At 40.6% G+C, this 115,343-nt stretch carries 97 protein-coding genes (1 of these 97 running past the window's edge); 53 read left to right on the top strand and 44 right to left on the bottom strand.

The window, feature by feature from the left end; all coding sequences use genetic code 11:
- Together lpxL and H5163_RS05210 are read left to right on the top strand one after the other, a co-directional pair.
- On the top strand, positions 1-868 hold the 3' portion of the coding sequence (gene lpxL / locus H5163_RS05215; protein WP_182734566.1) for an LpxL/LpxP family Kdo(2)-lipid IV(A) lauroyl/palmitoleoyl acyltransferase. The gene continues 59 nt to the left of window position 1, outside the view; the window shows 868 of its 927 coding nt (coding positions 60-927); its start codon lies beyond the left edge, outside the window; the stop codon is at positions 866-868.
- Positions 869-922: 54 nt separating this feature from the next.
- A complete protein-coding gene (locus H5163_RS05210; protein ID WP_145234952.1) occupies positions 923-1,495 on the top strand; it encodes a TcpQ domain-containing protein in 573 nt (190 codons plus the stop codon).
- On the opposite strand, the gene glnE is transcribed toward H5163_RS05210, so the two are convergent.
- Positions 1,492-4,290, bottom strand: a complete 2,799-nt coding sequence (glnE, locus tag H5163_RS05205; protein WP_145234950.1) for a bifunctional [glutamate--ammonia ligase]-adenylyl-L-tyrosine phosphorylase/[glutamate--ammonia-ligase] adenylyltransferase — start codon at positions 4,288-4,290, stop codon at positions 1,492-1,494. The two genes, H5163_RS05210 and glnE, sit on opposite strands and share 4 nt — an antisense overlap.
- Before the next feature lie 73 nt (positions 4,291-4,363).
- Between glnE and H5163_RS05200 the strand changes: the two genes are divergently transcribed.
- The 6 genes from H5163_RS05200 (at position 4,364) to ruvX (ending at position 8,677) form a co-directional block, all read left to right on the top strand.
- Positions 4,364-5,257: a hypothetical protein gene (locus H5163_RS05200; protein ID WP_145234948.1), complete on the top strand. Its 894-nt coding sequence runs from the start codon at positions 4,364-4,366 to the stop codon at positions 5,255-5,257.
- Between the two features lie 30 nt (positions 5,258-5,287).
- On the top strand, positions 5,288-5,761 hold the full coding sequence (locus H5163_RS05195; protein ID WP_145234946.1) for a hypothetical protein: 474 nt from the start codon (positions 5,288-5,290) through the stop codon (positions 5,759-5,761).
- A gap of 105 nt (positions 5,762-5,866) precedes the next feature.
- Positions 5,867-6,601, top strand: coding sequence for a 16S rRNA (uracil(1498)-N(3))-methyltransferase (rsmE, locus tag H5163_RS05190; protein WP_182734564.1), 735 nt, complete (start codon positions 5,867-5,869; stop codon positions 6,599-6,601).
- A gap of 54 nt (positions 6,602-6,655) precedes the next feature.
- Positions 6,656-7,609 (top strand): glutathione synthase, encoded by a 954-nt coding sequence (gene gshB, locus H5163_RS05185; protein ID WP_145234942.1) that lies wholly within the window; start codon positions 6,656-6,658, stop codon positions 7,607-7,609.
- Between the two features lie 27 nt (positions 7,610-7,636).
- Complete coding sequence (locus tag H5163_RS05180) at positions 7,637-8,194, top strand: YqgE/AlgH family protein (RefSeq protein ID WP_145234940.1); 558 nt, start codon at positions 7,637-7,639, stop codon at positions 8,192-8,194.
- Positions 8,195-8,230: 36 nt separating this feature from the next.
- Positions 8,231-8,677: a Holliday junction resolvase RuvX gene (gene ruvX, locus H5163_RS05175; protein ID WP_145234938.1), complete on the top strand. Its 447-nt coding sequence runs from the start codon at positions 8,231-8,233 to the stop codon at positions 8,675-8,677.
- On the opposite strand, the gene H5163_RS05170 is transcribed toward ruvX, so the two are convergent.
- From H5163_RS05170 to H5163_RS05160, 3 genes are read right to left on the bottom strand one after another with little or no spacing between them, the layout of a single operon-like run.
- Positions 8,640-9,551: a hypothetical protein gene (locus tag H5163_RS05170; protein ID WP_145234935.1), complete on the bottom strand. Its 912-nt coding sequence runs from the start codon at positions 9,549-9,551 to the stop codon at positions 8,640-8,642. The genes ruvX and H5163_RS05170 overlap by 38 nt on opposite strands.
- A gap of 1 nt (position 9,552) precedes the next feature.
- The gene (locus tag H5163_RS05165) at positions 9,553-10,683 is read right to left on the bottom strand and encodes a PilT/PilU family type 4a pilus ATPase (protein ID WP_145234933.1); all 1,131 of its coding nucleotides are present in this window, start codon (positions 10,681-10,683) and stop codon (positions 9,553-9,555) included.
- A gap of 19 nt (positions 10,684-10,702) precedes the next feature.
- Entirely contained in the window at positions 10,703-11,743 is a 1,041-nt protein-coding gene (locus H5163_RS05160; RefSeq protein ID WP_145234931.1) for a type IV pilus twitching motility protein PilT, read from the bottom strand.
- Between the two features lie 2 nt (positions 11,744-11,745).
- Here H5163_RS05160 and H5163_RS05155 point away from each other — a divergent pair, with 2 nt between their 5' ends.
- The 8 genes from H5163_RS05155 (at position 11,746) to H5163_RS05120 (ending at position 18,869) form a co-directional block, all read left to right on the top strand.
- Complete coding sequence (locus H5163_RS05155; RefSeq protein WP_145234929.1) at positions 11,746-12,459, top strand: YggS family pyridoxal phosphate-dependent enzyme; 714 nt, start codon at positions 11,746-11,748, stop codon at positions 12,457-12,459.
- Positions 12,460-12,474: 15 nt separating this feature from the next.
- Complete coding sequence (gene proC, locus H5163_RS05150) at positions 12,475-13,296, top strand: pyrroline-5-carboxylate reductase (protein ID WP_182731342.1); 822 nt, start codon at positions 12,475-12,477, stop codon at positions 13,294-13,296.
- A gap of 57 nt (positions 13,297-13,353) precedes the next feature.
- Entirely contained in the window at positions 13,354-13,887 is a 534-nt protein-coding gene (locus H5163_RS05145; protein WP_182734562.1) for a YggT family protein, read from the top strand.
- Between the two features lie 51 nt (positions 13,888-13,938).
- Entirely contained in the window at positions 13,939-14,382 is a 444-nt protein-coding gene (locus H5163_RS05140; protein ID WP_145234922.1) for a DUF4426 domain-containing protein, read from the top strand.
- Positions 14,383-14,385: 3 nt separating this feature from the next.
- Complete coding sequence (locus H5163_RS05135) at positions 14,386-14,985, top strand: XTP/dITP diphosphatase (protein ID WP_145234920.1); 600 nt, start codon at positions 14,386-14,388, stop codon at positions 14,983-14,985.
- Positions 14,982-16,118 (top strand): radical SAM family heme chaperone HemW, encoded by a 1,137-nt coding sequence (gene hemW / locus H5163_RS05130; RefSeq protein WP_182731341.1) that lies wholly within the window; start codon positions 14,982-14,984, stop codon positions 16,116-16,118. The genes H5163_RS05135 and hemW overlap by 4 nt, the downstream gene beginning before the upstream one ends.
- 81 nt (positions 16,119-16,199) lie before the next feature.
- Positions 16,200-18,032 carry a DUF885 family protein gene (locus H5163_RS05125; protein ID WP_182734560.1) on the top strand — a complete coding sequence of 611 codons (1,833 nt, stop codon included), beginning with the start codon at positions 16,200-16,202 and terminating at the stop codon, positions 18,030-18,032.
- A 138-nt stretch (positions 18,033-18,170) separates the two neighbouring features.
- Positions 18,171-18,869: a hypothetical protein gene (locus H5163_RS05120; protein ID WP_182734559.1), complete on the top strand. Its 699-nt coding sequence runs from the start codon at positions 18,171-18,173 to the stop codon at positions 18,867-18,869.
- Positions 18,870-18,871: 2 nt separating this feature from the next.
- Here H5163_RS05120 and H5163_RS05115 read toward each other — a convergent pair whose 3' ends face one another.
- Positions 18,872-19,588, bottom strand: a complete 717-nt coding sequence (locus H5163_RS05115) for an SIMPL domain-containing protein (protein ID WP_182731338.1) — start codon at positions 19,586-19,588, stop codon at positions 18,872-18,874.
- A 170-nt stretch (positions 19,589-19,758) separates the two neighbouring features.
- On the opposite strand from H5163_RS05115, the gene H5163_RS05110 reads away from it, so the two are divergent.
- The 5 genes from H5163_RS05110 to H5163_RS05090 all read left to right on the top strand — a co-directional run bounded on the left by H5163_RS05110 (position 19,759) and on the right by H5163_RS05090 (position 26,033).
- Positions 19,759-22,413, top strand: a complete 2,655-nt coding sequence (locus H5163_RS05110; RefSeq protein ID WP_145234910.1) for a bifunctional acetate--CoA ligase family protein/GNAT family N-acetyltransferase — start codon at positions 19,759-19,761, stop codon at positions 22,411-22,413.
- Positions 22,414-22,642: 229 nt separating this feature from the next.
- Positions 22,643-23,356 carry a uroporphyrinogen decarboxylase family protein gene (locus tag H5163_RS05105; RefSeq protein ID WP_404936306.1) on the top strand — a complete coding sequence of 238 codons (714 nt, stop codon included), beginning with the start codon at positions 22,643-22,645 and terminating at the stop codon, positions 23,354-23,356.
- A 30-nt stretch (positions 23,357-23,386) separates the two neighbouring features.
- Positions 23,387-24,427: a M48 family metallopeptidase gene (locus H5163_RS05100; RefSeq protein ID WP_145234906.1), complete on the top strand. Its 1,041-nt coding sequence runs from the start codon at positions 23,387-23,389 to the stop codon at positions 24,425-24,427.
- Positions 24,424-24,918, top strand: coding sequence for an adenylyltransferase/cytidyltransferase family protein (locus tag H5163_RS05095; protein WP_182734555.1), 495 nt, complete (start codon positions 24,424-24,426; stop codon positions 24,916-24,918). Before H5163_RS05100 ends, H5163_RS05095 begins: the two co-directional genes overlap by 4 nt.
- A 155-nt stretch (positions 24,919-25,073) precedes the next feature.
- Positions 25,074-26,033, top strand: a complete 960-nt coding sequence (locus tag H5163_RS05090; protein WP_145234904.1) for an ion transporter — start codon at positions 25,074-25,076, stop codon at positions 26,031-26,033.
- Between the two features lie 451 nt (positions 26,034-26,484).
- On the opposite strand, the gene H5163_RS05085 is transcribed toward H5163_RS05090, so the two are convergent.
- From H5163_RS05085 to H5163_RS05075, 3 genes are read right to left on the bottom strand one after another with little or no spacing between them, the layout of a single operon-like run.
- The gene (locus H5163_RS05085) at positions 26,485-30,993 is read right to left on the bottom strand and encodes an EAL domain-containing protein (protein ID WP_145234903.1); all 4,509 of its coding nucleotides are present in this window, start codon (positions 30,991-30,993) and stop codon (positions 26,485-26,487) included.
- Between the two features lie 38 nt (positions 30,994-31,031).
- Positions 31,032-31,436, bottom strand: coding sequence for a GNAT family N-acetyltransferase (locus tag H5163_RS05080; protein ID WP_182731333.1), 405 nt, complete (start codon positions 31,434-31,436; stop codon positions 31,032-31,034).
- Positions 31,436-31,639 (bottom strand): DUF3283 family protein, encoded by a 204-nt coding sequence (locus tag H5163_RS05075; protein WP_064667173.1) that lies wholly within the window; start codon positions 31,637-31,639, stop codon positions 31,436-31,438. The genes H5163_RS05080 and H5163_RS05075 overlap by 1 nt, the downstream gene beginning before the upstream one ends.
- 214 nt (positions 31,640-31,853) lie before the next feature.
- On the opposite strand from H5163_RS05075, the gene H5163_RS05070 reads away from it, so the two are divergent.
- On the top strand, positions 31,854-32,471 hold the full coding sequence (locus tag H5163_RS05070) for a transporter substrate-binding domain-containing protein (RefSeq protein ID WP_145234901.1): 618 nt from the start codon (positions 31,854-31,856) through the stop codon (positions 32,469-32,471).
- Here the strand turns inward: H5163_RS05070 and H5163_RS05065 are convergent.
- The 4 genes from H5163_RS05065 to zntR form a co-directional block, all read right to left on the bottom strand.
- A complete protein-coding gene (locus H5163_RS05065) occupies positions 32,468-32,713 on the bottom strand; it encodes a DUF1289 domain-containing protein (protein WP_145234900.1) in 246 nt (81 codons plus the stop codon). The genes H5163_RS05070 and H5163_RS05065 overlap by 4 nt on opposite strands.
- A gap of 101 nt (positions 32,714-32,814) precedes the next feature.
- The gene (locus H5163_RS05060) at positions 32,815-33,948 is read right to left on the bottom strand and encodes a 1-acyl-sn-glycerol-3-phosphate acyltransferase (protein ID WP_145234899.1); all 1,134 of its coding nucleotides are present in this window, start codon (positions 33,946-33,948) and stop codon (positions 32,815-32,817) included.
- Between the two features lie 158 nt (positions 33,949-34,106).
- A complete protein-coding gene (locus H5163_RS05055; RefSeq protein WP_182734553.1) occupies positions 34,107-35,387 on the bottom strand; it encodes an SO_0444 family Cu/Zn efflux transporter in 1,281 nt (426 codons plus the stop codon).
- Positions 35,371-35,784, bottom strand: coding sequence for a Zn(2+)-responsive transcriptional regulator (gene zntR, locus H5163_RS05050; RefSeq protein WP_145234897.1), 414 nt, complete (start codon positions 35,782-35,784; stop codon positions 35,371-35,373). The genes H5163_RS05055 and zntR overlap by 17 nt, the downstream gene beginning before the upstream one ends.
- Positions 35,785-35,885: 101 nt before the next feature.
- On the opposite strand from zntR, the gene H5163_RS05045 reads away from it, so the two are divergent.
- Entirely contained in the window at positions 35,886-36,830 is a 945-nt protein-coding gene (locus H5163_RS05045) for a D-2-hydroxyacid dehydrogenase (RefSeq protein ID WP_182734551.1), read from the top strand.
- Between the two features lie 163 nt (positions 36,831-36,993).
- A complete protein-coding gene (locus tag H5163_RS05040; RefSeq protein ID WP_145234895.1) occupies positions 36,994-37,374 on the top strand; it encodes a DUF3192 domain-containing protein in 381 nt (126 codons plus the stop codon).
- Positions 37,375-37,440: 66 nt separating this feature from the next.
- On the opposite strand, the gene H5163_RS05035 is transcribed toward H5163_RS05040, so the two are convergent.
- From H5163_RS05035 to H5163_RS05025, 3 genes are all read right to left on the bottom strand, one after another.
- Complete coding sequence (locus tag H5163_RS05035) at positions 37,441-38,355, bottom strand: diguanylate cyclase (protein WP_182731329.1); 915 nt, start codon at positions 38,353-38,355, stop codon at positions 37,441-37,443.
- The gene (locus H5163_RS05030) at positions 38,324-42,109 is read right to left on the bottom strand and encodes a PAS domain-containing hybrid sensor histidine kinase/response regulator (RefSeq protein ID WP_182734549.1); all 3,786 of its coding nucleotides are present in this window, start codon (positions 42,107-42,109) and stop codon (positions 38,324-38,326) included. The genes H5163_RS05035 and H5163_RS05030 overlap by 32 nt, the downstream gene beginning before the upstream one ends.
- Before the next feature lie 66 nt (positions 42,110-42,175).
- Positions 42,176-43,573: a PhoH family protein gene (locus tag H5163_RS05025; protein ID WP_182731327.1), complete on the bottom strand. Its 1,398-nt coding sequence runs from the start codon at positions 43,571-43,573 to the stop codon at positions 42,176-42,178.
- A 294-nt stretch (positions 43,574-43,867) separates the two neighbouring features.
- On the opposite strand from H5163_RS05025, the gene rapA reads away from it, so the two are divergent.
- Entirely contained in the window at positions 43,868-46,762 is a 2,895-nt protein-coding gene (gene rapA / locus H5163_RS05020) for an RNA polymerase-associated protein RapA (protein WP_182731326.1), read from the top strand.
- Between the two features lie 705 nt (positions 46,763-47,467).
- Here rapA and H5163_RS05015 read toward each other — a convergent pair.
- Positions 47,468-48,157 carry a tRNA-uridine aminocarboxypropyltransferase gene (locus H5163_RS05015; RefSeq protein WP_145234820.1) on the bottom strand — a complete coding sequence of 230 codons (690 nt, stop codon included), beginning with the start codon at positions 48,155-48,157 and terminating at the stop codon, positions 47,468-47,470.
- Positions 48,158-48,334: 177 nt separating this feature from the next.
- On the bottom strand, positions 48,335-48,904 hold the full coding sequence (locus tag H5163_RS05010; protein WP_145234818.1) for a TetR/AcrR family transcriptional regulator: 570 nt from the start codon (positions 48,902-48,904) through the stop codon (positions 48,335-48,337).
- Positions 48,905-48,991: 87 nt separating this feature from the next.
- On the opposite strand from H5163_RS05010, the gene H5163_RS05005 reads away from it, so the two are divergent.
- Complete coding sequence (locus H5163_RS05005; RefSeq protein ID WP_182731324.1) at positions 48,992-49,528, top strand: dihydrofolate reductase family protein; 537 nt, start codon at positions 48,992-48,994, stop codon at positions 49,526-49,528.
- Between the two features lie 147 nt (positions 49,529-49,675).
- Here the strand turns inward: H5163_RS05005 and H5163_RS05000 are convergent, their stop codons facing one another.
- The 5 genes from H5163_RS05000 to ftsY all read right to left on the bottom strand — a co-directional run bounded on the left by H5163_RS05000 (position 49,676) and on the right by ftsY (position 57,023).
- A complete protein-coding gene (locus H5163_RS05000; RefSeq protein WP_182734547.1) occupies positions 49,676-51,547 on the bottom strand; it encodes a methyl-accepting chemotaxis protein in 1,872 nt (623 codons plus the stop codon).
- A gap of 599 nt (positions 51,548-52,146) precedes the next feature.
- The gene (gene rpoH, locus H5163_RS04995; protein WP_145234811.1) at positions 52,147-53,010 is read right to left on the bottom strand and encodes an RNA polymerase sigma factor RpoH; all 864 of its coding nucleotides are present in this window, start codon (positions 53,008-53,010) and stop codon (positions 52,147-52,149) included.
- A gap of 224 nt (positions 53,011-53,234) precedes the next feature.
- Positions 53,235-54,221: a permease-like cell division protein FtsX gene (gene ftsX / locus H5163_RS04990; protein ID WP_145234809.1), complete on the bottom strand. Its 987-nt coding sequence runs from the start codon at positions 54,219-54,221 to the stop codon at positions 53,235-53,237.
- The gene (ftsE, locus tag H5163_RS04985) at positions 54,218-54,895 is read right to left on the bottom strand and encodes a cell division ATP-binding protein FtsE (RefSeq protein ID WP_064665448.1); all 678 of its coding nucleotides are present in this window, start codon (positions 54,893-54,895) and stop codon (positions 54,218-54,220) included. Before ftsE ends, ftsX begins: the two co-directional genes overlap by 4 nt.
- Before the next feature lie 52 nt (positions 54,896-54,947).
- Positions 54,948-57,023: a signal recognition particle-docking protein FtsY gene (gene ftsY, locus H5163_RS04980; RefSeq protein ID WP_182734545.1), complete on the bottom strand. Its 2,076-nt coding sequence runs from the start codon at positions 57,021-57,023 to the stop codon at positions 54,948-54,950.
- Positions 57,024-57,236: 213 nt separating this feature from the next.
- On the opposite strand from ftsY, the gene rsmD reads away from it, so the two are divergent.
- The 13 genes from rsmD to H5163_RS04915 all read left to right on the top strand — a co-directional run bounded on the left by rsmD (position 57,237) and on the right by H5163_RS04915 (position 72,611).
- A complete protein-coding gene (rsmD, locus tag H5163_RS04975) occupies positions 57,237-57,836 on the top strand; it encodes a 16S rRNA (guanine(966)-N(2))-methyltransferase RsmD (protein WP_182734544.1) in 600 nt (199 codons plus the stop codon).
- Positions 57,837-57,999: 163 nt separating this feature from the next.
- Positions 58,000-58,215 carry a 30S ribosomal protein S21 gene (gene rpsU / locus H5163_RS04970; RefSeq protein ID WP_002957797.1) on the top strand — a complete coding sequence of 72 codons (216 nt, stop codon included), beginning with the start codon at positions 58,000-58,002 and terminating at the stop codon, positions 58,213-58,215.
- Positions 58,216-58,235: 20 nt separating this feature from the next.
- Entirely contained in the window at positions 58,236-58,682 is a 447-nt protein-coding gene (locus H5163_RS04965) for a GatB/YqeY domain-containing protein (RefSeq protein WP_145234803.1), read from the top strand.
- Positions 58,683-58,851: 169 nt separating this feature from the next.
- A complete protein-coding gene (dnaG, locus tag H5163_RS04960) occupies positions 58,852-60,606 on the top strand; it encodes a DNA primase (protein WP_182734542.1) in 1,755 nt (584 codons plus the stop codon).
- 131 nt (positions 60,607-60,737) lie between these two features.
- Positions 60,738-62,579, top strand: a complete 1,842-nt coding sequence (rpoD, locus tag H5163_RS04955) for an RNA polymerase sigma factor RpoD (protein WP_145234798.1) — start codon at positions 60,738-60,740, stop codon at positions 62,577-62,579.
- Positions 62,580-62,647: 68 nt separating this feature from the next.
- Positions 62,648-63,529: a 50S ribosomal protein L11 methyltransferase gene (gene prmA / locus H5163_RS04950; protein WP_145234796.1), complete on the top strand. Its 882-nt coding sequence runs from the start codon at positions 62,648-62,650 to the stop codon at positions 63,527-63,529.
- Positions 63,530-63,810: 281 nt separating this feature from the next.
- Entirely contained in the window at positions 63,811-64,782 is a 972-nt protein-coding gene (gene dusB / locus H5163_RS04945) for a tRNA dihydrouridine synthase DusB (RefSeq protein WP_182731350.1), read from the top strand.
- Between the two features lie 20 nt (positions 64,783-64,802).
- Positions 64,803-65,093, top strand: a complete 291-nt coding sequence (fis, locus tag H5163_RS04940; protein WP_002957804.1) for a DNA-binding transcriptional regulator Fis — start codon at positions 64,803-64,805, stop codon at positions 65,091-65,093.
- Between the two features lie 211 nt (positions 65,094-65,304).
- The gene (purH, locus tag H5163_RS04935) at positions 65,305-66,891 is read left to right on the top strand and encodes a bifunctional phosphoribosylaminoimidazolecarboxamide formyltransferase/IMP cyclohydrolase (RefSeq protein ID WP_182717208.1); all 1,587 of its coding nucleotides are present in this window, start codon (positions 65,305-65,307) and stop codon (positions 66,889-66,891) included.
- A gap of 108 nt (positions 66,892-66,999) precedes the next feature.
- Positions 67,000-67,818 carry a class I SAM-dependent methyltransferase gene (locus tag H5163_RS04930; protein WP_145234789.1) on the top strand — a complete coding sequence of 273 codons (819 nt, stop codon included), beginning with the start codon at positions 67,000-67,002 and terminating at the stop codon, positions 67,816-67,818.
- A 14-nt stretch (positions 67,819-67,832) separates the two neighbouring features.
- Entirely contained in the window at positions 67,833-69,116 is a 1,284-nt protein-coding gene (gene purD, locus H5163_RS04925) for a phosphoribosylamine--glycine ligase (protein WP_182734541.1), read from the top strand.
- A gap of 98 nt (positions 69,117-69,214) precedes the next feature.
- Positions 69,215-71,734 (top strand): EAL domain-containing protein, encoded by a 2,520-nt coding sequence (locus H5163_RS04920; protein ID WP_182734540.1) that lies wholly within the window; start codon positions 69,215-69,217, stop codon positions 71,732-71,734.
- 67 nt (positions 71,735-71,801) lie between these two features.
- Positions 71,802-72,611 carry a DUF2797 domain-containing protein gene (locus H5163_RS04915; protein WP_145234783.1) on the top strand — a complete coding sequence of 270 codons (810 nt, stop codon included), beginning with the start codon at positions 71,802-71,804 and terminating at the stop codon, positions 72,609-72,611.
- Here the strand turns inward: H5163_RS04915 and H5163_RS04910 are convergent.
- Entirely contained in the window at positions 72,590-75,106 is a 2,517-nt protein-coding gene (locus H5163_RS04910) for an EAL domain-containing protein (RefSeq protein WP_182734539.1), read from the bottom strand. The genes H5163_RS04915 and H5163_RS04910 overlap by 22 nt on opposite strands.
- A gap of 79 nt (positions 75,107-75,185) precedes the next feature.
- Between H5163_RS04910 and H5163_RS04905 the strand changes: the two genes are divergently transcribed.
- A complete protein-coding gene (locus H5163_RS04905) occupies positions 75,186-75,482 on the top strand; it encodes a DUF4144 family protein (RefSeq protein ID WP_145234779.1) in 297 nt (98 codons plus the stop codon).
- A gap of 254 nt (positions 75,483-75,736) precedes the next feature.
- Entirely contained in the window at positions 75,737-76,714 is a 978-nt protein-coding gene (gene hemB, locus H5163_RS04900) for a porphobilinogen synthase (protein ID WP_182734538.1), read from the top strand.
- Positions 76,715-77,144: 430 nt separating this feature from the next.
- Here the strand turns inward: hemB and H5163_RS04895 are convergent, their stop codons facing one another.
- The 7 genes from H5163_RS04895 to H5163_RS04865 all read right to left on the bottom strand — a co-directional run bounded on the left by H5163_RS04895 (position 77,145) and on the right by H5163_RS04865 (position 83,296).
- Positions 77,145-78,224: a DKNYY domain-containing protein gene (locus H5163_RS04895; protein ID WP_182734537.1), complete on the bottom strand. Its 1,080-nt coding sequence runs from the start codon at positions 78,222-78,224 to the stop codon at positions 77,145-77,147.
- Positions 78,225-78,302: 78 nt separating this feature from the next.
- Positions 78,303-79,226 (bottom strand): histone deacetylase family protein, encoded by a 924-nt coding sequence (locus tag H5163_RS04890; protein WP_145234772.1) that lies wholly within the window; start codon positions 79,224-79,226, stop codon positions 78,303-78,305.
- Between the two features lie 72 nt (positions 79,227-79,298).
- Positions 79,299-80,843 carry a serine hydrolase gene (locus H5163_RS04885; RefSeq protein WP_145234770.1) on the bottom strand — a complete coding sequence of 515 codons (1,545 nt, stop codon included), beginning with the start codon at positions 80,841-80,843 and terminating at the stop codon, positions 79,299-79,301.
- Positions 80,844-80,872: 29 nt separating this feature from the next.
- Positions 80,873-81,367 carry a gamma-glutamylcyclotransferase family protein gene (locus tag H5163_RS04880; RefSeq protein WP_145234768.1) on the bottom strand — a complete coding sequence of 165 codons (495 nt, stop codon included), beginning with the start codon at positions 81,365-81,367 and terminating at the stop codon, positions 80,873-80,875.
- A gap of 34 nt (positions 81,368-81,401) precedes the next feature.
- Entirely contained in the window at positions 81,402-82,025 is a 624-nt protein-coding gene (locus tag H5163_RS04875; RefSeq protein ID WP_145234766.1) for a LysE family translocator, read from the bottom strand.
- A gap of 2 nt (positions 82,026-82,027) precedes the next feature.
- Positions 82,028-82,810, bottom strand: a complete 783-nt coding sequence (locus H5163_RS04870) for a hypothetical protein (protein ID WP_145234763.1) — start codon at positions 82,808-82,810, stop codon at positions 82,028-82,030.
- Between the two features lie 15 nt (positions 82,811-82,825).
- Positions 82,826-83,296 (bottom strand): CreA family protein, encoded by a 471-nt coding sequence (locus tag H5163_RS04865; RefSeq protein WP_182717226.1) that lies wholly within the window; start codon positions 83,294-83,296, stop codon positions 82,826-82,828.
- Positions 83,297-83,400: 104 nt separating this feature from the next.
- On the opposite strand from H5163_RS04865, the gene H5163_RS04860 reads away from it, so the two are divergent.
- A complete protein-coding gene (locus H5163_RS04860; RefSeq protein ID WP_182734536.1) occupies positions 83,401-83,988 on the top strand; it encodes an outer membrane beta-barrel protein in 588 nt (195 codons plus the stop codon).
- Positions 83,989-84,005: 17 nt separating this feature from the next.
- Positions 84,006-84,335, top strand: coding sequence for a 5-carboxymethyl-2-hydroxymuconate Delta-isomerase (locus tag H5163_RS04855; protein WP_145234757.1), 330 nt, complete (start codon positions 84,006-84,008; stop codon positions 84,333-84,335).
- A gap of 7 nt (positions 84,336-84,342) precedes the next feature.
- Here the strand turns inward: H5163_RS04855 and H5163_RS04850 are convergent, their stop codons facing one another.
- Complete coding sequence (locus H5163_RS04850) at positions 84,343-86,484, bottom strand: winged helix-turn-helix domain-containing protein (protein ID WP_182734535.1); 2,142 nt, start codon at positions 86,482-86,484, stop codon at positions 84,343-84,345.
- A 571-nt stretch (positions 86,485-87,055) separates the two neighbouring features.
- Here H5163_RS04850 and H5163_RS04845 point away from each other — a divergent pair.
- Complete coding sequence (locus tag H5163_RS04845) at positions 87,056-90,082, top strand: TonB-dependent receptor domain-containing protein (protein ID WP_145234753.1); 3,027 nt, start codon at positions 87,056-87,058, stop codon at positions 90,080-90,082.
- A 113-nt stretch (positions 90,083-90,195) separates the two neighbouring features.
- Here the strand turns inward: H5163_RS04845 and zapE are convergent, their stop codons facing one another.
- A complete protein-coding gene (gene zapE, locus H5163_RS04840) occupies positions 90,196-91,308 on the bottom strand; it encodes a cell division protein ZapE (RefSeq protein ID WP_182734533.1) in 1,113 nt (370 codons plus the stop codon).
- Between the two features lie 58 nt (positions 91,309-91,366).
- Between zapE and rsuA the strand changes: the two genes are divergently transcribed.
- Positions 91,367-92,065 (top strand): 16S rRNA pseudouridine(516) synthase RsuA, encoded by a 699-nt coding sequence (gene rsuA, locus H5163_RS04835; protein WP_182734531.1) that lies wholly within the window; start codon positions 91,367-91,369, stop codon positions 92,063-92,065.
- 83 nt (positions 92,066-92,148) lie between these two features.
- Positions 92,149-93,819: a methyl-accepting chemotaxis protein gene (locus H5163_RS04830; protein ID WP_182731312.1), complete on the top strand. Its 1,671-nt coding sequence runs from the start codon at positions 92,149-92,151 to the stop codon at positions 93,817-93,819.
- Between the two features lie 66 nt (positions 93,820-93,885).
- On the opposite strand, the gene H5163_RS04825 is transcribed toward H5163_RS04830, so the two are convergent.
- A complete protein-coding gene (locus tag H5163_RS04825; protein WP_149983146.1) occupies positions 93,886-94,659 on the bottom strand; it encodes a YggN family protein in 774 nt (257 codons plus the stop codon).
- A gap of 104 nt (positions 94,660-94,763) precedes the next feature.
- Positions 94,764-97,193, bottom strand: coding sequence for a zinc-dependent metalloprotease (locus H5163_RS04820; RefSeq protein WP_182734529.1), 2,430 nt, complete (start codon positions 97,191-97,193; stop codon positions 94,764-94,766).
- 161 nt (positions 97,194-97,354) lie between these two features.
- Here H5163_RS04820 and H5163_RS04815 point away from each other — a divergent pair, with 161 nt between their 5' ends.
- On the top strand, positions 97,355-98,323 hold the full coding sequence (locus H5163_RS04815; RefSeq protein ID WP_145234740.1) for a class 1 fructose-bisphosphatase: 969 nt from the start codon (positions 97,355-97,357) through the stop codon (positions 98,321-98,323).
- Between the two features lie 153 nt (positions 98,324-98,476).
- On the opposite strand, the gene H5163_RS04810 is transcribed toward H5163_RS04815, so the two are convergent.
- Positions 98,477-98,803 carry a hypothetical protein gene (locus H5163_RS04810; RefSeq protein ID WP_145234738.1) on the bottom strand — a complete coding sequence of 109 codons (327 nt, stop codon included), beginning with the start codon at positions 98,801-98,803 and terminating at the stop codon, positions 98,477-98,479.
- Positions 98,804-98,860: 57 nt separating this feature from the next.
- On the opposite strand from H5163_RS04810, the gene H5163_RS04805 reads away from it, so the two are divergent.
- The 3 genes from H5163_RS04805 (at position 98,861) to H5163_RS04795 (ending at position 103,488) form a co-directional block, all read left to right on the top strand.
- On the top strand, positions 98,861-99,238 hold the full coding sequence (locus tag H5163_RS04805) for a DUF5522 domain-containing protein (protein WP_145234736.1): 378 nt from the start codon (positions 98,861-98,863) through the stop codon (positions 99,236-99,238).
- 208 nt (positions 99,239-99,446) lie between these two features.
- Complete coding sequence (locus H5163_RS04800; RefSeq protein ID WP_182734527.1) at positions 99,447-101,879, top strand: TonB-dependent receptor; 2,433 nt, start codon at positions 99,447-99,449, stop codon at positions 101,877-101,879.
- A gap of 64 nt (positions 101,880-101,943) precedes the next feature.
- Complete coding sequence (locus H5163_RS04795; RefSeq protein ID WP_259399783.1) at positions 101,944-103,488, top strand: tetratricopeptide repeat-containing sulfotransferase family protein; 1,545 nt, start codon at positions 101,944-101,946, stop codon at positions 103,486-103,488.
- Here the strand turns inward: H5163_RS04795 and H5163_RS04790 are convergent.
- Both H5163_RS04790 and H5163_RS04785 read right to left on the bottom strand, forming a co-directional pair.
- Positions 103,457-104,311: a sulfurtransferase gene (locus tag H5163_RS04790; protein WP_182734523.1), complete on the bottom strand. Its 855-nt coding sequence runs from the start codon at positions 104,309-104,311 to the stop codon at positions 103,457-103,459. The genes H5163_RS04795 and H5163_RS04790 overlap by 32 nt on opposite strands.
- Positions 104,244-105,479, bottom strand: a complete 1,236-nt coding sequence (locus tag H5163_RS04785; RefSeq protein WP_145234728.1) for a capsular biosynthesis protein — start codon at positions 105,477-105,479, stop codon at positions 104,244-104,246. Before H5163_RS04785 ends, H5163_RS04790 begins: the two co-directional genes overlap by 68 nt.
- A 235-nt stretch (positions 105,480-105,714) precedes the next feature.
- On the opposite strand from H5163_RS04785, the gene H5163_RS04780 reads away from it, so the two are divergent.
- On the top strand, positions 105,715-106,731 hold the full coding sequence (locus tag H5163_RS04780; RefSeq protein WP_182734521.1) for a CDP-glycerol glycerophosphotransferase family protein: 1,017 nt from the start codon (positions 105,715-105,717) through the stop codon (positions 106,729-106,731).
- 36 nt (positions 106,732-106,767) lie between these two features.
- Here the strand turns inward: H5163_RS04780 and H5163_RS04775 are convergent, their stop codons facing one another.
- The 7 genes from H5163_RS04775 to H5163_RS04745 all read right to left on the bottom strand — a co-directional run bounded on the left by H5163_RS04775 (position 106,768) and on the right by H5163_RS04745 (position 113,799).
- Positions 106,768-107,169: an adenylyltransferase/cytidyltransferase family protein gene (locus H5163_RS04775; protein WP_182734519.1), complete on the bottom strand. Its 402-nt coding sequence runs from the start codon at positions 107,167-107,169 to the stop codon at positions 106,768-106,770.
- The gene (locus tag H5163_RS04770) at positions 107,166-108,233 is read right to left on the bottom strand and encodes a CDP-glycerol glycerophosphotransferase family protein (RefSeq protein WP_182734517.1); all 1,068 of its coding nucleotides are present in this window, start codon (positions 108,231-108,233) and stop codon (positions 107,166-107,168) included. The genes H5163_RS04775 and H5163_RS04770 overlap by 4 nt, the downstream gene beginning before the upstream one ends.
- Before the next feature lie 92 nt (positions 108,234-108,325).
- Positions 108,326-108,745 carry a group 1 truncated hemoglobin gene (locus H5163_RS04765; RefSeq protein WP_182734515.1) on the bottom strand — a complete coding sequence of 140 codons (420 nt, stop codon included), beginning with the start codon at positions 108,743-108,745 and terminating at the stop codon, positions 108,326-108,328.
- Positions 108,745-109,578: a DUF3034 family protein gene (locus H5163_RS04760; protein WP_145234722.1), complete on the bottom strand. Its 834-nt coding sequence runs from the start codon at positions 109,576-109,578 to the stop codon at positions 108,745-108,747. Before H5163_RS04760 ends, H5163_RS04765 begins: the two co-directional genes overlap by 1 nt.
- On the bottom strand, positions 109,565-111,877 hold the full coding sequence (locus H5163_RS04755; RefSeq protein WP_145234720.1) for an EAL domain-containing protein: 2,313 nt from the start codon (positions 111,875-111,877) through the stop codon (positions 109,565-109,567). Before H5163_RS04755 ends, H5163_RS04760 begins: the two co-directional genes overlap by 14 nt.
- Positions 111,870-112,529, bottom strand: a complete 660-nt coding sequence (locus H5163_RS04750; RefSeq protein ID WP_182734513.1) for a methylamine utilization protein — start codon at positions 112,527-112,529, stop codon at positions 111,870-111,872. Before H5163_RS04750 ends, H5163_RS04755 begins: the two co-directional genes overlap by 8 nt.
- Positions 112,530-112,692: 163 nt before the next feature.
- Complete coding sequence (locus tag H5163_RS04745) at positions 112,693-113,799, bottom strand: phosphoribosylaminoimidazolesuccinocarboxamide synthase (protein WP_182734512.1); 1,107 nt, start codon at positions 113,797-113,799, stop codon at positions 112,693-112,695.
- A gap of 184 nt (positions 113,800-113,983) precedes the next feature.
- On the opposite strand from H5163_RS04745, the gene H5163_RS04740 reads away from it, so the two are divergent.
- On the top strand, positions 113,984-114,673 hold the full coding sequence (locus H5163_RS04740; RefSeq protein WP_149983162.1) for an ABC transporter ATP-binding protein: 690 nt from the start codon (positions 113,984-113,986) through the stop codon (positions 114,671-114,673).
- Positions 114,670-115,343, top strand: a 674-nt coding sequence (locus tag H5163_RS04735) for an ABC transporter permease (protein ID WP_182734510.1), incomplete at its 3' end; no start/stop codon positions are given. The genes H5163_RS04740 and H5163_RS04735, both read left to right, overlap by 4 nt.

The following is a 115,343-nucleotide window of genomic DNA, read 5'->3' as shown; positions in this document are numbered from 1 at the left end:
GCTTGGTGTGTTTATTTTATATACAATATCTTGGTTACCTTCGAAACTACAACTTTGGCTAGGAAGGCAACTTGGCCGTTTGGTGTATCGCACTATGAAAAAACGCCGCCATATTGCCGAAGTAAATATTAAATTGTGCTTTCCTGAAATGCCCGCTGAGCAGCAACGCGCACTGGTCAAACAGAATATGGAAAACACCGGTATTGCGACTCTTGAAACCGGAATGGCATGGTGGTGGCCAAACTGGCGGATAAAACGCGTTTATGGCTCAGTGAAAGGACTTGAGCACTTTGACAGGATCCAACAATCAGGTAAAGGTGCACTGTTACTCGTGCCACACATTCTTCATCTTGAAATGACAAGCCGCATTATGGGGCTCAATCACCAAGGTATTGGCTTCTATCGTCCACATAACAACCCGCTAATGGAATTTTTTATGACTCGTGGCCGCTTACGTTCCAATGAGTATTTAATTGGCAAGCGCGATGTCAAAGGGTTACTAAAAGCACTTAAGGCTAAAAAGGTTTGTTACTATTTACCAGATCAGGACTACGGTCGTAAACGTTGTGAATTTGCACCATTTTTTGCAGTCAAAGATACAGCAAGTACCACTGGTACATTACTTTTTGCAGCCAGCAAAAATTGCGAAACAGTTAGTTTAACCAGCCGTCGCGATGAACATGGCAAGTATCATTTAGAAATACTGCCAACACTAGATAATTTTCCAAGTGGTGATGATCATGCTGATGTAACACGCGTCAACCAACGTATCGAGCAAGCTGTAAACGTTGCACCAACGCAATATATGTGGCTTCATAGACGTTTTAAAACACGCCCTGATATTGATGCACCTTCTTATTACAAGTGACAACAGCATTGTAATATGCTTTTATTAGTAAATACAAATACAAGAGTATGAGCCATGTGGTTTTGGGTTAAGCATTTATCATTAGCTGCTATTTTAATTGCCGCAGCAATTTATTTTTTATTAGGCCATGGTCCAGTCATGGACATGAAAGATACCAAAAATGCGGCTGCGCAAGGTTTATCACGTTTTTATTCATCATTACGCAACCAAGTAAATAAAAGCAATGAACGCGATAAATACGTACTTAAATTAGCTAATCCGGATATAAATATAGATGCGGCGCTGACCGAGCGCGCTAAAGTTGTTGAACCATCCTCACCAAATTGGACTGGTGAATTAATGCCGAGACGCTTTGAAAATGGCTCGACTTTAAAAAAAGTGTTAACTGATTACGCACGCGATGAAGATATCGTTCTGTATTGGTATTTAAGTAAAGACTATGTGATCAAAGAACACTTTAGAGTGGATAGCAATTTTAATTCAACACTTTATCAAGTTGGCCGGGCGATCAATGATGACTTTGAAAACGAAGTTTATACCTTCTTTTGTTTTAAACAGCGAGCAGCCGTGATAACCGAGCTGCCCTCTGAATATGTGCGCGAAAACTGTAAGCGCCTAAGAAGTTAAGCGCTTAACTCAAATATCTGCTGCCATGCTTGTGTAACAAATGCGATGTCTTTCGCAAATTCAGCTTTTGTTACACAACGTCCCTGCTGATCTAGGCTCAACACATGATAACGCGAGCGATAATCAATATAGGCTGTAATAAGCCCTTGCTTGATCTCATCACTAATACAACCAAGCCTTGCTGCATCGGTTAAAATCCTTACGTTGTCTGAGTAAGTAGTTAGTTGCTCTAAGCTATAAGCGTTATCAAGCACTAAATATTGAGTCAGAAACTCAATATCAGCAATGCCGCCAGTATCTTGTTTTAAATCAAACTCAATATCGTTGCCTTTCGCTAAATGTGTGCGCATTTTTTCACGCATGATGATCACATCTTCTTTAAGCTTTTGCGGGTCGCGCTGCTGGCACAAAATGCCTAAGCGAATTTGCGCAAAGCGCTGCTGTAATTCGGGTTGCCCAAAAATCATCCGAGAACGCACTAGCGCTTGATGTTCCCATGTCCAAGCTTGCGTTTGCTGATAGTGGTTAAAGCTCTCAAGATTGATTGCCATTAACCCTGAGGCACCTTCTGGGCGTAACCGCGTATCTAGTTCATATAAAATGCCCGACGCCGTACGAGTATTAAATAAATGCATTAGTCGCTGTGCTAATTTTAAATAAAACTGCCGTGAATCAATCGCTTTAGTGCCATTAGTTTGCTCTGAGCCATCACTATTATGTACAAAGACTAAATCGAGATCAGAATCATAACCCACTTCAAAACCACCGGTTTTACCATAAGCTATTACGGCAAAGCCCTTGTGCTCTTCATCAGTATTGGGCGGAATACCAAAACGCTGCGCCATTTGCTGCCAAGCAAGGTTCACCGCTTGCTCAACTATCGCTTCGGCTAATGCTGTTAAATGATCGCTTACTTTCATTACATCTAACACACCGGTTGCATCAGCGGCAGCAATACGTAGTTGATGGGTTTGTTTAAACTGACGCAGTGCTTCCATTTGCTGTTCTAAGTCTGCGCTATCAATTCGTAAAAAATACTGTCGTATTTCGTCTTTATATGCAGTCAGTGGTGTAGGCTTATACAGCACCGCAGGATCGATAAGCTCATCAAGTAAAATCGGGTAACGCGAAATATGCTCACCAATCCATTTACTATGGCAACACAACGAAACAAGCTGTTTTAACGCGCCTTGGTTTTCAAACAGCAACTCTAAATAGGCTGTTCGTGAAATAACCTTGCTTAATACTTGGCAGATCATACTAAATACGTCACCACTTGCTTGACTGTCTGATAGTTGCTTTAGCATTAATGGCATGAGTTTATCGAGAATATCACGGCCACGATGACCAATTTTAGTTTTCGTTAAGCGGGCTTTAAAATCTTCTAATGGTATTTGCCATGCATCATTTGGGTCGGTTAAAACACTAATATCGGTGTGTTCCCAAGCACTTATAAAAGCACTTTCGCAAGGATCAACAGGCTCACTTTCATAACCAATAACTTGTTCAAATTCACTGTGTATGCCAGCCATAATATCATTTATTTGCGCTAAAGATGCGCTGAAGTCACTCTGCTCTAACAGGTAATTTAATCGTTGTTGGCTCAAGGCATCATCTGGCAATGTTTGCGTTTGTTGATCTGCAAAAATCTGTAAATATTGCTCAACTCGCCTTAAAAACAAATAATTGTGGCGTAATAATTTTGCTTCATCTGCGCCAATAACTTGAATATTTACTAATTCAGCTAACGCTTTTTGTAATGATTGTGTTTGTAAATTGGCTTCACGCCCACCTCGTACCATTTGCAATGCTTGCACCACAAACTCGACCTCACGAATTCCACCAGCGCCTAGTTTTATATTGTTGGTTAAGCGCTTACGGCGTACTTCTTGAGCTATCATTTGCTTCATTTTACGCAGCGATTCAATCACTGAAAAATCGATATAGCGACGATACACAAAAGGCTTTAATAACTGATAAAATTCATCACAATAGCCCGTTTGAGGGCCAATTAAACGTCCTTTGAGCATGGCATAGCGTTCCCACTCACGGCCTTGATCTTGGTAGTAATCTTCCATGGCATTAAAACTCATCACCAAGGGGCCACTTTCACCAAAAGGTCGCAGCCGCATATCGACCCTAAATACTTGTCCATCAACCGTTGTTTGATTAAGTGCGGCAATCAGCTTTTGTGCCACTTTAGTGTAAAACACTTGCGCTTCTAAAGAGCGCCGCCCACCTTGAGTTTTTACACTACGTGGATAAGAAAAAATTAAATCGATATCTGACGAATAGTTAAGTTCTTGGCCACCTAACTTACCCATTCCTAATACCAACATCGCCAGAGGCTGTTGTTGCTCATCGAATGGTTGCCCATTAATCTGAGCAACCTGAGCAAATGCCCAGTTATTGGCACTATCAATTAGCTGATCGGCTAAAGCCGAGATATAGCCAATACTATCGGCTATATCATTGCTGTAACATAAATCTAAACACGCTACTTTTAGCCAATAGCGTTCCCGGTAACGGCGTAAAATTTTATGGCACTGCGCTTCATCAACCTCGGTAAGATTTAAGTCTTGAAATGGGTTAGGACTATCTCGCAAACTCATTTGAGTATCACTGAGCAACATCTCAATTAACTGCGGCTGAGATTGCAGGCAACGCCAGGCGAAGTCACTCAAACCTAACAAATTAATAATTAATTCATTAGCAGGAAGCTCTGGATATAGCTGAAAAAAACGTTCGCTGCCTAAGCCATGCAGTGCTGTTGGGAGTTGTTCGCCTGGTGTCATCAAATACTCTCTTTTATATCAGTCGTAACCGTACTAGAATAGTTAACATAATAATAACCACCCTAGGTTCTCAATGTCATATTTATCTTTATCTAACACTAGTTTACTCGCGATTGCTATCTGTTTTATGGTTATTTGTTTAGCTGTTATTTGTTTGCGGGTAGTGAGTCAACTCAAGGCTAAACAAGCATTAAAAGAAGAACTTGCTCAACATGACAATTTTGCTCTAGGAATTAGTTTTGCGTCAGAAATTAGTGTAGTGATCGCGACTGTAGCATTTTTATTTGATGAAATTAGTATCAGTGCAGCCCAATCAAACCCGCTTAAGATGATTGTACTGATAGTTCTGTTGTTTACTTTTATTAAAGTAGGCCACTTGATCCACCGCAAGTGGATCTTGCACCGCTTTAATGAAGAAGCCGCCATACTAAAACAAAATGTCTGTGCCGCTTTGGTAGATTCAGGCATGTTGATCGCTAACTGTATTATTACATTAGGGCTATACAGCTGGTCTCATACCCAAGGGTTTAGCAGCTTACTAATTGCCTTTGTCAGCTTCTTTTTACTGCAAACTATTTTTGCCTTAGACAGTAAATTCCGTGAATATCGCTTTGCTCGCGCCAATCAAGGGGCGTCATTACAAAGTAACTTTAATTTAGAAAACACCTCTATTGGCATTCGTTATGCCGGTAAATCCATTGGCCTTGCATTAGCTATCTATGCGGGTCTTGCCAGTGCCACTTTTCACAGTGGTAAAATGGTTGAGAATTTATTCACATTAGCTTTACATTGCGGAACTATGTGGTTATTACTGTATCTATTAACGACTATAATCAAGTTCATCTCTCTGCCAAACATTGATACTGAGCTTGAAATTGATCATCAGGATAATATTGGAATAGCTTGCATTGAATTTGCTGTTTTCAGCGCTATAGGCTATTTACTAATAAGTATGTTTTCAATTTAATATTGAAAATGACGTAATACGTGGGGCCTTATGCCGTTTGAAGTAAATAACTATCTACTGATCGATAACGACAGTGAATTCAGCCGGCAATTCACTGAACATTATTTTGCTCAGCCACACGGCACCAGTCCAAGTACCCTTGTTGTTGCTGGTGCAAATACCCGTCACTTGGTTAAATTAATGTTTGACCAGTTGATCAAAGATTATTGCTACTGCGACTTTAGTAATGAAATTAGCGTGTCAGAACTGGCGAGTTATTTACATGAACACCATGATATTGCCGGTGTACTATACAATCAAACGGATTATTTATTAGCTGATGATAAACAACGATTTATATTCAATTCTTTACATTCTGTACGGTTTTTAATTAAAGAGATTGATGATGGATACCTGTTTGAACCAGTCACAGACTTAGCACAAAACAATCACTTATCATGTCAAACCGAAATAGCCGAAACACCGCAAAATTTAGACGCATTATGTGAAAAGCTTAATAATTAGTTAAAATAAAACTTAACTAATTATCACTGACTCACAATAAGTATTTGCACCGAAGAGATGACTTACATACCATAACGATATTAGCTATTTTTGTTGAAGGTCATCATGAGAGTTCCTCATATTTATCAAGCAAGTCCTATTGTAATTGCCACTGCACTTCAGTTAGAAGATGATGCATCAGGCCACATAGGTCGCGTATTACGGATGAAAGTCGGTGAGCATATCTCGTTGTTTAATGGCCAAGGCGGCGAATATCTTTGCGAACTCATTGAAGTAGGAAAAAAATCAGTCGTTGCAATGCCGCTTGAATTTAATGAAAAAGATGTTGAATCACCGCTGAGCATTCACCTAGGCCAAGGGATTTCTCGCGGTGACAAAATGGACTTTACCATTCAAAAGTCTGTTGAATTAGGGATCACTGAAATCACCCCTATTTTCAGTCAACGCTGTGGCGTTAAATTAAGCGCCGAGCGACTTGCAAAAAAACACCAGCAATGGCAAAAAATAGCGATTGCTGCAGCAGAGCAATCTGGTCGTAACCGAATCACCACGATTCATCCACCGATAGACATCAGCCAATGGCTTGCACAAAGCAGTGATGAAATTAAGCTTACCCTACACCCTCGTGCAGAGCACAGTATTAAAACAATCGAAGTACCTAGCGCTGGCGTGCGGTTTTTAGTTGGTCCTGAAGGTGGCTTCACTGATGATGAAATTGCCCAGACCAAACAACAAAATTTTGTTGATATCCGTATCGGTCCACGCGTGCTGCGCACTGAAACTGCCGCTTTGACAGTCTTAAGTGCACTACAGCTACAATTTGGCGATTTAGCTAATTGAAATTAGTAAAACCACCCTCATATCAATAGCAACAGATTCAGTAAGGCAACGAACATGGCAATTAAGTTAGGTATAATTTCAGATCCGATCAGCGGATTCAACATCAAAAAAGACACCGGTTTTGCAATGATGATGCAAGCCCAAAGCCGTGGCTATGAAATTTACTACATGGAAATGAATGATCTTTCATTGCGTAAAGGCAAAGCGTATGCCACAGCCGCAAAAGCAACCGTGTTCGACGATACAAACCATTGGTATGAGCTGGAAGAAAAAGCCAGTATCGCACTTGCTGATTTAGATGTTATTTTAATGCGTAAAGATCCACCGTTTGATACTGAGTACATTTACGCAACCTATATTTTAGAACGCGCCGAACTTGAAGGCACGCTTATTATTAATAAGCCACAAAGCCTGCGTGATGCGAACGAAAAGTTATTCACCGCATGGTTTAGTGAGCATACACCTGACACTTTAGTAACCCGTTGTAAGCACCAGATCCGCGCATTTTTGGCTGAACATAAAGACATCATTCTAAAACCTTTAGATGGTATGGGTGGCGCCTCTATTTTCCGTGTGACTGAAAATGATGCCAACATTGGGGTTATTTGCGAAACACTCACCGAACACGGTAGCCGTTTTGCCATGGCACAAAACTATATCCCAGAGATCAAACAAGGTGATAAACGCGTATTGGTGGTCGATGGCGAAGTGATCCCATATTGCCTAGCCCGCATTCCACAAAATGGTGAAACACGTGGTAATTTAGCTGTTGGCGGTCGTGGTGAAGCACGCCCAATCAGTGATTCAGATCGTAGAATTGCCGAAGCCGTTGCACCAACATTAAAAGCTAAAGGGCTTATTTTTGTAGGTCTTGATATCATTGGTGATAAGCTAACAGAAATTAATGTTACAGCACCTACTTGCGTAAAAGAAATCGAAGCTGCCTATGATATTTCAATTACTGGGCGCTTATTTGATGCCATAGAAAGAAAACTGAGCCATACTTAAATTTACTAACAATAAAGGGGTATCGTTATGCAATCATTAGAAAATCATTTTTTAATCGCAATGCCATCAATGCAAGACCCTTTTTTTAAACGTGCTGTCGCGTATATTTGTGAGCACAATGAAGACGGGGCTATGGGGCTGGTGATCAACCAGCCGATCAATATTACAGTCGGCGACTTGCTCGACAAAATAGAGATTGATAACGACAAATCCACCCACGCAGCAAGTGTTGCAGTATTTGCTGGAGGACCTGTAAAAACCGATCGTGGTTTTGTACTGCATTCTCCAAAAGCAGGTTATAGCGCAAGCCAAGAACTTAGCAGCGAAATCATGATAACCACATCCAAAGATGTGTTGGCAAGTTTAACCACAGCCCAAGCACCAGAACAGTTTATTATTACACTGGGCTATGCGGGTTGGGAGCAAGGCCAGCTCGAACAAGAGCTACTCGAAAATTCATGGCTAATTATAAAAGCCGATCCTGAGATTATTTTTAACACACCGATAGAGCAACGCTGGGAAAAAGCAGTCGCGACGCTCGGTTTTGATATTAGCCAATTAAGTTCGGAAGCTGGCCACGCATAAGCGTGGTCAACCACAATTTTAAAGCACAGAGATAGCATGACTAAAAAACAACTAAAGCCCAAAGGTGAACGCACCGTGATGGGCTTTGATTTTGGCACCACCAGCATTGGTGTTGCTATCGGCCAAGAACTAACAGGAACCGCATCGAGCCTAAGCGCTATCAAAGCCAAAGATGGTATTCCAAATTGGGATTTTATTAAAAAGCATGTCGATGAGTGGCAACCTGATTTACTGGTGGTTGGATTACCGCTTAATATGGATGGCACAAATCAAGAAGTCACCTTTAAAGCTAAAAAGTTTGCCAACCGCTTACATAATCACTATGGACTGCCTGTAGAGACCCAAGACGAACGTTTAACCACAGCAGATGCAAAAGCACGATTATTTGAGCAAGGCGGTTACCGTAGCTTAGGTAAAGGAAATGTGGATAATATGTCGGCTGTTATTATTTTGGAAAGCTTCTTTGAACAAGCTTACGGGTAAGCGGTAGGTTTATAATAAGCTGCTCACTCAGTTCAGGAATAAATCCAGCTTGGCGATAGGCTTTTTCTATCGCACCTTGTTCTCGTAATATCTTTAAGCCTTTTTGCAACGCTTTAAAAGCCTGAGCGCCATCAGGATGGCGTTTTGATATTACAAAATGACGACTATCATCTAATAATATCAGCACATTAGGTACCGCTTGCAAAACAATATCTTCAAGTACATATTGGTTACCCATCTGTGGCATCAGTGGCATTAACATAAAATCAATCCATTGCATCGATACCATACGCACTTGACTGAGCCATTCATCCTCTGCAACTAGATCTTTTAATGGTAATTGCGATAAAGTTTTCCAATCTGTACGCCAACGCGGCGTAGACACACTAGTTAGTTGATTAAAATCTGACAGGTGCTGCAGCTGAAATACTTTTTTATTGTTTGGAGAAGTAAAAATCCCCGCAAAATACTCGCCTTTACGGATCAGCTCATCGCTGATATACACTTTATCTGCTAGTGATTTGGCATCTTCATACCAATAACTATCAAAGCTGATCAGTAGCTCACCTTTTTCTAACAGTTTGGTATTACGAAAATTAATTTTACCAATTTGATAACTGAAAGTTTTATTAAAGCCCCCCAAGTACAAGGCTTGTTGGGCAATGATCATATCAACTACATCGCGACGTATAAATCGACCACTAAAATCAGTAATATCCTGCGGTGCTCTACCGGCTAAAAAATGTGTGTAATCATAATGCACGTCATCTCGGATAAAAATAGCAATCGATTGATCTGTCGCCATCGCAAAAAATGAGTTACTAACAACATAAAAACTAACTGTTACAAGTAACCATTTTATGCGTTTTTTCATACTACTGACCTTTAGGTTCTAACCCGTCAATTGTTACTCCCTGTAAAAAACCAGCCCCTTGCTGTTCATTATTTCGAAGCTTAATCATCAAACGTAAATCGTTAGGTGAGTCAGCGTGATGCAAAGCATCTGCATAGTTGATACGTTGCTGTTTATAGAGCTCAAATAACGCTTGATCAAAGGTTTGCATACCCATATCTTTCGCTTTAGCCATGGCTTCTTTAATGCCGCCAATGTCGCCTTTTTTGATAAGCTCGCCGATAATCGGGGTATTCAATAAAATTTCGATAGCAGCTACTCGACCATTGCCATCGGCTGTAGGCACTAGTTGTTGTGCTATGATAGCTCGTAAGTTTAAGGATAGATCATATTTTAGCTTATCGTGCTTTTCTTTAGGCACTAAATGCATAATACGGTCAATTGCTTGGTTAGCGTTATTGGCATGTAATGTAGCAACACATAAATGACCGGTTTCAGCAAAACTAAGTGCGTATTCCATGGTCTCTTGCGAACGTATTTCACCAATTAAAATGACATCGGGGGCTTGGCGTAATGAGCTTTTTAACGCCGCCTCAAAACTTTCCGTATCTAAGCCAACTTCACGCTGAGTAATAATACTTTTGCGATGTTCATGGACAAACTCAATAGGGTCTTCAATGGTCAAGATATGCCCACGTTGATTACGATTACGGTAACCTAATAATGCAGCCAACGACGTTGATTTACCGGTGCCAGTACCACCAACAAACAGCACTAAACCACGTTTAGCCATGATCACATCAGTCAATGTCGACGGTAGACCAAGCTCAGCAACATCAGGAATTTGCGTAACAATACGGCGAATAACCATACCCGCGCAATCTCGTTGCCAAAATGCCGAGATCCTAAAGCGCCCTTCATCGGTAGCTATGGCAAAGTTGCACTCTTTAGTATTATGAAACTCTGCTTTTTGTTTTTCACTCATCGCTGATTCAACTAATTGCAGCGACTCTTCGTCTGATATTTTTTCGTCGCCAAGTGCAATTAGCTCGCCATTAATCTTTGCGCTGACTGGCAATTGGCTCGATACGAATAAATCCGAACCTTGCTTTTCAATCATCAAATGTAAAAAGTAATCAAGAGAATGTGTCATTACTGCTCCTTACTCGGGCCTAGCCGCCGAAATTATTTTTATCTTGTGCTTTAGCACGCGCTTCAGCATTGGTAACAACACCGTGATTCACTAAATTGATTAAACACTGATCCATGGTTTGCATACCATGCGATGCGCCAGTTTGAATGGACGAATACATTTGCGCAATTTTATCTTCGCGGATAAGGTTACGGATCGCAGGCACTGCAATCATGATTTCATGTGCTGCGACTCGCCCGCCACCAATTTTTTTCAACAGGGTTTGTGAAATAACTGCGCGTAATGACTCTGAAAGCATTGAGCGGATCATACTTTTTTCTTCACCAGGAAACACATCGATAATACGGTCAATGGTTTTCGGGGCTGACGTAGTATGCAATGTACCAAATACTAAATGGCCGGTTTCAGCAGCAGTCATGGCAAGGCGAATAGTTTCTAAATCACGTAGCTCACCAACCAAAATTACGTCTGGATCTTCACGTAAAGCACTGCGCAATGCATTAGAAAAACTATGCGTATCGCGATGCACTTCACGTTGATTAATCAACGACAGTTTATTGTCGTGCACAAACTCGATGGGATCTTCGATGGTTAAAATATGATGATGCTTGTGTTGATTTATATGATCCACCATCGCAGCCAATGTGGTCGATTTACCAGAGCCTGTAGGTCCTGTTACCAACACTAAACCACGCGGCGTATCTGAGATTGTTTTAAATATATCTGGCGCACCTAAATCATCAAGCGTCAGCACTTCACTGGGAATGGTACGAAATACAGCTGCGGGGCCTCGATTTGAGTTGAAGGCATTAACACGAAAACGTGCTAAGTTTGGCACTTCAAACGAAAAATCCACTTCAAGGTTTTGTTCATAGTCCTTGCGTTGATTATCGTTCATAATATCGTAAACTAGGCTGTTAACATCTTTGTTTTCCAGCGCTGGTATATTAATACGTCGCACATCACCATCAACACGGATCATTGGCGCAACCCCTGATGATAAGTGTAAATCTGATGCTTTGTGCTGCACACTAAAGGCCAACAATTCGGTAATATCCATTTATGACTCCACAACTAACTGATAATTATATGGTTACAATAGCAGAACGACTTAAGTCCGCCTATGCTAGAATTGCCTTAGCGGCAAAAAAATATCATCGTAATGAGCACGATGTCTGCTTGTTGGCAGTATCAAAAACCAAACCTGCTGATTTCATTCTAGCGGCTTATCAACAAGGTCACCGAGAATTTGGTGAATCATACGTTCAAGAAGCTGTTGATAAAATAACCCAATTAGCAAATTATAGCGATATTGTTTGGCATTTCATTGGCCCTATTCAATCAAATAAAACCGCCCTTGTTGCCAGCCACTTTGATTGGGTGCAAAGTATTGAACGTGAAAAAATAGCGCAACGTTTAAACGATCAAAGGCCCGCAGATAAAGCCCCTTTAAAAGTACTGATCCAAGTAAATATCAGCTTAGAGGACTCAAAATCAGGCTGCCACCCCGATAAACTTGCAAGCCTCGCTGAATTTATTCACCATTGCCCGCATTTAGAATTGCGTGGTGTCATGGCAATCCCAGCAAAAACTGACGATCCACAGCAACAAATACAATATTTTGAGCAATTACGTGCTTGCTTTGATAGACTTAAAGCCCAATATCCTCAAATAGACACCCTGTCGATGGGGATGAGTGGTGATGTCGAAGCTGCGATTGCAGCAGGCTCAACCATGGTACGCATCGGCACGGATATTTTTGGCCAACGAAGCTAAGGTGATAACTAAGATATGTCAGATAAAACAATTGCATTCATAGGCACAGGTAATATGAGCTACGCCATTATTGGCGGCATGGTAAAAAAAGGATTTGCTGCATCGAGTATTATTGCAACAAATCGTAACCAAGAAAAACTCGCTAAGGTAGCAGCGGATTTCGGGGTTAAAACCACCGCAGATAATAACCAAGCACTGCGCGATGCCGATGTTATTGTGTTGTCTGTAAAGCCGCAAATGATGGGTGATTTATGTCAATCATTTCAAGATTCGGGTATCGACTTTAGCGATAAGCTATTTATTTCTGTCGCCGCAGGCTTAACGGTTAAGCGGTTACGTGAAATGCTCGGACAAGACGTTAAGATGGTACGTTGTATGCCAAATACCCCGTCTTTATTAGGGCGCGGTGTATCAGGTTTATTTGGTGCTGGCGAAACCGAGCAAGAACACACTTTTGTGCAACAAGTATTTGAATGTACAGGTATTGCGGTATGGGTTGAGCAAGAGTCACAAATTAACGATGTTATTGCTGTTACGGGGTCATCACCGGCTTACTTTTTCTTATTTATGGAAGCCATAGAAGAAAAAGCCAAAGCACTTGGCTTTAGCGGTGAAGACGCACGTCGCTTAGTACAGCAAACAGCATTAGGTGCAGCTGAAATGGCACTATCTCAGCCTGAGATTAGTATTTCACAATTGCGTGCTAATGTGACATCAAAAGGTGGTACCACGCATGCAGCCGTTGAACATTTAAAAGCACACGGTCTGACTAACACTGTCGCCGATGCAATGGATGCCTGTATTGCTCGCGCAGAGCAAATGGAACAAGAACTTTAAAAGCACTTTGCTGCTTTTAGCCCTATTTATGTTTAAGGTTTTTAATTAAGGTACGTTATGAACGCCATGCAATTTTTAATAAGCACACTATTCGATCTATTTTTAATGGTCGTATTAATGCGCTTTTGGCTACAAGCCGCCAAGGCTGATTTTTACAATCCGTTGAGTCAGTTTGTGGTCAAAGCTACTTCATTTGCTGTTAATCCACTGCGTAAAATTATTCCAGGGTTAGGTGGTCTAGACTTAGCTTCGTTATTACTGGCGTTCATTGTCGCTGCTGCAAAAACTACTGCGCTGATATTTTTAGTAGGCGCGACATGGGAAGTTGGATTTGTACTGTTAGATGCGCTAGAAACGGTGATTAAAGAAGGCTTAAACTTGTTGTTTTGGGTATTAGTTATTCGCGCGTTATTAAGCTGGGTAAGCCAAGGCAACAATCCAGTAGAAGCGGTATTTCAGCAGCTAACTGAACCAATGTTAAGACCTATTCGTAAAGTGTTACCGCCACTGGGCGGCTTAGATCTATCAATTTTAGTGTTGATTATCGCGCTGCAATTTGCCCAGTTTCTGTTTATGGATTTAATCGGCTAACCTTATCATTAACACAGAGGCCTACTAGGCCTCTTTTTTTAAGAGTCATTTATGAAAAAGCTCGCAAGTATTTTATTTTTTGCACTGGCAGGCATTACCTTTAGTGCTCACAGTGAACAAATGCAAGGCGCACAATACAAAGAACTAGGTCCATGGCAAGTACATTACATTGCATTTCCGTCAACCTTTATTCAACCACAAATAGCTAAAACCTATGGCCTAGAACGTAGTGGTTATAAGGGCATTGTAAATATTTCAATCCTTAAAAAAGATACCGATGCCACAGCGCAAACCGCCATTCTTAAAGGCACTGCTAAAAACCTACTTGGTAATAAGCAAACCTTAGATTTCAAAGAAGTCATCGAAGGCGATGCAATTTATTACCTCGCGCAAGTTGATTTTACTAACGAAGAAATTCTGCGCTTTGAAATTGAAATACAACAAGGTAATCAATTTCAAAAGCTGCAGTTCCAGCAAAAATTTTACGTAGATTAATTCATGAAAAAAACTTTAGTGTTAGCCACTGGCAATCCGGGTAAGGTCAACGAATTGGCGCAAATGCTAAACCCGCTTGAAATAAACGTTGTGCCACAAAGCGATTTTAATGTGCCAGAAGTAGCAGAAACAGGCACCACCTTTGTTGAAAACGCTATTATCAAAGCTCGCCATGCTGCAAAAATAACTGGGCTACCAGCTATTGCTGACGACTCAGGATTGGAGGTTGATGGCCTTAACGGCGCCCCTGGCGTTTACTCAGCTCGCTATGCCGGAGAAGGCGCTAGCGATCAAGATAATATTGATAAATTATTAAGCGAACTTGCTGACAACCCAAACCGCAGTGCGCGCTTTTGGTGTGTGCTGGTATTAATGCGTCATGCTGATGACCCTACCCCACTGATTTGCAGTGCGAGCTGGGAAGGTCAAATTACCTTAGCCCAAAACGGCCAAGGTGGTTTTGGTTACGACCCTATTTTTTATGTGCCAGAACTTGAATGCACCAGTGCGCAACTGACTAAACAGCAAAAAAATGCAGTTAGCCATCGTGGTCAGGCGTTACAACGTTTATTGTCTGAGCTTAAGCTCAAAGGCGGCCTGTGAATTTACCACCATTAAGTTTATATGTGCACGTCCCTTGGTGTGTGCAAAAGTGCCCGTATTGTGATTTTAATAGTCACGGTCAAAAAGGTGAGCTCCCTGAAAAGGAATATGTGCAGCATTTAATTGATGATTTAAAAACCGATCTGCACTTAGTGCAAGGACGTAAAATTCATTCAATCTTTATCGGTGGTGGCACGCCTAGCTTATTAACCGGTGAGGCCTACGTTAATTTATTAACGGCGGTGGATTCATTAATTGGCCTAAGTGAAAACTGCGAGATCACCTTAGAAGCCAACCCCGGTACGGTTGAAACAGGCCGCTTTAAAGACTATGTGGCAGCTGGCATTAATCGTATTTCGATTGGTGTGCAAAGCATGCAAGACGACAAGCTCAAAGCGTTGGGGCGTATTCACGGTGCCGATGAAGCCATATATGCCGCAGAGCAAGCTCATGAAGCAGGTTTAAATAGCTTTAATCTTGATTTAATGCATGGCTTACCGGGGCAATCTGTTGCTGATGCGCTGAGCGACTTGAAAAAAGTCATCGCCCTTAATCCGCCACATATTTCGTGGTATCAGTTAACGATTGAGGCCAATACCCAATTTGCCTCTAAACCGCCAACGTTACCGGCCGATGACACCTTATGGGATATTCAAGAGCAAGGCCAAGCCTTACTTACTGAGGCAGGTTATCAGCAATATGAAATTTCCGGCTATGCAAAACCTGGCTACCAATGTCAACACAACCTAAATTATTGGCGCTTTGGCGATTATTTAGGCATTGGTTGTGGTGCCCATGGTAAGGTAACCGATGCTAAAACAGGCATCATTACCCGCACAGAGAAAGTAAAACATCCTCGCGGTTATATGGATTTAGCTAAGCCCTATTTATTTAAACAGTGGCCAGTTGAACAGCACGACTTACCGTTTGAATTCTTTATGAATCGCTTACGGTTATTTGAAGCCTGCCCAATTAGTGACTTTACAGCCTTAACTCAGTTACCGCTGCAAAGCCAAGCTGATGCGCTGCAACAAGCCATTGCCAAGGGTTTGCTTAAGCAAACGGATAGTCACTGGCAGGTAAGCCAAAAAGGTCATCGTTTTTTAAATGACCTGCTAGAATTGTTTGTGTAATAACGACCCAAACTTTACTAACAAATACACACTAATAATAATTAATAACCTTCAATGGTTTCTAACAACAAAAGGGAAAACATGCGTAAACTAACCTTTATCGCCGCCGCAGTGAGTATTGCACTGCTAGGTGGTTGCCAGCAAACACCAGAGCAACAAAGCACGCCAACTGTACAAGCACAACCTGTACAAAGCGAAATAGACAAAGCGAATGCGTTCTTCGAAGATACTTTTAACCGTGATGTGATGAGCAGCCCTGTTTATCAAACATACATGGGTATCAAACAAGACTACGACAAATGGGATGACGGTAGCGAAGCGCGCGTACTGAAAGATCATCAACAAACAAAAGATGATTTAGTGGTATTAAACGCTATTAACCGCGAACTCCTAGATGACACCACAAAAGTTAGTTATGACCTTAAAAAGCAAGACCTTGAAAACAGCATTGCTGATTTTAAATGGCGCTATCATAACTACCCAGTGAACCAAATGTTTGGTACTCACTCGATGATCCCGGCCTTTTTAATCAACCAACACCAGATTTCTGATGTTACCGATGCCAAAGCCTATATCTCGCGTTTAAATGGCGTAACCACGGTTATTGATCAACTGATCACCGATTTAGAAGTACGTGCTGATAAAGGCATTATCGCTCCTAAATTTGTATTCCCACATGTGATTGATTCAAGCAAAAATATCATTCACGGTGCGCCATTTGAACAAGGTGATGATTCCACCTTACTTGCCGACTTTAAACGTAAAGTTGCTAAGCTTGAAATTGCTCAAACTGATAAAGACGCATTGATCAGCGATGCTGAGAAAGCCCTTAAAGCGGCTGTAAAACCTTCTTACTCTAAGTTGATTAATTATTTAGCACAGCTTGAAAAACGTGCTGATGATCGTGATGGTGCTTGGAAATTTCCTGATGGCGAAGCGTTTTACAACAACGCATTAGCGCGCACTACTACTACTGATTTAACGGCTAAAGAAATCCACACCATCGGTTTAGCTGAAGTATCTCGTATTCATGACGAAATGCGCCAAATCAAAGAAAAAGTTGGCTTTAAAGGCGATTTAAAAGCCTTTATGCAGTTTATGAAAACCGATAAGCAATTTTACTTACCTAATACTGAAGCAGGTAAGCAGCAATACCTTGACGAAGCCACGGCACTTATTAACACCATGAAATCACGCTTAGATGAGCTATTCATTGTTAAGCCTAAAGCCGACATGATTGTTAAGCGTGTTGAAGCATTCCGTGAAAAAGCGGCTGGTAAAGCATTCTACCAACAGCCTGCACCAGATGGTTCACGCCCGGGTGTTTACTACGCTAACCTTTACGACATGGAAGCAATGCCAACGTATCAAATGGAAGCGCTGGCTTATCACGAGGGTATTCCAGGTCACCACATGCAAATTGCAATTTCGCAAGAGCTTGAAGGCGTGCCTAAGTTCCGTAAATTCGGTGGCTACACAGCCTATATCGAAGGTTGGGGCTTGTACTCAGAGTTATTACCAAAAGAAATGGGCATGTATGCAGACCCTTATTCTGACTTTGGCCGTCTATCGATGGAACTATGGCGTGCATGTCGCTTAGTGGTTGATACTGGTATCCACGAAATGAAGTGGACTCGCCAACAGGGTATTGATTACTACGTAAATAACACGCCAAACGCGACGTCTGACGGCGTTAAAATGGTTGAACGTCACATTGTAATGCCTTCGCAAGCAACTGCTTACAAAGTAGGTATGCTGAAGATTTTAGAACTTCGTGAAGCTGCCAAGGTTAAACTAGGCGATAAGTTTGATATTCGCCAATTCCACGATGTAGTACTTAAAAATGGCGCAGTGCCACTAAACGTACTTGAAAACTTTGTTGATGAATGGGTTGCAAGCAAACTAGCAGCTTAAGCATCCTTACTTTATAACATATACAAAGGCCGTATCTACGGCCTTTTTTATTGCCTGAAAGATAGATAAACACTTGACCAACAAGTGCTTTACGCTAGGATAAAGCAATTGATATACACGTAACGTATAGGATTAACAATGGATACATGTATCAGTCAACTAAATCAACAGATGCAGCAGCATCAGTTGCAAGCCATTGTTGATAGCTTTGCCAGTTTATCTGCAATACAACAAGCCATGCAGTTACAGCACTTATATAGCAGTGCGCAACGCATGAGTGTAAAATATACTTATCTGCAAAATATCGCCACACGCATATTAACTCAACACTCTCTACCAACAGCCATCATCAGTCAGCTAAATAATACCGAACAATTAAGTTTTTTTACCCCTGGTCTCAAGTTCAATCATGGTTTTACACAACAAAACCAACAGCAGCAAAATGTATTGCACCGCTTATTTAGCGAGTGTAGTGAGGCTAATTTACCGTTTAATTATGTACGTTCACTGATGCTATTTGAAAGTAACGAAAACTTGCTGCAAGCATTAGCGCAAGTTAATGATATCGGGCTGACCCCAGTTGCTAGTTACATTGCAAACAACCCAGCTCAACACAGCTTACCAAAGCATGAATTTTCGGCCTTGCTGGCATTAATGGAAGTTGAGTTTAAACAAAATCAGGGCAATATAAACACTACCGCATTCTTAAAAGCCTTACTCACGTTATCTCAAACAAGCCCAGAAAAGCCACTCAGTGACTATAAAATACTGCTCAGTGGCGCTTACTTACGCTGTAAAACAGAACAAGTTGAGCGCTACCTTGTACAACATAAATAAAATTAATCAGATAAATAATATTCAACGCTGGTTACAACTCGCACTTTTTTTATCTGCGGAGTGTTTGAATCTCGGTCGATTATACTAAACTGCCCTTGTCTTGCGGTGCGAATTTTACCTAGTTTTGACTGTGAGTCCTTGGCAAATTTTAATGCCACTTCGCGAGCTTTTTCGGTTGCTTCTTGCACCATTGCTGGTTTTATATCGTTTAGCCCAGAGAACAAATATTCAATGCGGGTTTCATAGTTATCTTGCACAATCGCAATACCTTGTTTGGCTAGCTGGCCCACCTTAGTTAAGGCGTTTTGCACTTTATCAGGCTGCTGCGAATACACGGTAATATTTGCGCGGGCAATATAGCGAAACTGTTGATTATCAGCGCCATATTCGCGCGCTTGTTTATCAACAATTGATTGCCTACCTTGGCTGATCTCTTGTTCATCAAAGCCATGCAGTTTTAAAAAAGCGATCACTGCGGCATTTTTCTGCTCAACTCGTTCAACTAACTTTTCGAGGTTATTGTCCGCATCACTAAATTGTACCGGCCAGATCACTGTATCAGCAGTTACTTCACGCTCTGCTAATCCTTTAACCTCAACCGTGCGTTCCATATTTTTTACATCAAGCGCTGCTGATTTTAAAATCCATCCGCAGCCAAGTATAGCGACACTCAATACAGCTGCGCCAAGCAACTGGTAATATCCATTTGGCTTATTCATTTAGGTTCCTTTGATAATTATCAATGTTAAGTTGGTTTGATGCTCGAAAAATCAACTTAAACAGGTTACATTGAGCATATACCCAAACCACCTCAAGATGCGAGCGTCGTTAGCAAAAAGATTCTATTGCATCGTCGTGCTAAAAAACAAATAACCCGCAAGGAAAGACCATGAGTGTAAAACGCATTAGTCAGTTTTTCAATCCGACTTCGGTTGCCGTGATTGGTGCATCGAATAACGTTTCCCGAGCAGGATTTGTAGTAATGCGCAACTTATTACAAGGTGGATTTAACGGCCCTATCATGCCAGTAAGCCCGACTAATAGCGCCGTACATGGCGTGTTGGCCTACCCGTCTATTGCGGCGCTACCGAAAATACCGGACCTTGCAGTTATTTGTACGAACAAACACACTCTACTTAATATCATTACAGAGCTTGGAGAGTTTGGCTGTAAAAATGCGATTGTGATCGCAGCCGGACTCAATCATGAACAAAAAACAGCACTGCAAGAAGCCGCTAAACAAGCCAAAGTATCGTTACTTGGCCCTAATTGTTTGGGTTTGTTGATCCCTCATATTGGCCTCAATGCGAGTTTTTCTCACACTATCGCAAGCCCTGGTAAATTAGCGTTTATTTCACAGTCCGCAGCTGTGTGCTCCACTATTTTAGATTGGGCAAAACATAAAGAAATTGGCTTTTCATACTTTGTCTCTGTGGGAGATTGTTTAGATATCGACTTTGCTGAACTACTCGACTTTTTAGGTCGCGATGCAAAAACGAAGGCTATTTTGCTGTACATCGATAACATTGAGAATATCCGCAGCTTTATTTCAGCTGCTCGTGCCGCTGCGTTTAGTAAACCGGTGATCGCCATTAAAACCGGTAAAACAGCGGCTGGAGCACTTGCTGCCGAAATTCACACTGGCGGCAAGCAAAGTTCAGATGCGGTGTATGACGCCCTCTTCCAACGCGCGGGTATGTTACGGGTAAATGATTTAACTGAACTGTTTGCTGCTACACAAACACTGGCCATGCATCCTAAATTATTAAAGGTGGAACAACTCACCATTTTAACCAATGGCGGCGGCCCCGGCGTAATGGCCGTTGATAGCTTATTACAAAGTTCTGGTAAGCTGACACAATTAAGTGAAGAAACCCGTGCGGCGCTCAATAAAGTGATCCCACAATCGGATATGACCTCTAATCCGGTGGACATTTTTGGTGACTCAGTTCCGGCACGCTACCAACAAGCACTGGAAATTTTATTGCATGCTAAGGAAGTAAAAAATCTACTGATCATTCACACGCCATCGGCCCTTGCGCCAAGTGAAGACTATGCATTAATTATCGCTGAAACGTTGAATAAACTACCGAAAATGGCGCGTCCTTATGTGATCACAAATTTTATGGGCGAAGATGCCGCCTATGCCGCCCGTCGTGTATGTAGCAACTACGGCATTCCTACTTATCGCACCCCAGAGGGCGCAGTTCGTGCCTTTATGCACTTAGTAAGTTATCGCCGTAATCAAAAACATTTAACCCAAACTCCAGAGTCAAACACAGATGACGCTAAAATCAATAAACACGCAGCAAAAGCGCTCGTGAATGAGTTTTTAGCAGAGCAGCAAAGCTATCTATCCACCCATCAAGCCAGCCAAATACTCGCTCACTATGGCGTTGAATGTATTCAAACCGAGGTCGCATACACGCCGACAGAAGCAAAAGAGCAAGCCATAGAGCTAGGCTTTCCTGTGGCACTGAAACTGATCAGCCCTAGCATTCCATCTAAATCAGAAGTCGGTGGTGTAGTACTTAATCTCAATGACGCACAAGAAGTTGAGCAAACCGCTTTTGCAATGTTATTAAGAATAAGAAACACCTACCCTGATGCGATTATTGAAGGTTTTTCGCTACAAAAAATGGCTCCCAGAGCGGGGGCCAATGAACTACGCATTGCCGTAAAAACTGAGTCTAATTTTGGTCCTGTAATACTTCTAGGAGAAGCCGGCACAGGTCTAGAGTTTGCTCAAGCAGCGGTTGCTTTACCACCTTTGAATATGAACTTAGCAAAATATTTAATTGCTGCGGCGCATGATAAAGGCGTGCTTAAAGATCGCATTTTGCCTGAGAAAGTTGATAAGTATCGCCTGTGTGCATTGCTTACGCGAATTTCACAACTGGTAATTGATCAACCCGATATAACTTCGCTTGAGTTAAATCCTATTTTAGCCAGTAATGGCCAGTTTTTGGTGCTTGATGCCACCATGACCCTGAGTCACTACCAAGTACAATCACATCGTAAACGCTTATCTATTCGCCCTTACCCAATTGAGCTGGTTAAACAAGTGACGCTTAAAAATAATACCCTTGCGACACTCAGACCAATAAAGCCAGAAGATGAACAGGCGCACCAAGAGTTTGATCAATCTCTCAGCAAAGAAGATCGCTACAAGCGCTTTTTTGGTGAGCTGCCGCAATTTAACCACGATCAACTCGCTAAAATGACGCAAATTGACTACGATCGTGAAATGGCGTTTATTATCACTCAAGACAACGCCACGCTTGGCGTCTCTCGGGTGTTAATGGACCCAGATAAAGTGCATGCCGAATTTGCTATAGTAGTACGCTCAAACTGCCAAGGCCTTGGCTTAGGTGGCTTATTAATGCGCGCCGCTATTGAGTATTGTCAAAGCCAAGGCGTACAATTTATTGAGGGTATCACCCTGCCGGAAAATACCGGAATGATTGAATTAGCCCGAAAACTAGGCTTTAAGATCAGCCGCGACTTTGAAGAAGGCAGTATAAACATGGTACTGAAGTTATAAGGGACTATAGTTGAAAGTAACGAGCTGGAAACACTGGCCTAATATCGACTTAAATGCTGACTTACTAGCAAAGTCAGTTATTAGATACCAAGATATTCATGATCATTGCTTTATAAAACTGAGCTGTAATAGTAATAGTGTATGTAGCGCATTTGGCATTAAACGGCACTTCAAACATAACCCATTAGGAACAGTTGAAAAAAACAGCTACCCCCATAGTTTATCAGCTTTGTTAGATGATAAAAAAAGCCCTAAAGAATTAAACGATTGTCCGCAACTACTCATAAATATTGAAGCACATAAACGTGTTAGCGAGCACTTTAGCAATGAGAATAAACTGTGTTTTGCAACGGTTTACTCTCCGCTTTATCATTTAAATTCAATGCTTGCGGGTACATTAACTGCAGCCGAGTTAGAGCGCGCACCTTACAAAAAGATGTTATCTTTATTAAGTGATATAACAGCACAATATATTGAAGCTTTACTATTAATTAAAAATGTTAGAATTTACTACTGCAGCTTTCATGCTTGTGGTGCATTTTGCAGTTATCAGCAATTTAAAACACTTGTAGCGCCTTATGATGAACAATGCATAGCGCAGTTAACACATCAGAACCACCTTCTTCACTATCATTGCAGTTCTTCCATTTATTTTGATTACCTAGATAGTAACAGGTTCTCTTTACTATCAATTGATGACTGTCACGATGTGGTATCTATAAAAGCTTTGCTCACTAGCTTCCCTGATATTACATTTGTAGGGCTATTGGATAAATTATTATTACCGCGCCCACTTAAAACGGAAGAAATTGAACAATTTTTATTATACTGCCGCCGCAACTTAGACCTTAATAGAGTCATTATTGCCCCAAGCTGCACTCTACCTGTAAGCATTAAAAACAATACATTATTAATAACATGTTCTATTGTGAAAGAACTGTGATTTTTATTTATATCTACGGAAAATAATCAATTGAGCATAATACATACAGAGTTAATAAAAGGCATTGAGTTATACCAAAAAAACCAATACCAATTAGCGCAGGCAAAATTTAAATATGTACTGAGCAAAGACCACTCATCTTTGATTGCACATCGTTATTTGACCGAAATAGCACTGATAGAGGGCACAGCAAAAAATCACATAGCGCCATTAATAGCTTGCATGGCAGCACACCCAGCTTCAAGTGAGCTTAGTTATACCTTAGGTATGTGCTACCAACAAGCACGTGAGCTTCCCTTAGCGGTTGCACAATATCGCCATGCATTAGAGATGTTTTTAGACACTCCACCCATCCATAGCTACAAACAACAACCAAAAGTTGAATTCGATACCAAAATACATGAGGCCTTGCTATGGAAAACCCTTGCCCTTTTACGCCAAGAAAACATTAAATCCTTTGCCACAGCAGGTAGCTTATTGGGCATCATACGCGAAGGTGCAATTCTCCCTTTTGATAAAGATATTGATATTGGAGTTGATTGGGGGCAAATGGAGCAGGCTATTACACTTTTAAAAAGCCAAGGCTGGCATGAACATATGCGCTCTTATGACTTAATTAACCCACGATGCTTTGCTCACCCAGATGGAGTGACCTTGGACATTTGTGGCTTTGGTGTTGATACCGCCAACCAACAAACTATTTGTGGGCTTTGGATGAGTGATATTCCCTTTGAGTGGAATAGAATTACACAATATCCAACCTTAAATTTAGTAGAAAAAACAACTCCCTTTGGCAACGTATGGCATCTAGCACAACCTGAACTGATATTAAGTGCGCTTTATGGAGATTGGCAAACACCCGACCCTCTTTTTGATACTATTTTATGCGCAAAAAATATTCGCTCATTCTCGTTATTAACACAGTGCTTTGTGTATTCAAGGCTTTATAAGTTATGCTTAATGAGTGAATGGGGGAAATTAAAACACATATTAAACCAACTTACTTTTTTTGATAATAACGACGAATTAATAAAAAAATTAACCGATAAAGCCGAAAGTATGCCTACATGACTCTAAACTCACAAATACATAGCTTAAATTCAGATAATAAAAGCAGTCATAATACGCGCTGTTTGGCTCTTGGTGTATTTGACTTATTTCATATTGGTCATTTAAATTATTTAAAATTTGCTAAAGCACAAGGAAGCGAACTGTTTGTTGCGGTTGCGTCAGATGACTTATGCTTTGAAAATAAAAATACGTTTCCGATCATTAATCAGCATGAAAGAATGGCGATTATAAGCGCACTGGCGATCGTGGATCACGTTGCCTTAGTGCCAAGTCCAATAGTAAAGACTCAGAGCACTTGTAAATGGATACAAGCATGGGGAGTAAATAAGGTGGTTGTTGGCGGGCAATGGCAAAATAGTGAGCGCTGGAATGAAGCCGCTGATGCATTACAAGCGTACGATATTGATGTCATGTTTGCACCACAAACACCTAATATTTCGAGCTCGGGTATTAAGAAAAAAATAATCACATCTTATTCCGATAGTTTGTAATGCACGTTTTAATTCTACATTACAAGTTTTTACCGCTTATATGCACACTCAATACGACAATGTACAATCTGACATAACCATATTTATAGCCTTTGAATAGTCGCTATAAGCTAAACTCTAAACCAGTATTATTTTTAAAAGAACACGGATTTAATTTGAATAATTTACGTAAACGCACAGCGCTATTTTTTGAAGGTAATGGGGAGTACCGTAAGACTGGTCATTACATCGATATATTTCTAATATCGCTGATAATGATTAATGTGATTGCAATTGTGCTTGAATCCGTGGTCAGTTTGGCTCAGCAATATAAGTATGAATTTTTAATACTTGAGCTTGTCTCGGTTAGTATTTTTGCCATCGAGTATTTACTTCGCCTTTGGTCATGCGTAGAACGTGCCGAGTACAAAAGTCTAGACTGTGGTAATTTTCAACGCCGTTTAAAATATTTACTCTCTCCTTTAGCCTTAATTGATCTCATGGCAATCCTGCCCACGCTCTTAATGATGTTTATCACCTTTGATTTACGTTTTTTAAGAGTGCTCAGACTCCTACGTGTTTTTAAGCTCACTCGTTACTCACGAGCAATGCAGCTACTTTTACAATCATTTCGTGATGAAAGCAGTTCGCTTTTGGCCGCATTCTTTATAATGGCAGTGGTGCTAATTTTAGCTTCCTGCGGAATTTATTTAATTGAACACGATATACAACCGGATAAATTTGGCTCCATTCCTGCGGCAATGTGGTGGGCAATGGCAACGCTGACCACTGTAGGTTATGGTGACGTTGTGCCAGTAACACCGCTAGGGCGTTTTTTTGGCGGCGTGATCACGTTACTGAGTATGGGAATGGTAGCAATACCCACCGGCTTATTAGCTTCGAGTTTCTCTGAACAGCTACGTAAGCGTAGGATCATGTTTAGTGATGCGGTGCATGAATGTCTGCATGATGGCGAGCTAGATGGCAAACTAGATGATGCGCAACTGGAGCATCTAGAGAATTTGCGCTGTAAGCTTGGTTTAAGTAAGCAAGAAGCAAACAAAGCAATTAAGTCTCAACTTAGTGCACGCACTAAAAACCTTTATTGTCGTCACTGCGGTGAACGCCAAGACTAGATATAGCTTCTAGTTAAAATTTCAACTGTTTAGGGCATCAACACCGCGATTGGTTTAATTGTAGTGTTGAGTCTCAAAAACGTTATGACTCAGCAAATAAAACCCAAGCTATAAAAAAGAAGAAAGCAAAGAAGACCATACCTTTTATATAGCCAGTATTTCGAACTTTAAGCCAAAATTCTCTTTGAGTTTTTTGCTCCGTATGACTGAGCAAATAATCACAATGCGGGCACCTGTTTCCTAAGTACATAATCAAATTACAATTAGGACATCTCGCTGATGGCTTAAATTCGGACATATCCATAATAGTAGGCTTCTCAGGCTTCATAACTTCCTTGATTCATAATAGTTATTTTTTTGCTAAAACAAGTTAAGCTTAAAAATTCAAAAAAGTAACCATTTATAAACTCGGCACTGATATTTTCACCATTTAATAAAACTCTAGCTAGCATTAGTCTTCATTCAACAACGACTGCCAGTCTTTATTTAATAATGCGCTTACATCATCACCTGGGATTGGTTTACTGAATAAATAGCCCTGAAATAAATTACAGCCTAAGTTGCGCAAAAAGGTAAGCTGCTGCTTAGTTTCAACGCCTTCTGCGACGCATTCTTTACCTAAGCTTTTCGCCAATGCAAGCGTTGACTGAATAATCGCTTCATCGTCACTATCTATACCAATATCAGTTACAAAACTGCGATCAATTTTCAGTACATCGATCGGAAAGCGCTTTAAATAAGTGAGTGAAGCATAACCTGTACCAAAGTCATCCATATATAAGCGACAACCTAGTTGCTTCAACTTTGACATGCTATTTAACGCTTGCGGTGAATCATGCATCAGCACTGATTCTGTAATTTCAAACACCACAGAGCTGGCTGATACATCAGCATTAATTAGCGCACTGCGAATTTCATCAACTAAATTTTTATACTCAAAATCCAGTGCAGACAGGTTAATAGATACATACAAGTCAGGCTTTTGTAACTGCCACTGTTTAAGTTCAATCAACGCTCTAGCTAAGGTTTGCAACATAATTTTTGTGATCAAACCGATACTCTCAGCAGCAAGCGCAAACTCTTGCGTTTCATAGCTGTTATTTTCTGGCCAACGCAGCAATACTTCCAGCCCTTCGGCCTGATGAGTTTTAGCATTAACAATCACTTGGTAATGATTACAAAACGCATGATTTTGGTAGGCTTGAGTTAATTGTGATTCTAAATGCAGAGAGCGTTGTACATGCTGATTCATTTCTTGTTTATAAAATTGATAGCAACCTTCCAAGCTCTTTTTCGAATGATACAGTGCAATATCAGCCGCTTTAATTAAACTTTTAGCACTGAGTGCATCATCAGGCGAAATCGCCACGCCAATACTTAAACTGACACTAATCGCTTGGTTGTTAATAATGATGTTGTCATTCAAGCTGGCCATCAACTTAACGCACAGTAAAACAACCTCTTCGATTTGTTGAATGCCCTCGACTAACAACATAAATTCATCACCGCTAAAACGGGCTACACTATCTTTGGCCTGTACACGCGATTTGATCCGCAGTGCCACCGCCTTTATTATCTCATCGGCAGCTTCATGCCCTAGCGAGTCATTAAAATACTTAAAACGTTTGATATTAATATTGAGTAACGCTACTTTTGAATTTTGGCCTTTTGCCTGTTCAAGTGCGTGTTCAACTCGGTCATTAAATAAAGTACGATTTGGTAACCCCGTTAAACTGTCGTAATTTGCTAATAAAAACAATTCATTTTCAGCTAACTTTTGCGCATTAATATCAGTGAGGATGACCACATAGCTTTCTAAGCGTTGTTCAGTATCTGCCACAGCACTGACTTTAATTAATACATGGCGAGATTCACCATTAGCTAAGTAAACGGTATCTTCTGCAGAAAAATGTTCACCAGCTTGCAATTCCTTCATTACACGTAAATAGTTAACCCTTACAACACGACTTAACCCTAAGTGTAATGAGCAGCTAGAACGATAATCAACAGGAAAGTTAAATGCGCTCTGCAGTGCTTTGTTGGTAGCTAAAATACGTAAACTTTTATCCAGAATAAAGACCCAATCGCGGGTTTGCTCAAATGCTGCGCCAAATAAACGGGCATGTTCTTCAAACACTAATTCACGAGTCATATTAGTATAAGTGCCGGCCACTTTCTCGGGTGTACTTCCTTGCCAAGCAACCACTTTGCCAAAGTCTTTATACCAGCGCCAATAGCCTAATTTATGGCGTAAACGATAGGTGCAGTTAAAATAGCCTTTCTCGGTGGATAAAAATTCTAACCATTCGATACGAAAATGTTGTTTATCTTTAGGATGTATTTTTGCTAAATAATCATCCAAATTAACCGATTCAACATCATAACCCAGCTCATTTTTAAGTCGTGGTTGATAAATGATTGGACTTGAAGATTGCCAATCCCAAACCCCTGAACGACTGCCCTCTAATGCTAACTTTAAGCGCGCTTCACTTTCTTGGCTTTCTCTATGGGCTGCTAATAATAATTGCTGAATTCGATTACGACGCATAATCCAAGCCGCAACTAATCCAAAAAACACCAGTGCGTAAAGCACTATAAACTGAGGCGCGCGCCATAGCGGGTATTTTACCACAATGTCCAATACTGCCGGTTGTGTGTAGTCGCCAGTAAGCGGATCTTTAGCCCAAATTTTTAGTTGGTATTTGCCGGGGTTAAGTTTTGGAAATAGCACTCGGTTATTATTACGGGTATAAGACTTTTGCCCATCAGAGAGTTGATACTCATAAATAATACGTTCTTGGTAGTTAAATGCCATTGCCGAAAAAGCCACTTCAAGACCTATATCGTCGTGCTCTAAGGTGATTGTTTTTATTGGTTGCTTAAGATCCGTAGATAATTCACGAGACATCAAATCAATGCTGGTTATATTTACATGATCAATTAAACCATGCCTAGGTTGATTATCATTTGGGTAAAAATAGCTAAATCCCTTTAACGTACCATAGACTATTTGGCCGGTTTTTAAACGCGTAAATGCACCACTATTAAACTCGGTAGAGACCAGTCCTTCTGATGTCGTAAATTGCTGAAAATGTTTGTTTTCTGGATTTAATCGCCAGATCCCTTTATGACTACTCATCCAGATCATTCCAGCATCATCTAACACCATATCGTACAATAAGGTGCCGAGCTTATTTTTATCTAAATCTATGGTATACAACAGCTTGTAATTCGATGCATCAAGACCAATTAAGCCAAAATTCGATAACGTGATCCACAGCACATTATTATTATCAACAATATAAGACATTACATTAACGGCTACATTTTCGTGTTGCTGTGGCACGGTATAGATTTTTGTTAAAGCAAATGAGTTTGGATCAACCTGATAAAGCACCCCTGCATTATAAAATAACGGGGAGTCAGGTTTGGTAGATAAAGGCGGTAAGAAACCATAAGCTAAAAACGGTTCAAACTTTTCAAATTCACCACCTAAAGGAGTGATCTTTTGGCTGTCGATATTATAAACAAACATGCCATGATCAGAATGAACATAAAATAATTCACCATTTGGCATCAATACTGAGCCATGTATCCACCCTGTGATCAGGTGTTGCTGGCTTGGGTCGGCTGTTGTTGCAGGAAAAATTTCATAGCTATGCGGATCAAAACTAAAAATCCCGCGATTAGTACGCAGCCACAATTTATCTTTATAAGGAGAAATAGCGTAGATATTAAATTCAGTGGTAAACAAATCAGCTTGATAATCTTTTAAAAACACTTGCCCTTGATTAGTTTTTAAATCAACCGCAGTTAAACCATTATGAGTTGCTAGCCAGAGTTTATCTTCATACTCGGTTATGCCCCAAATAGAAGGGTGCGATAAACCATCACCGGAGAGCATGCTGGCATTAACATTTTCAAAATGATAATTATCATAAGGTAAATAAAATGCCCCATCACTTTTAGTAGCTGTCCACATAGCGCCGTTACTATCTTTGACAATATCGATAACACTTGGATCTGCCAGTGAGTATTTACTTTCTTTTACTCTATTATTTTTAGTCAGCTCACCGCTATTCAAATCGAGACTAAATAAACCTTTATCGGTGCCTAAATCAAGCACCCCATGGTCATTTATTATTTTCCAAATATTAAGATCGTTCAATATGGTTTTATTTTTAAAAGGCACATCTGGGCGCTCAAACATACTCGGTAAATCACTAATATCAACTTGATATAAACCACGTACGGCCCCCACTAACAGTTGCTCATTTTCGCCTATTGCAAACGACTTTATATAATTTTGATACACATGGTCTGGCTCGGTGCTTAAATGCTCTAATTTTCGGTATTGCCCAGTTGCTATATGATAGACATATGCGCCAGTACTGGCGGCAATGAAGATATAACCTTTGTAATGTAATAAATCGCGGATCACGGTATTACGAGTGCGCTCTGGTAATTCAAAAATAGTCTCAATTTGGCCCGTCGCTAAATCAAGGCGAGCAAAGTCCCAACCACGGCCAATCCATAATGACTTATTATCGGTGGCAACCATACTAAATACAGACTGACTTAAGACTTGTTCTTCACTGGTGGGTTTTGATAAAAATTGTTGATAACTATCGGTACTTGGATCATAGCGAAACAGCCCTGCAACTAACGATGCAATCCAAATATAACCATCCGGGTCTTGATATATAAGGTCAATAATTGCTTCATCTAATTCCCCGTTTGGCCCTGCAATATGTACTACCTGATAGCCATCGTAACGATTTAAGCCTCCTTCAGTCGCCAACCAAAGATAGCCGCTTTTATCTATCAACATGGTATTGACATAGCTTTGTGATAAACCTTCACTTGGCGATAAGCGTTTTACCTGCGCCATAGTAGCTTGGCTAGCAACAACAAAGGCGGCTAACAAAAAGAACACACTAGCCTTAAACCATTGACCCATCTAAATTTCCACGTGGTTGTTTTAACAAATTATTTTTACTAGCACTGCATAGCTACGATATTTCGTTGCTGATAGACAGTAAAGAGTGTATCTAAAGGTGGTGGCAATGTTAACACAAAGTTAAAGCCAATTGATTGATAAAAATCAGCTAAATAGTTATAAGCAAATGTATAAACGAGTGAATTTTGATTAGACAAGGTATGAATTAGTAGTTTTTTTGCAATTCCTTGACCGCGCCAAGCAGGTGCAACCAGCAAGGTAGACAAAAACAAATAATCACTGCGATTTTGAATTCTGCATGCCGCGACAATAACTAAGTCATTATAAACAACCCACACTTGATCTTGTCTGGTTGCCCGACCTCGGGCTTTATATTGATCGTAAAACTTATTCACTAAAGGGGTTTTAATTGGCTCTAGGCATTCAAAACGCAATGCCGTCATTAACTTTGCATCGTCGCTAAATATTGTTCAAATTGCTGCTTCAAAAACATCTGCTCTGCCACTGGCCGACTATGAATTGTATTGTATATTTGCTCACGAGTACTCTTACCACGCTTTATTTGATAAGCCCAAAACGATGCCTCGTAATCCAATTGAATTTGATATTTTTGTTCACGAGGTAGTAAGCATAAGTTAAACGACATAAATTACCAGTTATTACTAATCATATTAATGCCCAGAGTATAACAAACATTTGCCTAAAAGAGTCACGGCTAAACTTGCGCTTTTTAGCTTTTAAACGTAGATTGGTGGCGTTTTTAGTCCTAATATGGAAACGCTGTGATTAAGTGCTTTTTTTATCTCATATTGCTCTGTTATTCACTAACGCCACTGAGCACTATAGCGAACACGCAACATATGCTGTTTAATCGCCCAGCCGATACCCCACAGGCTCGCTATGTGATTGAGCTGATGACCCTTGCATATAAGGAACTTGGCTATGATGTACATATTATTGACTTTAATCACCAAAGCGCTTTATCTGCAGCGAACAATGGCACGCTTGATGGCCAATTAGGGCGAGTGGCCAGTATCAGTCAACAATATCAAAACTTGCATCCGGTTAACTTTGCGCTATTTGAGTTTAACCTTGTGCTATTAAAAAACTGCCAACAATGTACATTTGAGCAGCTAGACAATATCGCCATTCAAGTTGGTTATCCTGCAGCGCAGAGTTACCTTAACGAACACCCTTTTATTGGTGACATTATTAAGGTGAAAAGCGTCACTGCTCAACTTAATTTACTCACTCAAGGTAAAGTACAAGGTGTGATTTTACTCGACTTTTTATTGTCTACTAAACACCCTCAGTTTAATGTTAAGCAATTTCAAACTGAAATACTGGCACCAATAAAAAGCTATCACTTTTTGCATTCACGCCATAGCGCATTAATTCCTAAGCTTGAAAAAGAACTGCATAAACTCAATGAAAATGGCACAGTTCGTTTACTCAGGGCTAAACATAATCTTGATTAAAAACCAAAATCCCCCTGCTCCGATGGTGCTGACTTAGCGATAAGTGCTTGGCGCTTTTGCAAGTAACGTTTATAACGCTGTTGACACAAACTAATAACTTGCTTTTTTTCTACGTTTGAAAATGAATTCCAACCAAAGCGCTCCTCCCGACTTCGATAGCAGCCTTTGCAATAGCCTCGGTTATTTACCTCGCAAATGCCTTTGCAAGGACTTGGAATTTCAAAAATTTCAATTTGTTGCATAACAAACATCGGCCAATAAACACAACTTTAGTATAGCCCGTTTTTTAAACGAAAAAAAACCGTAACTTAATTACGGTTTTTTTGAAGATGTTTTACATTAGTTATTGGCCGCTTTCGCTACTATTAAACTCAACCTTACGATGAAATGGCTTAGCGTACATAGCTAACACCAGAGGTTTTAATTCATCTGGCACACGCGCCATACGCATCTCAAATGCCTGAGCATCGGCTTTATTAATCACCGCCTGTTTACAGCCACCAGCGATATAATTTCCTGGGTGTAAAAAGAACGAATCAATAATTTGCTCATCGATGGTTTTTGCCAGCTGCTCTGGTGATTCACACCCGTCTTCAATTGGTTGCCCAAATGCTAAATGAACATGCCCTTTGGCGGTACTAAAACCTTCAACAATACTGGCAATATCTTCACCCGCTGACTTTACATATTTACCATGATGCTGCTTATGATAAAGCTCTCTGGCTTTGGCTGTTGCACAAGGTTCATATTGATATGAAATTGATACTGGTACAATTTTTAGCTCACGTACATACTCAGCAAACTCTTTCTTTTGCTTACGACCATTAAGCTGCAACATTTTAAGTAGCGCAGGATCTGTTTGATCAAAGCCATCTTTAGCGCGGCCTTCTTTTTGTGCAATCCAAATTGAATCACCACCAGCAAGCGAATCGTAAATATAAGCTGAAAGCTGCGATAGTGCTCTAAGCATTTCTTTTGGCGCTTTAACTGAGCGCTTAACAATAAAGCTTTTATTTAAACGCATCAGTTCGGTGATATAAGGGATTTGCAGTAAGTTATCACCGATGGCGATACGGACTGTCTTCATTTTGTGACTGAATAAGCCCCAATTAATTAAAGCAGGATCAAGTACGATATCGCGATGATTTGAGATAAACAAATACGCTTGCTTTGGATCGAGTTGATCCAAACCAGAAAAGGTCACCTCAGTTGTGGTGCGTTTTACCAGCTGTGCTAAATACTTAGCAACGATTTGTTGAACTTGCTCAACACTGTTGATAGCGCCCCACTTTTTACGTAACTGATACTTTACCAATGTTCTAGATAAAAAGGGTACAGCTGATAAAAAACGCGGTAAGTTATATTTTGCAACTACATCAATAAACGCATTATCATCAATCAAGCGTGCAACCGAAGCGGCTACTTCATCATCATTGTAAGGTCTTATATCTGCGTACTTGTCCACTGGTTCACTCATTACTGCATCTTTAAAGTTAAAAAAACGGTGCGCTCGTGCGCACCGTTTATATTCTATAGGCGATTATAACTCAGACAACCTAAAATGCGAACTAAGTCATTAATTTGGTCCATTGTTTATATTTTATAACAGCTAAAAATCTTTTTAATAACATTCAATTATGCAATGCTCTTACCAGTGCTGCGGTATTTACTAAACGCTCCTTTAAGAACTAAACGCGCCATTAACAGTGCTAAAATAGTACCACAGAGAAGGGTTAACCAATGTGGTAGCACTTGATGTTCATCACCTAATAATGGTGTAACAACAAAGCCAAATTCAGCCACTAAATAATCGGTTAAAAAACCAAATATCAAAGCGACACCTATTACACCAACTAAATAAGCAACCACTGCACGCTTACCAAGCTCATTGGCAACCACGCCAAGCGTCGCGACATTAGTGGCAGGACCTGCCAACATAAAGACTAAAACAGCGCCAGGTGCTACGCCACTTAATAACAAACCAGCTGCAATCGGCGTTGATGCGGTCGCACAAATATACATGGGAATACTAATCACGATCACCACCAGCATAGCCAAAATACCACTGCCCCATTGGGTTAAAAATGATTCTGGTACATAAGTTTGCACTAAGGCTGCAAAGAACAAACCAATCATTAACCACTTCATAGTGTCTGATAGCAATTTGTTACAGCTAAAACTCACTGCCTGTTTCATCTTTTGCCATTGGCTGGCTGGTGCTGCACTTGATGTATCGCAACAACTTGCCTTCTCTTCAACCGCTGCTGGTTTCGTTGAACAGCAACTAACCTTCTCTTCGACCACTGCTGATTTCGTTGAGCAACAACTTATCTTCTCTTCAACCGCTGCTGGTTTCGTTGAACAACAACTAACCTTCTCTTCGACCGCTGCTGGTTTCGTTGAACAGCAACTAACCTTCTCTTCGACCACTGCTGATTTCGTTGAGCAACAACTTATTGTCGTTGCTCGCTTTTGCTCATTATTAACTTCACTGGTGTGATCTGTAGTTTGCGTTTTTTCAGCATCACGCCCCACTAAGACACCAGCGACAATAGCACTGCAAATCGCCGCTATTGGACGAATTATAGCCATAAAAGGACCTAGTAACACATACGATACCGACACCGAATCAACCCCTGTTTCTGGCGTCGATACTAAAAACGCAGTGGTAGCACTTTTTGAAGCGCCTGCACGTCTTAAACCAATTGCAGCAGGTATTACACCGCACGAACATAATGGCATTGGTGCGCCAATTAAAGCAGCTTTAACAGTCGTCCAAAAACCTTCTTTTCCCAAGTGTTTATTTAAGAAATCAGCCGGTAAGTACACATTTAATAACCCAGCTATTAATAAACCGAGCATTAACCAAGGTGCAGATAATAAAAATAACTGCCAAAAATTATTGATTAAGTCCATCAATGTCCTCCAAAGTGGTTAATATCGAACAGTTATCTGCGGGCTCTTTGCCTCCGCAGCACTTATCAGCTAACACGGATAATGATTGATGAAAACGTGTTAATTCAGCAATACGCTCTGCGACTAAGTCACGCTTTTGTATTGTTAAGTTTTTAACTTCATGGCAAGAATGCTGATGTTTTTTAAATTTAATTTGTAATAGTTCTTTGATCTCAGCCAAGCTAAAGCCAACATTTTTAGCGCGCAAAATAAACATCATTTGCTTAAGATCGGTTTGGCTATAATCTCGATAACCTGCTTGCGTTCGCGCTGAAGGCGTTAACAAAGCATGCTTTTCATAGTACCTTAGGGTATCTGTAGAGACACCTAATTGACTGGCAAATTCGCCTATTTTCATCACCGTCTCCAATTAACATATTATCAACTGATGCTGAGTATAAACCTTAGAGTACACACCAAGGTCCAGCATTTATAAATTTTTATTATGAAGGAAAGCTCATGAATATTACTCTTCTCGATACTGCTACGCTTGCAGGCACATCCCTTGAACCTTTTCAAAAACTTGGCAACTTCACTAGTTATTCACTAACCAGTCCAGCACAAGTATTAGCGCATAGTGCAGGCGCTGATGTCTTGATCACCAATAAAGTGGTACTTAATCGCGAAACACTGGCAAAACTCCCTGAATTAAAGCTCATATGTGTAGCCGCAACTGGCACTAACAATGTTGATTTAGTCGCCGCTAAAGAGTTTGGCATTGCCGTTACCAATGTGGCCGGGTATTCAACACCTTCGGTTGTACAACATACCTTTGCACTGATCACAAATTTACTGGGTAATACTCACCGCTACATTGCTGATTGCCAACAAGGGTTATGGCAACAAAGCGAGATGTTCTGCCGCCTTGATTACCGTTTTAATGATATAGGAGGTAAAACTCTGGCAATTATCGGTTATGGTTCGCTTGGTAAAGCTGTTGCGGATGTTGCACGTGCTTTTGGTGCCAATGTAGTTATCAGTGAGCGTAAAAACCAAGTAACTAGAGAGGGCCGAACAGAATTTTACCAAGCAATAAAAACAGCTGATATTATTAGTGTACACTGCCCTTTAACCGATGAAAGTCGTGATCTGATTGGTGCTGCTGAACTTGCTATGATGAAACCCAATGCCATTTTAATTAACACCGCGCGCGGTGGTATCGTTAATGAAGCTGATTTAGCCAACGCACTGAGCAATAACCAAATTGCAGGAGCGGGATTTGACGTATTAAGTAAAGAACCAGCTGCGAAGGATAATCCATTGGCCGCTTATCGTGGTGATAATTTAATACTGACTCCACATATTGCATGGGCCAGTGAAGAGTCAATCATTCGCTTAGTAAAGCAAGTCAGCTTAAATATTAGCGCATTTAGCCAAGGTGAAAGTTTAAATAGACTGGTCTAATCAACTAACTTTTAGTTAGTCACGCTATAAAAGGTGGTTAAATATAATGCACCACCTTACAAAAAAATCTAATTCATTGATTTTAAATAACATAAAATATTGGCTAGTTCTTTGCTAGCTAATAGATAAATTAAAATCAATATTTAGTATCCAGGATAAAATAATGAAAAAAGTACTTTTAATTGCCGCGCTTGCAGCCCCTCTTCTTACTGGTTGTGTAATTGCAGTATCCGATGGTGAAGCACAAACACACTGGGCTGGTAATAGTTCAAGCTGGGAAGAACATCATCAATTTAATCGTGAAAGCATCTCAGGGCTCACTTTAGATACCAGCTATCAAAATGTATTAAATAAATTAAAAACTCCCGACTTTACAGAATTATTAAAAAAAGACGGTGATGTATACCAAGTACTATTTTATGCCACCCACAGTATTCACTCTGACGGAAAAATGACAAAAGATGAATGTACTCCACTGGTCTTTAAAAACGAGAAACTGATTGGTGTGGGTGATAGTATTTATAATTCACTTAGCGCCATTTAGACACAAAACTAAAGCAGTAAAGAGTGGAGCATATTCACTCTTTATTTGCTGTAATAACTGACTTTACTAACTTGCGTCAATAACTCGAGCGATAATTTTATCGCGGCCACTATCTTTAGCTTGATATAAACCTAAATCGGCTTCTTCAAGTAATATATGCTCAGAATAAACTTGACCAAACTCAGTTGTAGCAACCCCAATACTTATCGTAATATGAGCGGCATTGAGTGATGCTTTATGCGGGATAGCTAGCGTATTAACAGCATCTCTGAGTTTATTAGCAAATTTTAATGCCTCGTGTTGGTTGGTATCGGGTAACACTGCGGCAAATTCTTCTCCACCGTAGCGCGCAACAAAGTCAGTGCCACGCTCACACGCTGCAACTAATGCATGTGCAACACGTTTAAGGCAGTCATCCCCGGCACGGTGACCGTAACAATCGTTATAACGCTTAAAATGGTCTATATCTATTAATAGCACCGATAACGGTGTACCAGCTCGACGGCTGCGACGCCATTCTCGCGATAAGCTTTCATCTAAATAACGCCGATTAGGTATTTCTGTCAGCCCATCAATGGAGGCGAGCATTTCTAACAAATCATTTTTTTGCTTAATCAATAATTGATTTCGCACTCGTGCACGTACTATTGCGGGACTAAATGGCTTAGCAATATAGTCCATTGCGCCTAATTCAAACCCTTTTGCTTCATCATCATGGCTTGTATTAGCTGAAATAAAGATAACTGGAATAGCGTGCGTAGTTGAATTTTCTTTTAACTGAATTAATACCTCATAGCCATTAATGCCAGGCATTACAATATCGAGTATAATTAAGTCAACCGCAGTTGATTTAACAAATGTCAGGGCTTTTTCACCACTTTCAACTAAAAATATTTCGTGATCATTCGCTAATGTTTTTTCCAACACCAATCGATTTAATGGGTCATCATCAACGATCAGTATTTTGGCTTTCTTCAACATTTACTGAGCCTTGTATTTGAATATATCTATTTACTTGTGCTAGTTCGAACTCTAACTGACTCAGGGATATTTGCCCTACGTCTGGTGTCTTGCGTAGTCTACTTTCTAATTGCTGAGCGGTAGCACTTAGGCGATTAAAGCCAAGATTTCCTGACACACCTTTAATACTATGCACTAACCGTTCCAAAGCTTTTGCTTGCATCGGTACTTTTAATTGCTGCAGATGACTTACACACAACTTAGCAAGTTTATCCAACATAATCTGCAATAAATCATTATTACCCGAGAATTGTTCTAATGCAAAAGAATGATTATAAAAAACAGCGCCGGTAATTTGTAGTTCATTGATCGCCGCTAATAACGTTGCTGCAACCACTGGTTTTGTTAAATGTTTATTCATACCTACGGCAAGTGAGCGTTGCTCGTCAGCTGCTTCACAATGCGCAGTTAGCGCAAAAATAGGTAATTGCTGTTGTTCATAACTTTGTCGCAATAAAGCGGTTGCTTGTAACCCATCGACTTCTGGCATTTGAATATCCATTAAGATCAGATCAGGCATGACTTGTGCAACCAAATCTATCCCTGCCATCGCCGAAGTTGCTGTCATTACATTAATATGTGCTTGACTTAAAATATTACTAATAATATCTAAATTAAGCTGATTATCATCAATAACTAACACTAGTAAGCCCGCAACGTTGAGTTTACTCTCTGCCGTTGTCAGATTTACATCAGGGCGTTTAGATATCGGCTCAACTTGCTGTATTCGTTGTACTAATGCAGAACTTTTCACGCTGCACATTTGCATACTTTTAAGAGTAGGCAGCGGAGTATTTGGAGCATTTTTAACAACATAAAGCTGCGTGTTATTACTCATCAATGCTGTTTTTATATTGTCTCGCGTTATTACTCTCGGTAGATCAACGTCATTAATGATGATCCGCTGATAATCTGCTAATACAGCGTGGTCTGTTAATTCAGCTAACTCAGAAAATTCTAGCTGTTTTAATGGCGCTAATGCGGTAGGTAAATTAATTCCCCGCTCAGAATGAATCACTAAAGTATTGTGCCAGACGATAGGATCGATTTGAGCGGCAACATTAAAGGTTATAGTAAAGAAAAACTCACTGCCTTGGCCTTTATTGCTGACAACTTTAATTTCAGCTCCCATTAATGCCACTTCGTGTTTGACTATAGCAAGCCCTAAACCAACGCCTTGGTGGGTACGAGTGAGTGATTCGTCGCCTTGCGTAAATGCGTCAAATAATCGACTCTGATCAGCTTTATCAATACCGATCCCGGTGTCGATCACTTTAAAACACAGGGTTTGTTGTGTTGGCGTCAATTCAACGGCTGTTATTTTCAAAGTGATACTGCCATGTTCAGTAAATTTCACGGCATTGGTTAGTAAATTACCGAGCACTTGCTGTAAGCGAATGTAATCGCCGACTAACTGCGGAGCAATTAGCGGATCAATATCGATATTAAAAGCCAACTCTTTTTGCTGGCAGAGCCCTATTAATACACTCTCGCAGCTGTCAACAAGTGCAACTACAGCAAAATCAACTAAATCTAATTGCACTTGGTTATTTTCGATTCGCGCAAAATCAAGCATTCGATTAAGCATGGTTAATAAACTTTGCGCAGCATTTTTTGCTTGAACTGCATGCTGTTGCTGCTGCGCTGTTAAGCCTTGCTGAGTTACCATATCAATAAGGCCTGTCACAGCATGCAGTGGCGTGCGTATTTCATGGCTTAAGTTAGCAATAAATCGGCTTTTGGCCTCGGTTGCCCGCTCGGCATCTTGTTTGGCCTGAGTCAATGCACTGACATCTTGAATATGAATAACATAATAGTAAGGTGCTTGTTGCTCATCCCATACTAAAGAGACACTCAGCTGCCACCAGCAATTTAGCTCTTCTTGTCCTAAAGTAAGATGGTAAACTTTCTTTTTCTCACTCAGCAATAAAGCTAAAAGCGTTGCTATTTCTTGCCACTGTTGCCGTGGAAATAAATCCACTAATAATAAATCCTGCTCAGTTTTATCAATCTTAAAAATCTTTCGCGCAGTTCGATTAAGTTGTAATACTGTCTGTTCAAGTGAAAGTAAAATCACCCCATTAGCTGCATACTCTATGGCGCTGCGAAACTTAGACTCTGACGCTTTTAATGCCAAAAGAGCTTGTTGTTGGGCGGTTATATCCCGGCCAATTCCCATTGAACCTAGTAACTGATTTTGATCGTTATAAAATGGCGCGATGGTTAATTGAAAGGTTTGTAGCTGGGTTTCAAGTCGTTGCTCAGCCTTCATTTTGGTTGTTAAAACTTGTTGCTCTAATTCACTGATCTGGCCATTATCATCACTAATATCACATAACTGCTGACCAACTAACTGCCCTTGCTCAATACCTATGTATTGTTCATAAGCACGATTACATCCTAAGAATGAGCCATCAATGTTTTTAAAATAAATAAGATCTGGCACACTATTGAGCATAGTATTCAATAATGCTAAATGGCGTTCTTTAGCCTCATAACTGCGTGCGAGTTCACGGGTCTTTATTTTTACTTGGTCATCAAGTTCACTATTTGCCTGCTGCAATGAGTTTACCAACTGCTGATTTTTGTTAAGTACCCACTTGATTCGGCTAAACCACGGCTGCCAGTTTGCTGGTATATGATAATTTGAATAATCTTTATAGTGCTCCTCATTTTGTTCAAGATACGCCATTAAATATGTCATGGGTTTCACAAAAATACGCTGGCTTAACCATAACAAGGTACTGAACATCATCACTAAAAACATACTCAAAAAAGTAAGTTCAATTAATACATCAGTTACAATCGGTGAGGCTAATTCATCATGTGATGCAAAATAACCCGCATAAATTGGTAGCTGCTTTTGCGCTTGTAAAAGAGTGAGATTACCCTGATTATCTAATTCTGCTAATGACGCTTTAGCTGAAGGCCAATACTCCGCTAATGGCGTGTCTTCTTCAATATCGTAAAGTGAGCTGATAATGACGTGCTGCGCACTATTTAAAAATATATATTCGCCACTGCGCGGCGATATTTTTTTTAGCCATTGCGATACTGCCGATAAGTCATAAATCAAAATAATATACTCTTCACCGCCCTGCTCACGCGCACGCCCTATTGATAAGTAGTTTTTACCAGCCACCTCTACTATCGCACTTGATGTCAGTGAATTGTCAGCCAGTGCTGGGCGCAACTGGCCATCCAATACTTGAGTTAACATTAGGCTATCTTCGTCACGACGACGTTTTATATAAACAAAGCCTTGCTCATTAACATAAGCAACTGCCGATAAGGATTGAATTAACGATAATGCGGTATTAAAAGCAGGCCCCAAGGCGATCACTTGCTGCCATTGAGCTATCGCATTAGGAGTGGTCGAAAACTTACCTTGCCCGACAATTTCACCGCCTCCATCAGGGATTTTTCGGTAATAATAATTCTCTTGCTGATTAATATCTTCAAGCCATTGCGGCTCAAATTGATACGACAAAGGTTGCTCGTATAAAGAGAACAGTGTGTTGATCAAGCCATCAGCACCATTCATAGCATGCTCAACTTGCGCTGCTATATTGGCAAAATCCGCTTCACGTTTAGCAACGGCGCGATCTAATTTAATATTATATAAGTGTAAACATAATAGAAAAGCCACCAGCAGCGGCACAATAAGTGCCACAGCCAGTGAACGATAGTAATGTTTTAAAGGTAGAAAATTCAATCTACAATCCGATGCTTGGCGCTAAATTTGTCAACAAGGTTAGCGAGCCAAGTGGGACTGCGCAAGTTATAAATTTTCTTCCGCAAACGATGCTAAACGGCTTCTCACCACACCATTTAAGTTAACTGTGGCGCTGCCTTCAAAATCTTTAAAGCGCTCCACAATATAAGTTAAACCAGAAGTAACTGGAGTTAAGTAGTTACTATCTATTTGCGCAAGGTTACCAGAGCAAATTAACTTAGTACCTTCACCACAACGGGTAATAATAGTTTTCAGCTGTGAGGCGGTAAGGTTTTGGCTTTCATCTAAAATGACCACGGCATTTTGAATGCTGCGACCACGCATAAAGTTAACTGATTTAAACTGTATGTTGGCCTTTTCCATAATATAGTTACGGCTTGAAATAGGATTTTCGTCACCTTTGTGTAATACCTCTAAGGTATCGGTGATCGCAGCTAACCATGGTGCCATTTTTTCCTCTTCGGTACCTGGTAAAAAACCGATCGACTCAGCAATTTCAGGAGTATTTCGGGTGACAATTACCTTATCGTAAATACCTTTTTCAACCACCATTTCCAAAGCACAGGCAAGCGCTAGTAATGTTTTTCCGCATCCTGCAGGACCTGTTAAAATAACTAATTCAATACCGGTATCGAGTAACGCATCCATTGCCATGCCTTGATAAATATTTTTTGGCTTTACTCCCCATGCCGACTGATGCATTAAACGCTCAACACCGATATCTTTGAGCATAATATGCTGCTCATCATAAGATTTGACTCGTGCGGCAAACTGACCGCTGTCATCAAGTAAATATTCATTGCAAAATACATCGGGGATCAAACTTTTTGCCACTTTATGAAACGCATCACGACCATGTTGTTGTGTTTCACATTCGCCCACATGCTGCCAAAAATCGCCAGCAATTTTTTTATAACCACTGGAGAGCAAAGCAATATCATCAATCAGCTGATCGGTACGATAATCTTCAACAAATTTAAGCCCTGCGCCTTTGGCCTTCAAACGCATATTAATATCTTTGGTAACTAACACCACTTTGCTATTAGGATGTTGTTTTTGTAGGTGCACGGCACAATTGATAATACGGTGGTCATTTTCGTTGCCAGGTAAACCTGAGATAGAATCGGCAAATAAATGATCATTAACAATAATAAGTGTGCCAGCCGAAGATGCTTTGGCCTTTTTATTACTAGGTAGAGCGACACCTTTGAGCATTTGTTCTGGTGTGGCATCTTTGAGTACTTCATCCAAACCACGAATGGCCACACGGGCATCACGGCTGACATCATGCTTACGATCTTTTATATGATCCAGTTCCTCTAAAACTGTCATGGGAATTACAACATCGTGTTCTTGGAATGATAAATACGCGAGGGGTTCGTGAAGTAATACATTGGTATCTAGCACATACATTTTACTATCAAGGTTCGAAGCTTTTTCCATAGCACTTTCCTTACGTTTTATGATTTTTATGCTATACACAACTAATCAAGTAAAACGGGTGAACGCTCACCCTGAAAAACTTAATTGCTAGGTATATTCTAAGTTTAGCTTAGATGTCATAAAAGTCTGTTTTATGACAAACCTTTTTTTGTTTTGAATTAATCCTTATTGCAGCAGCTTTAATAGGAATAATTCACAGTTATTAAATTAATTAAAAGTCAGCTGGTTCGTGCCTTGCAGTGGTGTTAGGTAACAGGTAACATAGCCGCCTTTTTCTTCATAGACGAGACATACATGAATTTTTCCTTAGGTCAGCGTTGGATCAGTGATACAGAGTCAGATTTAGGATTAGGCACAGTGGTTGCCCTTGAGGGCCGTCAGGTCAGCATTTTATTTCCCGCCAGTGGCGAAAACCGTGTTTACTCAATGCTAGAAGCACCGGTTACCCGTGTGGCATTTAATCCTGGTGATGTGATCAAAAGCGTTGAAGAATGGGAACTTGAAGTCGAGTCAATTGAACCTATCGGTGATTTACTTTGTTATCACGGCACTCGTATTGATAACGGTGAAAAAGCAAAATTAAAAGAAACGTTTTTAGATCACTTCATCAAATTTAATAAACCACAAGACCGCTTATTTGCCGGTCAAGTTGACCGTTTTGATCGCTATACATTGCGCTATCAAACATGGCAACACCAGTTTGAACGCCAACAATCACCTATTAAGGGTTTGATTGGTCAGCGCGCAAGCTTAATTCCGCATCAGCTTTATATTGCACAAGAGGTCGGTAAACGGTTTGCTCCTCGAGTATTATTGTCTGATGAAGTAGGCCTTGGTAAAACCATTGAAGCAGGGATGATTTTACATCAACAAATTATCAGTGGTCGCGCAAGCCGAGTGCTCATCGTAGTGCCGGAGAACTTGCAGCATCAGTGGTTAGTTGAAATGCTGCGTCGCTTTAATTTACACTTTTCAATTTTTGATGAAGAGCGTTGCGATGAAGCATTTGCCGACTCACCAAATGTATTCGACACTGAACAGTTAGTACTAACTAGCCTTGAGTTTTTAACCAAGAAAAAACGCTGGTTTGAACAAGCAACAATGGCTGATTGGGATTTACTGATTGTTGATGAAGCGCATCATTTAAGTATTACCAACGGTAAACCAAGCACTGAATATCAACGTATGGCTGAGCTTAGCCAAGATATTCCAGGGCTGATACTATTAACAGCAACACCGGATCAACTTGGTCACCGCAGCCACTTTGCGCGCCTACAGTTACTCGATCCTGATCGCTTTTATGACTACGATGCCTTTGTTGCTGAAGAAAGTAACTATAAGCATGTGGCAGAGGCTGCTAATCAATTATTACAACAGCAAGCCCTTGATGACAACGCCAAAGCCACGCTAATTGAGCTGTTAAAAGAAACCGACATCAGTAAGGTGCTTGAACAAGCGCAAAATGGCGATGCAGCGGCCCGTAAAGAGATTTTGGCGATGTTATTAGATCGCCATGGCACAGGCCGTATTTTGTTTAGAAATAGCCGTAGCGGCATTGACGGCTACCCTAGTCGCAAACTACACGCCTACCCGATGGCGATGCCGAAACAATATAAAACGGCAATTTCAGTATTGGGCAATATGAGCGGCATTAAAAATGCAGAGCTTAGCGCGCAACGCGCCCTATTCCCTGAAAAAATATTCCAAGAGTTTGAAGGCGAAAGCGCTAGCTGGGGACAATTTGATCCTCGAGTAGAATGGTTGATCGACACCCTAAAAACCCTTAAACGGGAAAAAGTCCTGCTTATTTGTGCTAAAGCCGAAACCGCTATCAGCCTTGAGCAAATCCTGCGTGAACGCGAAGCGATTAAAGCCTCAGTGTTCCATGAAGGCATGACAATTATTGAGCGAGATCGCGCCGCCGCATTCTTTGCTGATGAATACGACAATGCACAAATATTATTGTGCTCTGAAATTGGTTCAGAAGGTCGTAACTTCCAATTTGCTCATCACTTAGTGTTATTTGATTTACCACTGAACCCAGATTTACTTGAGCAACGTATTGGTCGCCTTGACCGTATTGGCCAAACTCAAGATATCAACATCCATGTACCGTACTTTGAAAACAGCGCACAAGAAGTATTACTGCGTTGGTATAACGAAGGCTTAGATGCCTTTGAAACCACCTCAAGCACCGGACAACTTTTGTATAAAGAGTTTAAAGATGAGCTACTTGAGTTTATTGCCGCCCATAACTGTGATGAAGACGAGCTAGAGCCATTACTAGAGCAAGTAGCCGGTCAAAACGCAGTCCTGCGTAAACAAATGGAAAGCGGGCGTGACCGTTTGCTTGAGTTACACTCATCAGGCCAAGGTGCAGCAGACTCGCTGGTTGTTGATATTGAAAAACTAGACAACCAGTTTGAACTACCAAGTTATATGATCAACGTGTTTGATACCTTTGGCGTTAGCCAAGAAGACAAAGGTGAAAATACTATTATCTTAAAGCCAACTGAGCATATGCTAAATCCGTCATTCCCAAGTTTAAAAGATGACGGCATGACAGTCACATTTGACCGTGACACAGCACTGGCACAAGAAGATGTGCATTTCATCAGCTGGGATCACCCTATGGTGCAAGGCACCTTAGACATGATCTGTGATGATGACTTTGGTACTGCGTCAGTCGCATTACTTAAAAACAAAAAATTACCACCAGGCACCTTTTTTGTTGAGCTAATTTACGTAGCAGCAGCCATGGCACCAAAAGCGCTGCAAGTTGGCCGCTTTTTACCGCCGACGCCGATTCGTATTTTGCTCGACAAAGCCAGTAATAACCTAGGCGATAATGTAGGTTTTGATGGCTTTAATCAGCAGCTTTCTGCGGTAGGCCGTCAAACAGCCAGTAAACTTGCTGGAGCACTACAAAGTGCGATTCACCCAATGCTTAAAACAGCACAAGAAATGGCGCAAACTAAGTTAGAAGTCATTCGCACTGCGGCGCTTGAGCAAATGCAACAATCGCTCAGTGAAGAGCAGGCGCGTTTAGCTGCTTTAAAACAGATAAACCCAAATATTCGTGAAGAAGAGCTTACCTTCTACGACAAGCAACGCACTGAACTAACAACTTATATTGGCAAAGCCCAGCTGCAACTAGATGCCATTCGCTTAATTGTGGTATCACATTGATTTGAGAGCTGAGCTTTAAGTTATAAGCTGTAAGTTTTAAGTTTAAAAAAGCGCGGTGTATTAAGTTACAGCGCGCTTTTTTATTACATGTTACGCTGAAAACCCACGCCAACAAGATATTGCCTATTCGTAGCAGCAATTTTATATCACGACATGGGTTGTTCCACAGCTGAATTTTATCCGGTATTTACACTTTACATTTGCGCGGGGTAAACCCGCGCCAACAAGATATTGCCCATTCGTAGCAGCGATTTTATATCGCGACAGAGGTTGTTTCGAGGCTGAATTTTATCCCGTATTTACACTTTGCATTTACGCGCGGTAAACCCGCGCCTACAAGATATTACAAATTTGTAGCAGCGATTTTATATCGCGACAGGAGTTGTTTCGCGGCTAATTTTACCCCGAGCTTACACTTTTCATTTGCGCGGGGTAAACCACCCACGCCTACATATTGGTAGCAGTGAGTTTACCTCGCGATAAAGCCCATTATTTACCACTGAGGGCACAAAGGCGCTTCGCGCTACACAGAGAAACCAAAGTAAAAAATCACTTATTTCTTCTCTGTGTTCTCGGTGGTGAATTCATCACTGAACGAACTTTAATCTAATTGCGCGGGGTAAACCCGCGCCTACGAGATATTGCACATCCCGTAGCAGCGATTTTATATCGCGATTTTTCGAGGTACAACATGGGGAAACCAAATTACTCAGGTCTGCCTTTATTGCGCTTACCTAATAAATACGCGTCGCGAAACTTCATAAAATGCTGTTCAAGCTTAGTTGCTGCATCAACCTCCCCAGCTAGTGCTAAAACCATAATGGCCACTTCAGCGGTGCCAAGTTGGTGTGCGTGAGGGGCTACACGTAAGCGATAATCTGACAGTTTTTCTGCGGTAATTGAGAGGACTGGCAACTCGTCTAAATACGGGCTTTTGCGGATCATTTTTTTCGCTTCACGCCATGTGCCATCTAAAAAGATAAACAAGGGACGTTTATTAGACTGGTGTTGTACATCAGTAATAACGCGTGCGGTATCTTCAACATCTGTAGCAGGAAAGATCACCATAGGTTGATATTGCGGGTCATTTAATAAGGCTAATAGTTTATCGTCAGGATCAGTCCTGTCCCAACGAAAAGCATGATTATCAGGAATAATTTCAGCAATTAATCGCCCTGTATTAGAGGGTTTAAAACTCTCGTTGTGATACATAAGTAAGCATACCGCCGCCTTACTATCAGCCGGCTCCACACCGTCACAAATACAGTAATGTTTCGCGATTAAGCATCGTTCACAGCGATCCATTTTACCGCCACGGGCATTAAACTCACGACGAGACTCACTAATTTGTTGAGCGCGTAAAACCAGTACTGAATTACTTGAGGTATTAGTCACTACGATTACCTATAAATTGATCGGCGCGTATTGTAGCTAAAATCAAAATGAATTGATATCTGCTATCAAAACGTTGCCCCTCTGTTTTAAGCGCCAAGTAAAAGTACTTACTAACTAAATATTATGGCAGTTAAACAATTAAAGGGCTCCAATCAAAAATAAACTGTTATCAATAAATTACTGGTTACTCATGCTCAATGAAGCATTGATTCCAGCAAATATAATATCAAGCGATCCATCAACATCATCAACTGTTAATTGAGCTGTACTATCACAACTCATCGACATAGAAAAACCATGTAAATAATCAGCAAGTAAATTTAGTGAAGCCTTTTCTGCTGATACTTCCAGATTTAAATCCTTTGTAATTATTTTAAATCTATCAATAAAAACGTTAGCTGGGCTTGTAGAATTCATAGACAACAATGTTTGCAGCAAACCATCATATTTACTTAAAAGTGCAACATAGCTTTTTGAGAGCTTTCGTAACTCTACCTCCCACTCTAAATCATTCTTAGGTATATACATCTCAAAAATTAGAGATGTTGTTAGCTCTTCTAACAGCACGTTTTTATTTTTAAAATAATAATATATTGCCATTGCATCTACATGAAGCTCTGCCGACAAAGATCGAATACTCGGTATCTTACCGCTAGTTAACATCAGTTTTTTAGCCGTTTTTATTATTTCCTCACCGCTTAATACCTTTGATTCTTTTTGCGGCCGGCCTCTTTTTTTAACCGTCATAACCCTGCCTAATTTATTGAAGTTTACAAAAATATTCTACAGTGTAGAATATTTGATATTAATATAGAGTCAACATAAGAGACAACTATGGCTAATTTAGCATTTATAGCAACAAGTTTGGATGGCTACATTGCAGATAAAAATAATGAAATTGATTGGTTATATTCAATCCCCAACCCTAATAATTTAGATATGGGATTTGTTAAGCATATGCAAAGTATTGATGCCTTAGTTATGGGCCGCAACACATTTGAATTAGTGTTAACGCTAGAATGTGAATGGCCATATTCAAAGCCTGTATTTGTTTTAAGTAATACCCTAAGCAGTGTGCCAGCAAGCTGTGAAGGTAAATTTTCTATAGTAAAAGGTGATTTACGAGAGTTAACTACAAAACTTCAAGATGATGGCTATAAAAATTTATATATAGATGGCGGTGTGACAATTCAAAACTTCCTAAAAGATGATCTGATAGACGAAATGATAATTACCACAATTCCTGTTTTATTAGGTGCTGGTATTTCGTTATTTGGTCAGCTGAAAGATACTCTCGAATTTCGATGCATAAAGTCTGAAGTATTCCCTCATGGTATTAGTCAAAGTCATTTTAAAAGACACAGAATATAATTTAAAACAGTTAAAATTCCTTTCCTCCTCCCCTCTCAAGTTAATATTTTAATTTACGATTGAGTAAGTCTGTAGGGAGAAACCCCCTCATACAAACTTACTCAATTTTGATTAGCTGGTATTCAGCCTCAAAGCAAAAATGTCACATTACAGAATAAAGGTAGCAACTTTTTCGTTTAAGTCAGTTGCGCGATCTTTAAGCATTTTGGCTTGACTTAAATGAGTCATCGCCGACGAAGTGATTTCATCAGTGACATCTTTTATCGCGACCGTGTTTCTGGTTATCTCATTTGTTACTTGAGTTTGCTCCTCGGCTGCAACGGCAATTTGTCCCGCCATATCGGAGATCTCATTCACTGCTTGAGTAATCTCTTCTAAAGCTTGTGCTGCGGCGTTGACATCGTGAACACTATTATTAGCTAAACTTTTACTGCTATCCATCAAGCTAACCGCTTTTTTAGTGGTATTTTGCAACGTTTCAATCGTGGTATAAATCTCTGCAGTAGAGTTTTGAGTTCGATGTGATAACACCCGAACTTCGTCTGCGACAACTGCAAAACCACGGCCTTGCTCGCCGGCACGCGCCGCTTCAATCGCAGCATTTAATGCTAGTAAATTAGTTTGCTCTGCAATCTCCTGAATCGTCGTTAAAATACTTGAGATTGCTTGTGCATGCAGGCTCAGCTCACTGATCACTACTGTGGTTTCATCAATTTCTGATGCCAATGAGTTAATCGTGGTTCTGGTTTTATCAACTAAGCTTTTCCCCTGAATACTGCTTTGCGCCGACTGCTGGGATGCGGCAGCGGTATTTTCAGCGTTAGCTGCAATTTCATGAGTAGCACTGGACATCTCTGTAACTGCGGTAGCAACCATTGTAACTTCTTGCTGTTGGCGCTGTAGTTCATTAACGCTTGATTGATTGGTTAACAGACTTTTCTCTGCATCTGAGTCTAGATCAGTCGCTAGTTGACGAATATGACTGATCAGCTGATGTTGACTACTTACAAAACTATTAAAGCTATCAGCTAACATGCCGACTTCGTCTTGGCTGTCGACTGTAATACGCTGAGTTAAATCACCATTGCCTGCAGCAATACGAGATAACGCTTGCGACACGCGACTTAGTGGCCCTAGTAGCAAACTTAACAACCAAGAAATAGATAATACACTAATGATCAGTGCTAACGTTGCCAGTCCTAACTGGGTGACCATCAAGCTTACTAATGGTGCCTCTAACGTTTGTTTGTCGAGTACAAAAACTAGCTGCCAATCTGTATTTTGGATTTTTTCCCCCCAAAGTAGCTTATCCCGAGCTTCAGTTTCAAAATAAACAGGCGTAAGTTGGCCTGTTTGGCTACTTGATTCGATTAGTCGGCTGCTTAATTTAGTCTCAATATTGGTAATTTTACCCATCAATTTACTTGAGTCTTTATAGGCGATCACAGTACCGTCTTCATGCATCATGATGGCATAACCGTTTGCCGGTAGAGACATATTGCTAACGCTATCGACAATACTCGCAATTGACACATCACCGCCAACCACACCATTGCGCACTGGATGAGCTATGGTAACGACCAATAGATTAAAGGCCACATCCAAATAAGGCTTGGTAATTATGCTGCTACGAGCTTGTTGTGACTGCTGATACCAAGGACGTGTTCTAGGATCATAACCTGAGCGGTCAATACTGGGATCAGAGTCCACCATCAGCCCGTCGCGGTTACCAAAATAGGTTAATTGAAAATCGCCAGATATCTGTGCTTGCTGCAATGCATTAAGCGTATCACCTTCGACTTTAGTGGCGACAGAAGCGATCACTCGCTGACGATCGGTTAACCATGCTTCGATACGCGCGGCTTGCTGTTTACCTGCTTGCCTCACACTATCAACACTGTTTTGCAGTAACAACGCTTTTTGCGTGGAGTAGCTATACCATGACAATAATACAACAACAATTACGAGGGCGAGAACAACCGATAATAATATTTTTTTCTTTAGTGAATATGAATTCATATTGAGTGCTAATACTGACTTTAATTAAATTGAAATACGGATATAAATACAGCTTGGGGTTAGCTTAATTTAGAGTATGAATTGAGAGACAATTCTCAATCTTGTTCTATTTTCGCATACAAGATTTAAATAATAAATTAAAATCAAAGATTTAAGAGAATATAAAAAGAAGCATTATTAATTCAATGTAAAACTTAAATTAATAACCTAACGAGTGTAAATAAATAGCACGGTATAAATACTGCACGTATATTATTATTTAAAATAATTGTAACGCCTAGTCATTATATTAAATTAAGCAAAAGTAATAAGCCGTGACGACGGAGCAGTCACCCTGTATGAAATCCATATTATAGCTCTACTTTTCTGATCATCATCTGTGAAAGGGTTTAACAGGGTTTTTCTAGTCAACGGTTTATCTTCTTCATTAATTTTTAGTAGTAACGCTTTTCCATCAATCTCAGCGCTTGTAATACTAGTATCAAAGTAGATTGGTTGTCTTGCTTTTTGCCACTTATGACTTAAAACTTGTAACTTCCCTAAACGCAAAAAGCCCCGCATTTTCATGCAGGGCTTTTAATAATTTTGTAAAACTGTGATTAACTCATTGCAGCTTGTAACTTTTTCATTGCTGTTTTTTCAAGTTGACGAACACGCTCTGCAGATACGCTGTATTTTTCAGCCAGTTCTTGCAGTGTTGCTTTATCGTCTGATAACCAACGAGCACTAACAATGTCTTGTGAACGTTCATCTAGGGTTTTTAACGCACTAAATAAACGTGTATGAGATTGCTCTTGATATTGTTGCTGTTCAACTTCTTCAGCTAAATCATTACTGCCATCAGTTAAGTATTGCACAGGCGAATAGGTACTAGTTGGTGCGTCATCGCTGTCGTCACCGGTTAAATCAAAGCCCATGTCTTGACCGCTCATGCGCGATTCCATTTCACGAACTTCTTTTTCACTCACACCTAGCTCACTCGCTACGGTAGCAACTTCAGCTTGGTTAAACCAACCTAAACGTTTTTTGTTTTTACGAAGATTAAAAAACAATTTGCGTTGCGCTTTAGTGGTCGCAACTTTAACAATGCGCCAGTTTTTAAGTACAAATTCGTGTATTTCGGCTTTGATCCAATGCACTGCAAATGAAACCAAACGTACGCCCACTGATGGGTCAAAACGTTTTACTGCTTTCATCAGGCCGATATTGCCTTCTTGGATCAAATCAGCTTGCGGTAGACCGTAACCTGAGTAACCTTTAGCTATATGTGCAACAAAACGAAGGTGAGACATGATGAGTTGCTTTGCAGCGTTAAGATCGCCATCTTCCTGTAAGCGAGTCGCTAACTCTTTTTCTTGCTCAGCACCTAGCATAGGTATAGTGCTTACCGCTTGAAGGTAACCGTCCATACTTGCGCTTTGCTGTCCAACTGTGAGTGCCATTGCGTATAAATCTTTACTCATTTTTCACCTCAGTGATAAACATTTGAAACCATCTTAGCACTCTTTCACTTAGAGTGCTAACTTCAATGTAAAACTTTTTTTCGATTGAAGCAAGTGGTTTTTTCAGTGTTTTTTATTCTACTTTAAACGCCTGAATAAACGATGAATTCTAGCTTTGCGGTGAGTTGGTTATGATAAAGCAATTCACCACAACCAACTTAATCAATGATTATAAAAAATAATTGTTACACTTTATCGGGTTCGATTTCTTTTATATATCGATTAACAGATAAGTAGGAGCCAACAAACCCTAAGCTGGTTGCAAGCAGCACTAACGCACCAAACTCGCCTAAGCTTAAGCCGATTAAATTAAAGTTAGTTTGATACACTCCAGCGACTTGGGTGACTGCAGATCCAAGCCACCACATCATGAGGGCCACACATATAAAAGCAAACAAACCACCAACAATGCCATACCAAATGCCGGTCCATAAAAATGGCGCATGAATAAAGGTATTGGTTGCACCGACTAGCTTCATCACTTGGATCTCTTCTTTCTTATCCATAATTGATAAGCGAATAGTGTTGCCTATGATCAAAGTTACCGAAGTCAGTAATAACAACGCGATGGTGATCACGCTTTCTTTTAACAGGCTTAATAATGCATTTAAACGTTCAAGCCAGGCAATATCTAATTTACCAAAATCGACTTCACGCTCTGCTTCAAGCTTTTTTAATAATGCTTGCGCGGCGTTTGGTTGACGATGGCGAGAAGTCGGCGTGACGATAACAACATCTGGCAGAGGATTGCTATCTAAATATTCAAGTGCTTGGCCAAACCCTGATACTTCTTTAAATTCAATGAGCGCATTTTGTTTAGAAATAAAAGTGACATTATCAATTTCAGGGTAGAGTGCTAAGCGTTTAACAAGCGTTTGTGTTTCTTGTTCACTCATAGATTCTTTTACAAATAATGAAATCTCTGCAGCTTCTTCAAAGCCACTGCTGACCTGCTGCACATTTTTAACCACTAAATACAAGGTCGCTGGTAAGGTTAAACTTAAACCCAACACCGCAATGGTCATCATTGACGCCATCGGTGTGCGCCACATTTCGCCTAGGCTATATACACCTTGGCGAAATATATTCAGCACAAAGAAATATCCGGCTGCAAAAACTGATTTTTTTACTCGTTCATTTTGGCTTTTTCGGCCTTTGAATAACAAACTCATAGTGTTGCCTCTGCCAATGGATCTTGACTCATGCGACCATCTTTTAAGGTTAAGCTACGGTATTTCATTCGCGAGATCAGCCCTAAATCATGGGTGGCAATTAAGACTGTAGTGCCATGATTATTAAATTCTTCAAACAAACGCAAGATATCCATGGAAAGCTCAGGATCTAGGTTACCTGTTGGTTCATCTGCAAGTAATAATGGCGGAGAGTTTACAATTGCCCGGGCAATCCCAACTCGCTGTTGTTCACCACCAGAGAGTGTTGAAGGGTGGCATTTTACTTTATCTAGCAAGCCAACTTTATCAAGTGCGCCATGCACACGCTTTTCAATTTGCTTATGATGCGTACCTTCGATAATTAGCGGCAAGGCAACATTATCAAAAATAGTGTGGCGCTCTAATAAACGGTGGTTTTGAAATATGATACCAATATCACGGCGGACATAAGGAATTTGCCGCGATTTTACTGCATTTAAATCAACGCCATTAATAAAAACATGACCCGCCGACGGGCGTTCCATTAAACTAATTAGTTTAAGTAAGGTACTTTTACCAGCACCACTGTGACCAGTTAAAAAAGCCAATTCACCCGGTTTAACATGAAAATTAACTTTTTCCAGTGCTCGGTGACCACCGGGATATGTTTTGCTGACTTGCTGAAAATTTATCATTTTAGTTATCAATCATCCACAGCTGAAAAGGGAGCAAGCTCCCCTTTGAAATTTAAACTTCGTCCTCATCTTGGCTAAATAGCGCATCAATGAAGTCATTACTATTAAATGCACGTAAATCATCAATGCCTTCACCAACACCAATATAGCGGATCGGAATATTAAATTTATCGGCGACGGCAAAAATAACCCCACCTTTGGCTGTACCATCTAACTTAGACAATGTAATACCGGTAAGGCCAACACACTGATTAAATAAGTTCACTTGGCTAATTGCATTTTGCCCTGTGCCAGCATCGATGGTTAGCATCACTTCATGCGGTGCATCGGGATCAATTTTCTTCATCACTCGGGCTATTTTTTCAAGCTCTTGCATCAAGTTGTCTTTATTTTGCAAGCGACCAGCTGTATCTGCAATTAACACATCAACGTTACGCGCTTTGGCAGCTTGAAATGCATCAAATATCACTGAGGCACTATCAGCACCGGTGTGCTGTGCAATTACTGGGATTTTATTACGTTCACCCCATACTTGTAATTGCTCAACCGCAGCTGCACGGAAAGTATCACCTGCAGCTAACATGACTGATTTACCTTGATCCTGAAATTGCTTAGCAAGTTTACCAATGGTCGTTGTTTTACCAACTCCATTAACACCCACCATTAAAATAACAAATGGTTTTTTATCAGCAGGAATTTCTAATGGCTGTTCTGCCGTTTTAAGCATCGCCGCCATTTCTTGCTTCATTAGCTCATATAATGCATCACCATCTTTTAACTGTTTGCGGTTAGCCGCATCAGTCAAACGATCGATCAGCTTCATGGTGGTATCAACACCTAAGTCGGCTGTTAATAGCTGAGTTTCAAGATCTTCAAATAATTCATCATCAATTTTCTTACCAGTGAAAATCGATGCAAAGCCAGAACCTAAGTTTACTTTGGTTTTTAATAAGCCTTTTTTAAGACGAGCAAAAAAACCTTCTTTCTTAGGTTTTTCAGCTGTTTTTGCTTCCTCGATAGCAAGCTCTGCCGTTAATCGCTCTTGCTCTAAACGCTCAGCTTCCGCCTCTTCTGCAGCAATACGTTGTTGCTCTACACGTTCGGCTTCAGCTTGCTCTGCGGCAATACGTTGTTGCTCTACACGCTCAGCTTCGGCCTGCTCTGTGGCAATGCGTTGTTGCTCTGCACGTTCAGCTTCGGCTTGCTCGGCAGCAATACGCTCTCGCTCTACACGTTCAGCTTCGGCTTGCTCTGCAGCAATACGCTCGCGTTCAACACGTTCAGCTTCCGCCTGTTCTGCGGCAATGCGTTGTTGCTCTACACGCTCAGCTTCGGCTTGCTCGGCAGCAATACGCTCTTGCTCTACACGTTCAGCTTCGGCTTGCTCGGCAGCAATACGCTCTCGCTCTACACGTTCAGCTTCGGCTTGCTCGGCAGCAATACGCTCTTGCTCTACACGTTCAGCTTCGGCTTGCTCCGCGGCAATACGCTCTTGCTCTAAACGCTCAGCTTCGGCTTGTTCTGCTGCAATACGTTCTTGCTCTAAAAGCATTGCTTCTTCTTGCTGTACTAAACGAGCGGCTTCATCGCGGCGTTGTTGTTCTGCTTGTTCTGTTGCTGCTAATTCAGCATCTGTGATAGCTTGGCGTTCAGCATCACGTGCCTCAGCTTGCTCTACAGCAATACGCTGTTGTTCTAAGCGCTCTGCTTCAGCTTGCTCTGCAACAATGCGCTGTTGTTCTAAGCGCTCTGCTCCTGCCTGCTCTGCAGCAATGCGCTGTTGTTCTAAGCGCTCTGCCTCAGCTTGCTCTGCAACAATGCGCTGTTGTTCTAAGCGCTCTGCTTCAGCTTGCTCTGCAACAATGCGCTGTTGTTCTAAGCGCTCAGCTTCCGCTTGCTCTGCAGCAATGCGCTGTTGCTCTGCGCGCTCAGCTTCCGCCTCTTCTGCAGCAATTCGTTGTTGCTCTAAACGCTCAGCTTCAGCTTGCTCTGCGGCAATACGCTGTTGTTCTAAGCGCTCAACTTCCGCTTGTTGGTTATCGGCCTCTTGGGCGGTCTGCTCTACTTGTTGGTTTTTATCTGACTTACCAAAACCAAACCAAGACAGGAATTTATTTTTTTTTGCCATACTTGCTAATAACCACTTATAAAAATCTGATAAACTAACGGTAATACTTTGTGTATTCGCTGCATTGCTTTAAAAGCACAGCCGCTAATAACCACAACATATTGTCTAAGATGCTCATAGTAACACTTTTAGCGCAGTTGAAAAATGACACGCTACTATATGATTGCAATATTATCTGAGCTGGATTCTAGATACCATTTTTTAGTGAGCTAAATGAGAAATAAATCACCACAAAAACAAGTGAGTAATAAAGCCAGCGATGGCGTTATTAGGATCATCAGCGGGCAATTTCGTGGCCGTAAATTACCAGTAAAAGATGTGCAAGGTCTTCGTCCAACCATAGATCGTATCAAAGAAACGGTATTTAACTGGTTAATGCAAGATACTCGCGATACTAAAGTACTCGATTGTTTTGCAGGTTCCGGTGGATTAGGTTTTGAAGCACTCTCTCGTTTTGCTCTCAGTGCACGCTTTTTAGAGATGGATAAACTCGCCGCCAACCAATTACAAACTAATATTGACACGTTAAAACTCACTAATGCTGAAGTAATTTGCACCGACAGTTTGCTTTATTTAAGTAACAATACTCAGCAACAACAGTTTAACTTAGTGTTTATTGATCCACCTTTTCGCCAAGGTTTAGCCCAAAAATGCTGTGATTTACTCACTGAAAATGACTGGTTAAGTAAAAACGCCCTCATTTATGTTGAAGTTGAAAGCGAGATGAGTGCGTTACAAACACCCAGCAATTGGCTGTTATTGAAAGAAAAAGCGGCGGGACAAGTATTTTGCCGCCTCTATGAACTACAGTAAAATTAGTAACATAGAAATATTTTTTGTTTCCACTTAGAGCAGACAATATTTATCCTTTACATGTGGTGCGGCTTCGGATTACAATACTGCACCATTTTTGAACCACTTGATCATTGTTTGATCAACTTGAGCAACGCTCATTATTTAGGTAGGTGAATTTTTAATGCCAGTAATTAAAGTAAGAGAGAACGAACCGTTTGACGTAGCACTTCGTCGCTTCAAGCGTTCATGTGAAAAAGCAGGTATCCTTTCAGAAGTTCGTCGTCGCGAGCACTATGAAAAGCCAACAGCTGAGCGTAAGCGTAAAAAAGCTGCAGCGGTTAAGCGTCACATGAAGAAGCTTTCTCGCGATAACGCACGTCGCGTTAAATTATATTGATCAGTATTGGTCTTGTATAAATGAGCCTTTTAATAAAGCTAAAAGATGCGCAAAAAGATGCGATGCGAGCGAAAGACAAATCTCGTCTTAACCCAATTCGTATGGTGCTTGCTGCAATCAAGCAGCGTGAAATTGACGAGCAAATAACACTTGATGATGACGGTATTACCGCAGTATTAGTGAAGCTTGTTAAACAACGCCGTGATTCTTACACTCAGTATACTGATGCTGGCCGTGAAGATTTAGCCGAAATTGAAGCCAATGAGATTACAGCTCTTGAAGAATTCTTACCTCAACAATTGAGTGAAGAAGAAATCATAGCTCTTATTGATGCGGCTATTGCTGATACTAACGCAGCAGGTATGCAAGATATGGGTAAAGTAATGGGTATAATCAAAAGCAAAGCTGAAGGTCGCGCCGATTTAGGTAAGATCTCTGGTTTAATTAAGCAACGATTAACTGCCTAATACTCCCACATACAGATGTATGATTTAAGCAAACCGAGCCATGTGCTCGGTTTCTTCGTTTTTCGCTTTAATAAAAATAGCATTTGTGTTCAAATCTAAATTGTAGAACTAAATTATCTGATATTTCGTTCACCTTATTTTCTATTTATCTCAGGACTACACTTTACTAATGGCTGGAAAGATCCCACGTAATTTTATAGATGATTTACTTGCCAGAACCGATATTGTTGAGCTAATTGACTCCAAAGTTGGCTTAAAAAAAGCGGGCAAAGATTACCAAGCCTGTTGCCCTTTTCATAACGAAAAATCCCCATCATTTACTGTATCTCAAGACAAACAGTTTTATCATTGCTTTGGTTGTGGTGCGAACGGCAACGCTATTTCATTTGTTATGGAATACGACAAGCTTGAATTTGTTGATGCCATTGAAGAACTTGCAAGCATCCTAAATCTCGATGTTCCCCGCGAGCAAGGCACCAGTAATGGTCCAGAGCGTACCGCAGAACAAAAACGCTCAGATTACGATTTAATGCTCCATAGTGCGCGTTTTTATCAACACCAGTTAAAACATCATGCTAATTCAGCAACCGTAATAGACTATGTAAAAGGCCGAGGCCTAAGTGGCGAAACAGTTAAAAAGTTTATGATTGGTTATGCCCCCAGTGAATGGGAAGGCCTTTGCCAACAACTTGGCCGCAATAAAGAACAAAAAGAGCAATTAGTTGAGCTAAAGCTGGCCTCAGAGAAAACCCCTGGCCGCCAATTTGACTTCTTTCGTGATCGCTTAATGTTCCCTATTCGCGATAAACGTGGTCGTGTTATTGCCTTTGGTGGCCGTGTGATGCAAGCGGATCAAGGGCCTAAATATTTAAACTCGCCAGAAACCCGTATCTTCCATAAAGGCTTTGAACTATATGGATTATATGAAGCAAAACAAGCGCATAAAAAACTTGAACATGTGCTCATAGTTGAAGGCTATATGGATGTAGTAGCACTGAGCGAGCAAGGTATTGAATATGCAGTAGCTGCGCTTGGTACCGCCACCACCGCTGAGCACATGCATACATTGTTTAGAACCACAGACCGAGTAATTTGTTGTTATGATGGTGACCGCGCTGGCCGAGATGCCGCTTGGCGTGCACTCGAAAATGCCCTGCCCTATTTAAATGATGGCAAAGCGCTACTGTTTGTATTTTTACCAGACGGTGAAGATCCCGATTCATTAGTACAAAAAGAAGGCAAAGAAGCGTTTGAACTACGTTTATCTCAAGCCGATGATTTTACCAAAGTGCTGTTTAATAAACTCAGCCAAGAGATTGATTTAACTAACGATGCAGGTAAAGCTAAGCTTCTTAGTGCTGTGCTTCCGTTGATTGAAAAAATCCCTAGTCAGTTTTATCAAGAAAACTTATTAGAGCACTTAGGTCGATTAATAGGCCGCACTAAAGAGCAGTTAAACAATCGCTTAAAAACACCTAAACAGCAGCACGCGATTGAGCGAAAATTTAAAATTACGCCAATGCGTCGCGCAATTGGGTTACTAATTCAGCATCCTAAGTTAGCCAATACAGTGCCCTATTTAGCTGATTTAGCACAAATGAATATTGCTGGTATCGCCTTACTTATTAAGCTACAACATTGCGCCTTACAAAATAGTGACATTACTACAGCGCAATTAATTGAATCATTTCGAGAAACACCCGAGTATGAGGCGCTCATTAAGCTCGCTACTTGGCGTCATGAGATCAATGACGACCGTTTAGAGGACGAATTTAAAAATACTTTCAGATTTATTGAAGATCAGTGTTTAAATTATCGACTCGAGACCTTATTAATAAAAGACAAGACCCAAGGGCTTACGAGTGAAGAAAGGCTAGAATGTTTAGCCCTTACTCAAGCGTTAAAAGGGTCGAAAAGACACTAACAGCTAGTCAAAAATGAATTATGCTGTTATACTGTGCTATTCACTGCGTCAAATAATACTTAGCTTGGCTTAATAAATAAGCGAGCTGGCGCCTGTTGTATCAACTTATCAGAGTGGAAGAAACAATCTCTATGGATCCAACTCCTCAGTCACAATTAAAACTTCTGATTCAAAAAGGTAAAGAGCAAGGTTATTTAACTTTTGCAGAAGTTAATGATCACCTTCCACAAGATATTATCGATTCAGATCAAGTAGAAGATATCATTAGTATGATCAATGATATGGGTATCAAGGTTAGCGAAAACGCGCCTGATGCCGATGAATTGATGATGCAAGAAACAACAACAGATGAAGACGCAGCAGAAGCTGCAGCCGCTGCGCTTGCTACTGTAGATAAAGAAATCGGCCGTACAACGGATCCGGTTCGTATGTACATGCGTGAAATGGGTACTGTTGAACTGCTTACCCGTGAAGGCGAAATCGTTATCGCTAAGCGTATTGAAGAAGGGATCAACCAAGTACAAATCTCGGTTGCAGAATACCCTGAAGCAATTACATACCTGCTTGAGCAATGGGATAAGTTTGAAGCAGAAGAAATGCGCTTAAGCGACATTATCTCTGGTTTTTTCGATCCTAATGAAGATGCTGCGCCAATCTCTGCTACCCATATCGGTTCTGAATTAAGCGAAAAAGAACTTGATGATGAAGATGACGATGATACTGATAGCGATGATGAAGACGAAGAAGAAGTAGATACTGGCCCAGATCCTGAAGAGGCTCGTGTACACTTTGAAAACCTTCGTGATCTTTACAATAAAGCACGCGACACGTTTGATAGTAAAGGCCGTTCACATCCAGAATCGCAAGCTGCGATTTTTGAGATTGGTGAGCTGTTTAAAACCTTTAAACTAGTGCCGAAACAGTTTGATCGTATGGTTAACAACATGCGTGAAATGATGGACAGAGTTCGTGTTCAAGAACGTATCGTCATGAAACAAGCTGTACAAATCGCTAAGCTACCGAAGAAAACTTTTGTTAAGCACTTTGCTAATAATGAAACTGATGCTGCATGGATTGATCTTGAGATTGCTGCGAATGAAAAACATTCTGCAAAATTAGAAGAAATCAAACCAGAAATCATCCGCTGTATTAATAAACTATGTGTAATCGAAGAAAGCACAGGTTTAAGCATTGAGCGTATTAAAGACATCAACCGTCGTATGAGCATTGGTGAAGCAAAAGCGCGCCGTGCGAAGAAAGAGATGGTTGAAGCGAACTTACGTCTTGTAATCTCAATTGCTAAAAAATATACCAACCGTGGTTTACAATTCTTGGATTTAATCCAAGAAGGTAACATTGGTTTGATGAAAGCTGTTGATAAGTTTGAATATCGCCGTGGTTATAAGTTCTCAACTTATGCTACGTGGTGGATCCGTCAAGCAATCACACGCTCTATCGCCGACCAAGCGCGTACAATCCGTATTCCGGTGCATATGATTGAAACGATTAATAAACTTAATCGTATTTCTCGTCAAATGCTGCAAGAAATGGGTCGTGAGCCAAATCCAGAAGAATTAGCAGAACGCATGATGATGCCTGAGGATAAAATCCGTAAGGTACTTAAGATTGCTAAAGAGCCAATTTCTATGGAAACGCCAATCGGTGATGATGAAGATTCGCACTTAGGCGACTTTATCGAAGACACTACTATTGATTCGCCAATCGACTCGGCAACAATGGAATCTCTTCGCGGTGCTACCAACGATGTGCTTGCAGGCCTAACAGCCCGAGAAGCAAAAGTATTGCGTATGCGTTTTGGTATCGATATGAATACCGACCATACCTTAGAAGAAGTAGGTAAACAGTTTGATGTAACGCGTGAGCGTATTCGTCAAATCGAAGCGAAGGCACTACGTAAATTACGCCACCCTTCACGCTCTGACTTATTGAAAAGCTTCTTAGATGCTAAGTAATTAGCAAATACAGATTTAAATTTAAAAGGCCGCTGTAGCGGCCTTTTTTCTATTTACAGGAAATAATTATGGCTTGGATCCAAATCCGTATCAATGCTAATGCTGCAACCGCAGATGCAGTAAGTGATCTATTAATGGCAGCAGGCAGTGCGTCTGTTACCTTTATTGATGCTAAAGACACCCCTATTTACGAACCAAAAATCGGCACTGTGGTGTTTTGGGCTGACACGACTGTGATTGGTTTATTCGAAGCTAACCACGATATGAATGCGGTGATAGCTCTATTACAGCGCCACGACGAGTTAAAAGACACCTTAGTGTACAAAATAGAGCAACTTGAAGACAAAGACTGGGAACGCGAATGGATGGATAACTTCCACCCAATTCAGTTTGGTGAAAAACTATGGATCTGCCCAAGCTGGCGTGATATTCCCGATCCTGATGCCGTCAATGTACTGCTTGACCCTGGCCTTGCTTTTGGCACTGGCACCCATGCCACCACCGCTTTGTGCTTAAAATGGCTAGAAAGCCAAGATTTGACCGGTAAAACTGTGGTCGACTTTGGTTGTGGCTCTGGAATTCTAGGTATCGCAGCTATCAAACTTGGCGCTGAGCGCATGATCGGCATCGATATAGACCCTCAAGCCCTTGAAGCAAGCTTAGATAATGCACAGCGAAACGGCGTTGCAGATAAACTCGAAGTATACTTGCCAGAAAATCAGCCTGAGTTTAGCGCCGATATCGTGGTGGCCAATATTTTAGCTGCGCCACTGCGTGAATTACACAGCGTGATTTTAGGCTTGTTAAAACCAGGTGGTAAAATTGCTATGTCGGGAATTTTAGAAGAACAAGCGCAGTCGGTAGCAGATGTTTATGCCCCTTTTTTAGCGCTTGATGATATCGCTGTTGAAGGTGAATGGACACGTGTAAGTGGTATGAAAAAAGCTTAACTTGCTGGGTTCGGCAATTTAGAGTATTAACGCAAAACCTTCATGTAAAGCCTGTAATTAACAGGCTTTACCTATTATTTACACGCCAAAAAACTGAATGATTTCTTATCACAAATTAGTTCTGTATAAAATTCACACAAATAGAGCCGTTCGTCAAACTGTTATCAAATGTCAATATGCAAAAGTCAAAAAAAAGTCACTTTTGTTCAATTTATAGCCTTTGATTTTCGACAAAAAAACCGTAAACTTAGCGCCCCTTGAAAAGAGGCCTATTGAATACAGTGCGTATCGGAACATATCAATTAGAAAACAATGTAATTGTGGCGCCAATGGCGGGAATTACAGATAGACCATTTAGACAACTTTGTCGCCGCTTAGGTGCGGGGCTAGCTGTATCTGAAATGCTATCGTCAAATCCTTTGGTATGGAAAACCGAGAAATCGATGAACCGTATGGATCACAGTGGTGAATCGGGAATACGCGCGGTGCAAATCGCAGGAGCTGATCCTGAGCTTATGGCGCAGGCTGCACAATTCAATGTAAGTAATGGTGCACAGATCATAGATATTAATATGGGGTGCCCAGCTAAGAAAGTGAACAAGAAACTCGCAGGCTCCGCCCTTTTGCAGTTTCCTGGTTTAGTGGAAGAGATTATAGATGCGGTGGTTAGCGCTGTTGATGTACCTGTAACACTGAAAATCCGCACAGGATGGGATCAGGATAACCGTAACGGTGTTGAGATTGCGAGAATAGCTGAACGTTATGGCATAGCTTCATTGGCCGTACATGGGCGTACACGCGCATGTATGTACAAAGGTGAAGCTGAATACGCCACAATTAGGGATATAAAACGTTCAGTGTCGATACCTGTGGTTGCTAATGGTGATATTACATCTCCTGAAAAAGCAAAACAGGTTTTGGACTATACGGGTGCAGATGCCATTATGATTGGTCGAGCCGCCCAAGGTCGCCCTTGGATATTTAGGGAGATAGACCACTATTTGCGAACCGGTGAACATTTACCTGTGCCTCCAATTACGGAAGTACGTGGTATTTTGATGGAACACTTAGTGAACCTTCATGCGTTTTACGGCGAACCAATGGGAGCGCGCATCGCTCGCAAACATGTATCTTGGTATTTGCAAACCCATGACAGTGACGGTCAGTTTAGGCGAGTATTTAATGCTCTCGATAATCCACAGGCACAAATCGAGACATTAGAGCAATACTTTAAAACACTAGCAGCTAACTAAGAAAGAAAGAGATATAAACAATGTTCGAACAAAACGTGACTTCTCCATTTATCACTAACCCTCATGTTCAGTCACACGAGAAACCGCAGCCATTACGCGATGCAGTGAAGAAAGCTGTTCATCACTATTTAAAACAGCTTAACGGTCAAGATGTGCAAGACGTTTACGACCTTGTTCTTTCAGAGCTAGAAGCACCATTACTTGAAGAAGTAATGACTTACACACGTGGCAACCAAACACGTGCGGCAATCTTACTAGGTATCAACCGCGGTACTTTACGTAAGAAACTAAAGAAATACGGCATGAACTAATACCGTGTTGTGATTTATCACAACATTCGTTTGAAAAAGCACCTTCGGGTGCTTTTTTTATATCTTTAAAAATCCTCAAAAAAGCGTCTAATTGCAAAATCCTCACTCTGTATACCCAAATGACTTGTGTATAAATATCGTTTTTTAAGCGATATTCAGTTAAAATAGCGCCTTTCTAAGCTAGCTCAAACACTGAGGTAATCAAACTACAATGGATACACATCGTCCAATTCGTCGCGCACTACTAAGTGTGTCAGATAAAACCGGTATTGTTGAATTTGCTCGCGCTCTTGAATCACAAGGCGTAGACATCTTATCAACTGGCGGTACTTGTAAATTACTTGCTGATAACGGCATTAAAGTCACTGAAGTATCTGACCACACAGGTCACCCTGAGATCATGGATGGTCGCGTAAAAACTCTTCACCCAAAAATTCATGGCGGCATTTTAGCGCGTCGTGGTCAAGATGAAGATGTAATGGACGCTCATAACATCTCAGCTATCGATATCGTTGTAGTTAACTTATACCCCTTTGCGAATACAGTCGCTCAAGAAAACTGCAGCCTTGAAGATGCCATTGAGAACATTGATATCGGCGGCCCAACGATGGTGCGTGCTGCGGCCAAAAACCACAAAGACGTGACTATTGTAGTAAACGCCAAAGATTACGACCGCGTGATCAGCGAAATGCAAAGCAACAATGGTTCAACTACATACAAAACACGTTTTGATCTTGCCATTGCAGCTTACGAGCACACCGCGCAGTACGATGGCATGATTGCTAACTACTTCGGTAAGATGGTTGCTGATTACACTGATGAAGCAGCTGAGGAAACTAAATTCCCACGCACTATCAATATGCAGTTTACTAAAAAACAAGACATGCGCTACGGTGAAAATTCACACCAAGATGCGGCTTTTTATGTTGAAAACGACGTTCAAGAAGCATCTGTTGCAACTGCCATACAACTGCAAGGTAAAGCACTTTCTTTCAATAATATTGCTGATACAGATGCAGCTCTTGAATGTGTGAAAGAATTTGATGTACCAGCCTGTGTTATTGTTAAACATGCTAACCCTTGTGGCGTTTCAATCGGTGACAACATCCTTGAAGCCTATGATCGCGCATTCAAAACCGATCCTACGTCAGCATTTGGTGGCATCATTGCCTTTAACCAAGAGCTTGATGCTGATACCGCTGAAGCAATTGTGTCTCGTCAATTCGTTGAAGTGATCATTGCGCCTAAAGTATCAGAAGCTGCGGCACAAATTATTTCGGCTAAGCAAAATGTACGCTTACTAGAGTGTGGCCAATGGTCAGGCAAAGCGACAGGTCATGACATCAAACGCGTTAATGGCGGTGTACTCATCCAAGACCGTGATTTAGGTATGGTAACGCAAGGCGACTTAACGGTTGTGTCTAAGCGCCAGCCTACTGAGCAAGAACTTAAAGACTTATTATTCTGCTGGAAAGTAGCTAAATTTGTTAAGTCAAACGCCATTGTTTATGCTCGTGACGGTATGACCATTGGTGTAGGCGCAGGCCAAATGAGCCGCGTTTACTCAGCTAAAATTGCCGGAATTAAAGCCGCTGATGAAAACCTTGAAGTTAAAGGTTCAGTAATGGCATCTGATGCGTTCTTCCCATTCCGTGATGGTATTGATGCAGCTGCAGAGGCTGGTATTACAGCTGTGATCCAACCTGGTGGTTCAATGCGCGATGAAGAAGTTATCGCTGCCGCTGACGAAGCTGGTATGGCAATGGTGTTTACTGGCATGCGTCACTTCCGCCATTAATCACACAAAGAGCTAACTGCATCAGTTAGCTCTTTTTGTTTGCACCAAATTCACGTATTCTGCTTATTCTATAACCTATTCTAAAAATATAATGTGAAGGAACAGACGATGAAATTTGCACTAAAATCTCTACTTGTTGCCACCCTTGCGATGACATCAACTATGGCTATTAGCCATGAGCATGGCCATGATTCAGCATTAAATAATGCAGTTAAATCAAGCGAGCGCAGCAGTGATCGCGATCAATACCGCCACCCTGTCGAAACATTAGAGTTTTTTGGTTTTAAACCAACTATGACTGTTGTTGAGATTGCGCCTGGCGGCGGCTGGTACAGTGAAATTTTAGCGCCAGCACTGAAAGAGCAAGGCACTTATTATGCCGCGCATTTCCCTGCTGACTCATCGGTGGGTTATTACCAACGAGCTCTAGCTGGCTTTAAAAAGAAAATTGCTGAAGATGAGCGATTCAATAAAGTAAAGCTGACTGAATTCGCTCCTTCAACACATTTAGACATTGCCCCGGCGAGCAGCGCAGACATGGTGTTAACCTTCCGCAACGTACATAATTGGTATATGAGCAAAGATAAAGATGCCGCAGCTAATGCCTTTAAGTCTTTTTACAAAGCACTTAAACCAGGTGGTACTTTAGGTGTGGTTGAACATCGCCTACCTGAAGCGCAAGCTGATGAAATGCAAAAGTCATCAGGTTATATGAAACAAAGCGTGGTAATCGAACTTGCTAAACAAGCAGGCTTTGAACTGGCAGCAAGCAGTGACATAAATGCAAACTCTCTTGATACAGCCGATCACCCTAAAGGGGTATGGACCCTTCCACCAAGCCTTAGACTTGGCGAGCAAGATGCCGCTAAATATAAAGCAATTGGTGAAAGCGACCGCATGACGCTGAAATTTAAAAAACCGCTTTAAATAGGATATTCGCCATGAATGTATTAGTCATTGGCAGCGGCGGCCGCGAACACGCACTTGCGTTCAAAGCCGCTCAAAATACAAAAGTAAACACTGTTTATGTTGCACCAGGTAATGCCGGTACAGCGCTTGAACCCAAGCTTGAGAATGTTGCCATTAACGTTGAAGATCTCGATGGCCTACTTAGCTTTGCACAAAACAATAATGTTGAGCTAACCATTGTTGGACCTGAAGTACCATTAGTACTTGGCGTGGTAGATAAATTCCGTGAGCACGGTTTAGCTATCTTTGGCCCAACAGCAGGCGCTGCGCAACTAGAAGGCTCTAAGTCATTCACTAAAGACTTTTTAGCTCGTCATGCTATCCCAACTGCGGATTATCAAACGTTTGAACAAATCGACCCTGCGCTTGCTTATTTAAAAGAAAAAGGCGCGCCGATTGTAATCAAAGCTGATGGTCTTGCCGCAGGTAAAGGCGTTATTGTTGCCATGACCGAAGTTGAGGCTGAAGATGCTATTCGCGATATGCTAGCCGGTAACGCTTTTGGTGACGCTGGCAGCCGCGTGGTAATCGAAGAGTTCTTAGAAGGTGAAGAAGCATCATTTATCGTGATGGTTGATGGTAAAAACGTATTACCTTTTGCTACCAGCCAAGATCACAAACGCGCTTATAATGGCGATCAAGGTCCGAACACTGGCGGTATGGGTGCATACTCACCAGCGCCGGTGGTAACTGATGAAATCCACCTGCGTATTATGAACGAAGTGATCTACCCAACAGTAGAAGGTATGGCAAGCGAAGGCCATCCTTACACTGGCTTCCTCTATGCTGGTTTGATGATCGATGACTCTGGGACCCCTAAAGTAATCGAATACAACTGTCGTTTTGGTGATCCTGAAACACAACCTATGATGCTTCGTTTACAGTCTGACTTAGTTGAACTGATTGAAGCAGCTAATCGTGTTGAACTTGATAAAACGACGATTGAGTTTGACTCACGCGCAGCAGTGGGTGTGGTACTTGCAGCTCAAGGCTACCCTGATAACTACCCAAAAGGTGATGCAATCAGTGGTCTAAAAGTAACCTACCCAGAAGGCGAAAAAGTCTTCCATGCGGGTACTAAGCAAGACGGCGATAACGTAGTGACTGCCGGTGGCCGAGTATTATGTGCAACGGCACTAGGTAACACAGTGACCGAAGCGCAGCAACGTGCCTACCAACTAGTTGATGAAATTAGCTGGCAAGGTATGGAATACCGTACAGATATTGCTTATCGCGCTATCGCTCGGGAAAAATAGCGCATTGGTATAACCAGTTACTATTTAATAAAAGCGCAGTTTATCTGCGCTTTTTAGTGCTACACTAATTTCAAGGACTAAAAAAAGAACGCTGACAATTGAAAAATAACCATCTTCGCTATCGCTTTATTGCCGTTTTAATACTACTTTTCTTGTTCTATGTAATTGCTAATTTCGCAAGTCATTTAGTCACGCCCACTAGATATACAATCGACAAAACAACTCCCATATATTTATCCCAAAGTTATCTCATTGATGATACAAAAAATCTGCATACTCAGCAGATTTTAGACAACCTAAATAGCTTTACAGCAAAACCTTTTGAGCATATCGATTGGAACTTCACGCCACGTAATTACTGGTTACTAGTAGATCTAGATAATCGTAGCCAACAAAATGAAAAAATTGTCGCTCATTTTGATAATCCAATGGTTGATCATTTAACTGTCTATCACCTAGATAGTCACAATAATATTATAACGACCACTCGACTTGGTGATTTGGAATCTGAACTCTCTCTTTTTCAATACAGCGTGCCGCATATTCGGCTAACAATTACTGCGCAGAGTAAACAAAAGCTACTACTGAAAGTTGATACAACCGGCATAAGTAAAACCCCTGTCAATTTATATGGCGAAGCAGAGTTTCAGGATTTAACCCGCTCACAAACCGCTATTTGGGGAATATTTGTGGGTGTACTTATTATGGCGGCACTTTATAACTTAGTGCTGTTTTTTGGTATTAAAGATCGCGTGTACTTAATCTATATTGGTTACATTATTAGTGCCATCATTTTAATGGGGGGTGTACTTGGTTTTGGTTTTTATCTTTGGCCACTAAGTTGGCAGCTATTTTTTCAAAAATATATTGTTGTTAGCAACTATGCAATTGCTTTATTTACCTTAGCATTCTGCACTATGTTTTTGCGTTACCATAAAGAGCAATGCTGGCGTTATAAACTCAGTATATATTTAATGCTTTTAATGTTTTGTCTAGGTATAAGTTGTTTTTTCATAGCTGAAAATATTGCTGCACCGATATTTTTTGCTGTGTTGGTATTGTTGTACATCGTCTGTATTATTATGATTTACAGAAAATTACGTAGTGGCTTCCGATGGGCTAAGTTCTATGTTGTTTCATGGATACCTCTTATTATTGGTGCAGCCATTCAACCGCTTGAATTAACTGGCGTATTACCTTATAGCTTTGCTATACGCCACGCATTTTTAGTTGCAATACTATGTGAGGTGGTATTAATGGCTATGGCACTTGCGGATAGAGTGCGCTATCAACGAGAAAAGGCGCTGTATCACGCCACTCATACAGAGCAAACCAAACTATTAAATAGTGCCATGCTAAAACAAGCCTATATGAGTTTACAACTCAAGCAGCGCAGAGCAAGCTTATGCTTAATTAGAATTACTGATTTTCATTCACTCAGTCATATTTTAAATCAAACTCAAAGTAGTCAACTTGTTGTTGCTATTGCTAAATCTCTTGAGCTGCAACTGAGTAAAGAGCGTGAATTTATCAATTTAGAGAGCAATCTAGATACCTGTCCGCGGATAGCCGATTTGAGCAACGGTGTGCTGGCATTCATTTCAATTAAAACTCAAAGTGCACAATCACTGCATGATAAGTTAACCAAAATTCGTAAAAGCTTACCTAAACATCATCCGGTGCAAGGGTTTGATTTACAATTAAGCTACGCAATGGGATATTGTATTCTCGACGGTGAAAGTGGCTTTGATACATGGTTGCAAAATGGCTATTTTTCACTAACCGAAGCGCCACAAACAAGCTATCCAAATAATCAGTCAAAATTAATACCTGTCACTATGAACATTAGCTTAGCGGCTGCATTTCAAAATGCCTTAAAAACGAACCAGTTAACTATTTATCATCAGCCGCAAATAGATTTACGCACCGGCCAAACGATTGGCAGTGAAGCCTTATTGCGCTGGCCTAATGCACCTTATGAGCAAATCAATATAGAGGCTTTAATCCTATTAGCCGAACGTACTGGTCTTATCAATAAACTCACACTGTGGGTGCTAGAGCAAGCCTGCCAAGATATCGCTAAGTTTAATCTCGCAGGTTTTTTTAAGCATAAAGTAAGCGTTAATTTAAGTGCTAAAAACTTAATGATCCATAATTTAATTGAAAAAATTGAAAACACCTTACTCAAACACAATGTTCCTGCCAAACAACTTAAGTTTGAACTTACTGAGTCAGCTTTAATTGCAAACCAACAGCAAATGATTCACTTAGTTGAACAATTAACCCGCCTTGGTATTGAAGTGATTTTAGATGATTTTGGTACTGGCTATTCGTCACTAAATTGTTTTGTTAGCTACAACTTTTCAACCTTAAAAATAGATAAATCATTTATTATAGGTCTCCCTACTCACAGTGCTAATAGAGTAATTGTTAAGGCTGCGATAGAAATGGCTCATAGCCTAGGTTTAAAAGTCACTGCCGAGGGAGTTGAAGATGTAACAACACAACAACTTTTAAAGGCCATGGAGGCAGACTACGGGCAAGGGTACTATTACTCCAAAGCCATCGCTGTGGATGACTATTTGTTGTGGTTAGCTGAAAATAAACAAGCGAATTAAGTAAAATTGCCACATGTTTAAGGATTACTGATAGAATCCTCTTTTTCACATCTTTAGGGGCGTAAAGATGCAAGGCACTATCAAAAAATTAAAATCATCGCTAACACAACCGATTCAGTATCATTTGCCTGTGGGTGATGAGTTGGTCGATCTTAATGCCTATATTGGCAAGCAGCTTACACTGACTTTTAATGGCGCTATTGTATGTTCTAGCTGCGGTAAAAAAACCAAAAAAAGTTACTCGCAAGGTCATTGTTTTGTATGTATGCGTAAGCTTGCTAGCTGCGATATGTGTATTATGAAACCTGAAACATGTCACTTTGACCAAGGTACTTGCCGTGAACCACAGTGGGGCGAAGAAAACTGTATGATCCCACATTATGTCTATCTTGCGAACACGTCAGGGCTGAAAGTGGGGATCACCCGTCATACACAAATTCCAACCCGCTGGATTGACCAAGGTGCAACGCAAGCACTGCCAATATTCAAAGTACAAACGCGCTTACAATCTGGATTAGTTGAAGTTGCCTTAGCACAATTTATTGCCGATAAAACCAATTGGCGTAATATGCTCAAAGGACAAAGCGATGTCCTTGATTTAAAAGCTGCTGCGGCAGAACTTATTCCACAAATTGCCGATAAACTAAATGAGCTTGCAGAGCTCTTTGGTGCTACTGCGATAGAACAACTTGATGAAGAAGTGGTTGATTTAGAGTTCCCTGTTACCGCCTACCCAACTAAAATTAGCTCTTTTAATTTTGATAAAGAGCCAGTTGTGAGTGGTATTTTAAACGGTATTAAAGGCCAGTACTTGATCTTTGATACTGGCGTTATCAACATTCGTAAATTTACCTCTTACGATATCACCGTAGGTTGATTTTGCAGCTGATAAAACTCTAACCATTGCCGCTGCGTTAACGGGCGGCAATAGTAATAGCCTTGGATCACATCGCAGCCTAGCTCCAATAAGTAACTATACTGAGCAAGCTTTTCAACCCCTTCAGCGATAACTTTTAAATTAAGACTATTCGCCATTGCCACTATCGTGGCAACAATCTCACTATTACCGTATTCATCGGGTACTTTAGCAATAAAGCTGGCATCTATTTTTAGTGTATCTATGGGTAATTTTGTAAGGTAACTCAGTGCCGAATAGCCGGTACCAAAATCATCTAGCGCAATCTGTACGCCCATTTTTTTAAGTTGCCACAATTCTCTTTTCGCCTGACTAAATGAGCTAATAAAACTACTTTCTGTTAACTCTATTTCAAGACAATTTCCCGATAAATTATAGCGCTGGAGCATTTTCTCAACGCTACTTGATAAACTCCCCTGACTAAGATGGCAAGCTGAGATATTAATTGCCAACCGACCAGCCGTTATTCCTTGTTGTTGCCATAACGCCAATTGCATGCCAGCGTTATTGAGCACCCAGAGATCCAGCTTTACAATTAGACCTAGTTCTTCCGCCAATGGGATAAACTGTGCAGGCGATATTATGCCAAGCGCGGGATCTTGCCAACGTAAGAGTGCTTCAACACCTTTGATAGCTTTACTTCTTAAACACTGTTTAGGCTGAAAATACAGTTCAAACTCATCATTTTCGAGCGCATATTGAAACCGGCTCATCATCGCAAAGCGCTCTAAAGAGCGTGCATTCATCGATGGCTTAAATAACTGAAATGAGTTTCTACCCACTTCTTTAGAGCGATACATGGCAATATCAGCGTGTTTTAGTAAAGTTTCACTATCGAGACCATCATCAGGATAGACCGCAGCACCGATTGATGCCGTCGCGCCTACCTCAAGCCCTTCGAGCTGAAAAGGAGTGTTTAAGTTATTTAAAATTTGATCGGCTAAACTAATCACTGCGCTAATATCATCAATCTCGCATAGCACCACAAATTCGTCGCCACCTAATCGCGCTAAAGTATCACCTTCACACAATACGTTTTGCAGCCGTATTGCCACCATTTTTAATAACTCATCCCCCGCACTATGCCCTAAGCTATCATTGATTTCTTTAAACCGATCTAGGTCAATAAACATCACTGCTAACATGTCGTTATTTCGATGTGCAGCAGCTAATGCCATGGTTAATCTGTCATTAAATAAGCGTCTATTAGGTAAGCCTGTTAGCTCATCAAAATAAGCTAACTGAACAATTTTGTCTTCTGCAGTTTTACGTTCAGTGATATCGCTAAAAATCGCCGCATACACTAGCTCATCATCATTTGGCTCGCGGATAGCAATAATAGTTAGCCATTCAACATACAAATCACCATTTTTTTTACGATTGCATATTTCCCCTTGCCACACACCAGTTTGGGTAATTGATTGCCACATTTTTACGTAGAAATTTTTACCGTGCTTTCCGGAGCTTAGAATTCTAGGGTGTTTGCCGACCACTTCATATTCTTGATAGCCGGTAAGCGCGGTAAAAGCAGGATTAACCTGCATGATCACACCATTTTGTTGGGTGATCATAATACCATCTAGCGAGGCATCGATTATTTTATTCGCGAGATACAAATTACGCTGTGAATGCTGAAGGTCTATATCACGTTGTTCAAGTACTTTTTCAAGCTCACTGTAATAGGCGCTTTCTATTTCATTAACAAGATGCTCAATGGCGAGCACTCCCTTAATCTCCAAATCATCAGTGACCACTAAATGACGCACATTGTTGGTAGACATTAATCGATACGCATCGAATAAACTGCTTTTTGAGCTTACCCGATACAAGGGCCAACTTGCAAAACTCCAACATGACGCATTACTATCGGGTTCGACGATCAAATGCAGTAAATCTCGCTGGGTGATAATGCCATGTTCGTCTTGCTGCTGGTTATACACTAAAATAACTTGGGCGGTTCGCTCGCGCATCATTTCAACGCCTTCACTGAGCATCAAATAACTAGGTACCACTAACACATTTTTATGATATTGCTCTTTGATTGGTCTAAATTGTAAATAGTGATCAAGCCCTTGATTACGTACAATATCACTGATACTAATAACGCCGCATGGTAGATCATTGTTATCAATAACTAATAAATGGCGAACATTGTGTTGATAAAAAATAAGCGCGGCATCACACAATAATTGCTGACAGGAGATTTTCAATACCGGACTGCTCATTACGCTTTGAATTTCAATATGTTTAAGGTTGCTGTCAGTAAAGTCTAGTTTAATGCAATCGGCTTCTGTCCAAATACCAACGATTGCTTGCTGTCGTTTTACAAAAATTGCGCTTATATTATGAACCTGCATCAACCGTACAGCATCAACTAAAGAGGTATCGGTGGAACAACATACTAATTTCCTAGAAAAAATATCTGATACCTGTTGAGGGTGGCGAGTTTGTTTCATAATATTCGTCCTTAGTATAATACGAACTATAATTATATTATTATATTGCTCGCGCTATTTGATACAGGACAATAAATGCATGCATACTTACTTCCCTTACTTGATATGTAGTGACAACGAGCTAGAAATTATTAATGAACAACGAGATTTAAATGACTATCTACACAGTTTAACCGCTGAACAACAGCAACACTGTGTGATATTGAATAAACAAGGCGAATATTTTGATTTAGCATTTAACCTTGCAACACCGCTGACTAACATAGAGTTAGCTCGCAGAGTAACGCAGCACTTAGCACAAGAAGGACACTGCTGCTTAACTAAAATAACGAGCCTAACAGCTCCACAAGCATTTGATCTATTAGGAATAAAATAGCACGTTTAGTTGCATCAGCCGTTTTATCCATGAGTTTAGTCGCGTGTGGTGGCAGCGATAACAATAAAGAACAGCAAACCCCACTAGCGACTTCTACACCGGTAACCTAGTATTTACAGTTTATTTATTACAAATAAAGAAAAAGGTTACTACCATGAACACGCCTTTAATATTGATTTAACGCATATCGTTTACAGTGATAAAAATGATATTATAAACATCTCGTTATACTCAGCTCAGTAAGGCAGATAGCAATGAGTACACCTAATTTATCAAGACGCATGCGCAGGCTTCGCCACAGTGACGCAATGCGACAGCTAGTACGCGAATTTGATTTTAATATTGGCGATCTTATCCATCCTATTTTTATCGAAGAGTCGTTAACTGAAAGTCTAGAAATATCCACTATGCCTGGTATACAGCGCATTCCTGAACATGCATTAGCCCAAGAGATTACTGAACTGCATAGATTAGGAATTCAGTATGTTATGCCTTTTGGCATATCGCATCATAAAGACAGTGTTGGCAGTGATACATGGCACGATGATGGTTTACTGGCACGTATGATTAAAACAATCAAACAAACATGCCCCGAGATGATGGTAATACCCGACATTTGTTTTTGTGAATATACAGATCATGGACACTGTGGCATTGTTGAAGATAATCAAGTTTGTAACGACCAAACTGTTGCTAACCTTGTAAAGCAGAGTGTATGCGCAGCAAAAGCAGGTGCCGATATGCTAGCCCCATCTGCGATGATGGATGGTCAAGTTAAAGCTATTCGAGCAGGCCTTGACAATGCAGGGTTTGAACATGTTGCCATTTTAGCTCACGCCATTAAATTTGCTTCATCTTTCTATGGTCCATTTAGAGCTGCTGTTGATTGTGAATTAAGTGGTGATCGCAAAGGCTATCAAATGGATTACGCAAATATTCGTCAAGCGCTTCAAGAAGCCCTTCTTGATGAACAAGAAGGCGCTGATATTCTAATGGTGAAACCAGGCACGCCCTATCTTGATGTCCTTAGCAGCTTGAGAGAGAAAACAAACTTACCTTTAGCTGCCTACCAAGTTGGTGGTGAGTATGCCGCTATTAAATTTGCAGCATTAGCAGGTGCCCTTGATGAAAAGAAAGTGGTATTTGAAACACTGACCGGCTTCAAACGTGCAGGCGCTGATTTAATAGTGAGTTATTATACAAAACAAGTTGCACAGTGGTTAAAAGAATAACCGTGGTAATTTTTAGGGCATGTAACATTTTAGAACACGCTAACCCTATATTGGCTTAGTTTAAACCTACGTAAATATCTTAACGTGTTACATGCGCAAAAATTAAAAAACAAAACTTGATCTCGTAAATCATAATTTGTCTTGTTTTATAGAGTGAGGATAAGTAATGTTTGCTGTGTTTTTACAAATATTGCTCATAGATAACCGATAAAAAGAGTCAATAATCACCACAACTTTGCAGAATCAAGGAAGTACACCATTAAAACTGAGTAATGGTAAGCAGATCATAGCAAATGGGCAACTTGACTTTATCGATATAAACCAAGTTGATGCAACGCAAACCAACGTAGGCAAGTTACCCGAGAGTATGAATAAACTTCCTTCTGTTTAATCATTTTCAACAGCAAATTACCTCGTTTATCGCAACGCCTTAGCGCGTTACAACAACCTCACCACGAAGATAGTAATTATTTTTATCGTAAGCATCCGAATTCGTTTGTTCATCATATTGAGTGACCGTAAAGCTGGCTGCATGTATCTGTGGCATCGGCTTTGCTGACTCATATTGTGTAACGTAATAAACAATCTCACCACTTCTGTAGTAGTTGCGCTCAAACAACTCAAAATTAGCAGGTTCAGCGCCTATCAATATATGGCTATCTTCCCCATTTAAGTAAAAAATATACTGATTATCGCTGGCAAAATTTTCATCTAATCGTGAAAAACTGGCGGTATCAATATCAACATCCGCTAAAATAGCGAGACCTTGATAAAAGATATGTTGCCCGTCTTTCCCATAACTATCATCAATAGGGACAAATGACTGCGCATCTATGTTATGCATGGGTTCATCGTGATGGTAAATGACCTGATTTCCCTCATGCCCTGAGATATTCCAAAAACTATAATAATCATATGCTGCATAAGTGCTAGGATCTGCGCCCTCAACAATACGCTCGCCTTTAATCACTTGCGTATCGTTAAGCCAATAAAGATCACTACCAATTATCTTAGCGTGTAAGTTTTCAAGGTAAACACCACTCACAGTTTGACCGCTGTAGTAAAGATGCTGTTTATCTTTAGCGTACAGTTGAGCATCATAGGTATTTAAATCAGCTTGACTGTAACTGATAAAGCTTTCAGCATCAGCGTGTTCCATTAACTTAGCATTATAGTAAACACGCTGTTCGACCACACAGTAGCCACCATTGGCAATACCTTGAAGCAGATTCTTAACCATACTGGTATAGCCAAATATCGTAAATAAAAATCCGATAACAACGACACTTATCAGTGCCATCTTGTAACTGTTAATGCCAAAATAACTACCACCAAATAAACCAATCAACAAAAATAACGGTACCGGATAGCTTAAAAATAATAAGGCTGTTAATACCGCTTGCTTGTTATTCGTCGCGCCAGGGGCACCGAACATCATCGGCGACATCATCATCATGCTTCCCCAAAAGCACAGTGCCAACGTGACTAAGATATTAATTACTACAGACATTATCTTCCTTGTTTAATTAGTTGTATTGGTATCATACAACAACCAATATTTTTACTTAATTGTAGAATGAAAATAAAGCTACTCTTCTGCTTCTGCAAACACTCTAATATGTTCTACAGCGCTTCGCCCTAGCGCAGATAAATTATATCCTCCTTCTAAAAAAGAGATAATCCCTTTACAGCCAGTACTTTTTACCATGTCACACAGCTGTTGTGTCAACCAGGCATAATCAGCCTCAACAAATTTGAGGCTTGCCATATCATCTTCAAAATGCGCATCAAACCCTGCGCTGATAAACAATAATTCTGGCTTAAACTCTGTTAATTTAGGTAACCACTGTTGGTTATACAACGTTTTTAAATCATTGCCATCGCTGGCTATGGGCAACGGTGAATTAACCAATGTATCGTTATTTTCAACGGCGGTATTAGGGTAAAAAGGATGCTGAAATAATGAGCAAAGCAACACATTGTCATCATCGATAAAAATGTCTTGCGTGCCATTACCGTGGTGAACATCAAAATCGACAATCGCAATGCGCTTAATCCCTTTACTTTGCGCGTACTTCACCGAAATTGCTAAGTTATTAAACACACAAAAGCCGGCAGAGGTTGTACGGTTTGCATGATGACCCGGTGGCCGTACGGAGCAAAATGCGGCATCGAGGTTATCCGCTAATATTTCATCGACGGCTAATAGCCCTGCCCCTACCGCCCGCTCAATTGCCAAAAATGACTCTGGGCATAACCAAGTGTCGCCATCAAGTGATACTAAACCTTGTTCCGGGAGGGTGTTTTCCACCAGCGATACAAGGGCCTCATCATGGGCTAATAAGTAATGCTCACGTAATGCTTTAGGCGCTTGCTTTTGCTGCACGGCAATATCCAAGCCACTGGCCAAAAGACGATCGGTAATAGCATCTAAGCGCTCAGGACACTCTGGATGATCCGCGATCATTTTGTGTTTACGGCAAAAAGGATGAGAAATAATCGCAGTACGCATAAATGCTCCAAATGAGTTAACGACTGTAACTATAACAAAGCCACCCTTTGGTGGCTTTGCGACTTTGGTTTACTATTTAGCTTGCAAATGAAGATTTCTAAAATCAAAACTGAAATCAGTCACCGCTGTTGATACTGCACGCATTGTCGCTTCATTCACACGATTTTTAGTGCTCATATCAAAGCTAATATACGCATCAGCTTCGAGTAGCTTTTCATCCCACTTGACGATAAATGTGTTGCCCGTGTAATGCTCAAGCTGCCCTTTTAAACGTTTAGTATGCGTGAAATCAATACGTAGCTTACCGTCCAGCTCTTCAATAATAACATCACCATACCAATCATCATGCAAAGTGCCGGTGTAGCTAATATTTGGTAACTGTGGTTGATAGTCTGCAGGAGCGTCCGGCTTAGCATTAGCATACGCTTTTTGCTTACCTTCAAAATGCTTTTTAGCCAACTCTGCTACCCAATCTTTATCTTCAAGTTCAAGGGCGTCTTCAAGCACTTCATGAGTAATAGCAGAGAGCGCACCGAATGCTTGCTGATTAGATAAAATAACAATCCCGAGGTTTTTCTCAGGCAATAACGTCACCTGCGATACCATTCCTAAAATACCACCACCATGGCCTAATTTTTTAATACCGTGGTAGTCTTCAATGCTCCAACCTAAACCATAACCTCTAAATTGCTGATGATAAGCCTCATAAGCGCTTTTTGACGCCAGTGAGGTAATATGTGGATGCCACATTTGCTCTTGTTGTTTTTCACTAAACAACTGCTCGCCATTTGGCATTTTACCATGGGCTAATTGTGTACGTAGCCATTGGCTCATATCATTCACACTGGATGCAATCGCGCCGGCACCACGAAAATCCTCTAAGTAATTAACGAAAAATGGATGTAATTGACCATCCATAGGAATATGACCCGTTGCCCAGTTCTTATTACTTTTTGGAATACGCGAAAAACCGGCGCGTGAGTTATCCATGTGCAAAGGCTGGAGAATATTCTTTTCAATATAATCATTCCAGCTCATACCTGAGACCCGCGCGACTACCTCGCCAGCGGTCACAAACATCAAGTTGTTATAAGCGTATGTGCTGCGAAAGCTACTAGCTGGTTTTAAATATTTAAGGCCTGCGAGAATTTCTTCGATTGATTTATCGGTGTCAGGCCAAATCATTAAATCCCCTTGGCCTAACCCTAAACCACTACGGTGACTTAATAAATCACGGATCGTCATTTCGCGGGTTACATAAGGGTCGTATAAACGAAATTCAGGAAGGTGATCAATTACCTTGTCATCCCAACTGAGCTTTTCTTCATCAACTAATTTTGCCAATGCCGCAACCGTAAATGCTTTAGTATTTGATGCAATACCAAATAAGGTGTCTTTATTCACCTTACTACCTGTATCTAAGTTACTAACACCAAAGCCTTTAGCAAAAATAACCTTATCGTTTTCAACAATCGCCACGGCCATACCCGGCACATCAAAGCGCGCCATTGAATTTTCAATCACTTGATTAATGTGCTTGGTATCAATATCGGCGTAGCTATTAAATGCACAGCCTGCTAATAAGGTGGCCGCAATCGCTAGTTTAGTTAATTTCATAACAATCCTTGGAGTTATCATTTTAGTTTTTATTTTTGATGTACAGCAAACTCAATGGCTGCACGCGCACTGTCGCTATCTTGGCAGGTTGGCCGAGACTTTATGGCATCACTGTACGCATTTGGCACACCAGCTTCAAGCGCACCGCGATGAACGTGCTGCATATACCAATCGTAAGGCAGTATCTGAGCATCAGTGGTGTTGGCAATATAACAATGCGCCGCTACTTGTTGCCCATCAAGTAATGTTACTTGAATATCTACGCAGTCATAACGAGGCCCTTCGATGGCGTCTAAAATCGTTTTTTCTGCGTCATTGAGTTGATATACCACGCCATATACTTGCGCGTTCTTATCATTTGATGGGCGTACATTGCCTTTTCCTGAGCCATCAGTACTTACCATATCAAAGGTTAACTCGTAACCGGCTAGTATTGCCGTACCAATACGAGTAGCGTTTGGTAAACGCGCCAACAAACGACTCGACGACATATTTGAACCAAACGAAAAATTATATACAGCCATATTCACCTACTACAGATTTCTGTTAAAACAACACTTACACTACAATTCTTATTGCTAGAGCGATCAAAATCACGCCAATACCACGGTCAAACCAATAGCCACTTTTTTGAAAAAAACCGCGAACACTAGGCTTTGATAGCACCAAGGATAGAAACGAAAACCACGCCCACGTTGCCAATGCCATATACAGCCCATAGCCTGCTTGCACAATTAATGGCGTTGATTGGCTGATCACTAAAGTAAACAACGACATAAAAAATAACGTGGCTTTTGGGTTTAACGCATTGGTTAAAAAGCCGCGACGAAATGCAATCCAACTGGATTCAACACCTTGAGATTGAAAAACAGTTTCTTGCTGCGCTGGCGCCGGTCTAGCACTTCTAAGCGCTTGCACACCAATGTAGGCCAAGTATGCACCCGCTAAATATTTTAATGCCATAAATACGTTTGGTGATTGCGTTAATAAAACCGCAACCCCGAGTAAGCAATAACTAACATGTAATAAAATAGCCAGGCCTACCCCAAAGCTGGTCCACAATGCATTACGACGCCCCTGCTGAACACTTTGTTTAAGCACAATGGCAAAATCTGGGCCGGGGCTTGCTACAGCAAAAAAGTGCGCCAGTGCAATCAATAAAAACTCATCTAAATAAGCCACGATTACCCCGCTTTTTTATCATCAAGCGCTAACAACAACGGATTAGCAGTACTATTAACTAAGGCTTTTATTTCTTTTTGCGCCTTTTTGAATTGGCTGCGTAAGTGCGGCTTTAAATGCTTTTTAGAATCTTTATAGCCTTTAAAGTGGCAAATAAGGGCATGCATAAATAAGGTTTGCGGTTCACTAAGTGCAGCTTGCCTGTTCGCATAGGGGTTGTAACACGAGCCACAGCCCCCTTTAAACTGATATACCGTATTGCTCATCATTACCCCAAAACCTAAAAAACATGCCACGGCATCGGCGGCCTGTGGTAAAAACTCTTTACCGCCTGGTGGTAACACGCCCACATGGTGGATCATAATTGTCGCTAAAGTACCGGCAAAGCTGGCCACTAAATCTTGTGGCTGATTAATTTGATTTGGATTAAATGACACATTAACCGTATGGCTTGGCGGCACAATTAATTGGCTATTATCACCACGTAACTGATTACTAAAAGCAAAATGAGGAAATACTTGCGGCTGCAATTGCTGTGGAGCCACCAGCGTAATTGGCCAAGCTTGCAGCCCCGCATAGCCAACCACTCGCTCAAACACTTTACTGGCCATTTCTTCAATGCTTGAAACCGCATCGGGAAAGCATTGGTGGTTTGGCAAAACTAATTGCGAGTTATTAATGAAATAATCGCTGTCAAAATTTTCCACCGCCCACACAAAAGTATCAATCAGCCATTGCTGCTCTTGTTCATCTAATAAAGGTTTGCTTTTAAATAACGCTAACATAGTTTGCTCTTTTGCTTATTCTTGCTCTTGTGCCCATGCCCATGCTTGGGTGTTATACAATGGCACAGTGGATAACGCATGATGATGACTGCCGGTTGACTCTTTAGTTGAGTACGACAGATATAACAGAGTTCGCGTTTGCGCATCATAAATTCGACGCACTTTTAATGATTTAAATAAAATACTTTTTGATGATTTAAATACCACCTCACCCGACTTACTACGGTCAATCGCTTGTAATTGGTCGGCAGTAATTGGTCCTGTTTGGCGACACGAAATAGACATATCAGACGGATCAGCAAAATCTAAGTTTGCTTCGATATGGCTAATATGACAGGTTACACCTTTTACTAACGGGTCTTGTTGCGAGTTAACTTTAATATCTTTAGTGGTAAATAATCCCAAACTAACTGATGCAACATCATCAGAGCAGCCCGCTAAGGTGATCAATAAACCTGTCAATACACCTATCATTATAGGTTTCATATATTACTTGCTCCATGTAGGGGTAAACGATTCGTGGCTTACATTTAATATTCAGCTATGTTTCAATACTAACTTAAATTAATCACAACAACGAGCACGACACCATGAAAAAAGTATTTGTTTTACTGTGCTTACTGTTAGTAAGTCAGAGTGCGTTAGCTGGTTACTCACTGAGTCTTTATACTGGTAAAAGCTTTAATCAATCATTAGAAACTAAAAACGGTTTAGCTATAGAGCTCAAAGATAGTAACCATCTTGCTTTTAGTATTGATAGAACAATTGACTCAGCTCGTTATGGTTTTTACTTTTCAAACACCGAAAGTGACTTTCAATCCTCCCCTGATAAAAACGTTGAAATGCAGTATTTTATGTTTCAAAGTGCTGTTGAAGTCCCTTTAAGCAACCACATTAATAGTTATGTCGGCGCACAAATTGGTGCAAATTACATAAGTCCTAACTTCGCCAGCTCTGATACTTTCTTTGCCAGCGGCCTGTATGGCGGTTTAGAATACTTATTTAGCGATCAAGCTCGCATCTTATTTGAAACTCGCTGGCTTGCAACGATCGTCAATAATGCCAGTAACGTTTCATGTGCATTACCAACAGACGAAAACAAGCAATGCTTGTGGCATTTTGATGGTGATGTACTCAATCAGTTTCAAACCAGCTTAGGTTTCACATATCGTTTTTAGGGGAGCAAATAGATAACATGCCACATATCATCATTGAACATTCTGAAGATTTACCGGTATTACCGCAGGTATTGGTTGAAAAAATTCATCAAGCAACGTTTAACAGTGGCTTGTTTGAATTAGCAACGATCAAAACTCGCGCTATAGCCTATACACATTATCAATTGGGCGATGGTAAGGAAGGTTTTATCCATATTGGCGCACACATTATGCAAGGACGTACGATTAAACAAAAGCAACAACTCAGCGAGCAGTTGTTAGACTGTTTAAAAATATACTGCCGAGAATCAGACAGCTTAAGCGTTAACGTTCACGATATGGAACACGAAATTTACCGAAAGTGTTAAACAGCCTCTAGGGTAAATATTCAGCTTTAATACGCTTAATATCAATTTGTGGTGATTTATACGAGGTATACACTAACCAGCCTATATTTTCGATATAGGTCAAACCTGAGCTGCGGCTAAATGCACGCTCAGGTAAACGCATCAAATCATGCTGACTTTGCGTAGAAAAATCATAATAACTCAAACGGTAATCGTCCCGTTCTACATTGAAGTAATATACTCTTGATAACGCCTGAGTTGCTCCCTCAACATAGTACCAAGATGAATGATTAGACAAATTAATAGATTCAACAAGTAATTGCGCATGGCCACTATCAGGCTGTTTTATCCATAATTGTTTGGCTGCAATATCTGCAAAAATTAACGCTCCATGCTTATCCTCATACGCATACATTGTTGATTGCTCAATCGCTTTACCTAAATTATCGCCTTTGAGATTAAACCGGTATAACTCATTATTATTTGAGGTCAATATACTCTTACTATCCGGCGCCCAGCTTGGTTTGCCATGATAATTAAGGCCTGTATTTATTTGGCTGCTATTTTGTGAATTAAAATCATAAATTCGAAGGCTATTCACTTCATTTTTAGATACGACAAATGCTATATAACGTCCATCTGGTGACCAAACAGGACTATAAATAGTGGCATTTAACTGAGTTAGTTTCTTGCGTTGTGTGCCATCCTTATTGGCAATCCACAACTCTGTCGTGCCTGATTCATTTGACACAAATACCAATTTATTTTTAGTAGCACTGTAATCAGGAAAACGCGTATTAAAATGTGTAGATAAAACAGGAAATGGAGAGCTCGCCACCACATTATTTGTTTCAACTCGCATCAGCGTAGAGTCGATATCCCATTGGTGAAAATACAAACTGCCGTCTTGGCTGTATTCTGGATAACTTAATCCGTCAATGTGCGCATCAACTAAGCGCCCAGTTGCTAATTCATAAAAATAACCATGCCGCTTACCTTGATCAACCCCAGAAAAAACCAACAAATCTTTACTCGGGTGCCAATCCACACCACGAATATCAACAAATCCCGAGGTCAATTGCTTAGCATTGCCAGTAGCAATTTCAACTAAAAATAGCTCTTCGTAGCCGGAGGCTAAATTTCGCGATACCACGAGCTGTTTACCATCCGGCGAAAATACCACTGATTCATCATTAAAATCACAGTTCCCAGAGCAAGGCACTCGTGTTATTGCTAACTCACTTGATTGAAGATCAACAATATTTAGCTGTGTTTGTGCGTGATCATTTTTATCATCACTGATAAATACCAGCTGATTACCTGCGGCGTTAATATCAAGATCGGTGCTTCGGCCTTGACCGCATGTTGCCAACACCCTTGTTACTGCTGTCGTTAAATTTTGTTTAACTATTTCACACTGCCTTTGCTCATCTCGCCGATAATAAAATATATTATTTAAATCATGACTAAATACAGCACGTCCCTCAAGAAATGAGCTCTCAGTTAAGGCTATAGCCGCTTGTTCAGGTGAAAATAAATCTCGAAGATAAAGGTTTGCTTGCTGTCCAGGGCGACGCCAAGAATAAACAATAAAATGGCTGTCGTTTGAAATTGCCGGAAATAACTCCCGACCTGGGCTCGTGGTAATGGTTTCAACATGTTCAGATAAAGATGTGAACTTTAACGGCTCAAGACTCGGAATTTGCCGCTTAAAATAAAAAAACGCAAGACATACCATAACGGTAGCCACCATGACTGCAATTTTAACACTACTAAAAAGTACTTGTTTACTCTTTTTTATTTGCGTTAACTGCGGCTTTACTTCTGATTTTAGCTTTTGAGTATCTAAAAATACTGGTTGCTGTGCCAAGCGATAGCCTGTTTTGCGAACTGTAGCAATATAAGCATGAGCAGGGTCTAGTTCTTTAAAGGTTTTACGCAAATGCCAGATTGCATTGGTCAGCGCTTTTTCACCGACAAATTGATTACCATCCCAGACACCATCGATTAGCTCTTCACGAGTAACAAGTTCTGGATAACGCATAACAAGAAAACACAGCAACTCGACAAATTTAGGTTGCAATACACATTCACTCTCACCACATAACAGCTTATTTTCAATTGTATTAACTTCGCACTGCCCTAAGGAAAATGACTGGTTAGTTTTCATAAATAACGTATTTACACCTTATATTTAGAAGTCTAGAAGGTTAACCTTTTATTGGCACAAAAAGCAAAATAACGCGATAGACAGCATAATTACAATTTACCAACCATTCGATTGAATAAACTCAACCATATGATAATAAAGGAATAGATATAAAATAGATGTAAAATAGGGATATAAACGAGATACCTTTCATTGTGTTTTTGTTCACGATTATTTAAAACAACTCACGAATATACCCAAATCACCTCAAGATGCAGAATTCAGCGTTTTACAGGAGCTTAATATCAAGGCGTTACTTTGCAACAATGACAGTCCCTTTTAACAAGAGAGTAAGTGTCTGTGAAACGCCCAAAGGGTTGGTTTAAAAGCGGATTTATACTTCGTTATTGATTTTAACAATAGAGCCAATCAATGCATTGCCTAAATCGCTTTTAATTCTAACTGAAACTCACATCTGAGCTGGTTTGGGTATAAACCCATTCGCTAATGCATTAGTTGCTGTACTTTGAACTGCCCTTCAAAGATTACTAATACATTAGTTTTATCAAGATTCAATATGTAAGGGAAATCTGTGAGCAGTATATTAACAAAAAAATGCGCATTAGCACTGGCGATCACAGCAAGCTTTTCAGGCCAATTAATTGCAAATGATAAACAAATTGAACATCAATTAACGCCAAATAAAACAACGATAAAAGAAGAGAAACAAGAAGCCCCTGAAAAAATAGTGGTGACTGGCTCTCGCTTAAAGCGTGATAGTTTTTCTGTTGCCACACCACTAGTGACTATGGATCGCGCGGCGATTCAAGACACTGGTTTAGGTAACTTATCTGATGTTCTTGTTGATAACATGCCTGCACTTAGCCAAAGTATAGGCAACAATACAAGTCAATCGAGTATTTCTGGCACTGGCCTTTCAACCGTTCAATTACGTGACTTAGGCGCTAATCGTACCCTTACTCTTATTGATGGTCGCCGTGTAGTGTCAAATAGCTACGGCGGTAACTATGTAAGCTTAAATACCATTCCAAGTGGCATGGTTGAACGTGTTGAAATAATCAGTGGTGGCGCATCTGCAACTTATGGAGCCGATGCAGTCGCTGGGGTCGTCAATATAATTACCCAATCAAAAAAAGAAGGCTTTGATTTTCAGGCTCGTGGTGGCCAAACCACTGAAGGTGGCGGCAAAGAGTTTACTCTTGATTTAAACTACGGCGATTCATTTGCTAATAATAAAGGGTATGTGTTTTTTAGTGCTAACTGGGACCGCGATTTTGGCATTAGTTACTATGATCGCGATCGTGCAAAAATAGAAGCCGCACATAGCTATAATAACACTCTTATGTGCAATCAAATGATGACCGAAAGTGGCTCTAAATGTATGCGTGACATTACTCAAGCTGATTGGGTAAGTAAAAGTGATGGCACCTTAGGCGGCGTTTTTCTAGAAAACAATAACAACGAAACGCAATTTTGGTATGACGGTCAAACACTGCGTGATGACTGGAAAGGCAATGAAGAAATATACGGTATTAACTCAAATCAGTACGTAATGCTGGATGTACCAAGTGATAACCTGTCAACAGCTGTAAAAATCGATTTTGATATCAGCGACGACATCATGAGTTACTTCCAACTGCAATATAGTAAAAGTGGCTCGTTCAACAGTAAGTCACCTGAAGATGAATATGAGGGTGCATTCGTACCGCGTTATGATGCTGTAACAGGCGATCCAATCGCAGATATCGCACCGGGCTACATTCCAATTAATAACCCGTATGTGCCACAACAAATCTTAGACGCAAATCCATACAAAGACCGCATTTATTGGGATCGTCGCTTTGGCGAAGTCGGTAATATCAGTACTGATAATGACCGTACCACTATCCGGACATGGGCAGGCCTACAAGGTACTATGTTTAATCACCAATGGGATTGGGATGTATCAGCCGGATATGGGCAATTTAAACAGCATCAAATCCGTAATAATGAACTGAATGTAATAAATTTAAATCAAGCATTACAAGCGGAGAAACTTGCTGATGGCTCTATTCAATGTATAGATGAAGCAGCCCGTGCAGCAGGCTGTGTACCAATCAATCTATTTGGTGAAGGTTCAATTACTCCAGATATGGCCGACTGGATTCGTAGCAACCCGATTATTGATACAAAGATTCAGCAATATACAGTGATGGGTTACATCACAGGTGATTTATTTGAATTACCAGCAGGGAGTGTTTCTGCGGTATTTGGTGGCGAATATCGTAAAGATAGCCAAAGCTTAGATACCAGTGAGGACATGAAAGTTGGCGGTATTACGTTTAACGTTGTTCCTTCGTTTTATGGTGAAGTTGAAGTCTATGAAGCCTTTGCAGAATTGGCGATTCCACTACTAAAAGATGCCCCTCTTGCAAAAAGCTTATCCGCTGAAACCTCGTTACGCTTAGCTAATTACAGCATGGAAAACGTCAATACTGTAGCCAGCTATAAACTAGGTTTACTATGGCAGCCAGTTGATGGCTACATGGTACGCGCAAATTATGCTCGCGCACAGCGCGCTCCAACGATTACCGAATTGATGTCTCCACCGCGTGGCGATTTCGACTCATATGATGATATTTGTGATGGCTTAACGGCGACCTCAACTAAGCCAGGTCATGATAATTGTCGTTTAGAGCCAACTCTTGCTAAACAGCTAGCTGAGGATCCTAACTTTAAATTCGACAGCGAAGATAACAATTATTCTCCAGGTACAGGTAACCCTAACCTTAAAGAAGAAACGGCCGATACCTATACCTTTGGTGTAACACTATCACCGGAGTTTTTCCGTGGTTTTAATCTCGCCATCGATTACTACGATATTGCCATTATTGATGCGATTGATGAGATCAGTAACGAAAATATTATGAATGAATGTTACGATTCTGAAGCAGCTTGGGGTAGCAATAATGAGTTCTGTAATGATATCACCCGAAATAACGAAGGTAACATTATCAAAATTCTACAGCGTGAATATAATTTAGATGAGCTGACAGCCCGTGGTTATGATGTAGTCGCGACTTATGATTTTGATATTGGTAGTTATGGCGAAGTATCTTTAAAGCTTGACTACAATCACGTTATTGAAAACTCACAAACCTATGAAGGTTTAGATGGCAATAACGTAGTTACTCATTATGCTGGATATGGTCGCAGTAAAGACAAAGCCGCGATGTCAATTGCATGGAGTTTGGATGACTTGCGTATTCGTTGGCGTACCAACTTCTTGGGCTCTTTTAAAGCCGATCAACAAGATGAAAAAGATTACCTAACGGCCGTGTTAGAAAACAATGAAAACTGTGCCGCTGCAAGTGCAGACTGTATTTCCAACCCAGAGCCTCTTGCTTATCAAGACTACGGCTCATATATAAAGCATAGTTTATCAGCTTCTTACACTATGGCCTTAACTTCAAACAGCGACTTACGCGTGTTTGGTGGAATTAATAATATATTTGATAATAAAGGCGCATTCTACCCAAGTGGCAACGGTAATTATTACAGTGGATATGGCGGTGGTACTGGTCGTTATATGTACTTAGGTGCGCAATATAGTTTTTAAATGATAGCGTCTAAAATTTATTGCTAACGAAGTGTTAATGATTCGTTAGTTTTATAACTACTAGGTTGTTGTCAAAGGTACGTATCGCAAGAACGTACCTTTTTTATTTAAACCTAGAACCAGTTTTGCATTTCTATTAATCTTGACTCGGTGCGTGCGTATTCAAATGCCAGCTTTTTACCTTGATATAAATCAGCAATGCCAACCTCGCTACTCAGTATCAATAACTTGCCACGGTCGTAAAATTCATCCACTAAAGCAATAAAGCGTCGCGCTTCATCGTCTAGTGTATGTTCTTGTAAATCTTGTTTTTCACGCTGATAGCTATCTTCAATACCATGCACTATTTGCTTACCTGTTGCCGCAGCGCCCATTACTGGCACATTACAGATATACACACGCTGATAGTACTTTGCTAAATGAATATAATCAGCGGTACTACGCGGGCCTGAGCACAACGCCATAAAATCAAACATAATGGCATTATTGCTGAGCCTTAAACACGCCAGTTTACGCCCGTAAATAGAAATATCAGTTGCTGTTTGTAAGTTATCTGCAAAAGCCAAAAAATCAGCATCCAGTTCAGAGTTAGCCGAGCTGTTAAAATAATGAGTTGCGTGCTTACCAAAACGAAATCGGTGGTCAACAGAGCCTGTGACATTAATAATATGACAATGCGCTTTAATTAACGCTATGGTGGGTAAAAAGCGCGCTCGCTGCAAGCCGTTATAATAAAGCTGCTCAGGTTGACAATTTGACGTAGCAACCAAAATGATGCCTTTGGCAAACAAGGCTTTAAATAGGCCGGCCATGATCATAGCATCGCCAATATCAGAGACAAAAAACTCATCAAAACAAATTAATTTAAGCGTTTCTGACCACTCATTTGCTATTTTATCCAGCGGGTTTTTAACCCCTTGCAACTGTCCTAGACGAGTATGTACTTGAGCAATAAAATGATGGAAGTGTAAACGTGTTTTTTGTTTAATTGCTACAGTCTCAAAAAACACATCCATTAGCATCGATTTACCCCGTCCAACAGGTCCATACAAATAAATGCCTTGCAAAGATACCGATTTTTGCCACCAATGATGCGGTTTATCAATGGCAATTGCGAGATTGTCTAGTGCATTCACCGCTGCTAATTGGGCATCATCAAATTGCAATTTACCGGTGGCTATTTGCTGTTGATAATATGCTAATATTTGTCCACTGTGTACTGTCATGCGTTATCACGATCCGTTATACTCGCCGCCATTGTAGTCGACTAGAAGTGTGAACCCAATGAAATTCCCTTGCCGCCTAGATAAATTTATTAGCCATCTAGCAGAAACGCCACGCACCAAAGCGAGAGCAGGAATAAAGCGTAAAGATGCCAGCGTAAATGGCGAGGTGATCAGCGCTTATGATCATCCAATCACAGCGACAGATAACGTATTATGGCAAGGTAAGCCGCTAGCTTTTCTAGGTAAACGCTATTATATGCTGAATAAACCGGTCGGTTATGTATGCGCCAACAGTGACGAGTTACACCCAACGGTATTTGATTTACTCGATGAACCTAACATGAGTGATTTTCATGTTGCAGGTCGGCTTGATCTCGATACAACTGGGCTTGTGATCATTACCAATGATGGCGATTGGTCACATAAAATCACCTCCCCAAAACATAACAAATTTAAGACTTACCTGATTGAAACACAAGAACCTCTAACGGATGATGCGCTGGAAAAAATTCGCCAAGGAGTGCAATTACACAACGAAAAAGAACTAACCAGACCCGCAATTGCAGAGCAACTTGCCACATATCGTATGCGTCTGTCGATCTGCGAAGGTAAATATCATCAGGTTAAACGCATGCTCGCTGCAGTAGGCAATAAGGTCGTTGAATTACATAGAGAAAAAGTAGCAAATATCGAGCTTGATGAGGCTCTTGCTAGCGGAGAATATCGACTCTTAAGCGCAGCAGAAATCACGCTTTAATTTACCCGTAATGGAAACTTGAGTAAAAGTCACGTCTAATTCCCATATTATTGTTAATTAAAGCTAACATCTGGCCGACAAACATGGTAGAAAATCATGGTCATAAAAATAATAAGGGGCGCGATGTGCTGTCAGGTTTAGCATTAAGAACTAAAATAATTTTGTTCGCTGGAGCGATGTTTGTAGCACTCAATGCTATTGCATTACTGGGCTTACAATCTCTTCGCCACGCAAGTGAAAGCGATAATATTGCCCGTATCAATCAACTCATGAAAAGCACGACAAATATTGTCGAGCAATTTGAGTTACTTGCTAAAAATGGGCAACTAACCGAGCAACAGGCGCGTGAATTTGCCACGCAAATGTTGCGTGAAAACAAATACCACGACAGTGAATATGTGTACGTAGTGAATGATAAACTCGACTTTATTGCTACACCTCACGATCCGCAGCTACACAACACCAGTTTTAATGATTTCAAAGATGCCAGCGGTAACAGTATTGGTCGTATGGTTGAACAATTAGTCGGTAATCAAACCAACAAAATTATTACCTATCATTGGGATTCTGTCCGTGATGGTGAAACCGTTGACCTAACCTCTGTGGTGCAAAAAACCCCTTACTTTGGTTGGTATGTTGGTACCGGGATCAGCGAAAAAGAAGTTGATGAGCGTTACTGGAATACCGCTAAGTGGTTACTAGGCTTGTCACTACTTATTGCCCTTGCTTTAACTGCTGCAATTGCTCGCTTTGGTATTTCTTTAAGCAACGCGTTAGGCGGTGAAGTCACTGAGGTAATTGGTATTGTTAAGCAAGTTTCTCGTGGCAACTTAAATTCGCATATTCGTACTGACGCCCAACCTGAAAGCATTATTGCTGCCATGCACTATATGCAACAAGGGCTACGGGGTGTAGTTGGCAGTATTAAAGATGTTACTGATAGTCTAAAAAATCAGAGTTTAGATAACGAATCCCGCTCAACTGAGCTTGATAAACTGACCCGCAGCCTAAACGAAGAAACCCATATGGTCGCATCAGCTATCACTGAGCTAACAGCCTCTGCGCAAACAGTGGTTGAGCATGCCGAGCAAGCCGCCTTTTCAGTACAAGAAGCCGAAAGCCAAGGACAAAATGCCAGTCATTTAACTGCTGAGGCAGCAAATACCATAGCTCTTTTAGAGCAACAAATTGACAGCGCTGGTAATAACATCCAACTCCTTGATGATGAAGTAAATAATATTGCAAATGTGCTTACTGTTATTCAAAGTATTGCCGAGCAAACTAACCTGTTAGCACTCAATGCAGCCATTGAAGCTGCCCGTGCCGGTGAACAAGGAAGAGGCTTTGCGGTCGTTGCGGATGAAGTACGTCAACTAGCGCAGCGCACGCAAACTAGCACAGAAGAAATTCGTACTATGATCGGTAAATTACAATCCGCCACTAAAGATGCAAAAACTTCAGTTAACTTAAGTATTGCCACCAGTGAACAAACCGTAGCGAAATCTAAAGATGCCAGTGAAGAGTTGCAGCGTGTTGCTGCATCTTTGAGTGCCATAGCACAAATGAGCCATCAAATAGCCATTGCAGCTAAAGAGCAGCTCGATGCAGGGGAAGACACAGCAAGACGCATTGTGACCATCTCTGACACCGCCTCACAGACCGCAGACCTATCGCATCAAGCCCATGCCGCAACGGACTTGATAAAAGGGCTGACTAGCGATTTAGAAGCTGAAACCGGCAAGTTTAGATCCTAGTAATTGGTTACCTAAAACTAAAAAGCCCGCGTTAATTACGCGGGCTTTTTAATTGAATTGATTAAGTTAAGATTTAATTTGTACTAAATCAAAATCAGCCATACTTGGTACTATCATTTGTAATCGTGATTCGGTGACATCAAGCGAGTTTAAACATTCACAGTATTCTGAGGCTTTTAACTCTAACTGTTGAGCTTTTTTCTGCAATGACTTATCGATTTCTTTTGAAATAATATCCATGCGCTGTCCCATGTCATTGATACGATCTTCAATATTACCTTCGCGGGACTTAAATGCATCACCTAGAGAAACTAAAATAGCGCCGAGAGAGCCATGAACTGCAGAGTGAATTTTTTGACTGATCTCTTCGGTAAAAAAATCATCAATTTTGGATAGTGATTGTGGGGCAATAAAAAAGAAATCATCGCCGCGTTTAAATTTATCCATTAAAGCGCGCTCAACATATTGCAGTTGCGTTTTTAGCACTTCCGACTCTTTGTCCGACATACCTTCAACAACTTGCTCTATCGCACTTAAGCCAAGATTAACACCGTCAGTTGCCAACTCTACCAACTCAGGCACCGTATCGCGAATACCCGCGCTAAACTGTTTTAACACTAGGGTTTCATCTGACGTTAGATCAATCCAATAGCCACGGATAAAGAGTTGATTATCATTATTTATTTGTACGCGGGTTTGGCCCTTATCAACAATACGAATGACATCATCAGTGATGATCAAACCATGCCTTAGCTCTACTTCGCACACGGCTTTAGCGCTGACATTAAGACTTGATAGTGCTATGGACATCGCCAATATCGAACGAGATAAAAACGCCATAAACACCTCAAAAAGACTAAAAATGGAAGGCGGCTAGGTTAACAAAAAACCAGTTTTATGCAAGAGAAACTAGGCCCTACCTTCTAGGGCCTTATAGATAACATTTAAATTGGTGATCCTGGTGGGATTGGTAATGCAGTAAAATTTGTAGGGCAATTGCCGGTAGCCAGAAACTGTTTAATTTGATCGGCTAAGTATTGCTTAAACGCACTTTCACCAACATCAGCACTGCTAAGTAAAGACTCTTGCTGATACGCCTTACTCAGTTTTACTAAGTAATAACGCAACTGAGCTTGCACCTCTGGAGCAACTTTATCACTGGCGACTAAATCAGCAAACTGCTTTGCTGTTAATAACTGCACCCGCTGAGTGATTTTGCCTGCCATGCCTTTTTTACTCTGAATCAAAAACACCTGCTGATAAACCTTTGCAAGCAGTTCATCTAAGCTAAAAAATGCATCACTGCGCGCTTGTTGCTGTGCTAAACGATTTAATCGTTGGCTATTTAGCAATAACGCTAAACTATGTTGTGCAGCCACTTCGGGTAGCGCCATTGCATCTAAGGTTAAGCCAGTGCGGCCAACAATGCTTTCTCGGCTTTTAGATTCGCCATAGGCCTTGGGTGGAATTAGCGCTAACACTGATTCTGGTAATACTAAATTGTCAGCATTTAGGGTAGTTAAGATGGCCTTTAAAGCGAGCTGTTGAGTTGCCTTTGCAACAACTTGTGCACCTTTTACCATACCTTGACCACGTACTTCGTAATCATAATCAACACCTGCAATCAGTTTTACAGCAGACTCGACCTGATAACGATGGAATAAATACAGCGGCACCAGCATCTCTTCTAGCTGAGATAGTGAGGTTCCTTCTTTGATATTGTTAATACCAAATTTAGCGAGTGCTTGTTGTCTTACGTCAAGCACTCTTAATAGCTCTTCACTTGGCGAACTGCCGTTATCCCATAAATGTGCTGTTGGATGCGCGCCACCTTGCGCTCGTGCATCACTATCAGAAATAAACTCCAGCCCTTTAGCTTGGTTATCCGCTAAAATTGCACTTAGTTCTGCATCTTCATCAAGGTTACGAAAATCACTGTAACCGTACTTTATAACTTGCGTATCCCACTGCCCCATACCTTGTGCATAACCTCGGCTCACATCGAGTTCACCTTGGTCATTAAAGCCCACTAGTGGGTGCGGATAATCCATCACCGAAGCACGATCAGCCACTGACGCAGAGAAATTATGCGCTATACCAAGTGTGTGACCAATTTCGTGAGCACTGAGCTGGCGAATACGATCAAGTGCCATTGCTTGTAACGTTTTTGCCACTTCATTACCTTCTAAATAAGGCGCTGCAAGTGCTTCAGCTATTAAAATATCTTGGCGCACACGCAGTGAGCCTAATGTAACGTGACCTTTTAAAATCTCACCTGTACGCGGATCGATCACCGAGCTGCCATAAGACCAACCGCGCGTTGCACGATGCACCCACTGGATCACGTTATAACGCACATCCATAGGATCCGCGTTATCTGGTAACACTTTAACAATAAATGCATTTTTATAACCCGCTTGAGAAAACGCATCATCCCACCATTTTGCGCCATCGAGTAACGCTGTTTTTACCGGCTCTGGTACGCCAGGATCTAAATAATAAATAATCGGCTCAACGGGTTCGCTAATAGGTAAGCTTGGGTCTTTTTTCGCTAGACGATGACGCGGAATATAACGTACCAACATTGATTCACTTAATGGCGCGGCATAATCTTTATGTTCAATACTCCAATAACCTGATTGCGGATGAAACGCACGTGGCGTGTAATTATCATCAGGTAACTGTATTAAAGAGTGATGCATATGCACGGTTAATGCGTAAGGGTCAGCACTGACCTGACGAATATACTCACCCGGTTGAGTGCCATTAAATGTCAGCACAGCTTCAAGTTCAGTATTTTTCATAAACGCTTTTGAGCGATCCATATTTACTGCACTGCGACTTTCATCAAGGCTAAAATTGCCTTGTTTACGTGCAGCAAGCGTTCGACCCACACCATGTACATCGCTCAGTAAATAGGGCGTATAATCAATCAAGACAGCTTGCGGGCTTTGTGCAACCACTTTAAAACCCGCTAAAATACTTGATGCAAAGGCTTCTTGAATACTTTTTTGTTCGGCTTTATTGCTGGTATTTGCACGGTAGTAGGTATTAATAGCCCGTAACATCACTTTATCGCCAAAGCGCTCAAACTGTACTAGATGCGTATTGCCTAACTGGCCGCGATCAAGGCCAATATCGTTAGAGCCGACACCATAAGGCAAGCTTTGCTGTAATAAAAATTGCTGCTTGAGTTTATCAACTTTTAAATAAATTTTACCGTTTTGAGTGTCGTAATAAAAAGAGAAGTAGCCCGGAAAATGATTCATTTGTTCAGTAAAATCATTAATAGACTTAATTGCTGCGTGCGCTTGGGTTATCATAGTTAGCAACACAGTAAAGAGTATGTAACGTATCAATGGTATTTTTTGCATAATCTTATCTTTGTTATTCGCGTTTTAAATACGGTTAAGGTGTGTCCAGTATAGGATGTTGCACCTAAAATACAGTTATTTAAGACGAAATTCAGCGCTTGCTGTGATGATCCCTCTCACCCTATGATTATCATGGCCCATAACGTTATCAGGAAAATAGAATGCGTAGACTACCTCCGGTATTACTTGAAGACGGTTGCCCTAGAGAGTTAATCTCATTGATCAGAACGATTTTAGCGGCCTGTAAAGAAATTTCATTCCGCGTCGGCCAAGGTGCCCTGTCCGGTGTACTAGGTTCAACGCTTGATGAAAACATTCAAGGCGAAACACAAAAGAAACTCGATGTTCTGACCAACCAACTACTTAAAGATATTTTACTGGAGTCAGGCTACGTAAAAGCGATAGCCTCAGAAGAAGAAGACTACACAGTAGCTGGTAACCCGAATGCAGAATATATCGTTGCGTTTGACCCACTTGATGGCTCATCAAATACCGATATCAATTCACTGGTTGGTACTATTTTCTCAGTAATGAAAGCGCCTGAAGGCTCAGATCCTGCAGATCAAAGTATCTTTATGCAACCGGGTAAAAGCCAAGTCGCTGCGGGATATGTATTATATGGCCCATCTACAGTGCTTGCATTAACGACTGGCAAAGGTACTCGTTTCTTCACGCTAGATAAAACACACGGCAGCTTCTTATTAACTCAAGATTTTGCCCAAGTACCAGAAGAGACCAACGAATACGCCATCAATGCGTCAAATCAACGCCATTGGCAGCCTGCGATGCAAAACTACATAAATGACTTAATGGCTGGCGAAACAGGCCCACGAGCGCGTAACTTTAACATGCGCTGGATTGCCGCCATGGTCGGTGATGTTCATCGCGTGTTATGTCGCGGTGGTATTTTTACCTACCCAACCGACACTAAAGATCCAAACAAACCAAATAAGCTACGCCTACTTTACGAAGCAAACCCAATGGCTATGCTGATCGAGCAAGCCGGCGGCATCGCCTCAACTGGCACAGAACGCATTATGGATATTCAACCCGACGCTATCCACCAACGCGTAGCGGTGATTTTAGGTTCGAAAAACGAAGTAGAAACCTGCTTGGGATATCATAAGTAATAGACTTTAGGATAGAGGAGCTAGGTAAAAGGCTCTAGGAAAGTGATTTCCTCAGATAACAATCACATCGTAGGCGCGGCTTTATGCCGCGTTTTTTATTTTCAGCCATATCAAGGCGAAGTTAGCCGCAATATCCCTAGAACCTAGCCCCTACTAACTTGCTAATAATTCAACCAACTTCGCAACTTTACTCTTATCAAGCTCGCCCATTTGTTCGCTGTTGCTGAGGGCATAGATAACCCCTTCGACGCCGCTGTAGTCGATGTCGGTTCTAGATTCTATAACATTCGCCCACAACTCCAGATCGTCTAAATCAATCTCATCTGCTTGGCAGCGAGTGAGCACATCCAAAACAGTTGCGAGCGTCAATATGTAAATTGGGCCTTGGTTATCTATTGTTGATGCAACAATAATACTTATTGCCTCGTCTTTGTATTTACCAAAAGTGACAAATTCTGCTAACGCTTGTGCTCTGTTCATTTTTAATTATCTGTTATCCTGTAACTGACTATTTCATTAAAGATTAAAATATATCTAATGACTATTTTAGCCTGCTCGCAATGCCAAGCGACTCTTAACTGCAATGTTGATGATATCAATGCCTGTTGGTGCAATGAGCTGCCTGCTATTTTACCGCTTGATAGCACAACCACCAGCTGTTTATGCAGAGATTGTACGTTGACTAAAATCAATCTATTTTTAAATGCCCTCTATCAGCAACCACTTAAAAACCAGCTTAGTTTTGCAGCCTCTTTCTCTAGCCATAATCCCCTAATAGAAAATCTCGATTATACAATGCAGAACAATTATATGGTGTTCTCACGCTGGTTCTTTTTAAAACGTGGTACATGTTGTAAAAACAATTGTAAAAACTGCCCATTCAAAAACACAAAATTAACAAGTGATGCAAAATAGCAAAAAAACCATAAAGAGAAAAAAATTCATACAAATATTAATATGCAATAAAAACTCTTTAAAGCACTAAAAAACGTTTTTTGATGAATATTTTATCTATATAATTGCATATTAATTTCCGTACCCTTTCAGCCATCTTGTTTATCTTTTTATAACATGCTTTCTTATTAGAAAATGACAACCAGATAAACAAAAAACAGGATAATCAATGAAACAGTTCAAGCCTAATATTGTCGCTTGCGCAATAGCCGCCCAATTTTTTACTGCCGGTCATGCTGTTGCAGCGGAGCAACAAGTTGCAACAGAAAAAGCAATTGAAACAATTCAAATTACCGCGACTCGTCGTGCGGGCTCAGTGCAAGAAGCACCACTTAATATTACCGCCCTTGATGGTGATGTGATCAAAGATCAAAACATTGGTGATCTTGAAGATGTGGCACGCTGGGTGCCAGGTTTAACTATTTCTGATCAAGGTGGCCGTGAAGGTTCACCAATTATTGTCCGTGGCTTAAATACCAATACTTCTGATCGTATTTCTGATGGTGGTACAGTAGCGACTTACGTGGGTGAAATTCCACTAAATATTGATTTACGCTTAACAGACGTAGACCGTGTTGAAGTGCTTATTGGTCCACAAGGTACATTATACGGAGCGGGAACATTAGGTGGTGCAATTCGTTACTTATTAAAACAACCTCAGCTCGATATTACCGAAGGGCAAGTCACTGGTGATGTGTTTAGCTTAAACGAAAGTGACGGCACTGGCGGTGAGTTTGGTTTAGTATTTAATACGCCGTTAATTGACGATGTATTGGCAATCCGCGCTAGCGTCAATTACTACACCAACCCAGGTTATATCGATTATAACTTCGTAGTACAAAACCCAGGCGTATCAAACCCAAATCCTGATTTTACCAACCCACAGGATGTTAGTGCTAACTTGCGCAGTGTCAGTGATGTAAATGATGAGCAAATTACCACAGGTCGTGTGTCACTGCGCTGGCAAGCTAATGAAGCTGTAGAGGCAACGCTAAACTATTTTTATCAAAAACAAGAAAATGGCGGTAATTCTACATCGCAATATAATTCATTAAGTGACAGCAGTGCCTTACAAGGTATGGTGGGTCAATACGAAAATGCCGCCCGCATACTTGAGCCTGGTGAAGAAGAAAACGACTTATTAAGCTTGGAAATTAAAGCGGATCTAGGCTTTGCTGAACTTGTCTCAGCATCTGGTTGGTCAAGCTATGAGCAATCTGGGCAACGCGACCAAACAGACTTGCTTTACGACATATGGACTGGTTATGCAGAATTTCCAGCGTTTGTTGCGCAAACCTTGGATACATCAAAACGTGATAGTTTCACTCAAGAAATTCGTTTAGTGTCTAACTCTGATAGCGCTTTTAACTGGATTGTCGGTGGTTACTACAACAAGCTTGAAACTCACTCAGATGATCGCGAATACACACCCGGTTTAACTGAGTTTTGGGGCGATGATATTCCTAATCTGCAACAAGACCTCGAGTATATTTTAGTCAGTGATTCTGAGACCACTGAAAAAGCGCTATTTGGTGAAGTAGGTTATGCGTTTACCGATCAATTTAACGTGACACTTGGTGCACGTTTCTATGAATATGATGTATCAACCACGGCAGGTTCAGCGACTCCACTGTATTCAGGTGACTTTGAATCTCTTAACGATTTAGCAATGGAAAACGTTAGCGCTAGCGACAACGGTAATCTATTTAAATTTAATGCCAGCTACACATTTGATTCAGGAGTGCTTGCTTATTTTACCGTAAGTGAAGGCTTTAGAATCGGCGGTGGTAACGGCATTGCCCCTTGTCCTGACGTACTACCGGAACAACAAATTGTTTGTGCTCTTCCGAATGAAGAAGATTATAAACCAGATACCACCGTTAACTATGAACTTGGTTTTAAATCGAGCTGGTTTAAAAATCGTCTACACTTTAACGCGGCATTGTTTAATGTTGATTGGAAAGATGCGCAAGTTGGTACTGCAACGGTAAATGGTCAAGAGCTAATTACCTCTAATGCCGGAGCAGCTAATTCAAAAGGCGTGGAAATTTCTTCTCGCGCTATAATTGCTGATAACTGGACGGCCTACGCAACTTACGCCTATGCAAAAGCTGAACTAACCGAGGATGCACCAGGTTTATTAGGTACATTAGATAAAAAATATACACAGTATCAAGCATACTACGATGGTACTGACGGCGACCGCTTACCAGGCGCGCCTGAGCATCAGCTTTCATTCGGCCTGCGTTATGAACAAGATGTACTAGACGATAAACTACTGAGCATTAACTACGGTATGACCGCGCAAAGTGATGTGATCACTAAAGTTGGCTTAAAAGCCGATGGTGAAACACTTGCAGGCTATGCATTGAGTAATCTATCAGCCAAGCTAACGGGTGATATGTGGTCTGCCACTATTTATGTTGATAATTTATTCGATAAGTATGCCTTTACTTCGGTACGCCGTGATAAATCATGGGCAGGTATGGCAAAATATGAAGAGCTAAATAAAGAGCTGCCTGAACTACAGCGTGTGTATGGTCACTACACTACAGCGCCGCGTACTATCGGCATGAAGTTTACGTATAACTTTGAACTGTAATAACGGTTATCTATAAATTAAAAAAGCCTTGGTGTTTTACGCCAAGGCTTTTATGCTTATTGCCATGCTGACATCGATACAAAAAAACCTACAACAACAAATTGAGCACGCTATTAATCATAGCAAGCTTAATGACGCGCACTTACTACTGATCAGTAATATTAAAAACACACCAGATGATCACTTTAGCTATTTTTTGCTAGCGCAAGTAAATGTTGCAGCAAATGATATAAGCAAAGCAAATAAACTCTTAAGCAAGGCGATTAGTATTGAGCCCCTACCTTTATATTTTGCTCACTCAGCCAAATTTGCCGTACTGCGCGGGCAGCTGTTAGATGCGCAGCAATATATAACTGAAGCAATAAAACATCCATATTATGAAGTTATTGAATGCGATTTAATTGCTAATGTACTGACTCGTTTGGGCCATTATCCACTGGCGCTCGAGTGGCAATTACGGGCCTATAAACATGCTCCTGAAAATCCACAAATCTGTTATAACTTAGCAGTGGCATATAAAATAATGGGGCAATTTAGTGATGCAATACTGCTACTACAAATGCTTGTTAAACAGTATCCGCAACATTTTCAAGCTCACTATTCGCTAGCTGAACTTAACAATAACAAGCAGGCCAAGCAGCATTTACAACAGCTGTTAACTTTAACCGAATACGCTAAAACGCCGATGCAGCAACAATTTCTGCACCATGCGATTGCACTCAATTACGAGCACTGCGCTGATTATAAGCAAGCCTTTGCCCACTTTACTACAAGTAAGCAAGCGATCTGTCAGCATGTAAAATATGATGCGCAAGCTCACAAAGCATTTAGCCAGCAACTGATAACCTTAAGTCACAGTTATACGCCGTCCTTAAGCGACAACGATTTTACTCCGATATTTATTGTTGGTATGCCGCGCTCAGGGACTACTTTGCTAGAAAAAATAATGAATCAATCAGATTTGGTGCAAGGTGTTGGTGAACTCAATGATATTGCCCAGGTTTGCCAAGGTAATAATGCTCAGGCATTAAATAGCGTGGTGCTCAATGACGCATATAAAAATGCTGCGTTAATGGCGAAGTTGAGTCAGTATAAACAGCGTATTAGTCAACTAGTAGCAGCACAGCTACGCAGCTGCGACAAACAGCCATTTAATTTTTACTATATCGATTTAATTTTAGCGGCTTTCCCGAAGGCTAAAATCATTTGCATGCAACGAGGCCGAAAAGCTAGCTGTATAGCTAATTACCGCCAACTGTACAGCCCAGCCAGTGCGTTTCATCACTATAGCTATAACCTGCAAGACATCGATAGTTTTTATCAAGATTACAGCTCTTTGATAAATCATTTTGCAGCAAAACACCCGGATAATGTGATGATTATGCAATACGAAACATTAGTATCAGAGCCAATCACAAGCACGCAGCTGCTCTATGATTTTTGTGATTTACCTTGGCAAGTTAAGTGTCTGGATTTTCATAAGCAACATAGCCCGTCGGCAACAGCAAGCAAAGTACAAGTACGCCAGCCTCTCAATAATAAAGCCATTGATTACTGGCAGCACTACGGATTTGCGTTTAACGCGAAGGACAAGGACCCGTTTCGATAGGTAGTTCGTCTCGGCCGCCCCACTCACTCCATGAGCAGTCATAAACATGCAGATTTTCATATCCGCACTCATCGGCAAATAACGCCAAGATGCATGCAGTAACGCCGGAGCCACAACTAAATTGCAAGGTAGTTTGCAGATCTGCTTGATCGCCAAGTACAGCCTCGAAAGCAGCTTTAATATCAGCGAATGGTTTTGCTTCGCCATCATCCAATAATTCAACAAAAGGTAAAGCGCGGCTATTTGGAATATGGCCGCTGCGCATCCCAGCTCTCGGCTCTGCCATTTCACCTAAATAACGCTGATAACCTCGTGCATCAAGTAGTACGGTATGTTCATCATCTATGCCCTGAAAGACTGCAGCAGCATCAATAAAGTAACCAACTCGCGGTTTGGCAACAAAGTTACCTTTATGATAATGGCGGCTATATTCAATTTGAGTTAAATAACCCAACGACTGCCACTTAGCAAGGCCACCACCGAGTACTTTGACATTATCAAAGCCCATGGCTTTAAACATCCACCAACCTCTTGCAGCACTAAATAAGCCTTGGTCTTCGTAGATGATAACTAAGGAATCTTTATCAACCCCCATTAACTGCATCTGCTGAGTAAATTGCTCCGCACTGCACATGGTATGCGGTAGCGGATTGTCTTGATCGGCTAATTGCTTTTTAAAGTCAAAACGCTGCGCATTAGGTAACTTAGCTTCTGGTTTATACTCTCCCAGCTTACCTGGACGCACCATACCGGCATCAAAAATAATCAGCTTGGGGTCGTTTAAGTGCTCGTTCAACCACTGGCAAGTTACGATGTTTTTCATTGTTATCCTTTACTTCATTAATTTGCTGAGAAAAAACATCCAATCCTAACAAACGTTTTTCAACAGCATCAGCATGTTCTTTTGAGCAATCTTGCCACCTTCCTTGGACACTGTAAACATGCTTTAAATAATTGAAAAATTGATTTCTAAGTTGAGCATTGAATTGCCAACCTTGGTTCATTTGCGATATTTTTTCACTTAACTCCTCATTATTGCGCGCATGTAAAACCAATTCATCAATGTTATAGCAAGCCTGCCCAAGCGTAATAACACGGCGCCCTAACAATAACGCCTCTAGTCCGACGGTAGAATTAATCGTGATCACGGCCTGTGCATTTTCTATTAAATCAGCCGTCACATTGCCGTTGGCAAATACTGCCTGAGGGTGCTTTTTATATAAATGAGAATAGTGTTTATGCCAAGAGGGGTGTTCTTTAAATACCACTTTTAACTCTGGATCATTTAGTTTTTCAATCGCTGTCATTACTTCTGTAAATAACATCTCCATTGAATTAATCCAGGGCGAATAACAAACGATTTGCGTATCATGGGGAACCTGAAAAGGCACGAAAATATACCTTGGCGGTAACTTACTCTGTAAAAATGCTTTACGTTTTTTGTGATTTGATCGAGGCATTAACGCTAAAGCGCTTAAATCAGATGCATATGATGATTCAAAATTAAGGTAAAAATTTCGATCACGCTTAATTGCAGATGCAAAGTTAACACCTTTAGGATCTAAACAGCTAGTATTTGGCAGCAAGCCATTTTCATAATAAAAAACGTTAATTTCTAGCTTTTTCGCCGCTTTTACTACTGTGATATTAGGCAGTTTATGACCATTCCAAATAACCAGATGTGTTGGTTTTTCCCGAGTAAGTAACGCCAAATACTTAGCGTAGCGACAACGCTCGACAAAATTGAGTAGAAGGTAATAAGGTAAGATTAACAAGTAACTATGCCAAATAGCATGCTTTGCTTGTTTACGCTTTATCTGAGTAGCTATTATATCGTCAAAAGACGCTTTAAATGCCTCCGGTAAGTACTTTAATGCACGCAGTATTGGCTTACCAAAAATATGTAAACTAGCACTTAAATTTAGTTGAGTGATTAACTTTTTATAGTAGCGAGCATGTACATTGCGACGAGATACGAATAAAAAGTGCATAGGGTGCTTATACCAATTTTAATATTTGATATAAATACTAAGCCGTAATAATGACTTATTTATGAATGAAGCGTTACAATACTTTATTAGCTACTTAAAAGATGCAGATCACATAGATTTATTTTACTGTAGTAAAATTGTATTATAGGCGGTAAAACTTAATAAATAAGATGGCGTTATCTAATTCTTCTGCCACATATTGAATTACCAATTAAAAATCTAAAAGCGACCCATTATGCCTAAACATTACTTGCTTTATGTAGAACAACCTTACAGCTTTGCTATTTTACGCCCAATTCAAGATGCAATTAGAGCAAATGGAGATAAAGCCTGCTGGTTTATTACAAAAAGAAGTGGAATTGCCAACGGCTTGTTAGAAGGAGAGCAACAACTTAAAAATATTGAAGATGTCAAAAACTTTAATCCCTGCGCAGTGTTCGTACCTGGAAATGTAGTCCCAGATTTTTTCCCCGGAGTGAAAGTGCAAGTTTTTCATGGCTTAGAATATAAAAAGAAAGGTCATTTTGCTATTCGAGGTTTTTTTGATTTGTACTGTACTCACGGTCCTCTTACAACGGAACCATTTACACGCTTAGCAGAAAAATACCGTTATTTTAGAGTGATAGAAACTGGCTGGCCGAAACTTGATCCTTATTTTAATTACGAAAAACGGCAAAATGAGAAGCCCGTTATCTTATATGCGCCAACATTTTCGCCAAATTTATCTTCTCTCGAGATTTTATTTGAGCAAATAAAATCACTTGCAAGTAGTGGTGATTACGATATAAAACTGAAGTTTCATCCAAAAACTAAACCTCAGTGGCAAAAGCTTTATCAGACTCTGGCTGAAATGGAACATTTTGAAATTTGCCAAAACGATAACTTAATCCCATTAATTCAACACGCTGATGTGGTTATTTCAGATACATCAAGTGCAGTCGATGAATCATTATTATTAGGCAAACCCGTTATCACCTATAACAATAGCCAACCTCAAGATGCTTTAATTAATATCACAGCTGCAGAGCAATTAACTAACGCGCTAGAGCAAGCATTATCTTTCAGCGATGAGCAGCAACTGAAAATTAACCAGTATATAACTCAAGTACATCCTTTTACTGATGGAAACAGCGCTCAACGCATACTAGCAGCAACTGCACAGATTATTGAGACCGGAGTTATGCAAAAGCCGCTTAATCTACTGCGCAGATACAAAATCCGTAAAGCGCTAAACTATATGAAATTAAAGTAATTAAATCGAAGGTGGGCAGGCCCCACCTTACAACATTTATTGCGATAATGGATTACGTACCACTTCAATAATTTCAGTGGTTGAAATTGATGGGGTTCGAGTAAGGTATTTAACATCACACAAGCTTTTAAATTCATCAAAACGTCCAGCCCAATCATCCCCCATTACTAATAAGTCAGCATTATGTTCAGTAATGTACTCACCTTTAAGCTCTAATGATTTCTCAATAAACACCTCATCAACGCAACGCAATGAACTGATTATTCTCACTCTATCTGCTTCACTGTAAACTGGATTACGGCCTTTTTTTGACCTATTAAGAGCATCTGAAGATACACCTACAATTAAGTAATCACCCAGTGCTTTCGCTCGCTCTAATATATTGATATGGCCAACATGGAAAATATCAAACGTCCCAAAAGTTATTACTCGCCTCATTTATTTTCCTCTAAATAGTTAGCAATGCGCTCAGCAGATAAGCCATCCATTTTACCAGCGAGCAACTTAATAAGTCTCGCCCTATTTTCTTTAAAAACGTCACTCTCGTAACTAGATTGACTAATCATATTGGCGAGATCTTGATAATGCTTAGCAGGGTAACAAATTTCATTAAAATAATGAATATCATCATCCAAACGCCCTTTCAAACGAAATGAAAAAATACCACGGTAACTCCAGCGTAATTTATAGAAGTCACACCATATAACGGGTTTATCTAGTGCAGCAAATTCAAAAATAGCTGACGATGCGTCTGAAAGCATAATATCGGCAACCGCAATAAATGGTGTTAAATCAAATTGATTTTCATCCGCAATATAAACATTTGTGTGTTTTTTCCAATTAGCTAATTTAAAGCGTTGTTTTTTATAACGTGGTTTTGTAAGCGTAAAAAAGTGTGGTTTTATAATTATATTATAATCTGCAAAGTCATACGCAAAATGGTCGCTCATACACTCAATTGAACTTGGATAAAATGTAGGCGCATATAGCAATGTTCTTTTATTAGGATCCAGACCGAGCTTTTCCAGTGATATTTTTTCAACACTGTAGTCAAATAGAGGATCTAACTTCGCATAACCTGAGTCAATAAAAGTACCGTTAGGATAAAGGCTTTGTAATCGCTTTTTCCGATGTACCCCTTCAACAAACCTTACAGTCATTCCTGCATTTGATACATCGTAGTAGCACTGTTTGGGGCCAATTCCGTGTTGCATCAGTGCTGTTTTTTTATTTAACTTTTCGCTTTGTGGAAATGCATTACCAAATATAATCCAATCAACTTCACTTTTTTGGTAAAAAGCAAAAGCCTGACTGGTATCATTTAGCCAAACTGCTGATAGCCGATTGTCTGCAATAAACTTATTGCAAACAGAAATTAGTTTCGCATCCTGCGATTTATAAAAAATCAATACACATTTATGCCCTTTTTTGGTCAGCTTTTTTATAACTGGTAAGTATTGAGGGATATAATAAATATGCAAAACATCAAAATACACGAACATAATTTACATTAATTTAACCAAAAACAAATGCCATTGTACAGAAACCATAATTTTATTTCAGCCTAAACTATCATAACAACGACTATTTTTGCTTAAATCTTAATAATCTCGGTTCTCAGTGGTGCCATTTTCGCGAGTATTTTATTTTGCACTGTATGACTAATATTTTGTTCATTCATGGCATTGATTAACAAATCAACCACATGATTAAAGTCACCCTCCGTGATGTGCATGCCAGTATGAATATCAACCATACTATCACGCGTGTACTCACAGGGCCCATCAGTTAGTACACACAAATGATTAATAAAGCCTTCTTGGAAATGGCTAATATTTGCATGCTCAAAGTAATGAATAATTTGTTCGTCATTACCGATTTGATTAATGAAACTATCAACCAGTCTTTGTAGCCCTGCTTGACCACCAAGTTGCTGATACAACGTTAGATTTGAAGCCGATGAACAACCTGCTAAGCTGGCTATTAACACTATCGTTGTTAGTATTTTTCCCATTACCAATATCCTGTTACCGATAAGTACCAACCGGTTTGGTCTTTTGCCCCAGCAATGCTACCTAAATCAAGGTATGCTGCAGTGACACTTACGTATTTATTTGGTATCCAAGCAACAAACACATCTTGCCAATCTTGCTCACCCAATCCGAGATTATTTGATTTTTGACGATACTCTATTCCAACAGCAACTTCTCGACTAAGAAAAATGGCAGTACTACCTTCAAATAAGAGTTTTTCATTGCTATTCGCCCCACCGTATCCGAGTAAGCCAAGCTGATTTGCTTCACTATAACGCGTGGTAACATTCCAAAACCAGTTATAACCTGCAATGGCCCCTAAATGTAGCTTGCTTGCAGCAAGGTAAATATCCGTACCGGAGGTATCCTTAGCCCCGACTAACATAGCGACTGCGCCATCATCAAGTGATTTATGTTGTACTCCCAAGGTAACTTGAGGCCAGTCACTATAAACAATATCACCATAGAGCCTAATCTTAACACCGCTGATTTCTTGTTCTATCTCGGTATTTAGCGCCGGCACAGCAAAGTTTTGCTGTGCATAGCTAAGCTCAACGCGATTAAATAAGTTAACTTGTGCACCGCATACATCTAAGCTGTAATCGGTAACATCGGCCCGACTACAAAAGCCATTAATAGAAAACTCATCCTCGCTGGCATAACCCGCAAGCTGCGCCCAAGGCACGATACCACCACCACCACTACCTTCTACTTGCGATACTCCTGGCGTTGCTAGCAGCTTGCCTTTTGAGGCAAAAGTATTAAATGCAGATAATGCGATAACAGTTAAACATAATAATTTAAGCTTTTTCATTATACTGCTCCAACCATTGCTCAAACACGTCTGCTTTGAGTGGACGACTTAGATAATACCCTTGCACATGATCACACTGCATTTTTTGTAGCAGCTCTAGCGACTCTAATGTTTCAACCCCTTCGGCTACCACAGAGAAGCCAAGCTGATGACCTAAGGTAATCGTAGATTCAACAATAAACTGATCTTTTTCAGATTCATCTAGTTTAAGAATGAAACACTTATCTAACTTCAGCTCGTCAATAGGTAACATTTTCAGGCGCCCTAGCGATGTTTGCCCAACCCCATAATCATCAAGAGAAATTTTGACACCGATTGCTTTCAAGTTTTCCAACGCTTGAATACCTTTTTCTTCATTTTCAATCATATCGCGCTCTGTTAATTCAATCGTGATAAGCGCAGGTGCAACTGAAAACTGTTTTAATGTACGAATTAAATTGGAGTGAAAGCCGGGATAAGCGATATCTTGGGCTGAAACATTAATTGCAGCTTGCATATAAATGCCTTGCTGTTGCCAAAGTCCGACCTGTGCTATTACTGTTTTTACCACCCAACCGGTAAGGTCAACAATTAATCCCGATTGTTCAGCTAGGTCAATAAATAGCTCCGGCGATACCCAACTACCATCCTTGCGTTGCCAACGAATAAGCGATTCCACTTTATTGATTTGTTGTGTAGCGATATGTAATTTAGGCTGATAGGTCATAAACAATTGACCATCGTCATCATTAATCGCTTGCTTGAGCTCATCGATCATAATGAGCCTATCAAGATGCGCTTCATCCTCTCCAGGCAGGTAATAATGAATATTTTCATGAGCACTTGCGGCACTATCCACAGCAATCAAGACCCGACGCATTAAATCATCCGCTTGTAACCCTTGCGAAGGATACTCCACCACACCAGCACTAAAACGTAAATTGATTTTAAGCTTTTGAATAGTATAACCAGCTTGTAACTGCGCCATTAACCCGACTATGCCACTTTTAAGATTACGCCCTGCACTACTAGGAAAAGCGGTTAAAAATTCATCACCACCAATACGTGCATGTAAACCACCAAACTCATCTGAAAACTCAGCAATACGTAAAGCCACAGCTTTTAAGCAGTCATCGCCAATACGAGCTCCTAGCTTATCGTTAATATGCCTAAGACCACGAATATCGATTGCCACTAAGGTGTATTCTTGGTTTTGTTCAAGATTTTCGCTCAACACTTCCAGCATTGCAGAACGATTATAAAAACCAGTTAAAGAATCATGCTTTGCGGCAAAGCTAATTTGTTGTTCACGCTCTTGGATATCATTACCCATGTTCTTAAAAGCATCAATTAATGTAGCTATTTCATTGCTTTGGTTTTTACTCATCGCATCAACACTGTAGTTTCCTCGCGCAAACTGCCGCGCTAAACTCGCCAACTGTGATAACGGCATGGTTAAGTTTTTGGCCAATAAACTACTAGTAATAACGCCGATAAAAATCGTTAAAGACGCAAGAATGACTAACGTGTAAAACAATCTCTCAAATTCACTGTAACTCTGCGTTAGATCAGCACTAAGCAATACATTAACGGGATGATCGTCAAGTGAAGGCAAATGTACATCGCGATTGCGATATACCAATTGTTCACCAAAAATACGTTTTGTGGTGGAATTATGAAAATACTCGTTTGGAATAAATGGGCTTGGACGCTCTAACAAAGAGCTTTTAACCAAATTATCGCTTTTAGCTATAAAGCTTACATCCATACCTGTTAAGTTTTTTAGTTCAACCGCAACCTCATCATCAATTTTAAAACCTACTAAACTGTAGGCGATAGTACGCGGGGCTTTAACTGGTAGTAAAATGACTTGATACAATTGTTCGTGTAGCACTACAAAACTAGATTGCTCGGTATTATTGAGCAACTCATTCATTAATTCTTGTAAGTTATTATTAAAATCTTGCTGTTTATTAGTAGAAATTAACTTTCCTGACAGATCTAGAAGCAGCATTAAATCAGCATTGATTCGCTGACTATGATTATACAATGCGCTACTAATGGTATTTGCATCTTTGGTAGCAACCGCTTGTTTAAAGCCAAAATCAGCAGTCAGTACTTTTGCAGCTGTGAGCAATAAACTTTCTTTTGACGCTAGGTACTGCTTATAGACATTTTCAGCCACATTAATATCTTGGGTGACCTTTTTTTCATTAAATTGACTCGTCGACCACCAAAAACTAAATAAGCTCACAACAGTAGTTAATAACACTAAGCCTACACATAAAACAGTTATGCGATTTTTTAAACTATTAGTCATTCCCACCCTTAAACTTACTACCAAAAGTATTACGTGGCTTAGGCTCAGTTGTTTGCAGTGTCACTTGTAAACTATGAGGTGAATTTACAGCTAACGTTAAAGGCTGTTTTGCTTCGAGTGCGTTCTTTTGTAAAGCATGCCAAATAGTTAGCTGTACTGGCAAATTTAGGCCACTTAGTTGCACATTCCCATGCTCATCACTTTGATAAACATCAGCGCTTTTCGCAACATAAATATACCCTAGCATAGAATCATGGATATTACAGCCAAGCACCACAACCCCTTGATTTTCAAATGTAATCGGAGATTCTGGTTGTCCAGAATATAACTTTAACTGAAATGGTTTAGCTTCCGAGAAAGAATATACATGGTGGCGAATATTATCGCTATTAGGAAAGTTCACTTGCTGCCCTTGGTGAGCAATCAAAAGCGTTGGTGAAAACTGCTTATCTACTTGATCCATTATCAGTACAGGTAACTGTTGCGATAATGTTTTATTGCTTTCGCTAGCAATTTCTATCACTGCATTGGTGAGAGGCTGCCCATATTGATCAACGATGTTGAGCGTAACATCTTGCGCATAAACATCGCATGCAAGCACCATAGCGAAAACTGTCATGATGCTTTTTGTTGCCATTACTTGCAGTCTCATTTGGTCATCCCCTGTTGTGCGAACACTAACATATGAGTATCTCTAATTAATCTTAGGTTAAGTTAATTAGAGACTGACTCTAAATGCAAGAATAAAAGCCCAGTAACTATAAATAATAGCAAAACTCTAAGCTTTTAAAATGGTGCAAGTTGATTACTAGTAATTAAGCATTAGAAATTAAACCATATTGCCCGTCTAAAATGGCAATTACTTCACTACGCGGATCTGTTGGAATTAAAATATCACGACCCACAATTTTGCTAGCGATACCTACATAAGTATCAGAAACAGCTAACATAACCGACTCAGGTAAAATGTAATCTTTTGCTAGTTGCTCACGTTCAAGCATGCGATCTTTATTCAATAACACATCACTATCAGGCACATTATTAATTAACAATTGGCGGAACCCTTCTTTAGAGTTCTCAACAATTTTACCATCACGATACGCAGCACCATCCCAAATTCTTGATGAATCAGGCGTCCCAACTTCATCGATATAGATTAGTTTATCTGTACCATCAATATCTTCTACATAGCCAAACTCAAATTTTGTATCGACAAAGATTTGATCTAGTTTACCTAGCTCAGCACTAATTAAAGCAAAACCCTCAACAAGTAATTTCTCGTATTGAGCAACATCATCTTCGGACTTAAAATTAAACACACTCAAGTTATTAGTTATGTTTTCACGGGTAATATTGACATCATCCACCGCAGGAATATCTGCAACGCCAGTAATAATACCTTTTGTTGATGGCGTAATTAACACATCGTCTAACTTTTGATTAGCCGTTAAGCCTTCAGGTAATTCTAATCCACAGAAATTACGTACACCTTTACTGTAATCACGCCACATGCTGCCCGTAATGTACTGACGAGCAATTGCTTCTACTTTTACTGTACTGGCTTTACGTACAATCCACACATACGGATGCGGAATATCAACAATGTGATTCCCTGCAAGGCCTGCCTGATCAAATAACTTAAACCAATGAGCAGCAACTGTGTTTAATGCGACCCCTTTACCTGGCACGCCATTTAAACCATTTTCGCCCTGCCATATACAATCAAATGCAGAGATACGATCAGAAATAACCATAATAGCCAGTTCTGTACCCTTTGGCACTTGGTAACCTTTGTCACTGATCAAACGCGCGCTGTCTTCGTCTGTTAACCAATAAACTGAACGTACTTTGCCACTGTGAACTGGGCCCTTTGTGCGTATTGGTAAGTCATCGTTTACGTCTAAAACTTTATAGCTAGTCATGCTATCTCCGAGTATATGGCACGCCCTGTAAGGGCGATCGTATGGGTATGGGGTTATAAGCCGCTAATAATAATCGAGACCGGGGGAAATCACAATTAAAGCACTATGTGATTTAACGCAGTTTAGTTGGTATTTTATTATACACGTTATAAGATAACATCAAAATCCAGTAGTAATTTACGTGATGATTAATATACAGCAGCTAAGTTTTAAATGGCAAAAACAACAAGTCAAACCCACTTTAGCAATTGCAACACTTAGCATTGCTAAAGGCGAACATGTGTTTTTACATGGCCCTAGCGGCTGTGGTAAATCCACTTTATTATCGTTACTTGCAGGTATTAACCGTCCTACATCAGGCCAATTGAGTATTTTAGGTTGTGAACTGGGTCAATTAAGTAAAAGTAAATGCGATAAGTTTCGCGCTGAGCATATTGGGTATATCTTTCAAAATTTTAATCTACTTCCTTACCTATCACCGATTGATAATGTCACATTAGGTTGCCAATTTTCAAAACCACGGCAAAAAAAAGCATTAATTAATAGTCCAACCCTTAATCAAGAGGCCTCAAGGCTATTAAATGCACTGGGCTTAGACGAGCAATTACACCAACAAAATGTGGCTAGCTTGAGTATTGGTCAGCAACAGCGAGTCGCGGCGGCGCGCGCCTTTATTGGCAGCCCCGAATTGATAATTGCCGATGAGCCAACGTCTGCTCTTGATGCAAACAATCGCCAGTCCTTTATCAACTTACTTTTTACACAAGCAAATGAAGCGAATAGCACCTTACTTTTTGTCAGCCATGATACCAGCTTACAACCGCTTTTTAATCGCAACATTGATTTACTGTCGCTACAGGAGCAAGGTAAATGATCCTCTTAAAACTTGCTATTAGTAGCTTATATAATCGCCGCGCTAGTGCATTCTTAACTCTGTTTACTATTGCTGTTAGTGTCATGTTATTGCTGAGTATTGAGCGAGTACGGGTTGATGCCAAAAGTAGTTTTAGTAATACCATTTCTGGTACTGATCTAATTGTTGGCGCTCGTACCGGAGATATACAGCTGTTATTGTCTTCGGTTTTTCGCATCGGTCATGCTAATAATGGCGTTAGCTGGCAAAGCTACCAATATATAAAACAGCAACGCGGCGTCAACTGGACCATTCCGCTATCACTAGGAGATAGCCATAAAGGCCAAGCGGTACTGGGCACCTCCGCTGATTATTTTCAACATTATAAATTTGCTAAAAAGCAGCAGCTTAGGTTTAGCCAAGGCCGCGCCTTCGCCCATTTAAATGAGGTCGTACTGGGCGCGCAGGTAGCAGCCAAGCTAGGCTATTCGCTGGGTGATAGTATCGTTATTTCACACGGTATGGGTAATACCAGCTTTCATCATCATGATGATAATCCTTTCACTGTGGTTGGCATTTTAGATGCGACAGGCACGCCAGTTGATAAAACCCTACATATTCCATTAGCGGCTATTGAACTGATCCACAGCGGTAACCACACCAGCCATGAACATGAACATGAACATGAACA

The sequence above is a fragment of the Pseudoalteromonas sp. SG44-8 genome, assembly GCF_014164125.1.
Classification (GTDB): domain Bacteria; phylum Pseudomonadota; class Gammaproteobacteria; order Enterobacterales; family Alteromonadaceae; genus Pseudoalteromonas; species Pseudoalteromonas rhizosphaerae.
The sequence above is the reverse complement of the archived record's forward strand: the minus strand, read 5'-3'. Positions and strand labels throughout refer to the sequence as shown.

Bases quoted from the DNA above. Each gene is read 5' to 3' on its own strand.
- H5163_RS05210 (WP_145234952.1), top strand. From the start codon at position 923: ATGTGGTTTTGGGTTAAGCATTTATCATTAGCTGCTATTTTAATTGCC.
- glnE (WP_145234950.1), bottom strand. From the start codon at position 4,290: ATGACACCAGGCGAACAACTCCCAACAGCACTGCATGGCTTAGGCAGC.
- H5163_RS05200 (WP_145234948.1), top strand. From the start codon at position 4,364: ATGTCATATTTATCTTTATCTAACACTAGTTTACTCGCGATTGCTATC.
- H5163_RS05195 (WP_145234946.1), top strand. From the start codon at position 5,288: ATGCCGTTTGAAGTAAATAACTATCTACTGATCGATAACGACAGTGAA.
- rsmE (WP_182734564.1), top strand. From the start codon at position 5,867: ATGAGAGTTCCTCATATTTATCAAGCAAGTCCTATTGTAATTGCCACT.
- gshB (WP_145234942.1), top strand. From the start codon at position 6,656: ATGGCAATTAAGTTAGGTATAATTTCAGATCCGATCAGCGGATTCAAC.
- H5163_RS05180 (WP_145234940.1), top strand. From the start codon at position 7,637: ATGCAATCATTAGAAAATCATTTTTTAATCGCAATGCCATCAATGCAA.
- ruvX (WP_145234938.1), top strand. From the start codon at position 8,231: ATGACTAAAAAACAACTAAAGCCCAAAGGTGAACGCACCGTGATGGGC.
- H5163_RS05170 (WP_145234935.1), bottom strand. From the start codon at position 9,551: ATGAAAAAACGCATAAAATGGTTACTTGTAACAGTTAGTTTTTATGTT.
- H5163_RS05165 (WP_145234933.1), bottom strand. From the start codon at position 10,683: ATGACACATTCTCTTGATTACTTTTTACATTTGATGATTGAAAAGCAA.
- H5163_RS05160 (WP_145234931.1), bottom strand. From the start codon at position 11,743: ATGGATATTACCGAATTGTTGGCCTTTAGTGTGCAGCACAAAGCATCA.
- H5163_RS05155 (WP_145234929.1), top strand. From the start codon at position 11,746: ATGACTCCACAACTAACTGATAATTATATGGTTACAATAGCAGAACGA.
- proC (WP_182731342.1), top strand. From the start codon at position 12,475: ATGTCAGATAAAACAATTGCATTCATAGGCACAGGTAATATGAGCTAC.
- H5163_RS05145 (WP_182734562.1), top strand. From the start codon at position 13,354: ATGAACGCCATGCAATTTTTAATAAGCACACTATTCGATCTATTTTTA.
- H5163_RS05140 (WP_145234922.1), top strand. From the start codon at position 13,939: ATGAAAAAGCTCGCAAGTATTTTATTTTTTGCACTGGCAGGCATTACC.
- H5163_RS05135 (WP_145234920.1), top strand. From the start codon at position 14,386: ATGAAAAAAACTTTAGTGTTAGCCACTGGCAATCCGGGTAAGGTCAAC.
- H5163_RS05125 (WP_182734560.1), top strand. From the start codon at position 16,200: ATGCGTAAACTAACCTTTATCGCCGCCGCAGTGAGTATTGCACTGCTA.
- H5163_RS05120 (WP_182734559.1), top strand. From the start codon at position 18,171: ATGGATACATGTATCAGTCAACTAAATCAACAGATGCAGCAGCATCAG.
- H5163_RS05115 (WP_182731338.1), bottom strand. From the start codon at position 19,588: ATGAATAAGCCAAATGGATATTACCAGTTGCTTGGCGCAGCTGTATTG.
- H5163_RS05110 (WP_145234910.1), top strand. From the start codon at position 19,759: ATGAGTGTAAAACGCATTAGTCAGTTTTTCAATCCGACTTCGGTTGCC.
- H5163_RS05095 (WP_182734555.1), top strand. From the start codon at position 24,424: ATGACTCTAAACTCACAAATACATAGCTTAAATTCAGATAATAAAAGC.
- H5163_RS05085 (WP_145234903.1), bottom strand. From the start codon at position 30,993: ATGGGTCAATGGTTTAAGGCTAGTGTGTTCTTTTTGTTAGCCGCCTTT.
- H5163_RS05080 (WP_182731333.1), bottom strand. From the start codon at position 31,436: ATGACGGCATTGCGTTTTGAATGCCTAGAGCCAATTAAAACCCCTTTA.
- H5163_RS05075 (WP_064667173.1), bottom strand. From the start codon at position 31,639: ATGTCGTTTAACTTATGCTTACTACCTCGTGAACAAAAATATCAAATT.
- H5163_RS05070 (WP_145234901.1), top strand. From the start codon at position 31,854: ATGCTGTTTAATCGCCCAGCCGATACCCCACAGGCTCGCTATGTGATT.
- H5163_RS05065 (WP_145234900.1), bottom strand. From the start codon at position 32,713: ATGCAACAAATTGAAATTTTTGAAATTCCAAGTCCTTGCAAAGGCATT.
- H5163_RS05060 (WP_145234899.1), bottom strand. From the start codon at position 33,948: ATGAGTGAACCAGTGGACAAGTACGCAGATATAAGACCTTACAATGAT.
- H5163_RS05055 (WP_182734553.1), bottom strand. From the start codon at position 35,387: ATGGACTTAATCAATAATTTTTGGCAGTTATTTTTATTATCTGCACCT.
- zntR (WP_145234897.1), bottom strand. From the start codon at position 35,784: ATGAAAATAGGCGAATTTGCCAGTCAATTAGGTGTCTCTACAGATACC.
- H5163_RS05045 (WP_182734551.1), top strand. From the start codon at position 35,886: ATGAATATTACTCTTCTCGATACTGCTACGCTTGCAGGCACATCCCTT.
- H5163_RS05040 (WP_145234895.1), top strand. From the start codon at position 36,994: ATGAAAAAAGTACTTTTAATTGCCGCGCTTGCAGCCCCTCTTCTTACT.
- H5163_RS05035 (WP_182731329.1), bottom strand. From the start codon at position 38,355: ATGTTGAAGAAAGCCAAAATACTGATCGTTGATGATGACCCATTAAAT.
- H5163_RS05025 (WP_182731327.1), bottom strand. From the start codon at position 43,573: ATGGAAAAAGCTTCGAACCTTGATAGTAAAATGTATGTGCTAGATACC.
- rapA (WP_182731326.1), top strand. From the start codon at position 43,868: ATGAATTTTTCCTTAGGTCAGCGTTGGATCAGTGATACAGAGTCAGAT.
- H5163_RS05010 (WP_145234818.1), bottom strand. From the start codon at position 48,904: ATGACGGTTAAAAAAAGAGGCCGGCCGCAAAAAGAATCAAAGGTATTA.
- H5163_RS05005 (WP_182731324.1), top strand. From the start codon at position 48,992: ATGGCTAATTTAGCATTTATAGCAACAAGTTTGGATGGCTACATTGCA.
- H5163_RS05000 (WP_182734547.1), bottom strand. From the start codon at position 51,547: ATGAATTCATATTCACTAAAGAAAAAAATATTATTATCGGTTGTTCTC.
- rpoH (WP_145234811.1), bottom strand. From the start codon at position 53,010: ATGAGTAAAGATTTATACGCAATGGCACTCACAGTTGGACAGCAAAGC.
- ftsX (WP_145234809.1), bottom strand. From the start codon at position 54,221: ATGAGTTTGTTATTCAAAGGCCGAAAAAGCCAAAATGAACGAGTAAAA.
- ftsE (WP_064665448.1), bottom strand. From the start codon at position 54,895: ATGATAAATTTTCAGCAAGTCAGCAAAACATATCCCGGTGGTCACCGA.
- ftsY (WP_182734545.1), bottom strand. From the start codon at position 57,023: ATGGCAAAAAAAAATAAATTCCTGTCTTGGTTTGGTTTTGGTAAGTCA.
- rsmD (WP_182734544.1), top strand. From the start codon at position 57,237: ATGAGAAATAAATCACCACAAAAACAAGTGAGTAATAAAGCCAGCGAT.
- rpsU (WP_002957797.1), top strand. From the start codon at position 58,000: ATGCCAGTAATTAAAGTAAGAGAGAACGAACCGTTTGACGTAGCACTT.
- H5163_RS04965 (WP_145234803.1), top strand. From the start codon at position 58,236: ATGAGCCTTTTAATAAAGCTAAAAGATGCGCAAAAAGATGCGATGCGA.
- dnaG (WP_182734542.1), top strand. From the start codon at position 58,852: ATGGCTGGAAAGATCCCACGTAATTTTATAGATGATTTACTTGCCAGA.
- rpoD (WP_145234798.1), top strand. From the start codon at position 60,738: ATGGATCCAACTCCTCAGTCACAATTAAAACTTCTGATTCAAAAAGGT.
- prmA (WP_145234796.1), top strand. From the start codon at position 62,648: ATGGCTTGGATCCAAATCCGTATCAATGCTAATGCTGCAACCGCAGAT.
- fis (WP_002957804.1), top strand. From the start codon at position 64,803: ATGTTCGAACAAAACGTGACTTCTCCATTTATCACTAACCCTCATGTT.
- purH (WP_182717208.1), top strand. From the start codon at position 65,305: ATGGATACACATCGTCCAATTCGTCGCGCACTACTAAGTGTGTCAGAT.
- H5163_RS04930 (WP_145234789.1), top strand. From the start codon at position 67,000: ATGAAATTTGCACTAAAATCTCTACTTGTTGCCACCCTTGCGATGACA.
- purD (WP_182734541.1), top strand. From the start codon at position 67,833: ATGAATGTATTAGTCATTGGCAGCGGCGGCCGCGAACACGCACTTGCG.
- H5163_RS04915 (WP_145234783.1), top strand. From the start codon at position 71,802: ATGCAAGGCACTATCAAAAAATTAAAATCATCGCTAACACAACCGATT.
- H5163_RS04910 (WP_182734539.1), bottom strand. From the start codon at position 75,106: ATGAAACAAACTCGCCACCCTCAACAGGTATCAGATATTTTTTCTAGG.
- H5163_RS04905 (WP_145234779.1), top strand. From the start codon at position 75,186: ATGCATACTTACTTCCCTTACTTGATATGTAGTGACAACGAGCTAGAA.
- hemB (WP_182734538.1), top strand. From the start codon at position 75,737: ATGAGTACACCTAATTTATCAAGACGCATGCGCAGGCTTCGCCACAGT.
- H5163_RS04895 (WP_182734537.1), bottom strand. From the start codon at position 78,224: ATGTCTGTAGTAATTAATATCTTAGTCACGTTGGCACTGTGCTTTTGG.
- H5163_RS04890 (WP_145234772.1), bottom strand. From the start codon at position 79,226: ATGCGTACTGCGATTATTTCTCATCCTTTTTGCCGTAAACACAAAATG.
- H5163_RS04885 (WP_145234770.1), bottom strand. From the start codon at position 80,843: ATGAAATTAACTAAACTAGCGATTGCGGCCACCTTATTAGCAGGCTGT.
- H5163_RS04880 (WP_145234768.1), bottom strand. From the start codon at position 81,367: ATGGCTGTATATAATTTTTCGTTTGGTTCAAATATGTCGTCGAGTCGT.
- H5163_RS04870 (WP_145234763.1), bottom strand. From the start codon at position 82,810: ATGTTAGCGTTATTTAAAAGCAAACCTTTATTAGATGAACAAGAGCAG.
- H5163_RS04865 (WP_182717226.1), bottom strand. From the start codon at position 83,296: ATGAAACCTATAATGATAGGTGTATTGACAGGTTTATTGATCACCTTA.
- H5163_RS04860 (WP_182734536.1), top strand. From the start codon at position 83,401: ATGAAAAAAGTATTTGTTTTACTGTGCTTACTGTTAGTAAGTCAGAGT.
- H5163_RS04855 (WP_145234757.1), top strand. From the start codon at position 84,006: ATGCCACATATCATCATTGAACATTCTGAAGATTTACCGGTATTACCG.
- H5163_RS04850 (WP_182734535.1), bottom strand. From the start codon at position 86,484: ATGAAAACTAACCAGTCATTTTCCTTAGGGCAGTGCGAAGTTAATACA.
- zapE (WP_182734533.1), bottom strand. From the start codon at position 91,308: ATGACAGTACACAGTGGACAAATATTAGCATATTATCAACAGCAAATA.
- rsuA (WP_182734531.1), top strand. From the start codon at position 91,367: ATGAAATTCCCTTGCCGCCTAGATAAATTTATTAGCCATCTAGCAGAA.
- H5163_RS04830 (WP_182731312.1), top strand. From the start codon at position 92,149: ATGGTAGAAAATCATGGTCATAAAAATAATAAGGGGCGCGATGTGCTG.
- H5163_RS04825 (WP_149983146.1), bottom strand. From the start codon at position 94,659: ATGGCGTTTTTATCTCGTTCGATATTGGCGATGTCCATAGCACTATCA.
- H5163_RS04820 (WP_182734529.1), bottom strand. From the start codon at position 97,193: ATGCAAAAAATACCATTGATACGTTACATACTCTTTACTGTGTTGCTA.
- H5163_RS04815 (WP_145234740.1), top strand. From the start codon at position 97,355: ATGCGTAGACTACCTCCGGTATTACTTGAAGACGGTTGCCCTAGAGAG.
- H5163_RS04810 (WP_145234738.1), bottom strand. From the start codon at position 98,803: ATGAACAGAGCACAAGCGTTAGCAGAATTTGTCACTTTTGGTAAATAC.
- H5163_RS04805 (WP_145234736.1), top strand. From the start codon at position 98,861: ATGACTATTTTAGCCTGCTCGCAATGCCAAGCGACTCTTAACTGCAAT.
- H5163_RS04800 (WP_182734527.1), top strand. From the start codon at position 99,447: ATGAAACAGTTCAAGCCTAATATTGTCGCTTGCGCAATAGCCGCCCAA.
- H5163_RS04795 (WP_259399783.1), top strand. From the start codon at position 101,944: ATGCTGACATCGATACAAAAAAACCTACAACAACAAATTGAGCACGCT.
- H5163_RS04790 (WP_182734523.1), bottom strand. From the start codon at position 104,311: ATGAAAAACATCGTAACTTGCCAGTGGTTGAACGAGCACTTAAACGAC.
- H5163_RS04785 (WP_145234728.1), bottom strand. From the start codon at position 105,479: ATGCACTTTTTATTCGTATCTCGTCGCAATGTACATGCTCGCTACTAT.
- H5163_RS04780 (WP_182734521.1), top strand. From the start codon at position 105,715: ATGCCTAAACATTACTTGCTTTATGTAGAACAACCTTACAGCTTTGCT.
- H5163_RS04775 (WP_182734519.1), bottom strand. From the start codon at position 107,169: ATGAGGCGAGTAATAACTTTTGGGACGTTTGATATTTTCCATGTTGGC.
- H5163_RS04770 (WP_182734517.1), bottom strand. From the start codon at position 108,233: ATGTTCGTGTATTTTGATGTTTTGCATATTTATTATATCCCTCAATAC.
- H5163_RS04765 (WP_182734515.1), bottom strand. From the start codon at position 108,745: ATGGGAAAAATACTAACAACGATAGTGTTAATAGCCAGCTTAGCAGGT.
- H5163_RS04760 (WP_145234722.1), bottom strand. From the start codon at position 109,578: ATGAAAAAGCTTAAATTATTATGTTTAACTGTTATCGCATTATCTGCA.
- H5163_RS04755 (WP_145234720.1), bottom strand. From the start codon at position 111,877: ATGACTAATAGTTTAAAAAATCGCATAACTGTTTTATGTGTAGGCTTA.
- H5163_RS04750 (WP_182734513.1), bottom strand. From the start codon at position 112,529: ATGAGACTGCAAGTAATGGCAACAAAAAGCATCATGACAGTTTTCGCT.
- H5163_RS04745 (WP_182734512.1), bottom strand. From the start codon at position 113,799: ATGACTAGCTATAAAGTTTTAGACGTAAACGATGACTTACCAATACGC.
- H5163_RS04740 (WP_149983162.1), top strand. From the start codon at position 113,984: ATGATTAATATACAGCAGCTAAGTTTTAAATGGCAAAAACAACAAGTC.